This window comes from Streptomyces sp. NBC_01635 (genome assembly GCF_045209715.1).
In the GTDB taxonomy this organism is placed as follows: Bacteria; Actinomycetota; Actinomycetes; order Streptomycetales; family Streptomycetaceae; genus Streptomyces; species Streptomyces hirsutus.
Genome location: NZ_CP109277.1, coordinates 287,505 through 401,989 on the forward strand (window position 1 = coordinate 287,505; position 114,485 = coordinate 401,989).

At 70.1% G+C, this 114,485-nt stretch carries 98 protein-coding genes and 15 pseudogenes (1 of these 113 only partly in view); 46 read left to right on the forward strand and 67 right to left on the reverse strand.

All coding sequences use genetic code 11. From position 1 onward, the window contains the following. Together OHB56_RS01410 and OHB56_RS01415 are read right to left on the reverse strand one after the other, a co-directional pair. On the reverse strand, positions 1-138 hold the 5' end (the start) of the coding sequence (locus OHB56_RS01410) for an IS4 family transposase (protein WP_406351151.1). It extends 1,107 nt beyond the left edge of the window; 138 of the gene's 1,245 nt are visible here — the first part of the coding sequence; its start codon is at positions 136-138; its stop codon lies off the left edge, out of view. Between the two features lie 104 nt (positions 139-242). Continuing rightward, positions 243-698: pseudogene (locus tag OHB56_RS01415) on the reverse strand (transposase); the annotation flags it as partial. Positions 699-1,000: 302 nt separating this feature from the next. Between OHB56_RS01415 and OHB56_RS01420 the strand changes: the two are divergent. After that, positions 1,001-1,819 carry an SDR family NAD(P)-dependent oxidoreductase gene (locus tag OHB56_RS01420; protein WP_326750794.1) on the forward strand — a complete coding sequence of 273 codons (819 nt, stop codon included), beginning with the start codon at positions 1,001-1,003 and terminating at the stop codon, positions 1,817-1,819. A gap of 185 nt (positions 1,820-2,004) precedes the next feature. On the opposite strand, the gene OHB56_RS01425 is transcribed toward OHB56_RS01420, so the two are convergent. From OHB56_RS01425 to OHB56_RS01435, 3 genes are all read right to left on the reverse strand, one after another. Beyond that, positions 2,005-2,868: an endonuclease/exonuclease/phosphatase family protein gene (locus tag OHB56_RS01425; RefSeq protein WP_406351153.1), complete on the reverse strand. Its 864-nt coding sequence runs from the start codon at positions 2,866-2,868 to the stop codon at positions 2,005-2,007. A gap of 26 nt (positions 2,869-2,894) precedes the next feature. Further along, positions 2,895-3,194 (reverse strand): hypothetical protein, encoded by a 300-nt coding sequence (locus OHB56_RS01430; protein WP_406351155.1) that lies wholly within the window; start codon positions 3,192-3,194, stop codon positions 2,895-2,897. Between the two features lie 79 nt (positions 3,195-3,273). Continuing rightward, positions 3,274-3,816: a 2'-5' RNA ligase family protein gene (locus OHB56_RS01435; protein ID WP_326750796.1), complete on the reverse strand. Its 543-nt coding sequence runs from the start codon at positions 3,814-3,816 to the stop codon at positions 3,274-3,276. Between the two features lie 140 nt (positions 3,817-3,956). Between OHB56_RS01435 and OHB56_RS01440 the strand changes: the two genes are divergently transcribed. Together OHB56_RS01440 and OHB56_RS01445 are read left to right on the forward strand one after the other, a co-directional pair. Further along, positions 3,957-4,211 carry an HU family DNA-binding protein gene (locus OHB56_RS01440; RefSeq protein ID WP_326750797.1) on the forward strand — a complete coding sequence of 85 codons (255 nt, stop codon included), beginning with the start codon at positions 3,957-3,959 and terminating at the stop codon, positions 4,209-4,211. A 15-nt stretch (positions 4,212-4,226) separates the two neighbouring features. Next, positions 4,227-4,613: an SRPBCC family protein gene (locus OHB56_RS01445; RefSeq protein ID WP_326750798.1), complete on the forward strand. Its 387-nt coding sequence runs from the start codon at positions 4,227-4,229 to the stop codon at positions 4,611-4,613. Positions 4,614-5,223: 610 nt separating this feature from the next. Here OHB56_RS01445 and OHB56_RS01450 read toward each other — a convergent pair. The 7 genes and pseudogenes from OHB56_RS01450 to OHB56_RS01480 form a co-directional block, all read right to left on the reverse strand. After that, on the reverse strand, positions 5,224-5,631 hold the full coding sequence (locus tag OHB56_RS01450) for a hypothetical protein (protein WP_406351157.1): 408 nt from the start codon (positions 5,629-5,631) through the stop codon (positions 5,224-5,226). Between the two features lie 124 nt (positions 5,632-5,755). Beyond that, a pseudogene (locus OHB56_RS01455) lies at positions 5,756-5,935 on the reverse strand (hypothetical protein); the annotation flags it as partial. Between the two features lie 305 nt (positions 5,936-6,240). After that, a complete protein-coding gene (locus tag OHB56_RS01460) occupies positions 6,241-7,146 on the reverse strand; it encodes a class I SAM-dependent methyltransferase (RefSeq protein WP_406351159.1) in 906 nt (301 codons plus the stop codon). A gap of 132 nt (positions 7,147-7,278) precedes the next feature. Continuing rightward, complete coding sequence (locus OHB56_RS01465) at positions 7,279-8,379, reverse strand: NAD(P)-dependent alcohol dehydrogenase (protein ID WP_406351160.1); 1,101 nt, start codon at positions 8,377-8,379, stop codon at positions 7,279-7,281. After that, positions 8,376-9,785 (reverse strand): aldehyde dehydrogenase family protein, encoded by a 1,410-nt coding sequence (locus OHB56_RS01470; RefSeq protein WP_406351162.1) that lies wholly within the window; start codon positions 9,783-9,785, stop codon positions 8,376-8,378. Before OHB56_RS01470 ends, OHB56_RS01465 begins: the two co-directional genes overlap by 4 nt. Before the next feature lie 8 nt (positions 9,786-9,793). Further along, positions 9,794-10,546: a (5-formylfuran-3-yl)methyl phosphate synthase gene (locus OHB56_RS01475; RefSeq protein WP_095534222.1), complete on the reverse strand. Its 753-nt coding sequence runs from the start codon at positions 10,544-10,546 to the stop codon at positions 9,794-9,796. Between the two features lie 475 nt (positions 10,547-11,021). Next, the gene (locus OHB56_RS01480) at positions 11,022-11,456 is read right to left on the reverse strand and encodes a hypothetical protein (protein ID WP_326750803.1); all 435 of its coding nucleotides are present in this window, start codon (positions 11,454-11,456) and stop codon (positions 11,022-11,024) included. Positions 11,457-11,539: 83 nt separating this feature from the next. Here OHB56_RS01480 and OHB56_RS01485 point away from each other — a divergent pair, with 83 nt between their 5' ends. Then, positions 11,540-12,217, forward strand: a complete 678-nt coding sequence (locus OHB56_RS01485) for a helix-turn-helix domain-containing protein (protein ID WP_326756873.1) — start codon at positions 11,540-11,542, stop codon at positions 12,215-12,217. 110 nt (positions 12,218-12,327) lie between these two features. On the opposite strand, the pseudogene OHB56_RS01490 reads toward OHB56_RS01485, so the two are convergent. Together OHB56_RS01490 and OHB56_RS01495 are read right to left on the reverse strand one after the other, a co-directional pair. After that, positions 12,328-12,679, reverse strand: a pseudogene (locus OHB56_RS01490) (transposase); the annotation flags it as partial. Continuing rightward, positions 12,627-12,887, reverse strand: a complete 261-nt coding sequence (locus OHB56_RS01495; RefSeq protein ID WP_079034555.1) for a UBP-type zinc finger domain-containing protein — start codon at positions 12,885-12,887, stop codon at positions 12,627-12,629. The gene OHB56_RS01495 and the pseudogene OHB56_RS01490, both read right to left, overlap by 53 nt. A gap of 60 nt (positions 12,888-12,947) precedes the next feature. Between OHB56_RS01495 and OHB56_RS01500 the strand changes: the two genes are divergently transcribed. Continuing rightward, positions 12,948-14,540: a Na+/H+ antiporter gene (locus OHB56_RS01500; protein WP_406351164.1), complete on the forward strand. Its 1,593-nt coding sequence runs from the start codon at positions 12,948-12,950 to the stop codon at positions 14,538-14,540. Positions 14,541-14,555: 15 nt separating this feature from the next. On the opposite strand, the gene OHB56_RS01505 is transcribed toward OHB56_RS01500, so the two are convergent. After that, a complete protein-coding gene (locus OHB56_RS01505) occupies positions 14,556-14,774 on the reverse strand; it encodes a hypothetical protein (RefSeq protein ID WP_406351165.1) in 219 nt (72 codons plus the stop codon). 211 nt (positions 14,775-14,985) lie between these two features. Between OHB56_RS01505 and OHB56_RS01510 the strand changes: the two genes are divergently transcribed. Next, positions 14,986-15,609 (forward strand): hypothetical protein, encoded by a 624-nt coding sequence (locus OHB56_RS01510; RefSeq protein ID WP_326750806.1) that lies wholly within the window; start codon positions 14,986-14,988, stop codon positions 15,607-15,609. A gap of 177 nt (positions 15,610-15,786) precedes the next feature. Here OHB56_RS01510 and OHB56_RS01515 read toward each other — a convergent pair whose 3' ends face one another. After that, positions 15,787-16,503 carry a leucine-rich repeat domain-containing protein gene (locus tag OHB56_RS01515; RefSeq protein ID WP_406351167.1) on the reverse strand — a complete coding sequence of 239 codons (717 nt, stop codon included), beginning with the start codon at positions 16,501-16,503 and terminating at the stop codon, positions 15,787-15,789. Positions 16,504-16,665: 162 nt separating this feature from the next. Between OHB56_RS01515 and OHB56_RS01520 the strand changes: the two genes are divergently transcribed. Then, positions 16,666-16,839 (forward strand): hypothetical protein, encoded by a 174-nt coding sequence (locus tag OHB56_RS01520; RefSeq protein ID WP_326750808.1) that lies wholly within the window; start codon positions 16,666-16,668, stop codon positions 16,837-16,839. Positions 16,840-17,165: 326 nt separating this feature from the next. Here the strand turns inward: OHB56_RS01520 and OHB56_RS01525 are convergent, their stop codons facing one another. From OHB56_RS01525 to OHB56_RS01575, 11 genes and pseudogenes are all read right to left on the reverse strand, one after another. Further along, entirely contained in the window at positions 17,166-19,595 is a 2,430-nt protein-coding gene (locus OHB56_RS01525) for an AAA family ATPase (protein WP_406351170.1), read from the reverse strand. A gap of 18 nt (positions 19,596-19,613) precedes the next feature. Next, positions 19,614-20,786, reverse strand: a complete 1,173-nt coding sequence (locus tag OHB56_RS01530; RefSeq protein ID WP_406351172.1) for an exonuclease SbcCD subunit D — start codon at positions 20,784-20,786, stop codon at positions 19,614-19,616. A 287-nt stretch (positions 20,787-21,073) separates the two neighbouring features. Further along, a complete protein-coding gene (locus tag OHB56_RS01535; RefSeq protein ID WP_406351174.1) occupies positions 21,074-21,304 on the reverse strand; it encodes a hypothetical protein in 231 nt (76 codons plus the stop codon). Between the two features lie 20 nt (positions 21,305-21,324). Next, positions 21,325-21,828: a single-stranded DNA-binding protein gene (locus tag OHB56_RS01540; RefSeq protein ID WP_326750812.1), complete on the reverse strand. Its 504-nt coding sequence runs from the start codon at positions 21,826-21,828 to the stop codon at positions 21,325-21,327. 11 nt (positions 21,829-21,839) lie between these two features. After that, complete coding sequence (locus OHB56_RS01545; RefSeq protein ID WP_326750813.1) at positions 21,840-22,688, reverse strand: hypothetical protein; 849 nt, start codon at positions 22,686-22,688, stop codon at positions 21,840-21,842. After that, positions 22,688-23,200 (reverse strand): hypothetical protein, encoded by a 513-nt coding sequence (locus OHB56_RS01550; protein WP_055593623.1) that lies wholly within the window; start codon positions 23,198-23,200, stop codon positions 22,688-22,690. Before OHB56_RS01550 ends, OHB56_RS01545 begins: the two co-directional genes overlap by 1 nt. Further along, on the reverse strand, positions 23,197-24,117 hold the full coding sequence (locus OHB56_RS01555) for an ATP-binding protein (protein ID WP_326750814.1): 921 nt from the start codon (positions 24,115-24,117) through the stop codon (positions 23,197-23,199). Before OHB56_RS01555 ends, OHB56_RS01550 begins: the two co-directional genes overlap by 4 nt. Before the next feature lie 294 nt (positions 24,118-24,411). Then, positions 24,412-24,527: pseudogene (locus tag OHB56_RS01560) on the reverse strand (DNA replication and repair protein RecF); the annotation flags it as partial. A gap of 117 nt (positions 24,528-24,644) precedes the next feature. Beyond that, positions 24,645-25,709 (reverse strand): Holliday junction branch migration DNA helicase RuvB, encoded by a 1,065-nt coding sequence (gene ruvB, locus OHB56_RS01565; RefSeq protein WP_406351177.1) that lies wholly within the window; start codon positions 25,707-25,709, stop codon positions 24,645-24,647. 14 nt (positions 25,710-25,723) lie between these two features. Then, positions 25,724-26,350: a Holliday junction branch migration protein RuvA gene (gene ruvA / locus OHB56_RS01570; protein ID WP_406351179.1), complete on the reverse strand. Its 627-nt coding sequence runs from the start codon at positions 26,348-26,350 to the stop codon at positions 25,724-25,726. Further along, positions 26,347-26,892, reverse strand: coding sequence for a crossover junction endodeoxyribonuclease RuvC (locus OHB56_RS01575; RefSeq protein WP_326756874.1), 546 nt, complete (start codon positions 26,890-26,892; stop codon positions 26,347-26,349). The genes ruvA and OHB56_RS01575 overlap by 4 nt, the downstream gene beginning before the upstream one ends. 518 nt (positions 26,893-27,410) lie before the next feature. Between OHB56_RS01575 and OHB56_RS01580 the strand changes: the two genes are divergently transcribed. The 3 genes and pseudogenes from OHB56_RS01580 to OHB56_RS01590 all read left to right on the forward strand — a co-directional run. Continuing rightward, positions 27,411-28,406 carry a RecB family exonuclease gene (locus OHB56_RS01580; RefSeq protein WP_406351180.1) on the forward strand — a complete coding sequence of 332 codons (996 nt, stop codon included), beginning with the start codon at positions 27,411-27,413 and terminating at the stop codon, positions 28,404-28,406. A 182-nt stretch (positions 28,407-28,588) separates the two neighbouring features. Then, a complete protein-coding gene (locus tag OHB56_RS01585) occupies positions 28,589-30,271 on the forward strand; it encodes a multicopper oxidase family protein (protein WP_406351182.1) in 1,683 nt (560 codons plus the stop codon). A gap of 131 nt (positions 30,272-30,402) precedes the next feature. Next, positions 30,403-30,988 (forward strand): annotated as a pseudogene (locus OHB56_RS01590) (transposase family protein); the annotation flags it as partial. A 239-nt stretch (positions 30,989-31,227) separates the two neighbouring features. Here the strand turns inward: OHB56_RS01590 and OHB56_RS01595 are convergent. Further along, a complete protein-coding gene (locus OHB56_RS01595) occupies positions 31,228-32,340 on the reverse strand; it encodes a glutamate--cysteine ligase (protein WP_406351184.1) in 1,113 nt (370 codons plus the stop codon). An 898-nt stretch (positions 32,341-33,238) separates the two neighbouring features. Beyond that, complete coding sequence (locus OHB56_RS01600; protein ID WP_406351186.1) at positions 33,239-36,016, reverse strand: glycosyl hydrolase; 2,778 nt, start codon at positions 36,014-36,016, stop codon at positions 33,239-33,241. A 1,608-nt stretch (positions 36,017-37,624) separates the two neighbouring features. Here OHB56_RS01600 and OHB56_RS01605 point away from each other — a divergent pair. From OHB56_RS01605 to OHB56_RS01660, 12 genes are all read left to right on the forward strand, one after another. Further along, the gene (locus OHB56_RS01605) at positions 37,625-37,795 is read left to right on the forward strand and encodes a thiazolylpeptide-type bacteriocin (RefSeq protein ID WP_031128743.1); all 171 of its coding nucleotides are present in this window, start codon (positions 37,625-37,627) and stop codon (positions 37,793-37,795) included. A gap of 566 nt (positions 37,796-38,361) precedes the next feature. Continuing rightward, positions 38,362-40,212 (forward strand): AfsR/SARP family transcriptional regulator, encoded by a 1,851-nt coding sequence (locus OHB56_RS01610; protein WP_326750823.1) that lies wholly within the window; start codon positions 38,362-38,364, stop codon positions 40,210-40,212. Positions 40,213-40,339: 127 nt separating this feature from the next. Continuing rightward, a complete protein-coding gene (locus tag OHB56_RS01615) occupies positions 40,340-42,601 on the forward strand; it encodes a TOMM precursor leader peptide-binding protein (protein WP_406351188.1) in 2,262 nt (753 codons plus the stop codon). After that, positions 42,591-44,525: a TOMM precursor leader peptide-binding protein gene (locus tag OHB56_RS01620; RefSeq protein ID WP_406351189.1), complete on the forward strand. Its 1,935-nt coding sequence runs from the start codon at positions 42,591-42,593 to the stop codon at positions 44,523-44,525. The genes OHB56_RS01615 and OHB56_RS01620 overlap by 11 nt, the downstream gene beginning before the upstream one ends. A gap of 81 nt (positions 44,526-44,606) precedes the next feature. Next, on the forward strand, positions 44,607-46,241 hold the full coding sequence (locus OHB56_RS01625; protein ID WP_406351191.1) for a nitroreductase family protein: 1,635 nt from the start codon (positions 44,607-44,609) through the stop codon (positions 46,239-46,241). A 13-nt stretch (positions 46,242-46,254) separates the two neighbouring features. Next, entirely contained in the window at positions 46,255-49,080 is a 2,826-nt protein-coding gene (locus OHB56_RS01630; protein ID WP_406351192.1) for a lantibiotic dehydratase, read from the forward strand. After that, on the forward strand, positions 49,068-50,198 hold the full coding sequence (locus OHB56_RS01635; protein ID WP_326750828.1) for a lantibiotic dehydratase C-terminal domain-containing protein: 1,131 nt from the start codon (positions 49,068-49,070) through the stop codon (positions 50,196-50,198). Before OHB56_RS01630 ends, OHB56_RS01635 begins: the two co-directional genes overlap by 13 nt. Continuing rightward, positions 50,195-51,346 (forward strand): metalloprotease, encoded by a 1,152-nt coding sequence (locus OHB56_RS01640; protein WP_406351193.1) that lies wholly within the window; start codon positions 50,195-50,197, stop codon positions 51,344-51,346. Before OHB56_RS01635 ends, OHB56_RS01640 begins: the two co-directional genes overlap by 4 nt. A gap of 46 nt (positions 51,347-51,392) precedes the next feature. Then, positions 51,393-52,355, forward strand: a complete 963-nt coding sequence (locus OHB56_RS01645; RefSeq protein ID WP_406351195.1) for an ATP-binding cassette domain-containing protein — start codon at positions 51,393-51,395, stop codon at positions 52,353-52,355. Then, positions 52,352-53,107, forward strand: a complete 756-nt coding sequence (locus OHB56_RS01650) for an ABC transporter permease (RefSeq protein ID WP_326750831.1) — start codon at positions 52,352-52,354, stop codon at positions 53,105-53,107. The genes OHB56_RS01645 and OHB56_RS01650 overlap by 4 nt, the downstream gene beginning before the upstream one ends. Further along, positions 53,104-55,059, forward strand: a complete 1,956-nt coding sequence (locus tag OHB56_RS01655; RefSeq protein WP_406351197.1) for a TOMM precursor leader peptide-binding protein — start codon at positions 53,104-53,106, stop codon at positions 55,057-55,059. Before OHB56_RS01650 ends, OHB56_RS01655 begins: the two co-directional genes overlap by 4 nt. A 70-nt stretch (positions 55,060-55,129) precedes the next feature. After that, positions 55,130-56,446: an amidohydrolase gene (locus tag OHB56_RS01660; RefSeq protein ID WP_406351199.1), complete on the forward strand. Its 1,317-nt coding sequence runs from the start codon at positions 55,130-55,132 to the stop codon at positions 56,444-56,446. Between the two features lie 154 nt (positions 56,447-56,600). On the opposite strand, the gene OHB56_RS01665 is transcribed toward OHB56_RS01660, so the two are convergent. Continuing rightward, positions 56,601-57,098, reverse strand: coding sequence for a GNAT family N-acetyltransferase (locus tag OHB56_RS01665; protein ID WP_406351200.1), 498 nt, complete (start codon positions 57,096-57,098; stop codon positions 56,601-56,603). Positions 57,099-57,820: 722 nt separating this feature from the next. On the opposite strand from OHB56_RS01665, the gene OHB56_RS01670 reads away from it, so the two are divergent. Then, positions 57,821-58,654 (forward strand): CAP domain-containing protein, encoded by an 834-nt coding sequence (locus tag OHB56_RS01670; protein WP_406351202.1) that lies wholly within the window; start codon positions 57,821-57,823, stop codon positions 58,652-58,654. 192 nt (positions 58,655-58,846) lie between these two features. Here OHB56_RS01670 and OHB56_RS01675 read toward each other — a convergent pair whose 3' ends face one another. Then, positions 58,847-59,020 carry a hypothetical protein gene (locus tag OHB56_RS01675; protein WP_167353794.1) on the reverse strand — a complete coding sequence of 58 codons (174 nt, stop codon included), beginning with the start codon at positions 59,018-59,020 and terminating at the stop codon, positions 58,847-58,849. A gap of 79 nt (positions 59,021-59,099) precedes the next feature. Then, positions 59,100-59,301: pseudogene (locus OHB56_RS01680) on the reverse strand (IS5/IS1182 family transposase); the annotation flags it as partial. A 631-nt stretch (positions 59,302-59,932) separates the two neighbouring features. On the opposite strand from OHB56_RS01680, the gene OHB56_RS01685 reads away from it, so the two are divergent. Next, positions 59,933-60,214, forward strand: coding sequence for a hypothetical protein (locus OHB56_RS01685; RefSeq protein WP_406351204.1), 282 nt, complete (start codon positions 59,933-59,935; stop codon positions 60,212-60,214). 997 nt (positions 60,215-61,211) lie between these two features. Here the strand turns inward: OHB56_RS01685 and OHB56_RS01690 are convergent. Further along, positions 61,212-62,423, reverse strand: coding sequence for a cysteine desulfurase-like protein (locus tag OHB56_RS01690; RefSeq protein ID WP_406351206.1), 1,212 nt, complete (start codon positions 62,421-62,423; stop codon positions 61,212-61,214). 186 nt (positions 62,424-62,609) lie between these two features. Then, the gene (locus tag OHB56_RS01695; protein WP_406351208.1) at positions 62,610-62,879 is read right to left on the reverse strand and encodes a hypothetical protein; all 270 of its coding nucleotides are present in this window, start codon (positions 62,877-62,879) and stop codon (positions 62,610-62,612) included. Between the two features lie 99 nt (positions 62,880-62,978). Between OHB56_RS01695 and OHB56_RS01700 the strand changes: the two genes are divergently transcribed. Next, the gene (locus tag OHB56_RS01700; RefSeq protein ID WP_326750838.1) at positions 62,979-64,445 is read left to right on the forward strand and encodes an FAD-binding oxidoreductase; all 1,467 of its coding nucleotides are present in this window, start codon (positions 62,979-62,981) and stop codon (positions 64,443-64,445) included. 300 nt (positions 64,446-64,745) lie between these two features. On the opposite strand, the gene OHB56_RS01705 is transcribed toward OHB56_RS01700, so the two are convergent. Both OHB56_RS01705 and OHB56_RS01710 read right to left on the reverse strand, forming a co-directional pair. Beyond that, positions 64,746-66,173, reverse strand: a complete 1,428-nt coding sequence (locus OHB56_RS01705; RefSeq protein WP_326750839.1) for an SPFH domain-containing protein — start codon at positions 66,171-66,173, stop codon at positions 64,746-64,748. Between the two features lie 171 nt (positions 66,174-66,344). Next, positions 66,345-66,854 carry a hypothetical protein gene (locus tag OHB56_RS01710; RefSeq protein ID WP_055594064.1) on the reverse strand — a complete coding sequence of 170 codons (510 nt, stop codon included), beginning with the start codon at positions 66,852-66,854 and terminating at the stop codon, positions 66,345-66,347. Positions 66,855-67,502: 648 nt separating this feature from the next. Between OHB56_RS01710 and OHB56_RS01715 the strand changes: the two genes are divergently transcribed. Then, a complete protein-coding gene (locus tag OHB56_RS01715; RefSeq protein WP_406351210.1) occupies positions 67,503-68,414 on the forward strand; it encodes an NAD-dependent protein deacetylase in 912 nt (303 codons plus the stop codon). After that, positions 68,411-68,719, forward strand: a complete 309-nt coding sequence (locus OHB56_RS01720) for a hypothetical protein (protein ID WP_406351212.1) — start codon at positions 68,411-68,413, stop codon at positions 68,717-68,719. The genes OHB56_RS01715 and OHB56_RS01720 overlap by 4 nt, the downstream gene beginning before the upstream one ends. Before the next feature lie 399 nt (positions 68,720-69,118). On the opposite strand, the gene OHB56_RS01725 is transcribed toward OHB56_RS01720, so the two are convergent. After that, positions 69,119-70,549 (reverse strand): S41 family peptidase, encoded by a 1,431-nt coding sequence (locus tag OHB56_RS01725; protein ID WP_406351213.1) that lies wholly within the window; start codon positions 70,547-70,549, stop codon positions 69,119-69,121. A gap of 116 nt (positions 70,550-70,665) precedes the next feature. Here OHB56_RS01725 and OHB56_RS01730 point away from each other — a divergent pair. After that, positions 70,666-71,469 (forward strand): annotated as a pseudogene (locus OHB56_RS01730) (transposase); the annotation flags it as partial. 407 nt (positions 71,470-71,876) lie between these two features. Here the strand turns inward: OHB56_RS01730 and cynS are convergent. The 3 genes from cynS to OHB56_RS01745 form a co-directional block, all read right to left on the reverse strand. Further along, positions 71,877-72,347: a cyanase gene (cynS, locus tag OHB56_RS01735; RefSeq protein ID WP_326756818.1), complete on the reverse strand. Its 471-nt coding sequence runs from the start codon at positions 72,345-72,347 to the stop codon at positions 71,877-71,879. A 673-nt stretch (positions 72,348-73,020) separates the two neighbouring features. Next, positions 73,021-73,365 (reverse strand): anti-sigma factor family protein, encoded by a 345-nt coding sequence (locus OHB56_RS01740; RefSeq protein WP_406351215.1) that lies wholly within the window; start codon positions 73,363-73,365, stop codon positions 73,021-73,023. Between the two features lie 176 nt (positions 73,366-73,541). After that, positions 73,542-73,706, reverse strand: coding sequence for a hypothetical protein (locus OHB56_RS01745; protein ID WP_406351217.1), 165 nt, complete (start codon positions 73,704-73,706; stop codon positions 73,542-73,544). A 313-nt stretch (positions 73,707-74,019) separates the two neighbouring features. On the opposite strand from OHB56_RS01745, the gene OHB56_RS01750 reads away from it, so the two are divergent. The 4 genes from OHB56_RS01750 (at position 74,020) to OHB56_RS01765 (ending at position 78,584) form a co-directional block, all read left to right on the forward strand. Further along, complete coding sequence (locus OHB56_RS01750) at positions 74,020-74,733, forward strand: IS6 family transposase (protein ID WP_406351219.1); 714 nt, start codon at positions 74,020-74,022, stop codon at positions 74,731-74,733. Between the two features lie 90 nt (positions 74,734-74,823). Then, positions 74,824-75,846: a LacI family DNA-binding transcriptional regulator gene (locus OHB56_RS01755; RefSeq protein ID WP_406358874.1), complete on the forward strand. Its 1,023-nt coding sequence runs from the start codon at positions 74,824-74,826 to the stop codon at positions 75,844-75,846. Positions 75,847-76,112: 266 nt separating this feature from the next. Further along, a complete protein-coding gene (locus OHB56_RS01760; protein WP_406351221.1) occupies positions 76,113-77,243 on the forward strand; it encodes a GH12 family glycosyl hydrolase domain-containing protein in 1,131 nt (376 codons plus the stop codon). A gap of 267 nt (positions 77,244-77,510) precedes the next feature. Beyond that, positions 77,511-78,584: a lytic polysaccharide monooxygenase gene (locus tag OHB56_RS01765; protein ID WP_406351222.1), complete on the forward strand. Its 1,074-nt coding sequence runs from the start codon at positions 77,511-77,513 to the stop codon at positions 78,582-78,584. Positions 78,585-78,659: 75 nt separating this feature from the next. Here OHB56_RS01765 and OHB56_RS01770 read toward each other — a convergent pair whose 3' ends face one another. Then, the gene (locus tag OHB56_RS01770) at positions 78,660-79,073 is read right to left on the reverse strand and encodes a hypothetical protein (RefSeq protein ID WP_406351224.1); all 414 of its coding nucleotides are present in this window, start codon (positions 79,071-79,073) and stop codon (positions 78,660-78,662) included. A gap of 174 nt (positions 79,074-79,247) precedes the next feature. Next, a complete protein-coding gene (locus OHB56_RS01775) occupies positions 79,248-79,898 on the reverse strand; it encodes an integrase core domain-containing protein (RefSeq protein ID WP_406351226.1) in 651 nt (216 codons plus the stop codon). A gap of 234 nt (positions 79,899-80,132) precedes the next feature. Between OHB56_RS01775 and OHB56_RS01780 the strand changes: the two genes are divergently transcribed. Together OHB56_RS01780 and OHB56_RS01785 are read left to right on the forward strand one after the other, a co-directional pair. Beyond that, positions 80,133-80,306 (forward strand): hypothetical protein, encoded by a 174-nt coding sequence (locus OHB56_RS01780; RefSeq protein ID WP_406351228.1) that lies wholly within the window; start codon positions 80,133-80,135, stop codon positions 80,304-80,306. A 669-nt stretch (positions 80,307-80,975) separates the two neighbouring features. After that, the gene (locus OHB56_RS01785) at positions 80,976-81,428 is read left to right on the forward strand and encodes a GNAT family N-acetyltransferase (protein ID WP_406351229.1); all 453 of its coding nucleotides are present in this window, start codon (positions 80,976-80,978) and stop codon (positions 81,426-81,428) included. Here the strand turns inward: OHB56_RS01785 and OHB56_RS01790 are convergent. Then, positions 81,406-81,546, reverse strand: a pseudogene (locus tag OHB56_RS01790) (IS5/IS1182 family transposase); the annotation flags it as partial. The gene OHB56_RS01785 and the pseudogene OHB56_RS01790 overlap by 23 nt on opposite strands. A 154-nt stretch (positions 81,547-81,700) precedes the next feature. On the opposite strand from OHB56_RS01790, the gene OHB56_RS01795 reads away from it, so the two are divergent. Next, a complete protein-coding gene (locus tag OHB56_RS01795) occupies positions 81,701-82,510 on the forward strand; it encodes a transposase family protein (protein ID WP_326757295.1) in 810 nt (269 codons plus the stop codon). Positions 82,511-82,528: 18 nt separating this feature from the next. On the opposite strand, the pseudogene OHB56_RS01800 reads toward OHB56_RS01795, so the two are convergent. Continuing rightward, positions 82,529-83,170, reverse strand: a pseudogene (locus tag OHB56_RS01800) (transposase family protein); the annotation flags it as partial. A 104-nt stretch (positions 83,171-83,274) separates the two neighbouring features. Here OHB56_RS01800 and OHB56_RS01805 point away from each other — a divergent pair. Then, positions 83,275-83,406, forward strand: a pseudogene (locus tag OHB56_RS01805) (GNAT family N-acetyltransferase); the annotation flags it as partial. 22 nt (positions 83,407-83,428) lie between these two features. Here OHB56_RS01805 and OHB56_RS01810 read toward each other — a convergent pair. After that, on the reverse strand, positions 83,429-84,550 hold the full coding sequence (locus OHB56_RS01810) for an IS630 family transposase (protein ID WP_406358876.1): 1,122 nt from the start codon (positions 84,548-84,550) through the stop codon (positions 83,429-83,431). A gap of 95 nt (positions 84,551-84,645) precedes the next feature. Beyond that, positions 84,646-86,102 (reverse strand): annotated as a pseudogene (locus tag OHB56_RS01815) (NF041680 family putative transposase). 434 nt (positions 86,103-86,536) lie between these two features. On the opposite strand from OHB56_RS01815, the gene OHB56_RS01820 reads away from it, so the two are divergent. Next, positions 86,537-89,296, forward strand: a complete 2,760-nt coding sequence (locus OHB56_RS01820) for an ADP-ribosylglycohydrolase family protein (RefSeq protein WP_406351231.1) — start codon at positions 86,537-86,539, stop codon at positions 89,294-89,296. A gap of 415 nt (positions 89,297-89,711) precedes the next feature. Here the strand turns inward: OHB56_RS01820 and OHB56_RS01825 are convergent. Beyond that, positions 89,712-90,797 (reverse strand): annotated as a pseudogene (locus OHB56_RS01825) (integrase core domain-containing protein). A 353-nt stretch (positions 90,798-91,150) separates the two neighbouring features. On the opposite strand from OHB56_RS01825, the pseudogene OHB56_RS01830 reads away from it, so the two are divergent. After that, positions 91,151-91,349 (forward strand): annotated as a pseudogene (locus tag OHB56_RS01830) (porphobilinogen synthase); the annotation flags it as partial. A gap of 25 nt (positions 91,350-91,374) precedes the next feature. Here the strand turns inward: OHB56_RS01830 and OHB56_RS01835 are convergent. The 4 genes and pseudogenes from OHB56_RS01835 to OHB56_RS01850 all read right to left on the reverse strand — a co-directional run. Continuing rightward, entirely contained in the window at positions 91,375-92,034 is a 660-nt protein-coding gene (locus OHB56_RS01835; RefSeq protein WP_326756774.1) for a response regulator transcription factor, read from the reverse strand. Then, the gene (locus OHB56_RS01840; protein ID WP_406351233.1) at positions 92,031-93,179 is read right to left on the reverse strand and encodes a sensor histidine kinase; all 1,149 of its coding nucleotides are present in this window, start codon (positions 93,177-93,179) and stop codon (positions 92,031-92,033) included. Before OHB56_RS01840 ends, OHB56_RS01835 begins: the two co-directional genes overlap by 4 nt. Beyond that, positions 93,176-94,012 carry a CPBP family intramembrane glutamic endopeptidase gene (locus OHB56_RS01845; RefSeq protein WP_326756776.1) on the reverse strand — a complete coding sequence of 279 codons (837 nt, stop codon included), beginning with the start codon at positions 94,010-94,012 and terminating at the stop codon, positions 93,176-93,178. The genes OHB56_RS01840 and OHB56_RS01845 overlap by 4 nt, the downstream gene beginning before the upstream one ends. A gap of 258 nt (positions 94,013-94,270) precedes the next feature. After that, positions 94,271-94,681 (reverse strand): annotated as a pseudogene (locus tag OHB56_RS01850) (transposase); the annotation flags it as partial. A 48-nt stretch (positions 94,682-94,729) separates the two neighbouring features. Between OHB56_RS01850 and OHB56_RS01855 the strand changes: the two are divergent. Continuing rightward, positions 94,730-95,467, forward strand: a complete 738-nt coding sequence (locus tag OHB56_RS01855; protein ID WP_406358878.1) for an IS6 family transposase — start codon at positions 94,730-94,732, stop codon at positions 95,465-95,467. A gap of 41 nt (positions 95,468-95,508) precedes the next feature. Here OHB56_RS01855 and OHB56_RS01860 read toward each other — a convergent pair whose 3' ends face one another. Beyond that, entirely contained in the window at positions 95,509-96,045 is a 537-nt protein-coding gene (locus OHB56_RS01860; RefSeq protein ID WP_406351235.1) for an AAA family ATPase, read from the reverse strand. Positions 96,046-96,335: 290 nt separating this feature from the next. Between OHB56_RS01860 and OHB56_RS01865 the strand changes: the two genes are divergently transcribed. From OHB56_RS01865 to OHB56_RS01875, 3 genes are all read left to right on the forward strand, one after another. Continuing rightward, complete coding sequence (locus tag OHB56_RS01865) at positions 96,336-96,941, forward strand: ATP-binding cassette domain-containing protein (RefSeq protein WP_406351237.1); 606 nt, start codon at positions 96,336-96,338, stop codon at positions 96,939-96,941. After that, positions 96,938-97,849: an ABC transporter permease gene (locus tag OHB56_RS01870; RefSeq protein WP_406351239.1), complete on the forward strand. Its 912-nt coding sequence runs from the start codon at positions 96,938-96,940 to the stop codon at positions 97,847-97,849. Before OHB56_RS01865 ends, OHB56_RS01870 begins: the two co-directional genes overlap by 4 nt. 75 nt (positions 97,850-97,924) lie before the next feature. After that, positions 97,925-99,031, forward strand: coding sequence for a terpene synthase family protein (locus OHB56_RS01875; protein ID WP_406351241.1), 1,107 nt, complete (start codon positions 97,925-97,927; stop codon positions 99,029-99,031). 63 nt (positions 99,032-99,094) lie between these two features. On the opposite strand, the gene OHB56_RS01880 is transcribed toward OHB56_RS01875, so the two are convergent. The 4 genes from OHB56_RS01880 to OHB56_RS01895 form a co-directional block, all read right to left on the reverse strand. Beyond that, entirely contained in the window at positions 99,095-99,727 is a 633-nt protein-coding gene (locus tag OHB56_RS01880; RefSeq protein WP_406351243.1) for an AAA family ATPase, read from the reverse strand. 74 nt (positions 99,728-99,801) lie between these two features. Next, the gene (locus OHB56_RS01885; protein WP_406351245.1) at positions 99,802-100,341 is read right to left on the reverse strand and encodes a hypothetical protein; all 540 of its coding nucleotides are present in this window, start codon (positions 100,339-100,341) and stop codon (positions 99,802-99,804) included. A 127-nt stretch (positions 100,342-100,468) separates the two neighbouring features. Next, entirely contained in the window at positions 100,469-100,756 is a 288-nt protein-coding gene (locus tag OHB56_RS01890; RefSeq protein WP_406351247.1) for a hypothetical protein, read from the reverse strand. Then, positions 100,753-100,998, reverse strand: coding sequence for a hypothetical protein (locus tag OHB56_RS01895; RefSeq protein WP_406351249.1), 246 nt, complete (start codon positions 100,996-100,998; stop codon positions 100,753-100,755). Before OHB56_RS01895 ends, OHB56_RS01890 begins: the two co-directional genes overlap by 4 nt. Before the next feature lie 252 nt (positions 100,999-101,250). Here OHB56_RS01895 and OHB56_RS01900 point away from each other — a divergent pair, with 252 nt between their 5' ends. Next, the gene (locus tag OHB56_RS01900) at positions 101,251-101,835 is read left to right on the forward strand and encodes a YrhB domain-containing protein (protein WP_406351250.1); all 585 of its coding nucleotides are present in this window, start codon (positions 101,251-101,253) and stop codon (positions 101,833-101,835) included. Here OHB56_RS01900 and OHB56_RS01905 read toward each other — a convergent pair. Beyond that, the gene (locus tag OHB56_RS01905) at positions 101,817-102,083 is read right to left on the reverse strand and encodes a hypothetical protein (protein ID WP_406351252.1); all 267 of its coding nucleotides are present in this window, start codon (positions 102,081-102,083) and stop codon (positions 101,817-101,819) included. The two genes, OHB56_RS01900 and OHB56_RS01905, sit on opposite strands and share 19 nt — an antisense overlap. A gap of 649 nt (positions 102,084-102,732) precedes the next feature. Between OHB56_RS01905 and OHB56_RS01910 the strand changes: the two genes are divergently transcribed. Continuing rightward, positions 102,733-103,083, forward strand: a complete 351-nt coding sequence (locus tag OHB56_RS01910) for a hypothetical protein (RefSeq protein ID WP_406351254.1) — start codon at positions 102,733-102,735, stop codon at positions 103,081-103,083. Positions 103,084-103,202: 119 nt separating this feature from the next. Here OHB56_RS01910 and OHB56_RS01915 read toward each other — a convergent pair whose 3' ends face one another. Then, positions 103,203-103,841 carry a DUF6461 domain-containing protein gene (locus OHB56_RS01915; RefSeq protein WP_406351255.1) on the reverse strand — a complete coding sequence of 213 codons (639 nt, stop codon included), beginning with the start codon at positions 103,839-103,841 and terminating at the stop codon, positions 103,203-103,205. A gap of 426 nt (positions 103,842-104,267) precedes the next feature. Here OHB56_RS01915 and OHB56_RS01920 point away from each other — a divergent pair, with 426 nt between their 5' ends. Next, positions 104,268-105,026 (forward strand): IS6 family transposase, encoded by a 759-nt coding sequence (locus tag OHB56_RS01920; RefSeq protein WP_406351257.1) that lies wholly within the window; start codon positions 104,268-104,270, stop codon positions 105,024-105,026. Positions 105,027-105,221: 195 nt separating this feature from the next. On the opposite strand, the gene OHB56_RS01925 is transcribed toward OHB56_RS01920, so the two are convergent. The 4 genes from OHB56_RS01925 to OHB56_RS01940 form a co-directional block, all read right to left on the reverse strand. Further along, positions 105,222-105,977, reverse strand: coding sequence for a TIGR02391 family protein (locus tag OHB56_RS01925; RefSeq protein ID WP_406351259.1), 756 nt, complete (start codon positions 105,975-105,977; stop codon positions 105,222-105,224). Positions 105,978-106,106: 129 nt separating this feature from the next. Next, positions 106,107-107,066, reverse strand: a complete 960-nt coding sequence (locus tag OHB56_RS01930; protein ID WP_406351261.1) for a hypothetical protein — start codon at positions 107,064-107,066, stop codon at positions 106,107-106,109. Positions 107,067-107,435: 369 nt separating this feature from the next. After that, positions 107,436-108,233, reverse strand: a complete 798-nt coding sequence (locus OHB56_RS01935; RefSeq protein WP_406351263.1) for a hypothetical protein — start codon at positions 108,231-108,233, stop codon at positions 107,436-107,438. A gap of 63 nt (positions 108,234-108,296) precedes the next feature. Continuing rightward, positions 108,297-108,914: a hypothetical protein gene (locus OHB56_RS01940; protein WP_406351265.1), complete on the reverse strand. Its 618-nt coding sequence runs from the start codon at positions 108,912-108,914 to the stop codon at positions 108,297-108,299. 314 nt (positions 108,915-109,228) lie between these two features. Between OHB56_RS01940 and OHB56_RS01945 the strand changes: the two genes are divergently transcribed. Beyond that, entirely contained in the window at positions 109,229-110,446 is a 1,218-nt protein-coding gene (locus OHB56_RS01945; protein WP_406351267.1) for a hypothetical protein, read from the forward strand. Between the two features lie 587 nt (positions 110,447-111,033). Here OHB56_RS01945 and OHB56_RS01950 read toward each other — a convergent pair. The 5 genes and pseudogenes from OHB56_RS01950 to OHB56_RS01970 all read right to left on the reverse strand — a co-directional run. Continuing rightward, on the reverse strand, positions 111,034-111,927 hold the full coding sequence (locus OHB56_RS01950; protein WP_055593155.1) for an IS3 family transposase: 894 nt from the start codon (positions 111,925-111,927) through the stop codon (positions 111,034-111,036). Next, positions 111,924-112,229, reverse strand: coding sequence for a transposase (locus OHB56_RS01955; RefSeq protein WP_381677622.1), 306 nt, complete (start codon positions 112,227-112,229; stop codon positions 111,924-111,926). Before OHB56_RS01955 ends, OHB56_RS01950 begins: the two co-directional genes overlap by 4 nt. 171 nt (positions 112,230-112,400) lie before the next feature. Next, entirely contained in the window at positions 112,401-113,273 is an 873-nt protein-coding gene (locus tag OHB56_RS01960; RefSeq protein WP_406351268.1) for an IS3 family transposase, read from the reverse strand. Further along, positions 113,270-113,581, reverse strand: coding sequence for a transposase (locus OHB56_RS01965; RefSeq protein ID WP_406351269.1), 312 nt, complete (start codon positions 113,579-113,581; stop codon positions 113,270-113,272). Before OHB56_RS01965 ends, OHB56_RS01960 begins: the two co-directional genes overlap by 4 nt. A 60-nt stretch (positions 113,582-113,641) precedes the next feature. Beyond that, positions 113,642-114,217, reverse strand: a pseudogene (locus tag OHB56_RS01970) (IS5 family transposase); the annotation flags it as partial. Positions 114,218-114,485: the final 268 nt, after the last annotated feature.

A 114,485-nucleotide genomic window follows, 5' to 3' on the forward strand; every position in this document is an offset into this window, starting at 1 on the left:
ACGGCGTTGCTCAGCAACCCCACACACCGCAGCGGCCTCGTCGACCTTGAACCGCGGTACCGCAGCGACCAAGACCCCCAGCGACACCTGGTCCCGCCGCGCAACCGGCCCACCCGTTCCAACCGCCCCCTGAACCATGCGACAACCGTAGCCGTCCGCAAGAAACAGACTTCAACGACGCACGAAACCACCCGGCGACGAGCCGCCATGAAACCTTGATCAACTTAAGCTTCGTGGCATTGGGCCAGGACCCTGCCGAGCGGTATTCCGTATCCATCCGTCATGCCTGAGCGTTTCAAGCCTTGTTTGCCGCGATCGACAGGTGAGCGGCCGGCGACTTCCCCGCCGCCGGAGGCTTTGGTGATGGAGCCGCCGATGGCGATCTGGTCGAGCAGGAGTCCGACGATCCGGTCGTAGGACTCCAACGCGATCTGCTTGAGGCGGGCGAAGACGCCGAGCTGGATCCACTCGTCGCGGCGGTTGCGGATGGTGGTGGCCGAGCAGGTAGTGTCGGCGATCGCCTGGTAGGAGCAGTCGAACCGGAGCAGTTGCAGCAGCTTGTCGAAGATGATCCGGTCGCTGATGCGGCGGCGATGGCCGCCCAGTGGATGGGTCGGATCGACCATCGGGCGCTGGGGCAGCAGCGCCGCGAACTGGTCCCAGAGAGGGTCGGTCAGCCATGACGGCAGGACGGGCATAAGTTTCCCCAGTGATCGCGAAGCGTCTCAATTTCATGATCACCGAAGCCTGTGCACGGCCTTACTGGGAGAGTTTCCCACGCCGCCTATCTGTACCGGCTTCAAGCGGCAGACGAATCCCCCACGTCGCATCGGTGAAACCGCCCCTATGCTGTGCGAGGGCTTGCTTCTGCCCGGAGTTCGCTCGCCCCTGCCAGCAACAGGCATGAAGGACAGGTGCGTTCGGGCACCAACCGAACGGATCACGTGACACACGCTGGTCCGTGGCGCCCGTACAGCATCCGGTTCGAAGGGAACCTGTCTTGCCGAAGACCGTTGTCATCACTGGTGCGAGCGATGGAACCGGCGCCGCCGCGGCGCGCCGACTGGTACGTGATGGACACCACGTGGTCGTCGTGGGCAGGTCCGCGGCCAAGACCAAGGCGGTCGCGGATGATCTTGGCGTGCACTATTTCGTCGCCGACTTCGCTCACTTGCACCAGGTGCGCACCCTTGCGGCACAGCTCGCCGACCACTGCCCGCGCATCGACGTACTGGTCAACAACGCCGGGGCGATCCTCGGGGACCGCCATGTCACAGCAGACGGCTTTGAGGAGACGTTCCAGGTCAACTATCTCGCGCCGTTCCTGCTGACCAACCTGCTGCTAGACACCCTGCTGGCTTCCCAGGCCCTCGTCGTGCAAACATCAAGCAACGCCGCACGACTGTCAGCACGCGTCGACCTGGACGACCTCGACAATGCGCGGAACTACTCACCCGTACGCGCCTACGGCAACGCCAAGCTGGAACTCGTCCTCTTCACCCGGGAACTGCACGACCGATACCACGAGCAGGGCCTGTCCGCGGTGGCCTTCCACCCCGGCGGTGTCTCGTCGAATTTCGCCAGGACCAGCCGAAGCCCTGTGGGCTCGCTGTTCCGGACACCTGTGCCTCGCTTGTTTTTCCAGTCCCCGGAGAAGGCGGCACGACACCTGCTGCGGTTCGTCACCCCCACACCCGAGGACAGTGTCGTGTCCGGTGCGTACTACGAGAACGGCAAACCGCGCACGCTCAAGGCGCCGCCCATCGGACCGCAGCTGTGGGAGGCCACTACAGCGCTGCTCGACCTGAACAAGACGTAGCGAGCCGCAGATCTGGTGCGGGGGCTGGTCAGGTGCAACGGCACCCGCCGCGCGCAGGGCGTCGACCATTATGGCAGCGCGGCCACAAGCCCCAGTGATCACAGAGCGTCATAACTCCATGATCACAAGGGCTTGTGCCCGTTCCGTTTGCTAGGGACCCCCAACGGCGCCTATTCGCGCGACCTCTAAGTTGTGTCCAGGTCGGCGTGCAGCAGGTGGTGGTCCGAGTGCGGGGTCGGATGCACACGGTGCTCGAGCGGGACGGTGCCTCGCAGGAAGATGTAGTCGAACTTGCTGTGCCAGTCCGTGGTCGGCTTGCAGCCATCGGTGGGCGAGGGACCGCACCGGGGGTCTGCATCCGCGGCCAGGGCCCATATCCCGGTGAGTTCGGGGGCGTTCGGCACGGCGTTGAAGTCACCGAGAACGATCGCGCGGTCGTGCCGCGCGACGTCTGCGGCGAGTACGCCGGTCTGGTCCGCTCGGACTGCCTCTTGACGCCGTTGGGCAAGGTGTGTGTTGAAGACCCGGACGGGCCGGCCGCCCACAGTGGTGGTGACTGCCATGTACCCACGGTCTTCGGATCCGCCGTCGGGGTATTCCACGTTGACGAGGTCTGTCATCGGTGCCGCCGAGAGAACCGCCTGGCCGAAGGCCCCCGGACTCCACGGCACTCCGCCGCAACGGCCCCAATTCCGAAGAACCATCCCGAACTCGACGTGGTAAACCAGCCCGTAAAGGTTCTCCAGGTAGTCCCGGATCCTCTCGACGTCACGCACGCACGCTTCTTGCAAGCCGATGACCTGGGGCGCATACGTGGCGATCTCTGCGGCCCGGTCAACGTTGCTTTCCTCGCAGGGGTTGCAGATGTTCCACGTCATGACCCGGTTCGGTACGACGTCCCTGACGGTTTCGACGGGCAGCGACATGGCAAAGGGAGCACCGCTCGGCGCACCGGGACCGACGAGCACCATGCAGGTCACCGTCAAGGCGCCCGCGAGCAAACGCGTGCCCCTACCGAGCACCATCGCCTCCTCGAAGTGGATGCCCATGACATCTGGCGTCTCCAAGCACGAGGTTACGGGACGGGATTGTCAGCAACCCATAGGGTGTACCGGATCTCGTTGTGCTCGGACGAAGCCGCCGTCTCGACCAGGCCGACCTGGATCGTGCAGCAGCACGTGCGCACCGGTCGCCGTGCCTCCCGTACGGCGGGAATGACCATCCGATCACGGAACATGACGCAGTGGAACTTTTTGATCTTTTCGCCGAGCTGTTCGTAGAGGTAGACCTCGACGGCGGCCCGGTCCGTGCGGGCCGGGGCAGCCGGTAGTGCGGTTCGCAGAGAGTGCGCCCAGCCTCGGTGTTGTGCTCGCACTGGTGCCCTTCTCGGCGCAGCCCGAGATCATTCATGGAGGCGTTGTCACGTCGGCGGGGTGTGACCGGCTGGTGGTGTGTCAGGGGCCCAGGTCTTCGGTGGTGCGGAGGCCCGAGTCGTAGTGCCGGGCGGACGTCCACCACCCTGTCAGGGTGCCGGGCAGTGCGTCGGACGTGCGGGGGAACAGCCCGTCGGGCAGCTCGGCCCGAACGGTGCCGCGGCTGCGGCTGAGGGTGACGTGCGGGACCCAGCGCGCAGGGTCGAGGAGAGGGTTCATGCTTCCGCTCCCCGGTGCGTCGCGCAGCGTCCGCCACACCGTTTCGTGCAGCTGCAACAGCGCTTCGTCGGGTCGGACCGCCCAGGCCAGCACCTTCGTCCGGCCGGAGAACCGCAGGGGTCCGTCGAGCCGCAGCGGGAGGGGAAGGGTCTTCGCGAAGGAGTGTTCCAGGTGGGCATGTGTCCGGGGTGGAAGGTGGTCGGTTGTGACGAGGGTCAGGTGGGGGCGGTTGGTCGGGTGGTGGTGGGTGGCGAGGCTGGGCAGGCCCGCGTCCGCGAGGCGGCGCCATACGTCTCGGACGGCCCGCTCGGTCGCGGGGTCGGGCAGCAGTTCCACGCTGTGCACACGGGCAGCGTACGGTTGAGCGCCGCTGCGTGCGGGGCTGCTGTGGCGGTGTCACGATGGTGGTGTCGGACAGCGGTGGCCGGCCGGTCGGTCGGGTTGCGGCTTCACGGGACTTCATCGTCGAGGAGCGGGTGCGTCGTATGGACAGGTCCGGGCTGGTCGAGGCGGTCGCACACAAGGCGGCGGAAGGTGGTGATCTGTCCTTGGAGCAGGTTGGCCGGGTCGTCGACGCACTGTTCGGCACCGTCGACCGGGCGGGTGCGCTCGCCGAGGCGCTCAGGGCGGGGAAGACGGTCACCCTCACCGGTTTCGGCAGCTTCCACCAGGAGGACGGCGAGCCGAGCCTGCGGCCGGGCAAGGCCCTCAATGAGTTCGTCCACGGCGAGGTCGGCTGACCGGGTGCCGGCCCGATGGCCGTCATGACCTTGCGGGCCTCGGGACCGGCCCCCGCCGAGGACGTCTGGTCGCGTTACGTCTCACCCGCCTGCTGGCCGACGTGGTCGCCGCAGATCAGGGCGGTGCGCGTGGCCGGTGAGCGGATCGCACCAGGCATGCGGGGCGAGGTGGTCTCGCTGTTCGGTGCCACCGCGAGGTTCGTCGTGGAGTGCGTCGACGAGGAACGACGGCAGTGGACCTGGCGGGTCCGGCTCGGACCCGTCCACATGCGACTGCGTCATGAGGTGTTTCCCCAGGCGGTCGGCTCGGTCACGACACTGCGGGCCGAGGGACCGGCCCTCGCCCTCGCGGCATACGCCGGCCCCGCCCGGTGGGCCATGGGGCGCCTGGTCCGCAGGTGAAGGCGCGGGCGGGGAGCCGGCGACGGCCGCCGGGGAGAATTCGACGACGTCCCATCGACCGCGCTCTTCCCCCACCTATCGCCTGCTGACGTGGAATCCCTGAAATATGCGGTTCGTGCCGTTACTCGGGCCGGGTCTCAAGGGCGTAACCGCCCGGTGGAGGGCCCGCCGGGCTTGCCGTCCCGCCGGCCGGAAGCGGTGAGCTGTCGATTGTGTGCCCCGTCCCACCCATGAACGGCCGTCGGCGCCGCATCCTGGTACTGGAGTGACCGACGGCCGGCGCTCACGGGACGACTTCGTACTCCACGACCGTGTCCGGACAGGCGTCGGCGAGCTTCACCAGCGCAGCGTGTTCCTTCTCGTCGGTGTTCGGCTTCCACCGCAGCTTGGTTCCGGCCCAGGCCGTAGCGTACGTGCGGTGGGCTGCTTCGGCCGGCGGGAGCCAGCAGCCGGGCCCTTTTCGGCCTTGGATCGGTGTGAAGCGTGTGAGTGCGCAGAATCCCGGAGAGGGGAGCGCCGCACCCCATGGGCGAGCCCTCGGGCAGTGGGATTTCACGTACGGGTTGACCGGTGCCTTCCTCCGACTCGGCTACGTTGGCCGGCGCGAAGTTCAGAACGGGGGCTCGTCGCCGGGCGCGCCGGCCCATAACGGCTCGACCGGCGTGACGTCGTGCTGTCGAAGAAGCGCCACGGCGTCTTCGACGCGGCCCAGGTCGATGAGGTGCCAGGCCAGGATGGCGCTGTTGGCTGGAGTGTGTCTTTCGAGGACGGCGATGGCCTCCTTGGTACGTCCCTCGTCCGCAAGCAATTCGGCGAGGGACCAGGCCGCGTACCGGGTTCTCCCCTCAGGATGTGCACGCGCCTGTTCGATCGCTTCCTCGCGGAGGTGGCATGCGTCCATGAGGGGGAGTCGCATCCTGAAGAAGTCCCAGTCCTCCTCTCCGCGACGTGCCTTGAGGGCGTCAAGGCAGTCCAGGCCGTCCTGGGCGCGGCCCTGGTCGGTGTACAGGGTGCGCACACCGATCGGTCCTTGAGTCAGCCGCCGCCCGGCTTGCCCGCCTCCCTGGGATCGGATCCGACGGTTGGGCCGACGAAGTGGCCGGACGCACTTCTCGGGATGAGCGGCTGCGACGTAGCGCATCGCAGCGCAGATGGGCCGGCACCGGCAGAGCCCGCCGGTCCGCGGTGAGCCGGCGCCGGCGCGTCCCGCGCTCCAGGCGCCGGGCTGACAGCAGACGGGGCAGGTGGTGCAGGTGGTGCAGGTGGTGCAGGTGGTGCAGCGTCGAGCTGGGCAGATCGATCCTCGATGGGTGGACAAGCACATGAAGCACACGAAGCTCCGGGCGGACAGGTCGATCTTGGTCGCCAACCTACCCACCAGGAGCTTCACCTCTTCTCCAACGTCCCTCCCCCGCCCCCCAACCGGCCAGCAATTCAACCGGGTTGGCAACAGCTCAGTGTCTTGTCGGGGTGTTCGGGGGATCAGTCCGGACGCGCGCCGGGCGACGGTCCGACGGGCGGGACGACCGAACGGGGTGCTTCCAGCACCTCGTGCGGAAGCTCGAAGGGAAACGATCAATCCCGAGGTGAGGCCGGCCCTTTCCCGACTCTCGTCCGGGGCGCGGCATTACACCGAGGGCTTGTTCGCGAACACCCACCGGTTGCCCTCCAGCGCGTCGTTCCGCTCGGGCAGTGGGCCGCGCCCGTGCCGCCGGGTGAAGTCGAAGGGGGTGTGGACCGATGTGGACCAGCCCTTGTCCGCCAGGTCCCCGGCGGAGTCGGGTCGCGGCTCTCCGTCGAAAAGGTTCAGCAGGTCGATGCCGATCTGTTCTTTTGTCGCGGTGTAGAGCGGGCTGTCGTGATACTCTAGCAAGTCTTTCTCGATCTTGACCTCAAAGGCCAGAGCACTCCCGCCCGTACTCAACCGGTCCACCGTGTCGATGAGTTGGTTCTCGGTGGCGCGGGGAAGGTAGAACAGCAACCCCTCCGCCAGCCACGCTGTCGGTACGGTCGCGTCGAAGCCGGCGTCGGTCAGTGCTCCCACCCAGTCGGCACGCAGATCGATCGGAACCGGTACGCGCGCCGCCTTCGGAGTGGCTGACAAGCCGCTGAGCACATCGTGCTTGAACGCCAGCACGCCTTCCCTCTCGACCTCGAAGATCACGCAGCCCGCAGGCCAGTCGAGCCGGAACGCCCGGGAATCCAGTCCCGCGCCGAGCAGGACCACCTGGTGTGCGCCCGCCTGCACCGATCGGAGAAGGAAGTCGTCGAGGACTCTCGTGCGCAGACCGAAGTAACGTGCGAAGCGCCCCCACAGGGGGTTCGCTTCCCCGTCCGGAACCTGGTGCATCCGGACAGGCCAGCCTGCGGACGCGGATGCGGCGAGCACGAAGTGCTCCGCGTAGACGTCCCGCGCCAGGCTGTCGTCGCGGTGGGTCTCGATAGCCCGTGCTGCGGCGACCAGGAGAGCAGTCACGCCGACTCCTCCGTCCACGCCTCCCGCACCGGGGTTCCTTTGCGCCGTGCCGACCATGTGTCCTCCTTGGGGAACGCGGGATCACGAAAAGGGAGAGGGGAGACGCTGCCGAACAGCCGGAGGAACGTCAGACGGCCGTCGGGCAGAGCCGGTCGGACAGGCGGTGGCGTGCGCCGAAGGGCTCACACATCAGCTTCTGCTCTCCGGAATCAGGACGGGTTTGACCACGCGGCCCGCATTGCAGTCGCGTTCGGCCTCGTTGATATCGGTGAGCGGGTACGTACGGATCAGTTGGTCGAAAGGGAACCGTCCGGCCTGCCACAGTGCCGTCAGCCTCGGAATCAGAAGTCCGGGAACCGCGTCCCCCTCGCAGATGTGGGAGATTCGCCGGCCTCGGTCCAGTGCCCCCGGTTCGAGTGGCAACGTGGTGTGGAGCCTTGCCACCAGCCCGAGGTGACCGGTTGGGCGCAGGGCCCGGAGGGCGTCGTTGATCAGTTGGGTGGAGCCCGTGGTGTCCAGTGCGTACTGCGCGCCGCCGTCGGTCAGTCGTCGGATGCGGCCGGGCAGGTCGGGCGATGCGGCGTGCAGCGGGAGCGCGTGGAACCGTTCGGCCAGGGCCAGCCGTTCGGGGTGTCGGTCGACGGCCACGGTCGCCGCCCCGGCGGCCGTGGCCGCCATCACCGCGGCCAAGCCCACCGCTCCCGTACCGAGGACAGCGATGGTGTCGCCGGGACCGACGCCGAAGGAGTTCAGAACCGCGCCGGCACCGGTGAGGAAGCCGCAGCCGAGCGGTCCGAGCAGTTCGAGGGGCAGTGAGGGATCGACCCGGACGGCGTTGCGGGCCAGGACCATCGCGTACTCGGCGAACGAGGACTGGCCGAACCACCGGGGAGCCAGTTCGCTCCCCGCCGTGTCGATGAACCGCGCCGCGTTCTCCCCGCGCCCTCCGAACAGGTTGAGCGAGGCGAAGGAGTCACAGTAGGCGGGGGTCGCGCCCCTGCAGTTACGGCATTGTCCGCAGGAGTCGAAGCTCAGCACGACATGGTCGCCGACGCTCAGCCCCGTGTCCGGTCCGCCCGTCTCCACTACGACCCCGGCGCCCTCGTGGCCGAGCACCGCCGGCAGCGGCGAACGGCCCTCCGAACGCCGGACGGCGAGATCGGTCCGACACATCCCGCAGCCCGCGATGCGGACCAGGATCTCGCCATGGGCCGGTCCCTCGTCCAGGGTCACCTCCTCGACGGCGAAGGGGCTCTCGTACGAGCGGAGTACCGCCGCGCCGAACTTCACGGTCGTGCCTCCTCCTGGCGGTGCACCACGAACGGTCTGAGATTGCCGTAGAGCCCCCACGGTCCGCCCGCGACACCGACACCGCTCTCCTTGATGCCCGCGAAGGGCTGGGCGAGGGACAGTTCGGCGTGATGGTTGATCCACGCCGTCCCGCACTCCAGCCGGTCGGCCACCGTCTCGGCCCGGTCGAGATCGGTCCCCCATACCGAGCCTCCCAGCCCGAAAGCGGTGCTGTTGGCCGCCTCGACGACTTCGTCAAGGCTCCCGTACGGCAGCACCGGCAGGACCGGGCCGAACTGCTCCTCCGTCACCACCGGGCTGCCGGCCGGCACATCGGCCAGAATCGTCGGGGCGAAGAAGTAACCCGGCCGGTCCAGCCGGCAGCCACCGGCCGCGACTCGAGCACCGTCTGCCAGAGCCTGGTTCGTGTAGCGCTCGACGCGGGCCAGTTGCGGGGCGTTGTTGACCGGCCCCAACTGGGAGCCCGGGTCGAGCCCGGGGCCGACGACAGCGGTCTTCGCGCGCTGCGCGAGCGCTTCGACCACCTCGGAATAGAGCCGGACCGGGGCGTAGACGCGTTTGACCGCCATGCAGACCTGCCCGCAGTTGCGGAACGCCGCCCAGAACAGCCGGTCCGCGATCCCCTCCACGTCCACGTCCTCCAGCAGAATCGCGGCGTCATTGCCACCCAGTTCCAGGGTGACCCGGGCGAGCGAGGCCGCCGCTCCCTCCGCGACGGCCCGCCCGGTGGGGATCGAACCGGTGAAGGTCACGTGGCGGATCCCCGGATGGGATGCGAGGCGGGCGCCGAGGGGTTCGCGGCCAGTAACGATCGTCAGTACGTCCTCAGGGAGGGCGGTGGAGACGACGGACCCCAACAGCCGTGTGGCGAGGGGCGTGTACGGGGAGGGCTTGAGCACCATCGTGTTGCCTGCGGCGAGCGCCGGCGCGAACTTCGCCGATGCCAGCTGAAGAGGAAAGTTCCACGGGACGATCGCCGCGACGGGCCCGAGCGGTCGCCAGCGGATCTCGCTGCGTACCGGGCGGCCGTCCGCGATCCGCTGAGGTCCGTGATCCATCTCTGCGAAGTAGCGCAGACGGGCGGCCGTACGGGCGACCTCGGCGTGCGATTCGGCCAGAGGCTTGCCCTGTTCACGAGTGAGCAGGGGCGCGAGGTCGGCCCCGGCCGCCTCCACGGCGTCGGCTGCCGCAAGCAACGCGGTCCTACGGGCTACAGGGTCGTGCCGCCAGCCGTGCCAGGCGGTGCGGGCCCGGTCGACGACGGCGTCCAACTCGTCCGGCTGCCGGTCGGGAGCAGCGTCGAAGCCCTCGCCCGTCGCCGGATCGATGACAACGAAGTGCCCTCCGTGGGTTCCGGGCGCACCGCAGGGAAGCCTTGCCGCCATGCCGACGGTCAGCTCGTGGCGACGACGGCTGCGTGTTCCCGGACATGCCGGTCCATCTCTGCCCGAAAAGCAGCCACCAATTGCGGCTGAATCCGGCCGGCACTGCGGTCACCCCCCTCGCAAACCGCTCCGCGCACCCCCACGATGTCCGTGCTCATGCGGGCCAGCTCGCCTAGGTCGCCGGCCTTGACGCTGCCTGCGAGGGCGGCGAGCAGACCGGCCTCATGGGCCAGCCGCACGAACTCCGCACAGACGTCTGGCGGAGTGTGGTCGAACAGCCGTGTCCCGTCCTTGATCGCGGTGTCGAGCATGGCCCCGTCGGAACCGGAACGGCGGGCGATGTCGGGCAGTGCGAGCGGGTTGACGCAACCGATCCGGTGGGCGTCGGCGTACCCCGAAGCGACGACGAACGCGTCCGGTCGATAGTCCTTCACCGCCCGGACGACTCCTCGCATGACATCGACGGCCTGCTCGGGTGTCGTGCATCCGTAGAGGCCGACCTTGATGTACGTGGCTCCGGAGACAGCCGCACCGAGCGCCGCCTGGGCCACTGTGCCGGGCTTGTACGGTACGTCCCCTACCGTGGCGGATACCGGCTTGTCCGCCGGAACCGCGTCACGGATGGCCTTGATGACCCACGGGAAGTTCGCACCGAGCGAGCCCTCATCGGGCTTCTTGACATCGACGATGTCGAGGTGCTCCGCCGCCTTCGCACAGTCGAGAGCCTCCTCGACGCTGTCCGGGGAGATGAGAAGCAACAACGTAGGCTCCTTCCACCGCACGTCCGCCTGCCGGGGGGCAGGGGTGCGCGGTCGCCAGGATCACTTGAGGTCAGCTCATCATCACTGCAGTCCGTGACCTTCGGCAGAGCGCGCGGAGTCCTGACGGGGCGTCGCCATGCCATGTGCACCCCCTCAGTGCGCCGTCCACGCCAGCTCGAAGGTCGTCACGGCGTCACGGACGGTCGTCGTCAAGCCGTCCGGATCCAGGTGTTGGAGACCCGGCCCCCAGGGACATTGCGTGTTCGCGATACGCGGGGTCCGTCGCGGTCGTCCGGTGGAGCAGCGCCGCGCCTGGTTTGCGAGGCTGGGGAACGACTGCAGGCACGGTGCTGGTGATCATATGAGTGTCTACGTCGCATGAGTACCGAGCAAAGGTGATCCGAGGAGGCGCGGCACGGCGGGTGGTGCCATGAGGCTCCACCCGCTGGAGGGGCTCAGTGCGCTCGGCGTCTGTTCACGGCCGCTGCTCGGCGTGGTAGCGCTGGGCGAGCCGTGCCAGCGCGACGGCGCCGAGGAGCAGCCCGAAGTCGCGCAGGGCGATGTCGTAGTGGCCCGGGATGGTCAGCAGGTTGACGATGATGCCGGCCAGCCAGCCGGCCACGAGCCAGCCCCCGAAGCGCGGAGCCAGCGCCACGGCGAGACCGGCCACGATCTCGATCGCCCCCACCGCGTACATGGCCGCCTGGGCGCTGCCGGGAACCAGGTCGTCGATCCACGGCGCGAGGTAGGCGGGCCAGTCCACGAGCAGGTTGGCGAACTTGTCCAGCCCGAACAGGATCGGCGCCACCGTGAAGCCGACGCGCAGGATCACGAACGCCTGATAGCCGGGGTCGGTGAGCATCGCCCGCCGCGGAGCGGCGGAGGTGGTGCTTGTGGTTACGGAGGACATGACCCTCTCCTTCTATCGACAAGGTTCATTGGTAATAGAATCGCCGATCCGCTCTATAGTCAATGGCTGTGGGTTTTACACTGGTGTTCGTGGACACCCCGAAGGAAGTACGCGACCCGGACGTCTCCGCCATCGCCGCTCTCGACGAGCCGACCCGCAGGAGGCTGTACGACCACGTGGCGCGCCAGCCGAGCCCCGTCGGCCGTGACGAGGCGGCCGCCGCCCTCGGGCTGCCTCGGCGGACCGTCGCGTTCCACTTGGACCGGCTGGCCGACGAATCGCTGCTGGACGTCGTCTACGAGCGCCGCAGCGGACGCTCCGGACCGGGCGCGGGAAGGCCGGCCAAGCTCTACCGCCGCTCGGCGAAGCAGGTCGCCGTCAACCTGCCGGACCGCCGCTACGAGCTGGCCGGACGGCTCCTCGCCCAAGCCGTGGAGGAATCCGACGCGACGGGCGAACCGGTACGCGAGGTGCTGCACCGCAAGGCCGAAGAACTCGGCACGCAACTGGGCGAGCAGAACAAGACGAACGTCTTCGACCTGCTGGAGCGCTACGGCTTCGAGCCACGCCACGAGGACGACGCCATCGTTCTGGCGAACTGCCCCTTCCACGCGCTGGCCCGGGAGCACACCCAGACGGTGTGCGGCATGAACCTCCACCTGCTTCGCGGTGTCCTCAAGGGCAGGGAAGAGGCAGGACTCCAGGCACACCTGGCGCCCCGCCCCGGGCAATGCTGCGTCCGGCTGCAGCCGGCCGCCTGATCAGCCCAAAGACCGCTGTCGGTGCTGATCGGGGCCGGCCGGCGGGGCGATTCCCCGCAGTTCGAGACTGTTCTGGAGGCGATCCGTGCGCCCCGGCCAGGACGCGGGTGACCCCGCTTCCCGGAACCGGCCGCATGCCGGTGGGCCCGGCGGGCCGTGGAGTCCACCGAAGACCGTCCCCTCCGCGTCCGCCGCGGCCAGGACGGCGGCGGGGAACCGTTCCCGGGCGCCGTCCACGGCCCACCCGATCAGGCGTTTGTGTGCCGTCTGGAACGAGCCTGGTGCGGCAGGCAGGTCCCGCCAGGGCCAGCAGGTGCGGTGCTTCCACGCGACGGCCTCGAGGGTGCGACGGTGGTCGGCCCACCGCCGCCCACGGACCGGACCGGCCAGCACCCCGGGTCCCGTCCGGTCACACGAGCACCTGATCGACGAAGCACCAGCGCCAGCTCTCTCCGGGCTCATGGGTCCGCATCACGGGGTGGCCCGTTTCCCGGTGGTGCCCCGTCGCGTGCCGCCCCAGCGACGAGTCGCAGCAGCCGACGTGACCGCAACTGAGACACAGGCGCAACTGCACCGGATCCGTGCCGTCCCGCAGACACTCCGGACACGTCTCCGTGAGGGGGACGGGTTCCGGGAGTGGCAGCGCGTCGGCGTGCGTGCACTGTTTCATGATGGCCAGGTTACGACTGCTGCACGGATCACTGCGCGGAGATTCTGGGGTGGGCACGACATGGACGTGATGCCGCTGCTGTTGCTGGTGGCGGGCAGTGCCGCGATCTCCGCCGCTGCCAGACGCACTCCGGTGCCGGCCCCGCTGCTGGTGGTCGCCGCAGGTCTCGCGGTCAGCTACGTCCCCGGCGTGCCCGTCTACACGCTCGACCCGCACATCGTCCTTCCGCTCATCCTGCCCCCGCTGCTGCACACGGCTGCCACCGACAGCTCCTACCTCGGTCTGCGGGCGCAGCTGCGGCCGGTCGCGCTGCTGTCGGTGGGGTACGTACTGTTCGCGACCTTCGTCGTCGGCTGGGTCCTGTACCTGCTCGTGCCGGGCCTGCCGCTCACCGCGGCTCTGGTGTTCGGTGCCGTGGTGGCCCCGCCGGACGCGGTCGCGGCGACGGCGGTGGCGCGCCGGGTCGGACTGCCGTCCCGGATCACCACGATCCTCCAGGGCGAGTCCCTGCTGAACGACGCCACCGCGATCACCGCGTTCCGGGTGGCCGTGGCGGCGGCCGTCGGCGAGGGGGCGACCTGGGCCGGGGGGATCAGCGAGTTCCTGCTCGCGGCGTTCGGCGGCCTCGCGTTCGGCCTGGTGCTGATGGTTCCGCTGCACTGGCTGCGCACCCATGTGAAGGAGGCGCTGCTGCAGAACACGCTCTCCCTGCTGATCCCGTTCGTCGCCTACGCGGCCGCCGAGCAGGTGCACGCCTCCGGGGTCATCGCGGTCGTGGTCGTCGCGCTCTATCTGGGGCACCGCGCGTGGGAGGTCGATTTCGCCACCCGACTCCAGGAGGAGGCGGTGTGGAAAATGGTCGCGTTCGTCCTGGAGGCCGCGGTGTTCGCGCTCATCGGACTGCAACTGCCGATCGTCCTCAGAGGGCTCGGAGAGTACGCGGGCGCAGAGGCCGCCTGGTACGCGCTGGCCGTCTTCGCGGTGGTCGTCGTCGCGCGGTTCGTGTGGGTGTACCCGGCGGCCTTTCTGCCACCGCTGCTGTCGGCGCGGATCCGGGAACGCGAGGGGAGACCCGGCTGGAAGGCACCGTTCGTCATCGCATGGGCCGGCATGCGCGGCGTGGTCTCGCTGGCCATCGCCTTCTCGATCCCGCTCACCGCCGACGGCTCCGACTTCCCGCAGCGCAACCTGCTGCTCTTCCTGACCTTCACCACGGTCATCGGCACGCTGGTGGTGCAGGGTCTGACGCTGCCCCCGCTGATCCATCTGCTGAAGATGCCCGGGCGCGACATCCAGGCCGAGACCCTCGCGGAGGCCAATGCCCAGGCGCAGGCCTCACGGGTCGCCGAGCAACGGCTGGACGAGCTCCTGTCCGACGAGCGCAACGCTCTTCCGGCCCCGCTCGCCGACCGTCTGCGCACCGTCCTGGAGCGCCGCCGCAACGCCGTCTGGGAACGTCTGGGCCAGACCAACCCGGTCACCGGGGAATCCGTGGACGACACCTACCGAAGGCTGTCGCGGGAGGTGATCAGCGCGGAGCGTGACGTGTTCGTCAGGCTCCGCGACGCCCGCTACCTCGACGACGAGATGCTGCGTACCTTGCTGCGGCGGCTGGACCTGGAGGAGGCGGCGGTGTATCGGGAGACCGCATAGGACGGCTCCCGATGCTCACGGGAAGGGCCGCCCGGTGACGACGGCGGCGACCGTGCTTCCGCTCAACGAGTTGCTGGCGGAGCGCGTGTCTTCGAGGGCGGAGTGATTCGCGGCGCTCTGCTCGCTGCGGCAGGCGGACCAGCGGACCAGCTCGTACGGGACGTCGACGACGTCCATCACCGGGCGGTGCCTGGCGGTGACGGTGCGGGCCCGGAAGCCGGCCCAGCGCCTCACACTCCTCAGTCATGACGACTTCGTTGCGGAGCGCGGGAGCGGCCACCGCGTTGCGGACGGCTTGCGTCTGCCAACAGGGCTTCGCCAGGGGGCGTTCGGCCCCGCTGTCCGGGCCTTGCGGCCCCTATGGCGGGTGCCGGTGATACGGGACATTGAAGAGGCGAGGAGAGTCGTCCACGTCATGCGTCACCCTCTGGAAGGGATGAGCATCATGGCAGTTCACGACCACCCCCACCGGCGCCGGGGAGTCCGCTTCTCGCCCCTGCACCGCGCCGGGACGGCTCCCGCTCCTGCCGAGTCGACGACCGCGGCGGCGACCGGGCCCCGCGCGTACGTGTTCGCCGGCCTCCGTCTGCTGACGGGGTTCGTCTTCCTGTGGGCGTTCCTGGACAAGGCGTTCGGCTTTGGCTACGCGACCCCCTCCGGCAAGGGGTGGATCGAGGGCGGATCGCCGACCCGGGGCTTCCTCGGCGGTGTCGCCGTCGGGCCGATGGAGTCCGCCTTCCACGACTGGGCCGGGGCGGCGTGGGCCGACTGGCTGTTCATGCTCGGCCTGCTCGGCATCGGAATCGCCCTGATCGCGGGAATCGGCCTGTGGCTCGCCGCGATCGGCGGCAGCGCCATGATGGCCCTGATGTGGGTCGCGGAATGGCCGCCGGCCCGGCACCTGTCGGACGGATCGCCGAGCATGTCGACGAACCCGTTCGTCGACTACCACCTGATCTACGCCGTCGTCCTGGTCGCCCTCGCCGCCGCGGGCGCCGGCGCCACCTGGGGCCTGGGCAGGGCCTGGGCGCGGCTCCCCCTCGTCGGCCGCAACCGCTGGCTGCTCTGACAGCCGGGGACATGGACGAGCGGGCACCTCGCCCATGGGCGAGGTGCCCGCTCGTCCATGTCCCCGCCGACTGGCTCTGCACGTGTCGAGGAGCAGCGTTCCCACAGCAGTTCGACTTCTGGCTCGACTTCTGTGGTGCGGTAACGCCCAGTCGCGTGCCATCCCAGGTGTCGCTGCCTACGTCAAGACGACGCAACCACGTTGTTCGAGGAGATCGAGCAGGCGCGGCCGGGGCTCGATGTCGTTCCAGCGGAGGTCGAGTTTCTCGAGTGAGGGCAGCTCGGCCAGCCAGTCCGGCAGTTTGCGGAGATGGTTGCTCCGTAGGTCGAGGTGGCGGAGCAGCGGGAGCCCCGCCAGAGGCTCCGGAAGTTCCTTCAGCGCGTTCTCTCGTAGGTCGAGGTGACGTAGTTCGGTCAGGGCAGCGGTGGATTCCGGTAGGTACGTGAGTGCGTTGCCCCGCAGCCACAGCTCGCGGAGCATGGGTAGTCGACCGATCGTGTCGGGCAGTGCGGCCAGGTCATTGTGCTGGGCTCGAAGCTCCACCAGTCCGGTCAATGCGCCGATGGCCTCCGGAAGACCGGTGAACCGGTTCTCGCCGACGTTGAGGTAGCGGAGTCCGGTAAGCCGCCCGAGTGAGCGGGGAAGCTCTTCGAGCTGGTTGTCGTGCAGATAGAGATACTCGGTGAGCGGCAGTTCGGTCAGCTCATCCGGTATCGAGGCGAGCTTGTTGTGCCCCAGGTCCAGAGTGTGCACCTGGCGTAACTGCCCGATCCGGGAGGAGAGGTGCGTCAGTTCGTTGTCCGCGAGGATCAGCACCTGCAGTTCGGTCCGCTGCCACAACGACTCCGGCAGCTCTCCCAGTTTGCACTTCCACAGATTCAGCGTCGCTGTCACGCTGCCGTCCCTCCCGGCCCGAGCGGGCCCCGCTGTCTTGGCTCACGGCCACGATGCCACGGTCCTCGGGAGAGGAGAACTCGTTTCCGAAGGAGTGGGGAGCCGGTGTGTCCTGGGTCGGAGATACGGCTTCCGGTCCTGGTCACTACGTAGCCTCGCACCATGACCGAAGAGGCCGAGATCGCGTTGAAGAACTACGACTGGATGCTCCGCCACCGAGGGCTGGACCATGTGGGACTGGACTGGGACTCCCACACTCTGGTGTGGGGTGATGGGGGCTCCGACCTCGAAGACCTGTGCAGGCCAGGCTTTACGCCTGCAACCGACGTCAGCTGACACGCGGAGCCATCGACCGATCGTTTTTCCCCGTGGTCGGAGATCAGCACCGGGCCTCTGTTCGTGGTCTTTGGGGGTGCGGACGCCGGCTCTTGGCGGTGGTCGGCCGGGGGCGCCTTGGGTGTGGGGCGGACGAGGGCAGTGGCACCCGGCCGATCCGGTCCGCAGGGGTGCGACCGCATGCCGGTCGGTGGGCGGCGCCCGGTGGAAGCCGGGGACGGGGCGGAGGTCTTCGCCGCACCGTGGGCGGGTGGTGAGGCCGAGCAGTTGGTCGAACGGTGGTTCACGCCGGGAGGGCCCCGCCCGGCCGGAGCCCACGAGGCCGGTCACGGTGTTTCCCGCTGTACCGAGGAGGTCCCCCGGCCGCGGTGAACGGCGAAGCGGGTCGGCACCCGTTCGGCCAGGGCGCTGATGTGCGTGACGATGCCGACCATGTGACCCTGGCGGATCGCGAGCTCTTCCAGTGTGGCGGCGACCGTCTCCAGTGTCGTCTCGTCCAGCGTGCCGAATCCCTCGTCGAGGAAGACGGACTCCAGCCGGGCGGCGCCGGCTGCGGCCATGGCCGGCAGCTGCTCCGAAAGCGCCAGGGCGAGGGCGAGGCTGGCCTGGAACGTCTCACCGCCGGACAGCGTCTTGGCCGGCCGACGGCCGTCCGCGTCGGTGTGGTCGATGACGAGGAAGTTCCCGTCGTCGTGGACCAGCTCGAACTGCCCGTCGGACAGCCCGGCAAGCCTCTCGGAAGCATGCGCGACGAGTGTGTCGAGGGCCGTCGTGACAAGCCAGCGAGGAAACCCGTCTGCGCGCATCAGGTGACCGAGCGCCTTTGCCACCTGATGCGCCTGCTCGGCGTCTTGCCGCCGCGCGTCGAGCTTCGCGGCCTGTTCCCGTCGCTCGACGAGGCGCCGTGCCTCCTGACGAGCCCCCCTCAGCGCTGCCGTGACCGCCGGCTCGGCCGTCTCGGTGAACGGCCGTTCCGTATCGAACTCCACACCGGGGGCGGTGAGTACGTCGGCGAGCCGGTCCTCGGCAGTGGTGAGCCGGCCACGAACCCTCGCCAGCCCCTCGTGCGCGCCGGACAGCTCCGTGGTGCGGGCGGCGGCGGCGTCGGCCGCCCAGGAGACGAGGGTCGCCCACGCCGCGGTCGGGTCATCACGGTCCAGCGCCGGAGCCCCGAGCGTGACGAGTGGGTCGCGAACCTGCTCGAGCACCGACCAGACCGCCTGTACTTCCCGGCGAACACCCGCCGCGGTCTTCTCGGCGCTCGCCCTGGCGGTCCGCGCACACCGAAGCCGTGCGTCCGCCTCATCGGCGGTCCTTTCCAGCCGCTCCCGGCGGGCGAGCGCAGCGGTCACCTGCTCCAAGGCGGGAGCACCGGCGAGATCGGCACGCAGGGCGGCGACCCTGCCGATGAGCATGTTCAGTTCGCTGGTGGCCCGCTGCTCGGCCCGGGACGCCTTCGTCCACTCGCCACGCGACCGCTCCACCTCACGGTCGGCCCGGATCAGTACTCGTTCGGCCGCATCGAGATCGGGCGCGGTCAGCGGGCCGGGCCTCGTCGTGACCCGCTGCTCGCACACCGGGCACGACCCGCCGACCCGCAGGTGCGGCCGCAACGCTGCGGCGAGATGCGACCGCGCCGTGCCCTCCCGCGCCTGCCGCGCCTGCCGGGCAAGCCTTTCGGCCTCCTCCCTGACGGCGATGGCATCGCGAAGCGCCTCGGCGCGCCACTGCTGCAGCGCCTGCGCTGCGAGCAGCCTCTCTTCCGTCTCGTCGAGCTCGGCGTGATCGCGGCGGGCTTGCTCGAGTGAGGCCTGGGGCGGTGCCGCCGCAAGCTGCTCGCGGACGGTCGTGTCGGCCGTCTCGGCCACGGCGAGCTCCTCGTCGGCCGTCTCGCACGCGGCTCTGATCTCGCGTTCCCTCTCACCGAGTTCCTCGAATCCGGCCGGCACGGCAACCGCCCTCAGCTGGTCCCGCTCCTCGGTCAGCACCGCGCACACCTGTTGCGCCTCGGCCACCGCCGCGCCGTGCTTCGCGAGTTCGGGCAGCATCGCACGAATCCGCTCGGCGACCTTCTCCAGCGCGGCCACCTGGTCCTGTGCCGCCTGCAGGGCGGGTTCGGTCGCATCGGTGAACTCCTCGAGCTGCCGGGCGAGGAATTCGGCGCGCTGCTTCTCGCTCTCGGCCTTCGCGTTCGCCGCCTGCGCGATCCGGGTGTAGACCTGCAGCCCCATCAGTCTGACGAGGATCTCCTGCCGCTTGGCGGGCTGTTCGTGCAGAAACTCGGCAAAGTCGCCCTGTGGCAGTGCCACACAGGTGATGAAGTGCTCGAACGGTAGCCCGATCAGCTTTTCCACCGCGGGGGTGACCTCGGAGTCGGAGGCGAGTACCTCGGTGGCGTCGTCCGGTGCGCCGAGCGCGGCCGGGTCGGCGAGTCGTTCCAGCCGGGCATTCTTCACATGGACGCCGCCGGCGGTGCGGCGCAGCTCTCTGACGGCGACGTAGCGGTGTCCGGCAAGGTCGAAGGCGAGCCGGACGATGCCCCGGTCGGTGGTCGGCGCGAGCGCGTTCGCGACCGTACGTCGGTCGCCCCAGCGCGGCACCGATCCATACAGCGCGAACGTGATCGCGTCGATGACGGTGGACTTGCCCGAGCCGGTGGGACCGACGAGCGCGAAGTAGTCCGCCTCGCGGAAGTCCATCAGGGTCGGCTCCCGAAACGAGGCGAAGCCGTTCATCTCCAGCAGCACCGGCCTCATCGAGGTTCCTTCCCGCCGTCAGGCGTGCGCGGTGGTGACCTGGTCGTGGAGCCTGGCGAACAGTGCTTCGACCCGTTCGTCGACCAGGTTCCGGGTGACGCAGTATGCGTGGAACAGCTCAGCGGGGCTGCGCTCCACGCCGTCGGCCGGCGCGGACGACCCGGCGGTGTGCACGGGGGCGGCGAACTCCGGATCGATGCGCACCTCCAGCGCGTTCGGCAGCAGCCGCTGCACCTCCTGCCGCAGACCCGCACGCGCCGGTTCGCACAGCAATACCCTCAGGTAGTCGTCGCCTAGCGAGTCGGCGCGCCGGGTCAATTCCTCGACGGTGCCGCGTACAGTGCGCAGCCGCCGTCCGGACCCGATGGGTACCTCGGCGACGATACGGGCGGGCGCGCCGACCCCGGCCTCGACGACGAGGACCATCGAGGGGTCGTCCTGCTCGCCGAAGTCGAGGGTGATCGGGCTGCCGCAGTAGTGCACCGGACACGGCGCGGACAGCGACTGCCGGCGGTGCAGATGCCCGAGCGCGACGTAGTGCGCCTCGGGCGGGAAGGCGTCGGCCGGCACCCAGTACTCGAGGAACGACTGGGCGGACCGCTCGCCCCCGCCGAACTTTCCCCCGGCCACCATGAGGTGCGCCATCACCAGGTTGACCGCATCGTCGCGGAAACCGGCCGCGAGCGCGGCAAGCAGGTTCCGCACCAGTCGGCCGTAGCCGGTTGCGGCCTCCCTGGGCGTCGTGCTGACCAACTGGGCAGCACGTACCGCGTAGCGCTGGGACAGGAACGGCAGCAGGGCGACAGTGACCGGCTCTCTCGTCGAGCGCGCGGTGAACTTCACCACCCCGCCGTCGGCCGCGACGCGCACACTGCCGGCCAGGGTGATCCCCGCGCTCGCCATGAGCGGCCGGTAGGCGTCGAAGGTGGGGGCGTGGTCGTGGTTGCCGGCGATCGCGATGACCTCGGCACCAGTGCGTCGCAGCGTGAGCAGTGCCTGCACCAGCAACTGCTGGGCGTCCGCCGACGGGGCGGACGACTCGTACAGGTCACCGGCGACGAGCACTGCGTCAACCCGGTGGTCCCGTGTCACCTGGACGATCTCGCGCAGGACGGCCCGCTGCTCATCGAGTCGGCTGCGCCCTTTGAGCACCTTGCCGATGTGCCAGTCCGATGTGTGCAAAAACTTCATGTACTCGCCTCGTCGTCCCGGGGAGGTTGTCGACGGCGGCACGCTGTCGGATCAAAGGCCGGTACGTCCTCGATCGGCCGTGGTCGCCGCGCGAACGGGTCCGATCGCTCGCCACCGGCCTCCTGACCGGTCGGGCGCGAGGTCGTGGACCCTTGCCGCACTCGAAACCGTGTGCGCGGACAGCGAGAAGTCCGGCCTCACCTCGGCCGCATGACGCCGGCGCGGGCCAAAGGTGAATCATTCGGCCGTCTCCCGGCCCGGAAGTCCGGCCGGTTACCGCAGCGCTGTCACGCCGTTGCCGATGCGCTTGAGGAGTCCAGGTCGGTGAACGGCTCGTCCGCGCTGTCGTCGTAGACCTCGCTGCAGGCCTTCTCGTTCCCGTTGTCCGGCCAGACCTCGGAGGCAACGTCCCGGCGTTCGGGGTGGCAGTCGGTGCAAGTCAGGCCGACGGCGGCTGCCGGGGTCCAGCTCTCGAGCCGTGCCTGACCGCTTGGTGGGAGGGCATTCATGACGATCACCCAGCAATACTTCAACCGGTTCAGAAGGGGAACGTGGGGCTGTTGTCGTTGTGGGGGGCGCTGTTGTCCCGGTCGGGGACTCCCGGTGTGGGGGCTCCCGGCGTGTCGTTCGGCGCGGACGGGGCGGTGTCGAAGAGGGTGCCACCGGGCACGCCCACGCGCGGGATCTTGCTGACCGTCGCGTCGGCATAGCGCAGGGAAGGGCCGATCTCCAAGGCTTCCAGCTCGATGACGGTCCGCTTCTCGCCTTCCCTGGTCTCGTACGTCCGCTGGTGCAGCCGCCCCTGGACGATGACGCGGGTGCCGCGCGCCAGGGAATGGGCGACGTGCTCCGCCGTCTGCCGCCAGGCCGAGCAGCGCAGGAACAGCGTCTCGCCGTCCTTCCACTCGTTGCTCTGCCGGTCGAAGGTGCGGGGCGTGGAGGCGACGGTGAAGTGGGTGACTGCGTCGCCGGACGGGGTGTTGCGGATTTCGGGGTCGTCGGTCAGGTTGCCTACGACGGTGACGACGGTCTCGCCGACCATGAGAGGTACTCCTAACGCACGAACGGGCGGGGGAGGTCGGTTGTCCGGCGACAAAGCTGCCGCTTCGGGGTGTTTTCGGGCTCGCTGCCCGGCCCTCTTTCTTCTCGTTCGACAGGCCCCGCCGCGATGAGTCTCGAAGCATGGGCCGGAGCGTTCTTCAGCGGGATGCCGAGCCGGGGGATGGTGCAGGGGCGGCCGGCGGCGGCCCGGCACCAGGGGCAGGGCACGCGGAGGGCGTGGACCCGGAGGTCGTTCATCGAGCGGCGGACGAGGGCGGGGGGTGGCTGGGCCGGGTCAGCGGATGTCCGCTTGACGCGCTGTCCCGAGGCGATCGCGGTCACGATCGCGAGGAGTTCCGCGCGATAGCGGTGCGGGTCGTCCGGGTCGGTGTCCGGAAGTGGCAGCGGGTCGCGGGCGAGCCGCTCCTCCCGGATCGCGTGCACCTCGGCGCGGATGTCGGCGGCGTCGATGTGGGACTTTCTGCGGCCCAGCCGGGTCACGGCCTCCCGTGTATCGGCGACGTCCAGGTCGGCGAGCAAGAGGTGCCAGGCGTCCGTCGTGGTCTCCTCCATATGCATCGCCGGGCACATCGCCGCGACCAGGGCAGTGAGCCCCGCGGTCTCAGCCGGCGTCATCCGTTCCTCCCTTCCGCGGGGGAACGTCCCGGGTGACGCCGGCGCCCCGCTTTCCGCCTCGTCCGCCGGCTGCCGGTACAGGTACAGGACGGTCCCGCAGGCGCAGCGCAGCCGCCCGTCGTTCCCGAGACTCCAGCGGCCGCAGGTGAGGTGACCGGCTTGTGAGATCAGGAACCACAGGGTGGCGGCCGATTCCCTGTCGGAGCGCGCTGTGGCGGTGGTCATCACGTCTCGCCCCCTCCGAGGGCGAGCAGCCGGCGCAGGTCTATCTCGCCGGTGTCCCAAGCCCGGGCGACCCGTTCCGCTCCGCCGGGCACGGGCCGCAGGCTGAACGAACGCGGTTCGGGGGCCGGCGCCACCGCCAGTCCCGGGATCACCTCGCCGGTGTGCGGGTCGGCGACCGGACCGAAGCAGGCGAGCCGGCCGAAGAACTCCCGCTTCCAGGCGGGGCGCACCTGGACCAGGGTCTCCACCTCGCCGGGGTGGTTCGCGGCCACCCAGGCGGTGAAGGCGTTCTCGTCGGCGACCACGACCGTCGGCTGGGGGTCGATGAGCGTGAGAGTGGCGATCGGGGTGTCATCCGGCAGGGTCACCCGCATCGACTTGAGGGCGAGCTCGGCGCGAGCCGCGCGCAGCCCGTGGAGAACTGCGCGGCGCTCAGCCCGGTACTCGGCCTCCACCGCGTCGCGCAGCACCCTGAGCACGACGACCCGGGTGGCGCGGTCCCGGAGGTTCACGCGGCCTCACCCTTCTGCTCGGTCCCCTTTCCGGCCTCTTTCTTCGCCTCGGTGCCGCGGCGCACGATGAGCTCGCCCAGCGTGGTCGATCCCCCGGCGGGGTCCAGGACGGCGGCGGCGAGCAGGTTGTGCCGGCGCACCTCCTCGTAGAGGCCGCGGAGCTCCTCGTAGGTGGCGTGCGGGGCGGTGGCGGTCGTGAGGTAGTCGGACGCGCTCGGGGTGGGCTTGCCGGCGTTGAGCCACTCCAGGACGGCCTCGGCGAACGCCGCGTCCGGCTTGCGGATGACGAGCCCGGAGAGCGGCTTCGCCCGGGACTTGGAGATCACCAGGGTGTTGTCGTGGTCGAGGTCACCGACGATGTCGAACTCGTACTCGATGCCCTCCCGCTGCTCGGGCTTGAGCCCGACCTTGCGCGGAACCTTGCGCCCGCGCTCGTCTGCTTCCACGACGTACTCGGTCTTGGTACGCATGGTGGCGACGAGGTGGCCGGGGTAGGCGAGCAGGGCGTCGATCATCGCCCGCTCCAGGGGGCGGGCCTCCCGCCAGCCGGCGAAGGTGTTGCCTCCCGCGATGCGCTTCGCGGCGTTGTCGACCTGCTCCAGCATCCCGCCCGAGCCGGACCAGAAGTGCGAGAGCGAGTCGACGATCACGACGTCGTAGCCGTCGTGGGCGGCCACCGCGAGCGCCTCGACGAGCGCGGGTGGCTCGAACGTCGTGAGCGGGAGGGTGTCGAAGGCGAACTCGTCGGCGTACTTGGAGGCGCTGCCGTGCTCGGTGTCGATCAGGGCGATCCGGTCGCCGATCCCGGTGCCGAGGACGAGTGCGGTGTAGGTCTTGCCCGACCCGGTGGGCCCGGTGAGCGCGATGCGGGCCTTGGCCTGTTCCTTGGTGGCGGGGATGAAGGTGAAGCTGTTCACGCCGTTCTCCTCTGGCGCATCCGACGGCGGTTCGGGGTGGGCTTGGGGAGGGACGGGACACCGTCCTCACCCGGCAAGACGTACACCCGCAGGGCCGAGGGCTCCGTTCGAATGTCAGTTCGAAATTGCCTGGAGTCCCACGCTAGGCACGGAGAGAGGCGTAAATCAACAGTTTGCTCACAAAAAATTATTGACAACCCTTATGTCCGTATCGGGGCCCGGAATGAGCGCGTCTGCGCCAGTGCCGCGGCCGGATCGACCGAGGCGCGCACCCGGTAAGGATCGGACCCGATCGCCGACCGCCTCGACGAGGTCGGTCCTGCCCCGGCCGTCGGGACCGACGAAAACGGGGACGCCCGGGGCGAGCGGGACCTCGACCCGGGCGTACGGCGGAAGTCGGCGAGCGACAGGTGCCATACGCGCGTGTCATGCCGCGGCTCGACGACGCCGGCCTCCCTGCACGCAGGTGGTGGTTGCTTCTTGTTCTCGACGACGTGGCCACCGAACCGGTTGCGCGGCGATCATCTTCAGTGCGGGCCTTCCCGCCCGCCGGCGGGACCACCTTGCCGTGGCGGCACGAGGCCGAAGTGCTCCCACGCGGCGGGCATGGCGACCCGTCCGCGCGGGGTGCGGGCGAGCAGCCCCTCCCGTACGAGGAACGGCTCGGCCACCTCCGCGACGGTCTCCCGCTCCTCCCCCACCGCGACGGCGAGTGTGGACAGACCGACCGGTCCGCCGCCAAAAAGCTTGAGCAGCGCGCCGAGCACCGCGCGGTCCAGCCGGTCGAGGCCGCGGGCGTCGACCTCGTAGACCGCCAGGGCCGCCTCGGCGACCTCACGGGTGACCACGCCATCGGCCCTGACCTGGGCGTAGTCGCGGACGCGGCGCAGCAGGCGGTTGGCGATGCGGGGCGTGCCGCGCGACCGGCCGGCGACCTCCGCGGCGCCCTCGGACGTTGTCTCCACTTCCAGCAGCCGGGCCGAGCGGTGGACGACGCGCTCCAGCTCGGCCGGCTCGTAGAACTCCATGTGGCCGGTGAAGCCGAAGCGGTCGCGCAGCGGGGGCGGCAGCAGGCCCGCCCGTACGGTGGCGCCGACCAGGGTGAAGGGGGGCAGCTCGAGGGGGATGGCGGTGGCGCCGGGGCCCTTGCCGACGATGACGTCGACGCGGAAGTCCTCCATCGCCATGTAGAGCATCTCCTCGGCGGGCCGGGACATGCGGTGGATCTCGTCGAGGAAGAGGACCTCGCCCTCCTGCAGGGAGGACAGGATCGCCGTCAGGTCGCCCGCGTGCTGGATGGCCGGCCCCGAGGTGATGCGGAGGGGGGCTTCCATCTCGGCCGCGATGATCATGGAGAGGGTGGTCTTGCCGAGGCCGGGGGCGCCGGAGAGCAGCACGTGATCGGCGGTGGCCCCCCGCGCGCGGGCCGCGCGCAGCACCAGGTCGAGCTGCTCGCGGACCTTCTCCTGGCCGATGAACTCGTTCAGGTCCTTGGGGCGCAGGGCGGCCTCGACGGCCTGGTCCTCCCCGTCGGCGACAGATCCCACCAACCGCTCGATGAGGGCGGCGGTTTCGGCTTCGTCCCGGGTCATGCGGTCCACTCCTCTCAGTGGGCGCGGTGCAGTGTGCGCAGGGCGGCGCGCAGCAGCTGCGACACCTTCGGGGCGGCGCCGTCGGCCGCGGCGGCCTCGGCGGCAGGGGTGACGACGGCGACGGCCTCGTCGGCCTCGTGCGCGGAGTACCCGAGGCCGACCAGCGCCGCGCGCAGTTGTTCGCTCCAGGGCTCGGGAGCGGCGGCGCCGGCCGGGTGGCTGGTCGCGGCGGCCCCGGTCGGCTCGCCGAGCCGGCCGGCGAGCTCCAGGAGCAGCCGCTGGGTGCCCTTCCTGCCGATGCCGGGCACGGCGGTGAGCGCCTTTTCGTCACCTTGGGCGACCGCGCGCCGCAGCGCGTCCGGGGTGTGCACCGCCAGCATGGCCTGGGCCAGGCGCGGCCCGACGCCGCTGGCGGTCTGCAGCAGCTCGAAGGTCTGCCGCTCGTCGTCGTCCGCGAAGCCATAGAGGGTGAGCGAGTTCTCGCGCACGACCAGGGAGACGGCAAGTCTGGCCTGCCGGCCGATGCGGAGCCCGGACAGGGTGTTGGGCGTGCACTGGACCGCCATGCCGACGCCGCCGACCTCGACGACCGCACCGTCGGGGGCGAGCGCGGCAACCGTGCCGCTGACGAAGGTGATCATCGGATCGTGTCCTTCCGAAGTCGTGCGCGTGCGGGAGCGGGACGGGCGACGGCGTGCGCCTGCTGCAGGCGGTTCAACGCCGGGGCGCGCCAGATGTGGCAGATGGCGAGCGCCAGGGCGTCGGCCGGCTCGGGCGGGGCGTCGAGCCGCAGCAGCCGGGTGACCGTGGCGCCGACCTGGGCCTTGCCTGCACCTCCGCTGCCGATGACGGCGGCCTTCACCTCGCTGGAGGTGTGCCAGGTGACGGGCAGGCCGCGCCGGGCCGCGCACAGAATCGCGACCGCGCTCGCCTGCGCGGTGCCCATCACGGTGCGCACGTTGTACCGGCTGGACACCCGCTCCACGGCGACGGCTTCGGGTTGGTGCTCGTCCAGCCACCGCTCGATGCCGCGCTCGATGAGGAGGAGGCGGTGGCCGATCTCCGCGTCCGCCGGGGTGCGGAGGACGCCGGCGGCCGTCACTGTGAGCGGCCCTCCGGGCGTGCCGTCGACCACCCCGAGGCCGCAGCGGGTCAGCCCCGGGTCCACGCCGAGCACCCGCACGGCGCCCTCTCCGACGGGCGAAGTCTTCATGATCGAGCCACGCTTGTCATTGGGTCGTGTTGGCACTGGTCGGGTGGTGAGCCCACTCTGCGGATGCAGGGCGGACCCTCCGGGCGCATCGCGCGACGCAGACGGAGTCCGACTGCGAAGCTCGATGCGGACATGGGGAGATGTTCCGTGGGCTCCGGCCGGCAATGCGTGGATTTCCACAGATGTCCGGCTTATCCTGAAATTCATAGTAGCTCGAACAGGTGTGCGATGGAGGTGTGACGGTCACGCGGGACCGGAGACCGCTCGTCCGACCTGGCCGCCCGGTCACAAATCGCCGCCGCGGAGAGGGCACGGCCGCCGGGAGCCGTACGACGATCGCCCCTCGCCCGTCCTTCCGCCGCACCGAGTGCGGCCGGACCACCGCCAAGCGTCTCGGCCGGTGCCCCGAGTACCAGGCGTGGGCACCCTCGAGGAGTCCGGCGGCGCGCACCCGATGCGTACGACCGTGCCCGGCGTAGGGTCGGAGCATGTCCCCGTCCGAGAGCTCCGCCGCACCGGACGCGGCCCCGCCCTCGGCATCTCGGCCCGCCCCGAGGACGCCGTCGTCGCTGTCACCGTCCCGCGCGGACGACTTCATGACCTGCCCGCTGCGCTACCGGCTCCGGGTGATCGACAAGCTGCCGGAGCCACCGAGCGAGGCGGCGGCCCGGGGCGCCGTGGTGCATGCGGTGCTGGAGCGGCTCTTCGACGTGCCGGCCGGGCAGCGCACTCCGGACCGTGCCCGCGCGTTGCTGCGTCCGGAGTGGGAGCGGCTGCTGGGCAGGCGGCCCGAGCTGGCCGGCCTCTTCCCGGAGGACACGGACGGTGCGGCGCCGGCCGCTTGGCCGGCCGAGGCGGAACAACTGCTCGACCAGTACTTCCGGATGGAGGACCCGAACCGGTTGGAGCCCGCCGGGCGCGAGCTGTACGTGGAGACGGTGCTGGAGTCGGGTCTCAAGCTGCGCGGGATCATCGACCGGGTGGACGTCGCCCCGACCGGCGAGGTCCGCGTGGTGGACTACAAGACCGGCAAGGCGCCCCCGCCGGACTTCGAGCACCGGGCCATGTTCCAGATGAAGTTCTACGCCCTGGTGCTGTGGAGGCGGCGCGGGGTGGTCCCGCGCCGCCTCCAACTGGTCTATCTGGGCAGCGGCGACGTGGTGACGTACGACCCGGACGAGGCGGACCTGCGGGCGGTGGAGCGGAAGCTGCGGGCGCTGTGGGCGGCGATCCAGCGGGCGGTGGCGACGGGCGAGTGGCAACCCAGCCCGAGCCGATTCTGTGACTGGTGCGGCTATCAGGCTTCCTGCCCCGCGTTCGGCGGCACCCCGCCGCCCTACCCCTTGGCCGTCGCCACCGTCCCGGCCATGGGGGACGACGAGCACCCGGCAGCGCCCGCCGAGGCCGAACCGCCCACCCGGGAGCGGCTCGCCGGAGGAGGGGCAGAGAAGGACCGTCGGCCCGAGCACAGCGGCCCGGCCTGACGCCCGCCAAGACCTGCTGGGGGTGCCGGACCGGCACCGGCGGCGGAGTACGCCGCCCATCCTCCTGTCGGCTGCCTTCCCGTGGGGTTCCGACGGGAGTCTCGTTGGGCGACGTAGGCGAATCGCGGGACGCGCCGATCCAATTACCGCAAATATGACTATAAGACATGTGTTATAGGTTCATGCACTCACATACGCGGCGCGCCTTGCTCGGCGCCTCGATCACGGCCATCGGCTCGGGAGTCCTGGCCGCCTGTTCCGGACCCGGCTCGAACTCCGGGCCCGGCCCTCATCCCGCGTCCGGTTCACCCTCCGAAACCGGCACCCGCTCAGCGGCCGGGGGCCCCGGCCACCGCGACGGCCACCGCGACAGTGGTTTCGTTCCCAAGGGACCCAAGGGATACGTGAACCCGTCCGATCCCGAGGTCATCGCTGCCGAGAGGGAACGCGGGTCCGGCCCCCTGCGCACGTTCACGTTGACTGCCACCGAGACGTCCTTCGACCTGGGCGGGCGGACGGTCAGGTCATGGTCGTACGGTGACACGCTGCCCGGCAAGGAGATCCGGGTCACCGCGGGTGACATTCTCAACCTCACGCTCGTCAACCACCTGTCCGTGACGACGACGCTGCACTCGCACGGTGTCCGTCTGCGCTGCGACATGGACGGCGTCCCGGGCCTGACCCAGCCCTCCATCAGGCCCGGCGCGGACTTCACCTACCGCTTCGCCGTGTCGCATCCGGGCACGTACTGGCTGCATTCACACTCGGGAATGCAGCTCGACCGCGGCATGTACGCCCCTCTGATCGTCGAGGACCCCAAGGAGCCATTGTCCTACGACAAGGAATGGGTCGTCGTCCTGGACGACTGGGTGGACGGCGTGGACGGCTCCACTCCGGAGGGCGTGCTCGCGCAGTTGCACAACGGCAAAAGTGTCCAGATGGACATGGGTGAGAGCACTGCACATGACGGTTCCGGCCACGGCAACTCCGCCGGCACGCATGACTCGGCCCCCGGTAAGCCCGTCGGTCCCTCCCGCGTTCTGCGGAAGGGGCACAGCGACATGCTGCGCAGCGCGGGCGGTCATGTCGACCACCCGTACTATCTGGTCAACGGCCGCCTTCCCAAAGCCCCTTCGGTTTTCCGGGCCCGTCCCGGGGACCGGATCCGGTTGCGGATCATCAACGCCGGGAGCGACACGGCTTTCCGGGTGGCGCTCGGCGGCCACGAGATGACCGTGACGCACACGGACGGCTACCCGGTCGAGCACAAGCGGACGGACACACTGCTGCTGGGCATGGCCGAACGCTACGACGTGCTCATCACCGCCAAGGACGGGGTGTTCCCGCTGGTCGCGCTCGCCGAAGGCAAGAACGCGAGGGCCCTGGCAGTCCTGCGCACCAGCAGTGGAAGCCTCCCTGACGGCTCCGCACATCCGGAAGAGCTCGATGGCCGGTTCGTACCGGCCAGACTGTTCGTGCCGGCCGAATCCGTGGCCCTCTGCGACCGCCCCCCGGACCGCGAGCTGCGCTTCAAAATGACCGGCAACATGAGGAAATTCAACTGGAGCTTCGACCATCAGCCCTACTCCGTCGAACAACGCCACCCTGTCCGAGAGGGAGAACGGGTCCGCCTGACCCTCATCAACACCACCGATATGTGGCACCCCATGCATCTGCACGGCCACACCTTCGCCCTCACCGGCATGAATGCGGCCGGGGCCCGCAAGGACACCTCCCTGGTACTGCCGCATCACAGACTTGTCGTCGACTTCAACGCCGACAACCCTGGCCTGTGGATGCTCCACTGCCACAACCAATACCACTCCGAATCCGGAATGATGACCAACCTCGGCTACCAGAAATGACGACGGCGTCGACTTCTCCGGCGGCTGCGGGTACTCGAGACTGCGGAGACCCTCCTGTGGCGGAACGTCCGCAGTACGGCTACGCGCCTGAAGCGTGCTGCAGAAAGTCGGTATCAGGGCATCTCTCCTGCATGGGCGGGGTGTTGAGAGCCGAGCGGGTGTGGATGGAGACGTTCACCGGCTTGCGGGGCGATCAGTTCGGTCGGCTGCTCGAAGCGGTCCGGGAACGCGGCGGCGACGGCTGCGGGTGGGGCCGCTCCGGCGGCTTCCTCCGGCCGAGCGGGGGCTGCCGGTGGCCGTGCACTACCGCGCGGACCTCACCATGCGGCAGCTCGCCCCGCTGTCCGGCGTCTCGCCCGTGACCGTGTGCCGGGTGATCCAGCGGCTCGGTCCGCCGCCTGGCGCTCGAGCCGGCCCGTGCCCCGCAGGAAGCGGCCGAGCCGTTGTGGATCGTGGACGCCGACCCCGCCCGGTGGTGGCGACGCCGGTCCGGCGCCCGGCGCCACCGCGGACGCCGAAACCCGGCGGGACTCCGGTCCGGCCGGCCACTGCCAGGGCGTAACGGTGCTCGGCCACGGCGCCTACATCAACACCGGCCTCGTCGTGCCGCATCGCAAACGCCCCGAACGGCCACTGCGCGAGGACGAGGAAGAAGACAACGCGCAGCACCGCAAGGTCCGCGCCCGCGTCGAGCACCTCGTCTCCCGCATGAAGAACCGACGGGCACCGGCCCGCCGCTTCGGCTGACGCGAGCACATGAGCGACCTCCTCCAAGCTGTCACGGGCTCGCTCTCCCCTCAACAGGCCGCGGACCTGATCCGGACACGGCAGATGTGAACATCGACCCTGGCCGAAGCCCACGATGTCTCAGCGCCTACCGTGCACGAACTCGTCAAGCGCAGAACCTCGCGTTTCTTCTCAGCCCGACGACAACGAAGCCGTGTAGCGGAAGGACGTCAGCTGCTCGTGGTCAAGTCGGCGCAGCAGGCCACGACACGGGCGAGATCGCCCTCTTCGGCCAGCAGTCGGCGTTGCGTACGCGCCCCGCTGCCCTGTTCCAGGAGGCGGGCGATGCCCTCGCGGACGAGATCGTCGTCGCCGTGGTCCACCAGCGCCTCGCGAACGTGCTGGTACAGGGCCTGCACCGCTCTGGCGGCGGAGGTCTCGCGCATGGTCTCGGGGTGCAGAAGAGGACCGTCGAGACCCGAGCGTCCCGCTCGCCACGAAGCGAGGCGCAGCAGACCCGTCCCGATCCTGTCCGGCGGTACTCCGTCCTGCCAGGCCCGGGCGGACGTCTCCACCAGGGCACGCGCGAGCGCGGCCAGCAGCACAGGCACAGACGCGTCCAGGCAGACGTCCGCCACACGGATCTCCACGGTGGGATAAGAGGCGGAGAGCCGGGCATCGAAGTAGACCATGCCCTCGTCACGGAGAACCCCCGTGCCGACCATGGCGGTAACCTGCTCGTGGTAGCGGTCGGCGGACCCGAAGATCTCGACCGGACCGGCGGACGGCCAGCGGTTCCACACCCGGCTGCGATAGCTGCCGTAGCCGGTGTCCTGCCCCTGCCAGAAAGGCGAGTTCGCGCTCATCGCCGTCAGAACCGCCAGCCACGGGCGTATGCGGTCCAGGACAGCCACACCCTCCTCGTCGGAGTCCACCGACACGTGCACATGACAGCCACAGGTCAACTGCTCCTGAGCCGTCACCCCGAACTGCTCACCCAGCCACCGGTAACGGGTACCGGTGCTCAACGACGGCTCGACAGCCAACGGCGAAGTCGCCACGGCCACCACCCTCGCACCGGCGGTATCCGCATAACGCGCCGCCTCCCCGCGACAGCGGGTGATCTCCTCCTGGAGCCGGCCCATCTCCGTCACCGGCTCGGTCGCGAACTCCATCTGCTCCTGTTGAAGCTCCCCCTCGAACTGGTGGTCCTTCGCCCCGTCCCCGCCGTGCTGCCAGGTCCGGCGGTCGGCAGCCGCGAGCGCCGCGCCGGAGACCGCGACCGGCTCACCACTGTTCGGGTCCACCAGCAGCAGTTCCTCTTCCACACCCACACTTCGCATGCCGTCGCCCCTTGTCTCCTGCTCACATTCTCCGGTCCCGCCCGGATCGTGGCAGGCAGATGCCCCCGCGACGACGCGCCATGCCTGGAGGAGCCGCCGGGCCCGCTGCCGACGGCAGTGGGGCCTCGATGCGTCCGCCGACGGCCCGGGCTCCGAGGCAGGCTGCTGAACGGTTGCCGAGTCGGGGACATTACCGCCTGGGGCAGCCGGAAGACACCGCCACTCCGAAGACACAAGCCGAAGGGAGCTTCTCCCTGGGTCGCTATCCGCTCGTACGCAGCCCTCTCCGGCGTTTCTTCGCCCTCGGGGGAGTACTGCGCGCTGCGCTCGACGGTTTCGGCGTCCGAGGAAACGTGGAGAACGACGGCGTCCGGTCGTCATCGACATCGACATCGACATCGACAAATATCACCAGCTTCCCGTCCGTCGGGAAGTCGATGTCCAGCACGTCTGCGGAGCAGCGCCGCGCGGGCGAAGGTCACCGCGTGCGGCTCGAGGGCGGGCCACTCCGCGTCGGCGGGCAGGTGGGGCGGGCCGCCGGCACGGGCGGCCGGGCGAGCGCCTTCTGTCTGCGGCGACGTAGCCGTCGAGGATCTCGCCGACGGCCTCACGCAGCCGCTGAGCGATCTCATCGGCGGACTCGGGGCTGCCCACGATCTGACGGCCAATGGTGTGAGAACCCGGGCGCCGCTCACCCAGGGCTGCCGAAATGGTCTCCCACGTCAGAGCTGGGGTCACCTCTTCCGGCACGTTGGGCATGTAGGTGCCACGATGCCGCCGGCCCTGTTGAGCCCGGTCGGACGGCGGACAGCCCGGGAATGCCGCCGTCGGCAGCCCACCATGCCGGTGCGGCGGGCACCGGCCTGACGCCGGTGCCCGCCGCCGGTTTTCCACCGGTTCAGCTGTAAGGGATCACCAGCACGGACTTGTCCGTGCCCGTCTGGAGCTTCGAGGTGCCGTTGCCGATGGCACTCCACACCTCGAGGCGTACGGTGCCGCCGTCCAGATTGCGCGGTGTACCCGTGGATGCCTTGAGACCGCGTGCCTGCGTGTACTCCTCCCATCCGGTGACCGGGTCGGTCGCGAAGTAGTGGTACGTCTCGGTCCGGTCGAAGGTGCCGTCGCCGGTGAAGTCGTAGCTGATCCGGGCCTGCTGGCCGAGTCCGACCGTGCTGCCTGCGTCCACCTGGAGCCGGAAGGCGGTCTGGGCGCCCGGGGCGAGGGTGCCGTTGACGCCGCGGACCTCGTAGGCGAGGGGCTGGTACGGGGTGCCGTCGTGGTTGGCGCCGCCGCCGGAGGCGATGGTGTCGCTGCCCGCGGTGCCGCCGGTCGCCGTGGTCAGGGCGCCACCGCTGCGCAGCTGGAAGGTGTTGCCGGTCGGCGGTTCCGGGTCGGGGTCGGGGTCCTCCGATCCGGTCCCGGTGCCGCTCGCGGTGGAACGGGCCGGCACGGAGAGGGTCTTGCCGTCGGAGAAGGTGACGGTGCGGGCCGTCGATCCGTGGTTGTGGGCCGCGTAGGTCCGGGTCGTTCCCTTGGTGAAGACGGCTGAGGTGGGGATGTCACCGGTCACGGTGGCGTCCGGGGCGCCGAGGGTGTCGAGGGTGTTGATCCAGTGGTAGGTGTGCGCCTTCGACTCCCCCTGCTCCGGGGTGTAGCCGGCGTGGCCCGCGTCCCATTTCGCCTTGGCCGCACCCGGGTCGGCGAAGGACTGGAACTCCCAGAGGATGTCGCGCCATTCGACGGCCGGGCCGCCGTTCTCCCGTTCCATCTCGGCGATGTTGCGTCGGATCGCGGCCTTCTCACCGCCGAGGTGGAGCGATCCGCCGGTCACGGGCAGGACGTTGATGCCGTGGATCTCCTCGGGGTTGGCGGTCCACCAGGTGGCGTAGGCGGCGCCACTGCCCCACACCATGCCGGCCGTGTCGTGGCCGAAGGAGGACGGGAAGACCTGCTCGTCGGCGTCGAACCAGTACTGGGCGATCGACTCCGACTCGGTGGTCAGCAGAAAGGTGCCGAGGTCGCGCAGCGAGGTGTCACCGGTCGCGGAGCCCCACAGGACGAGGGCCGCACTGAGGTTGGTGGACTCGGAGGAGGACTCCTGGTTGTTGCCGGCGGCGAAACCCTGATGGCCGGAGGCCCAGCTGTGGCCCGCGTAGACGTCGAAGCCGCGCAGGAAGGGGAAGGCGGTGTCGGTGCGGCTGGGGTTGGCGGCGTCCCGTACGAGGGTCTTGACCATGCCGCCCCAGGCGGAGTCGGCGGCCCATCCCTGGTCGTACTGGGCGACGATCGCCGCCGCGTAGACGTAGTAGCTGTAGTGGAAGTGGTGGTCGTTGAGCTCGGTGTCGCTGCCGTAGGAGGCGGGGTAGCCGGTGAGCGTCTTCCAGTCCTTGTCGTAGCTGAACTCGTTCGCGCCTCCCGCCGTGAACCAGTCCTGGAGCTTGCCCTTCATCAGGCCGAGAAGCCTGTCGCGGATGCCGGTCTCGCCGATCTGGTCGGCCATCGGGACGAGCTGGGCGAGGCGGCCGAGGGCCTTGCCGGTCCAGTAGGTGTCGGAGGCTCCGGAGAAGGGGTCGGCGGCGTTCACGACCTCGTTCAGGTAACCGCGCAGTCGGGCGGTGTCCACGCCGTTCGACTTGGGCAGCGCGGGCAGCACCGCGGACGCCTTCTGGCTCGTGGTGAAGGAGGCCGACTCGCGGACCTTCATGGTGCCGCGCGGTGAGACGTAGGTGTAGGAGGTGAGGGGGTCCGTGGTGTTCAGCCACTGGTGGCGGTAGAGCGCCTGGAGCGTGCCGCGCTCGGTGCCTTCCTTCGCCTCGGTGGTGAGCGTGTAGGTGGCCTTGACGGTGCCACCGGTGTAGCTCCAGGTGGCCTTGGAGTCGGTGACGAAGCTGTAGGCGTACTTCTTGAAGGTCGCCAGGGCGTCGGTGGACGGCAGCACGGCGACGGAGAAGTAGTCCTTGGAGCCGAGGCCCGCGGTGACGGTGGAGCCGGCGATGTTCCAGTCGCTGCCGGTCGGCGCGAAGAGAGCGTAGTGATGCCCGGCGACGGTGATGCCGAGGACGTTGCCCTGGTCGGTGAAGACGGTGGGCGCGCCGGCGGTGGTGATCTGGGCGTTGCCGCCGGAGCCCTTGGCGTACACGAACGGGGAGCCGTGTCCGATGGTGGTGCGCAGGGTGCGGGCGCCGTCGGACCACTGGGGGGTGACCGTCCAGTCGGACCAGTCGTCGGCCTTGGTGTCGGGCGAGTTGAGGCCGGTGAGCCCGATGGTGAGGTCGCGCTTGTGGGCGTACTCGTACTGGCGGCCGTCACCGACGATCGCGGGGGTCGTCGGGTAGCCGACGTCGAGTCCGCCGGCGGTGGCCTGGTAGGTGAGGGGGTGTCCGTACATGGGGGTCGAGTACGGGTTGTCGCCGTAGCGCTGGAAGGCGAGGGAGGACCACCAGTCGTTGGTGGGCACGGGCCGGTTCCGGGCGGCGGCGGTCAGCTTGGGCGTGACCGGCGTTCCTGTGTTGGTGGTGGGGCCCGACGTACCGGGGGGCCGGGTGTCGGAGTAGCTGCCGGAGCCTACGGGGACGGTGGCGGCGGCCGCCGGGGCGGCGGCTGGGCCCAGGCCGACGACGGCGAGGGCTGAGGCCAGAAGCAGTACTGCTGCCGGCCTGGTGCGGGGGGATGGCATGCGGCACCTCAAGTCATCACAGGAGGGGGGTCTGAGAGCGCTCTCAGATGGCCGGAACGTAAAGCCCCTGTAATGCACGTGTCAATACATTGAACACAGTGGGCAGTGGACACCGAGCCCAAATCCGTTATGCCTTCGCGTCTTGACGGTGCGAGTGCGCGGTGGTGCGGCGGCGCGGCCAAAAGGTGGCGCACGAGGGCGCGGCCGGTCCGTTGCAGCAGGTCGGCCGCCGGCCGGCCGCCCCTGCCTCGCGAACCCGGTTCGTGCGGATCATCACCGGGCTCGGCAACGGCAAGCCGTTGACGGCCCGTTAGCATGGCGAACCGCCGGACGCCGTACGGGAGGTGACGGGGTCGGACACGGCATTCGCCGTCAGTGTCTCCTCCAGCGGCCCAAGGCGCCGTCGACTGCTTCACGAACCGACCTGTGATCGCAGTCCGACCACGCTCCGGCCGAGGGCGTCCTTTCCCCGTGCAAACCCAAGCGAGGTGGCGCTGCACCTGTTCCCGTGGCTGTGGACCTCGACACCTGCGGGCCCCCGCCGACGCCCGCGCGGCTTCGTGCTCCGCACCCGGCACTCTCACTGCGCAGGCGCGAGCCTCCCCGGGGCCGGCCCACCCCGGCCCTTTGGCCGCTCTCGCTCGTCGCCCCCGCCACCCTCTTCGTCACCGGCCAAGCCGGTCAACGTCAACGACGTCCCCGAGACCACCATCACCGCACTCCCCCGGTCGGCGCCGTCCTCGTCGGGCGCTGCCGGCCGGCCCGGGCTTTGCGGGCGAACGGCACGCTGTGAGCCGCGAGTTTCGGTGTGCGGGCTCATGGCTTCCAGCCGCGCGGGCGCGGGACGTGGTGGCGGGTGATCGTGGTGTCGGTGGTGCGGCAGAATCAGGCCACGGTGCGCAGGACGGCGTTGGAGAGGGTTCTCCGGGACAGGTCGTGTTCTCCCATGCGAACGACTGTGGCGATGCCGGAACTTGTCCACTCTGCCAGGCAGGACAGCGGGGGGGCGCGGGCCATCTGGGCCGGGGTGGTGGTTTTCCGGTGCCTGCTCCGGATTGCAGAGCCAGGCGCCTGCCGGCGTGGAAGGCGTCGCCGCGGCCTGCTGTTCGTCGGCGGGGTTCAGCACGACGTGGCTCGGGTGGGTGAGGGTGCGTCCGAGGGCGGCCCGGAGAGGGGGAGGGGTGATGCCGGCGAGCAGGTGCCGCACTGCCCGGTCGAGGCGGTCGGCCCCCTCGCCCTCTCGCCGGCACACCGGGCCGGGGCCCGCCCGGTGAACAGATCCCTGTACGAACAGACGCAGCGGCCGTCCCGTGCGCTCGGCAGTGGCCGTCAGAGCGGCGTGCGCGACGGGGTGGAAGAAGCCATCGAGCAGGATCTGACCCCTGCGGGTGACCGCGCCGGGGACCGGATCCACGAACGTCCCGCATCTCGGCCCGCCGGGGCCCGGGGCCGCCGGCGCCGGTGCTGCCGCCGACGCTGGCGCGGCGTGCCAGCGGAATGACAGCGGAAGACATGCCGAACGGTGAGCGGGGACCGCTGGACTGGTCCTGTAACCGCCTGCGGCCACCACCGGACACGGTGGTCCGCCCCGACTCCTGGGGAGACACCATGAACAAGGACCTGAGCACCCTCGCCGACGAGATCCTCGAGCTCGAGGCCGAGACCTTCGAGATCTCCGACTACTCGGACGCCAGCGAGGTCGTGCTGGCCGGCTGCACCAGCACCAGCTCCACCTCGACCTCCAGCTCCACCTGCAGCACCACCTCCTGCTCCGCCTGACCCAGCGTCCGGCGCGGCAACGCCCGGTCGGCGCCCGCCTCCTTCACGGAGGAGGGCGCCGACCGGGCGCTCGGCATGCCCGGGACCGGTCGCGACGACGCCCGACGAAGCGTGTCCCGGCCGCGGGCCGGAGAACCGGCCGGGGTGAAAGTGAACACCGTGAAAAGGTTTGGAGAATCCGGTGGATCGAGCGCGCTCGCCTCCCTGACCGTACCGCCGGTAAGTCCACGACCCGCCACCCAAAGACAAGCCATTTACCAGTAAATATGCTCTGCCGGAACATATTTGACGAAGCGTCAGTGACTGAAAGTTGCCTCTCAGGCATTTCACAACCCCCCCTTGACCCACGTTCTACGCCAGTAGACACTCACCACTGCCGCAAGACCGAAGGCATACGTGCACTACGACTTCACAATCTGCGCCGTACTGCCCGTGTCGGCGAAAAAGCAGGTGTCCCGAATGAGCCACCGCTCGGACAGGGCCCGCTTCGACGGCATGGCACTGCCACCCCGGAGGGGGTAGCGATCCGGATCCGCAGAAGTGCGAGGGTTCAACGGGGGGACCAGGTGCGTTTTCAGTTGCTCGGCCCGCTCAGCATCACCGACGGGCGTGAGGTGGTCGTCCTTCCACCGGCCAAGCCGACGTCGCTGCTGGCTGCGCTGCTGGTCCGGCCCGGCGAAGTGGTCCCCACGGAGCGGCTGCGCCAGGCCGTCTGGGGGGAGAGGCAGCCGGCGACGGCGAAGGCGGCCCTGCAGAGCTGCGTCCTGCGGCTGCGCCGTCTCTTCGCCAAGTACGACATCGAGGAGCAGGCGGTGGTCGCGGTCGCCGGGGGGTACCGCCTTCCGGCCGACGGTGACACCCTGGACCTGCTGCACTTCCGCCGTCTGGTGTCGGAGGCAGCCGGTGCCGGAGAGTCCGAACTCCCCTTGCTGCGCACGGCACTCGGCCTGTGGCGGGGACCGCTTCTGGCCAACGTCCCCTCCGACCTCCTGCACCGCGACGAGGTGCCGCGGCTGGTCGAGGAACGCTTGCGCGTCCTGGAACGCCTCTGTGAAATACAACTGGCCCGCGGACGGTGTCGCGAGGTCCTGGTGGACCTGTGGGAGGCCACCCGGACCCACCCCCAGCACGAAGGGCTCTCCGCCCAGCTGATGCGGGCGCTCTACGGTGCGGAACGGCAGAACGAGGCGCTCGCCGAGTACCGGAGGATCAGGACGCACCTGCGGGACGAACTCGGCGTCGACCCGGGCGCGGCACTGCAGAACCTGGAACTGGCCATTCTGCGCGGCGAGGAACTCTCCGGCGCGGGCCTCGCCCCAGCGGAGCGCGGTGGGCACGGCGCCGCGGCCGGAGCGGTCCCGTCCGGCAACGACCACCCGTCCCCGGGGCCGGACCCCTCGCCGCGACCCCGGCTGCCCCGTGTCCCCGGCTTCACCGGACGCTCCCGTGAGACCGCCGACCTCGTGGACCACCTGAACGGCGGTGGCCGGGGCGACGGGCGGACCGACGCCGCCCCGGTGATCGCGGTCATCTCCGGAGGGCCCGGCATGGGCAAGACCGCGCTGGCGCTGCACGCCGCGCGGCTGGTGGCCGACCGCTACCCGGCGGGCGGCGTGCTGCTGCCGCTGGCCCGGCCCGACGGCACGCCGCGGCCCGCCGGCGAGGCGGCGGCCGAACTGCGCGCCGCGCTCCCCGCCGGCGCCCCCCGCGGGTCGTGCCTGGTGGTGCTCGACGACGTCGTGCACCCGGACCAGGTGAGGGGCCTGCTCGACGTGCCCGGCTGCGGTGCCCTCGTCGTCACCAGCCGCATGCGGCTGGCCGCCCTGGTCGCCACGCACGGCCCGGCGGTACTGCAACTGGGCGCGCTGACACCGCAGGAGTCGATGGCCCTGCTCACCGCCGTCCTGGGGCGGGAGCGGGTCGCGGCGGAGGCCGCTCACGCGCGTACCCTCACGGACCTGTGCGGGCATGTTCCGCTCGCGCTGCGGATCGCCGCCGCCCGGCTGCTGACCCGGCCCAAGCTGCGCCTGGCGGACTACGCCGCGTGGCTGTGCCGGGATCTGCCGGCCCGGCTGGCGCTGCCCGACGACCCCCGGATGTCGGTGCCCCTGACACTCGACGAAGCCCTGGACCGGCTGCCCGGACCGCTGGCCGACGCACACCTGCGGCTGGCCCGGCTCAACGGGCAGCTCACCGCACCGGACGCGGCCACCGCGCTCCGCGTGCCCGAGACCCACGCCGAGGAGCTGCTCGAACGGCTCCTCGACACCGGACTCCTCGACGAGGAACAGCCCGGAACCCTGCGCATGAACAGCCTGTTCCGGGTGCACGCGCTGCACCGGGCGGCCCCGCCGGACGACCTCCCTCAAGCCGTCGTCGCTCCGGCCCGGCTCGCGCTGCCGTCCGGAGCCACCTGACGGCGCCGGCACCACCACGACGGGGACGCGGCCGGCCCGGCCGTCCCACGCCCCGACACCCCGCTCCCACCCACTCCTTCAGATCCCCCGCGGCCCACAGGCCCCGACCCGGAGGTGCGACCCCCGCATGCCCACGACGCCCTACGAGGAGACCGCGGACACCCGGCCCAGGGTGCGCCGCGACGTGCTGTTCACCGAGACGCCCACCGGCGTGATCTTCCACAACGCCGACGGCGGCTTCCAGCTCAGCTCCCCGTCCGCCTACCGGTTCGCCACTCTCCTCGTCCCGCACCTGGACGGGAGCCGGACCGTGGCGGAGATCTGCGCGGGTTTCCCCGACCCGCAGAAGGCGATGGTCGGCGGCCTGGTCAAGGCGCTCTACGCCCGCGGCTTCGCCCGGCCCGTGCCGGACGCCGGGCACGGACCCGGCACGTCCCCGGACGCGGCGGTCACCGCACACTTCGCGCCGCAGATCGCCTACATCGACCACTACGCCGACGACGCCGGGGACAGGTTCGCCGCGTTCCGCGGCACCCGCGTCGCGGTGCTCGGTGACGGCCCGGTCGCGCGCTGGTGCGCGCTGTCCCTGATCCGCAACGGCTGCGCGCACGTCGCCGTGGAGGCCGCCCTGGCCGAAGGCCCCGCCACCGCCGCGGAGTTCGGCCGGCTCCGGGAGGAGGCGGCGGAGCTCACCGCCCAGGGGGCCCCGGCCGAGGTGGCGGTGCTGCCCGCGGCCGGCCCGGCCGGCTGGGACGCGTACGAGGGGTTTGACGTGGTGGTCGCCGCCGCGGGTCGCGACGCGTTCCGGACCGCGGTCGCCCTGCTCGGCCAGGGCGTGCCCGAGGGCCGCGCGTTGCTGCCCGCCTGGACGTTCGGCGGCCGGGCGGTGGTCGGACCGGTCAGCGCCCCGGACACGGAAGGCTGTCTCGCCTGCGCGGCGCTGCGGCTCGGCGCGACCGGGGACCCGGCGGTGGCGGCCGGCCTGTGGAGCGGGCTGGCCCTGGGAACCACTCCGGCTCCCGGGCCGCGCGGCCCCCTGGCGGCGATGCTCGGCAACCTGCTCGGCTACGAGGTGTTCCGGCTGGTCACCCAAGCCCTGCCGGCCGAGACCCGGGGCCAGGTGCTGCTCCAGGACATGGCCTCCTTCGACGTCCTCGCGGAGCGGCTGCTGCCCCACCCGCGCTGCCCGTACTGCCGGACCCGCCCCGCCGCGCCCGAGCCTGTCGACCTGGCTTCGGCCCCCGCGCGGCCCGCCTTCGAGCCGGTCGTCGCCGCCGCACCGGACGACGGCGCGACCGAGGGCCCGCTGGCCGAGCTGGACCGCCGGTCGCTCGCGATCCGGCCGTCCGTCGGGGTCTTCACCCGGTACGCGGACGAGCCGGTCACCCAGACCCCGCTGAAGGTCGGCGCGGTGGAGGTCGGCCTGGGCGCGGCCGGGACCCGGACCGTCGTCGCGTTCGACGTCCAGCACACCGCAGGCGCCCGTCTGCGGGCTCTCGACGCCGCGGCCGGGGTCTACGCGGAGCACGTGGTCCCCGCCCCCGCCTTCCCCACGCCGGGCGGCGCGTCCCTCGCGGACGGCGCGGAGGCCGCGCGGGTGCGGCCGGAGGCGCTCTCCACGGCGACCGGCGCCGGGGGTGATCCGGTCGCCGCCTGGCTCCCGGCCACGTCCCTGCTGACCAAGGAACAGATCCTGGTACCGGCCGGTGCCGTGCGGCCGTTCGGACCGGACAACCAGGACCGCCGGTTCGAACCGACGCGCGCCGGGGCCGGCGCGGGCGACGGGCTGCCCGCCGCCACGGCGGCCGGACTGCTGTCGGTGCTCGCCCACGACGCGCTGCAGCGGGCCGTGCGCGGCACCGGACGGACCGCGGCCCTCTCCCCGGCGCTGCTGGCCGACGACCCCGAGGGAACCTTCCTGCTGCGTTCCGCCGGACATCTGGGCCTGGAGACCGAACTCCTCGACCTCGGGGAGGCGGACCGCACCGGGGTGTCCGTGGTGCTGGCCCGCACCCGTCCCGCGGAGCCGGGCGAGCCGGTGCGGTGGGCCGTCGGCGCCGCCCTGGACCGGGCGGCGGCGGCCGGCGACGCCCTCCGCGACCTGATCGGTACGGTGCAGCTCACCGCCGAGGGGGTGCTGGGCACGCCCGATCCGGGCGATCCGCTGCTGGCCGATCTGGATGCGGCCCTGATCCCGGTCACGGCCGACGGGGCCGGGGAGGAGCCGGCCACCGACCGGCCGCCGGTGACGTGGGCGGACGTCCTGGAGCGGCTGGCCTCGGCCGGACGGGACGCCCTCGTCGTGCCCACGCATGCGGCCGACCTGCCCGCCACCGGGATCCACACCGTCCGCGTTCTGCTCACCGGGGCGGCCGGCGATGACCGCTGACCTGACCGAGGCCGCCGCCCAGCCGCGTGAGGACGCGTGCCGCCGCTTCGCCGAGGGCCTCCGCCGGGCCCTGCGCGACCTGCCCGCTGTACCCGGACGGCCGGTCCCCGGCATCGGGGTCGGCGCGCTCGGCGTGCGGGACGCCTTCGCCGGCACCGGGGACGTCCCGGACGACGTCCTGCCCGTGCACCTGTACGGCCGGCAGGCGGTGATCGGCCCCTGGCCCACCGAGGGGCGGGCGGGTTGCGCCGTGTGCCTGCGGCGCCGCTGGCAGGGGGTGCGCTCGGTCGGTCTGCGGGAGGGCCTGGAACTGCGCGGCGGCACCCGGGAGGCAGGCTCCTGGCCCTATCCGGTGCCGTTCGCCGTGCAGGCGGTCGCCACACTGATCGCCCGGCTCGCCGCGGCCGGCCCTGACCGGGACGCGCCGTTCCCCGACGTCTGGCTGATGGACCTCGAGGACCTGACGGTCCGCCACCACCCCTTGGTGCCCGAGCCGGACTGCCCCCGCTGCGGCACCCCCGAGCCGGTGACGGCCGAGTCGGCGGCCCTGAGTTTGCGGCCCGCGCCGAAGTACCGGCCGGGCGTCGGCCGGGTCCGCCCGCTGGACGACTACGGCCTGCGGGTGGACGCGTTCGCCAACCCGCACTGGGGGGCGATCGGCCCGTCGGTGGTGTGCGACGTCACCTCTCCGACCACCTCGGCCACGGTGGGCTGCTTCTCCAGTCGCTCCGGCGACTACCTGCGGGAGACGTTCTGGGGCGGGCACGCCGACACGTACCACGACAGCACCCGCATCGGCGTGCTGGAGGGTCTGGAACGCTTCGCCGGGATGCGCGCCCGGGGCCGCGCCGTCACCCTGACCGCCGCCCTGGACGACCTCGGTCCGGACGCCGTCGACCCGCGCGAGACCGGCCTGTACACGGACGACTTCCACCGGGCGAACCCCTGGGTGCCTCCGTTCGCACCGGACCGGGCGATCCCCTGGGTGTGGGGCTGGTCGCTGCGGGACGGGCGGCCGCGCCCCGTACCGGAGATCCTGGCCTTCTACCACAAGCCGGGCATCGAGCACCGCTTCGTGCAGGAGAGCTCCAACGGCTGCGCCTCCGGGGGCAGTCTGGAGGAGGCCGTGCTCAGCGGCCTGATGGAGGTCCTGGAGCGGGACGCCTTCCTGCTCGCCTGGCACGGGATGCAGCCGCTGCGCGAGATCGACCCGTCGACCAGCGCCGACCCGCGCACCCGGTTCATGGTCGACCGCATGGCCATGTACGGGTACCGGGCCCGGTTCTTCGACACCCGGATCACCTTCCCGGTTCCCGTGGTCACCGGGGTCGCCGAGCGGTTCGACGGGGGGCCCGCCCGGATGTGCTTCGGGGCCGGGGCCTCCCTCGACCCGGAGGCCGCGCTCGCCGCCGCTCTGTGCGAGATCGCCACCGACTCGGTGCAGCTGCTGCAGCGCTTCGAACGGAACGCGGCCGGGTACCTCGCCATGGCCGCCGACCACGAGAAGATCACCAGCCTGCACGACCACCCGCTGGTCTACGCGGTGCCGGAGATGGGCCGTCACGCCGACTTCCTGCTGCGGCAGTCCGCGCCCGCGCGGCCCTTGAGCGTGGCCGACCTGGCCTGGAGCCGCGCCGACGGCTCCGGCCCGGACGTGCGGGACGACCTGCTCGCCGCCGTGGAGTCCGTGACGTCCGCCGGGTTCGACGTCGTCGTCGTCGACCAGACCACGCCCGAGCAGCACTCCCTCGGGCTGTACACCGTGAAGGTGCTGGTGCCCGGACTGCTGCCGCTCGACTTCGGCTGGAGCAGGCAGCGGGCCCGGCACATGCCGCGCATGCGCACCGCGCTGCGTGCGGCGGGGCTGCGTGCGGACGACCTGACCGAGGCCGGTCTCCACCCCGGCCCGCATCCGTTCCCATGAGCGGCCGACTGCCCCGGCGCGTGAACCGTGAACGCCGACGAACCCGACGAACCGAGGAAGAACCGAGGAAAGGGGGATCCCGTGGGGTATGCCCATGAATACGCGCACGCCATCCTGCACCGCGGGCGCGTCCCGATGGAGCCCACCGACCATGTCGTGAACTGGGACGACGGTCCGCGCAAGGGCAAGTACTACCCGCACGCCGAGGCGTTCGCGCTGCCCGCCACCGAGGACCTCGCCGACGTCCCGGTCGCGCCGGGTCTGCTGCCCGGCACGGTCCCGGTACGGAACGGCGACGCCGCCCGCGGCTTCAGTCTGCCGCTGCTGTCGGCGATGCTCCAGGACTCCTACGGGCTGACCGGGCGCCGCCTGGGCATCCAGGCCAACACCGACCTGCCCGGTCTGCCGTTCTACACGCACGCCAACTGGTCGCGCGGCACCGCGGGCGGCGGGGGCCTGTACCCGGTGAGCATCCACTGGGCGTCCGGTGCCTCCGGTCCCCTCGCCCCCGGCCTGCACTACTACGACATCCACCGGCACGCCCTGCAGCGGCTGCTGGCCGGCGACGTCACCGACCGGGTCCGCCGGGCGCTGGGCCCGGACGCGCCCGCCGAGGCCCTCGACACCGACCAGTACCTGATCCTCGGCGTCAAGTACTGGCAGAACTCCTTCAAGTACAACAGCTTCTCCTTCCACGTGGTCTCCACCGACGTCGGCACCCTGGTGCACACCTGGCGGATCTGGGCCGCCGCCCGGGGGCTGCGCCTCGCCCCCGTCATGTGGTTCGACGAGTCCCGGCTCAACGAACTGCTCGGGGTGGAGGGCGAGGAGGAGACCGTGTTCGCGGTCGTGCCGCTGCGCTGGGACGCACCGGCGTCCTCACGGGCCCCGGCCCTCGACGACGCCCCGCGCACCGACCCGGCCCACCGGCCCTCCGTCCGCCACCGGGACGTCGAACGCTCCCGCACCCTGCTGAACTTCACCGCGCTGCGCGAGATGCACGCCGCGACCCTGGCCGGCGCCGCCGACCGGCCCGCCCCCGGGGCGCTGGCGGCCGCCGCGGCCCTGCCCGCCGACGCCGGCGGCGACCGGGTGGAGCTGCCCGCTCCGGCCTTCCCCGGCACCGGCCTGCGCCGCACCCTGCGCGACCGGCGCTCCAGCTTCGGCCGGTTCGACGCCCGGCGCCGGGTGGCCGGGGAGCATCTGTCGGCGGTGCTGGCGGCCTGCGCCGGGACCCGGCTGGCGGGCGACACCGACCCGGCCGGCGAGGTCCGGCTGGCCCGGATGTACGCCTTCGTCAACCACGTCGAGGGCGTGGAGCAGGGCGCGTACGTCTACGACGCCGAACGCGGCGGCCTGCGGCTGGTGGCCGCCGGCCCGCAGGGTTCCTTCCTCCAGGAGAACTACTTCCTGGCCAACTACAACCTGGAGCAGGCCGGGGTGGTGCTCGTGCCCACCGTGCGGACCAGCGCCGTGCTGGACGCCGTCGGCGACCGCGGCTACCGGCTGGCCGTCGGCACCGCCGGCGCCGTCGCACAGAGCTTCTACCTGGCGGCGTCCGCCCTGGACCTGGGCGCCGGTGTGGCGCTCGGTTTCGACAACGTCTCCTTCGTCGAGCGGCTCGGCCTGGCGGACGGCGACGAGGCCCCCCTGCTCATCATGGCCCTCGGTCACGAACGGCCCGGGTCCGCCGACTTCCGCCACGAGATCGCCTGACGGCCGCGAAGGAATGCTCATGACCCCGATAAAGTCCGGCGCCCCGGACACCCTCCCGGAGCCCGCCACCGACGCCCGCTGGGAACTCGGCCGGCGCTTCGTGCTGCGCGCCGCGGGCCTGCCCGTCGAGACCGTGCACGGCCTGCGTTGCCCCGGCACCCGCCGCTGGGCCGACACCGTGCTGGACGAGGAGGAACGCCTGACGGCCGCCGGCGCGGCGCTGAGCGACCTGCTGCACACCCTGGTCAAGTCGACCACCGGCCCCGAGGAGGACCCGGGTGATGCGGCCGCCCGCCGCGGTCTGATCAACCTGCGGCGGCAGATCTTCAACAACCGGCTGCCGGCCGACCCCGCGGCCGCCGTCCGCCTGGTGGCGGAACGGGACCCGGAGACCGGCCGGCTCACCGAGGAGTGGCTGCGCGACCGTGCCCGCCTGGAGGTGCTCCGGGCGGGCGGCGCCGACCTGCTCGCCGGTGAACTGCGGGAGAACCGCCGCGCGTTGCGCGAGGTGCTGGCCGACGACCGGCTGCGCCTCGGTCTGCTCCTCGCCTCGCCCGCCCTCGACGGGCGGCTGGACACCTACCTGCGCGACACGAGCCCGCGGCCGGGCAACCGCCTGCGCAAGATCGAGCGGTCCGCGCTGACCTACCTGTACCGCACGGCCTGCAAGACCAGCCCGTTCAGCACCTTCACCGGCATCGGCCTGGGCACCTTCACCGACGGCCCCGCGGACGACGGGGCGGCGCTGCACACCGGCGAGGACTGGGTGAGCCACGTACGGCTCAACGTGGTGGCCCTGGCCCGGCTCACCGAACTGATCAGGTCCGCCCCGGGACGCCGCCAGGACCTGCCGGTGGTCCTCTCGCCGGGCTGGGGACGCGACGCCGACCGCATCCGCTACGTGCGCCACGTGCTGGCCGCGGGCGACGACAGCGCCGCGGTCACGTTCGACGCGGTCCGCGACCGTCTGTTCTTCCTGCGCAGCAGTGGAACCCTGGAGCGGCTGCTGGAGTGGCTCGGCGGACACCCGGCCCCGGTGCGCCACCGGGACCTGGTGACCTGGCTGGAGAGCGAGCACGACGCGGGACGCGAGGCGTGCGAGCGGTACGCGTCGGCCCTGCTGGACCTCGGCATGGTGCAGGTGCCGGTGCTCCGCGCGGACGTGCACGACCGCGATCCGCTGCGCTCCTACCAGGAGGCCCTGCGCTCGCTGGGCGCCGCCTGGGCCGACCGGCTGGCCGGCCTGCTGGACGGCCCGGCCGACTGCCTCGCCCGCTACCCCGGGGCCGGTGTCGACGAACGCCGTGCTCTGTTGGGCGCCCTGCGGACGGGGCTCCTCGACGCCCAGCGGGAACTGGGGGCGGCCGAACCGGCCCTCCCGCAGACCCTGGTGTACGAGGACGTGGACACCGGTGACGTGTCGGAGTGCGCGTCCGCCGTGCTCGGCGGGGACACCGGCCGGGCCCTGCGCGCCGTCGAGGGCGTCCTGCCGCTGTTCGACCTGACGCTGCCGCAGCGCATCACCCTCATAGGCTTCTTCATCGCCCGTTACGGGCGCGGCGGCCGGTGCGACGACCTGCTCGGCCTGGTCCACGACTTCCACGAGGACTTCTTCGACCAGTACATCTCCTTCACCTCCAAGCGGGTCCCGTTCGACGACCAGGGCGCCTATGCGCCCGAGGAGAACTGGCTCGGGCAGAGCGAGATGAAGTCGCTCGACCGGGCCCGTCGCCACTTCCACGCGGGAATGTGCTCCCTGTGGCGGGACGACGCGGAACGCGATGCCGGGGAGATCGAGCTCCCCGCCGCGCTGCTGTCCGGGACCGCGGCCGAACTCGACGGGGTCACCGGCCACTTCACCCCGCAGAGCCACCACCTGCAGTTGTCCCGGCCCGAGGGCGGCCGGCCCCTGGTGGTGCTCAACAAGTCGTACGGCGGACTGGCCTTCCCCTTCAGCCGGTTCACCCACCTCTACGACGGCACCGCCCCGGACGGCGACCCGGCCGCCCCCGGATTCCGCGACGCGCTGCGCGCGGAGATGGCGGCGCGTTGCCCGGACGGCGCCGTGCTGGCGGAGGTCACCGGCGGTCCGGTCACCAGCAACCTCAACCTGCACGGACGGCTGACCGACTATCAGATAGTCTGCCCCGGCGAGACCAGCACCGTGCCCGAGGAGGACCGCATCCACCTGGACGACCTCTACGTCGTCCACGACGAGGCGGCCGGCCGTCTGGTGCTCCGTTCCCGCCGCCTCGGCCGCGAGGTCGTGCCCGTCTATCTCGGCTACCTCGTGCCGATCGCGCTCCCGGAGATCCCGCGCAGCCTGCTGCTCCTCTCCCCCAGCACCATGGCGCCCTTCGACGTCTGGTCGGGGGTGCCCGAGGGCGAGGCGGTCGACGGCGTCACCCGCAGGCCCCGGGTCGCACACGGGGACGTGGTGGTCGGCCGGCGCACCTGGACGGCGGACGCCGAGGTCCTGCCGGTCCGCGCCCAGGGCTCGGGCGAGGAGGAGCACTACCTGGAGTACCGGCGCTGGCAGCGCGCCCACGGCCTGCCGGACCGCTGCTTCGCCACGGTCTCCCACCCCGACCAGGGACCCATCGGGGCCAAGCCCGTCTACGTCGACTTCGACAGCCCGCTGTGCCTGTCCACGTTCGACGCCCTGGTGGAGCGGAAGCCCGGTACCCGGGTGGCCTTCCGGGAGATGCTTCCCGCCGAGGACGGCCTCCACCTCACCTCCCGGCGCGGCCGGCACGTCGCCGAACTCGCCGTGGAGACCTTCACCACCCGTCAGCTGCCCCAGTCCGACCAGGAGGTCGCACCGTCATGTCCGAACTGACCGAACCCGCGGCCTTCCGGCCCGCCCCGGACGCCGCCCCCTCGCCGTGGCTGGCGCTGCACGTCTTCTACGCGGCCAATCCCCAACCGCTGCTGGTGAAGTGCGTCCGTCCGCTGGTGGAGCAGCTCACCGAGGAGGGGCTCCTGTCGGGCTACTTCTTCATCAACTACTGGCTGGAGGGCCCGCACGTCCGGCTGCGGCTGCGGCCGAGCGGTCCGGAGGCCGAGGCCGAGGTGCGCCGCCGTGCCGAGGAGGCGATCAGCGGCTTCCTGAAGACCCGTCCCGCCCTGTACGAGGTCGACTCGGGCTTCCTGAAGGACTTCTACAACTCCCTGTTCGACATCGAGTTCCCCGGTGAGGACCGCGCCGCGTACATGGGCCCGGACGGCCGGATGAACCTCAGACCGAACAACTCGTTCTCCTACGAGGTCTACGCCCCCGAGTACGCCAAGTACGGCGGCCCGGCCGGAGTGGAGCTCGCCGAGTGGCACTTCCGGCAGTCCAGCGACCTCGTGCTGGAGGCGTACCGGAGCATGAACCTGCACCTGCGGACGGTGCTGCTGGGCACCTCGGCGCAACTGATGATGGTGATGGCCGGCTGCTTCCTGCCCGAGGAGGAGCGGCTCGCGGACTACCTCGACTCCTACTACGACTTCTGGCACCGGCTGTTCCCCGGCACCGGTTTCATCGGGTCCAGCGAGTACGAGCGCACCTACGAGCGGGAGGCACCCGCCCTCGGTGCACGTTTCGCCCAGGTCCGGCAGACGGTGGCGAGCGGTGACCTGTCCCGGCTGCCGGCGTTCCTGCGCCGCTGGGCCGAACACTGCCTGGAGCTGCGCGAGCGGGTGGTGGACCTCACCGCGCGCGGCGAACTCGCCTTCCCGGCCTGGGACGGGCCGGCCCGTGAGGACACCGGCCAGGTGCGTGCCGAGGACCCCGACGCGGCCCCGCTGGTGACGGTCACGCATGCCCCGGCGGTGCTGCCCCGCCTTCTCTCGCCGTACATGCACATGACGAACAACCGGCTGCACGTGACCATCCGGGACGAGGCGTACCTGGCCTTCGTCCTGGGCCGGGTGCTGCGCGAACCGGCCCAGGGTCAGCAGGCGGCCTCATGAGCACCACCGACCACGCCGACCGGGCCTCCGGCGGGGGCCCGGGCGCGGACCGGGCCGCCGCCGCCCGGGCCTACCGGCCCGCTCTGCGGGAGGGTGTGCTGATCAGTCCGGCGCTGCTGCGCGGCCCGCGCACCGTCCACCTGATCAAGCACCCGGTCAGCGGCGCCGCGTTCGAGGTGGGCCCGCGCGAGCATTTCGTCATCGGTCTGCTCGACGGGACACGGAACGTCGACGACGTGGTGGCCGCGTACGCGGAACGCTTCCGGCGCAGGCTGCCGGAGGAGCAGTGGACGCGGCTCCTGGGTCTGCTGGGCACCCGGGGGCTGCTCGACGGCTCCCCGGAGCCCGCGCCGCCGGAGGCCGGCCCGGCCCGTACCGGCACCTTCTGGGCGGGCAGCCGGCGGACCGTCGCCGACGCCCACGCGACGACGGGGCGCCTGCACCGGCTGCTGCGGCCGGTGCTGCGCCCCTGGGCGCAGCTGCCGGCGGCCGCGGCCGTCGTGGTGATGACCGTCGCCGTCCTCCGGGACGCGGGGGCGTTCCTCGACGGGACGTGGGAGCTGCTCATCAACCCCCTGGCGCTGGTCCCGTTCGCGGTCTTCCTCTGGTTCAGCATCTGCCTGCACGAACTCGCCCACGGCGTCGCCGCCCGGCACTACGGCGGCGTGGTGTCCGAGATCGGGCTGCGCTGGCGGTTCCCGGCCATGATGATGTACTGCACGGTCGACAACTACCTTTTCCTGCCGGGCCTGCGGGCGAAACTGGTGGTCGCCGCCGCGGGCGCCTACGTCAACCTGACGCTCCTGCTGCCCTTCGCCCTGTGGTGGGCGCTCCTGGATCCGGCCGACCCCGCCCGCCCGGTGCTGACCGGGATGCTCTTCGTCGGCATCGTGCAGGCGCTGAGCAATCTGGTCCCGCTGCCCCCGCTGGACGGCTACCGCATGCTCGGCCACCTGCTGGGCGCCGCCAACCTCGCCCCGGAGACCGGCGCGTACCTGACCCTGCGCCGCCGCGGGCGGGACGCCGTCGCCGCCTACCCGCCGCGCGCCCGCCGCCTGTACGTCTCCTACGCCGTCGCGGCGGCCGCCCTGGTGCTCGTCGCGGCGGCCGGCACCTGCGCCGCCGTCGTGTGGCTGTTCCTCCGATGACGCTCCGACCCCGAAAGAACACGCAACTCATGAATGAGGTACCCGTATGAGCTCCCCCTCCCCCACCACGGACCACGGAGCCCAACCGGCCGTCGTGGTCGACGACGTGACCAAGAACTACGGCAGCCGGCGGGCGGTCGACGGGGTCTCCCTGGACATCCGGCGCGGTGAGTTCTTCGGGCTGCTGGGCCCCAACGGGGCGGGCAAGTCCACCCTGGTGGAGATCATGGAAGGGCTGCGCCGGGCCGACTCCGGCTCGGTCACGGTGTTCGGCGAGTCGACCTGGCCGCGCAACACCGGCCTGCTGCCGCGCATGGGCGTGCAGACCCAGTCCTCGGCCTTCTTCGTACGGCAGACCGTGCACGAGCACCTGCGCACCGTCGCGGCGCTGTTCGGCACCGACCGTGCGGCCGTCGACCGCACCCTGGAGGCCGTGGGCCTGGACGACAAGCACGACGTCCGGGTCGACGACCTCTCCGGGGGCCAGCGGCAGCGGCTGGCCATCGCCTCCGCGCTGGTCCACGGCCCCGAACTGATCTTCCTCGACGAGCCGACCGCCGCGCTGGACACGGAGGGCCGGCGCGACCTGTGGGAGGTGCTGCGCGGGCTGAAGGCAGCGGGCCGGACCATCGTCTACACCACCCACCACCTGGACGAGGCGGAAGCGCTCTGCGACCGGGTGGGCATCCTGGTGGACGGCCGGCTCGTGGTCACCGACGAACCGCAGAGCCTGATCGGGAACTCCGGCGCCACCAGCCGGCTGCTGGTCCCGCTCGGCCGGATCGACGAGGAGCAGGCCGCCGGCCTGCCGGGCGTGGAGGGCGTCACCGTACAGGGCGGGCACCTCGTCCTGCAGACCCGCGCCACCGGCCGGGTTCTCGCCGCCCTCGACCCCCTCACCGGCCTGGACGGCGTGCAGACCCGCACTCCCAGCCTCGAGGACGTCTACCTCGAGCTCACCGCCCGGCCGCAGTCCCCCCTCGTATCGAACAACCAGGAGCAGTCATGAGCGCCTACTCCGCGCTGACCGCGGCGGGCTACCGCGCCCAGGTCCGGGACAAGACGACCGTCTTCTTCACCTTCGCCTTCCCGCTGATCTTCCTCGTCGTCTTCGGTCTCGTCTTCCGCGGTCGCAGCGTCGAGGAGAGCGGCTTCTCCTACCTGTCCTACACGGCCGCCGGGGTGCTCTCCTGGGGTGTCGCCAACGCCGCCGTCTTCGGCATCGGATTCACGCTGATGCAGTGGCGCTCGGACGACATCCTGCGCATGATCCGGCTGTCCCCCGCCCCGCTGACCGCCGTCATCGGTTCCCGGTACGTGCTCGCCCTGGGCGTGGGCCTGGTGCAGTCGGTGCTGTTCGTCGGGGTGGCGATGCTTCCGGGCTTCGACCTGGTGCCCGACTCCCGGTGGCCGCTGCTGATCCCCGTCCTGCTCCTCGGCATCACCACGTTCCTGCTGCTCGGCGTGATCATCGGCAGCATCGCCGACACTCCGGAGTCGGTGGCCGGCATCGCCAACTTCCTGATGCTGCCCATGGCGTTCCTGTCCGGTTCGTTCTTCCCGCTGGACGCCATGCCGGACTGGCTGCAGAAGGTCTCGATGGTCCTGCCGCTGCGCTACCTCAACGACGGGGTGTCGGCCGCGCTGACCGGCCGCGGCGATCTGTCGGACATCGGCTGGGGCGCTCTCGGGCTCGTCGCGTTCGCCGTGGTCTTCGGTGCCGTCGCGGCCCGCACCTTCCGCTGGACGAAGTCCTCATGAGCACCGCGACCCTGCCGCTCGCGCACCCGATGACACGGGCCCGCGATGCCCTGCAGGCAGCCCTGGACGACCACTTCGGCGCCGACGGCGCCCCCCGGGTGGTCCCGGTGGGCGCCGTCGGCGCGGGCGGCCCCCACGCCCGGGAGCGTGACCCCTGGGCCGCGGACCGCCCCATCGCGCTGGTCCACGTCACCGCCTCGGCGGTGCTGCTCGGCCCGTGGGGCGGCGACGGGACCGCTCCCGCCTGCGGCCGCTGCCTGGCCCTGCGCTGGCAGCGACTGCGCAGCCGCAGCGAACGCAACGCCCTGGAGACCGCCGGCCCCGACGGGCCCCGCCCTGCCGGGGCCTGGCCGGTCCTCACCGGCCACGTCCGGGACACCGTGACCGCACTGTGCGAGGCACTGCTGCGCGGGCCGCTCCCGGCGCCCCCGGCGGAGCATCCGGCGGACCGCGCCCTGCCGCAGGTGACCCGGCTGGACCTGGCGAACCTGACGATCCGGACGTACCCGCTGCTCGCCGACCCGCTCTGCCCGGACTGCGGCCACCACGCCCCGGCGACGACCGGCGCCGAACCGCTCACCCTCGCCTCGCGCCCCAAGCCGGACCCGGACGCCTACCGGCTGCGCTCGGCCTACTCCTACCCGCTGCCCACCGACGCCCTGGCCAACCCGGTCTGCGGCGCCCTGGGGGCCGGCACCTGGACCGACGTCACCTCGTCGACCACCGCCCCGGTGGCCGGCAGTGCCTTCGTCCGGGGCTACGCGGGACTGCACGACGTCACCTGGAGCGGGCAGGAGAACTCCTTCGCCACCAGCCGCCGCCTGGCGTTCCTGGAGGGCCTGGAACGGTACGCGGGCACCCACCGGCGCGGGGGCCGCGCGCCGGTCGTCGGCTCCTACGAGGAGCTGCGGGCCGACGCGGTCGACCCCGAGGTGTGCGGGCTGTACAGCCCGGAGACCTACCGGGACGACCCGCTGACCGACCCCTTCGACCCGGGCCGCCCCATCCCCTGGGAATGGGGCTGGTCGCTGCGGGACGACCGTCCGGTACTGGTGCCGTCGCGGCTGGTCTACTACAGCGCGCCGCTGGCCGGGGACAACTTCGTCTTCGAGTGCTCCAACGGCTGCGCCATCGGCGGCTGCCTGGAGGAGGCCGTCCTGGGCGGTCTGCTCGAACTCGTCGAGCGGGACTCCTTCCTGAACGGCTGGTACGGCGCCGCCCGGCTGCCCCGTGTCGACCTGACCACGGTGGGCAGTCCCACGGCCGTCGCGATGGCCGAGCGGGCCGCCCTGCAGGGCTACGACGTCCACGTCTTCGACAACCGGATCGACCTGGCGATCCCGGCCGTCACCGTGGTCGGCGTCCGCCGGGACGGCGGACCGGGCACCCTGTCCTTCGCCGCGGCGGCCTCCCTGGACCCGAGGTCCGCGGTCGAGGGGGCCCTGTCGGAGGTGCTGAGCTACATCCCGCACCTGTCCCGGCAGACCGCCGAGCGCCGGGACGAGCTGGAGGCCATGGCGGACGACTTCTTCCTGGTGCGTCATCTGAAGGACCACCCCCAGCTGTACGGGCTGCCCCGGATGTCCGCGTACGCGCGGGCCTATCTGGAGCCGTCCCCGGCCCGTCCCTTCGACGAGGTCTACGGGGACTGGGAGCGCCACGGCCGGCCGCGCACCGGCGACCTGCGGGACGACGTCGCGGTGGTGCGGGACGAACTGGTCGCGGCGGGCCACGACGTGATCGTCGTCGACCAGACCTCGCCGGAGCAGGAGCGGGCGGGGCTGCGCACGGTCGCCACCGTGGTGCCGGGGCTGTTGCCGATCGACTTCGGCTGGAACCGGCAACGGGCCCTGCTCATGCCCCGGCTGCGGACGGCGCTGCGCCGCGGCGGGCACCGGGGCAGCGACCTGACCGACGCGGACGTCGTACGGGCCCCGCACCCCTTCCCCTGAATCCATCCGTCCTCTTCCGGGTCCCCGCCGCGGCACGGCGGGGACCCGGCCGTCCTTGCGGAGTCGGCCGATGAACCCGCCGTCCCACCCCTCCCCCGCTCCCCCGGCATCCGGCGCCCCGGCCCCTCACCCGGCCCCGCCCTCGGAAGGTCTCCTCGCCCACGCCGGGGAGGTGCTGCGGCCCGCCCTCGACCTGTACCTGGACCTGCACGCGCATCCGGAGACCTCCGGGCAGGAGGAGCGCACCGCCGGCCGTTTCGCCCGGTCCCTGGAGGCGGCCGGGTGCGCGGTGACCCCCCGGGTGGGCGGCCACGGCGTGGTCGGCGTCCTGCGCAACGGGGACGGTCCCCGGGTATGGCTGCGGGCCGAACTCGACGCGCTCCCGGTCGAGGAGCGGACCGGACTGCCGTACGCCGGCCGCAACGGCGCGATGCACGCCTGCGGCCACGATCTGCACATGGCCGCGGCCACCGGTGCGGCCGCTCTGCTGGCCCGCCTGGCCGACCGGTGGCGGGGCACCCTGGTGGTGGTGGGGCAGCCCGCCGAGGAGACGCTGAGCGGGGCCGGGGCCATGCTGGGTGACGGTCTGTACGACCGGTTCGGCCGGCCCGACGTCGTGCTGGCCCAGCACGCCGCACCGCTGCCCGCGGGCACGGTCGCGCACGCGCCGGAGCGGGTGACCATGACCGCGGCCGGCGCGGTGCTCGACGTCCTGTTGCACGGGCGGGGCGGCCACGTCGCCACCCCCCACCTGGCGGTCGACCCGGTGGTCGCCGCGGCCCATGTGGTGACCCGGCTCCAGGGCGTCGTGGCCCGCGAGACCGCGCCCGCCGACCAGGTGACCCTGACGGTGGGCACCCTTCGGGCCGGGACCGCCGCCAACGTCATCCCCGAGGAGGCCCGGCTGGGCATCTCGCTGCGTGCGGCGAACGACGCGTCCCTGGAGCGGGCGCTGTCCGCGGTGCGCCGCGTCGTCCTCGCGGAGAGCGCCGCCGCGGGAGCGCCGCACGAGCCGGAGGTGACGGTCTCCTCCCGCTCTGCGGCTCTGCTGTGCGACCCGCGCCGCGCCGCGTCCGTACGGCGGGCCCACTCCGCGCTCCTGGGCTCCGGGCGGGTACTGGACTGGCCCGGCTCGATGGCCACCGAGGACTTCCCGCTGTTCGGGGACGCCGGCGCCCCCGTCCACGGCCTGCACGGAGTCCCGTTGGTCTACTGGATGCTGGGGGTGGTGGGCGCGCGGGAGTGGCACCGGGCGATGGCGGGCGGTGCCGGGGCCGCGCCGGCCCCGAACCATTCCCCTTTCTTCGCCCCGCACATCGGGAGCGCCCTGCGGCCCGCGATCGGCGCGCTGGCGGCCGCCGCGGTGGACCGGTTCACCGACGGGTGACGATTCACGGCCGGGACCTGACCGGGCCACCGCGACGCGGGGCCCGGTCAGGGAGCAACGGGTCGACCCGCGCCCGCTGGGCACCTGTCAACGGCACACCACGCAACGATCGGACGGTCTTCGAAGAAACGATCCCGGCGCCGCCCCGGACGTATCACGAGGCATGCGGCAGCTCGAGCCACTCCTGCCAGGTGATGTCACGGCCCAGGCAGCGGGGCTGCTGAAAGGGCCAGTCGGCGGCGATCCACTGCGGCACCAGCGCGTCCAACGCACGCTCCGCCTCGCCGCCGACCAGATCGTCCACCACCCACCAGGAGACGTCGCCGTCGGAGCCGGTGCGCTCGGGCGGGTCGATGTAGACGCAGCCGAGGATCGCCGTCTCCTCCTCGTCCAGCAGCGCGTAGTTGAACGACTGGTGCGCGGCTGTCTCCTTCTCGTGCCGCAGCAGGTCGATACGGTCCTCTTCGTAGGTCATCGTCTCCTGGGGCCAGCCCCAGGCCGGGCCGAAGATCTCCCACAAACGCTCTCGGGAGCCCATCACGGCGGGGTAGTCGATCGCGGTGTCCGCCTCGCGGATCGGCCGCAGGTGAAGCGCGGTGCCGGGCACGGGCACGTGGACGGGGTGGACGAAGTCGTCGGGCAGCCAACTCATGGGCGCCGAGGCTACAGTCGGCCGACCGGATCGCCCACCGAAACAGGTGCGGGCACGACGGCGGACGACCACCGGGCTTCGACAAGCCCGCCTGTCGAGCAGAAATTCAACGGCGGGAGGCGGTGGAAGGTGGCGCCGGCCTCGCCCGATCCACGCCGGTGAAGCCTTCCTGCTCTTCCGGGGGAAGGGCAGGAAGGCTTCACCGGCAAGCACCCATAGCCACGAATCGAGTGCTCGCTCCGGGCAGGCGGCGGGCCTCACAGGTGTCCACGGATCGCGCACAGCGAGAACTGGCGGCTCCGCCCCGCCGCCCCGCCGTCCTGCGTCCTGCGTCCTGCGGGCGCACTCCTCGGCTTCCGACACCGTTCCGGAATACACGGTTCCGTGACATCCCTCACGCCTCGTCCCGATCTATCCGTGCCGCTTAGTAGGACCCGTTCCGGCGACATAAAGGATTTGTCCGGCTTGCCGTGAACGTGGGACGGGCCGAGGCGGGTGGTGATCCGGTGGGGAGCCGAGAGCCGCGGTTCCTCTGCCGGGCAGAGACTCCTGACGAGGCAGCAGTCACCCCGAGAGGCCCGTCGCGAGCAGGTCGGCACGCTCTTCCGCCCGCCGCAAGGACCTCGCAGAGCTACGAAGCGCAGTAGTGCGAAGGCCCTTTGCGCCCGGTGCCGGACGGTCCCAAGAATGACCAGCCTCCGGACAACAGGGGTGAGACACACATGGGAAAGCATCGTCATCAGCAGCGCTACCGTCGGCCGATCGTCACGGCAATCGCCCTGGGCGTCATAGGCATACCCTCGGTCGCCATGGCCTGTGCCGACTGGCCCGGCAGCGGGCAACGGCAGTATCAGGACACCGCCACCCCGGTCACGGCCGAGGACAGGTGGGACGACGCCGGCCGACGCCCTCAGGGGAACAGCCGTCAGCACAGCGAGCCCACAGCGGCGCCGTCGGCCACACCGACCGCCACCGCGAGCGCTTCGAAGACCGGGGCGCCGCGGCACAGCAGCGCCAAGCCGTGGCACAAGCCGAAGAAGACGGCCCTCCAGACACCCACCTCCAAGCCCACCGCCACGACTCCGAAGCCCACCGCCACGGCCCCGAAGCCCACTACGGCCGGCCCCGAGCCCACCGCCAGTGCCTCGAGTCCCGCCGCGACGGGCGCCCCCGAGGCTTCCGGAGCCGTCGCCAAGGTCGTGGAAATCGTCAACGCCGAGCGCAGCAAGGCTGGCTGCTCCCCGGTGGAGGTGAACACCACTCTGACCGAGGCCGCGCAGAAGCACAGCGAGGACATGGCGGCGAGCGGCAACATGTCGCACACCGGCTCGGACGGATCCTCGCCCGACGACCGCATCACACGTGCCGGCTACAACTGGAGCACCTACGGCGAGAACGTCGCCTACGGCTACTCCACCCCCGAGCAGGTGATGGCCGGCTGGATGGCCAGCCCCGGCCACAAGGAAAACATACTCAACTGCGCGTTCAAGGAGATCGGCGTCGGCCTCGCGCAGCCCGGTGACTACTGGACCCAGAACTTCGGCACGGCCCGGTAGACGCCGTACGCTCACACGCCTCGGTGGCCTGCCGTCGGCGTGACGTGCACGACGAGCGACGCGTCAGTCCCGCCAGAGGTGGTTGAGCTTGGCGTGGAGAAGCACAACCGCCCCCGAAGGATGACGGGGTGCTCAGGGTGGTGGCGCGGCCCCGAGCACCCCGTCACCGGGGCGGCGAGCGAGGGATCCAGGTCAGCGTCGGCTCCTGGAAGCCCAGCCGGAGCCGATTCCCGCCACATGCAGAGCCAGGGCAGTCAGCCCCAGCAACATCACATTCACCGAAGAGAACACATCGTTGGTGCCGATGTCCGCCGCGTTGATCAAAAACGCGAGAAAGAACAGTACCGCCGCCACTATGCCAAGCATGAACAGGCTCCTCTCCAAAGGGTGAAGCCCGTATGCCCAGACATCACCTCCACACGCCTGGCGCGGCGACCGAGCTCTTTCAGCGTCTCCTCCACGGGGAGAAGTAGGCTACGGCGATTGACGTCATCCGGTTCGGGGTGATGCGTGACCTGCGGAAGATCCGCCAGGACTTCAGTCGGGCCATGCCGCGCTCGACGGGTGCACGGGACCGGGCGAGTGCGCGGTCGACAGCACGCCGCGTGGGGTGAGTGCGCCGTCGGCGGGCGCTTGAGACCGGTGGTCGGTTACCCGGGGGCCGGCGCCCCGAGTCGTCGCGGATCCGCTTCCGCGGCGTCTCCGGACGGATGCCCGGGCTGTGAGCGATGTCCGTGAGCGAGCGGTCCTTCGACGACCGTGCCGGCTCCGCCGCCTCCCGCTTGAACCCTTCGGGGCGGTTCTTCCACTCCGCCCCCATGAGTCACTCCCCCTGGCGGAACTGGCGATGCCCCTTTTGCGCTCCTTTACAACTTGCCAGCCGTTCAGTGCTTCACACGCTCCCCTTTGTCGGGTTTGAATCCTGGGGAAGGCGAAGTGCCGCTGTTTCCGGACTGTGCCGGCACCATACAAAGTTGGCCAATCCGCCATGACGGGCCTGATGAACCATTCGATCACCTCCGATCGGTTCTTCCGTTCAGAGTTCATAATCCGATCACTCGAAGACCTCCTCCACCCTAGGCGTCACAGGCATACCGGGAGGCGCAGGAAAGCGCCTCTTCCCCGAGTTCTCCGCAGAGGCCATTTCCTTACGCCGAACCCATTGAGTCAAATCCACTCCCTGAGCTTCCTGTTCATTTCATCGGTAAGTGCGCTTACCTTGTAGAGCAATCCCGGAGGGGTCCTCTTCCGGGATTTCCGCTCACCTCGGGAGGAATCATGATGCGTCCCCTTCGTGCCCGTCTGGCGGCTGCGGTGGTCACCGCAGCCGCCGTCGGCGGCACCATGCTGGTGACCGCTCCTTCGGCGCAGGCCGCGCCCAGCGACTGCACGTCCTACCTCGCTTCCCAGGGCTACTCCAGCACCGACACCAACCTCGCCTGTACGACCGGCGGTTCCGGCCTCCCGGCCGATCAGCTCCTGTGCCGCGTTCTGCTCATGAACGTGTCATCCGTGCCGGCGCTCATCGCGGACAACGCCTGCCGCGCCGCAAAGGCGTAAGCCACAGCAGGACACCATGACCCGGGGAAGGCGCCCGAAACGCCTTCCCCGGGTCATGTCAATTCTCCCCCACCAGAAAACCCGCAACACCGTGCCGGCCGATACCGGCCTCTCGGTGACCGACTTCGCGGCCGATCCGACACGGTGGAGGTGCGGATCACGCGGACGAGCACAGGCCACCTGGTGACGGCTCGTCCGTACACAGGACGAACCGTGAGGCTGGTCCCTCGCAGTGGACACCCTGGCCGTTGATCTTGGCAGTCCAGGAAGGAATGTCCAGGTAAGACGCAAGTCTCCGCATCCACAGGAGTCCAGGAAGAACGCCGCCGCACTCTGTCGCGCCGCGGCTGGTATGCGGCTGGTACGCGCACGTATGCGGCAGTGGCCGCCGATCTCGGCATCACCGCCGCATCACTGCGAACCCGGGCCCGCGAGGACGAGTCCCAGGTATCCGAACACCTTGGCGCCGACAGGAACTCGGGCGAGGAACCGGTCCGGGCGCGGGCAGAGAACGCACGATGTCCGAAAGCGGAGAAGGAGCGGCAACCGGAGCGTGAAATCCTGCGCCGCGCAGCCGGCTGTTTCTCCCGGAAAACGAACTGCCGCGCCATCAGCGCCCGACACCGCATCAGCGAGTCAGGCCCGCCTTCTCATTCCACCCGTCTCACTCGCGACCGTGGCAGCACCGCACCGAAGGTCGGCAGACCCATGGGATTGCCGGCCTCGACGATGAAGCCCTTCCCCGAGGCCTGGCCCGCACGGCCCGCTGCCGGCGCGGTCCGCCGCTGCGCCCACCAGCAGCTTGCGGCGCCGCCAGGCAGGATCGAGAACATCAGGAAGGGCCGGGCCGCCCTCCGGCCCGAACGCCGCCGGCACCACCTGGAGAGCAACCCGGCCCCGTTCCTCCGTCCGGTCTGCGTTACGTGCGGTCCGTGGGCCACGGGTTCGACCGTCCGGGTACGCAGGGTCCGGAAGCCGGGCGTCAGGAAGCCGGGCGTCAGGAAGGCCCGGCCAGGAAATCGGACAGGCCGGCCAGGAGCCGCTCCACATCTTCCGTGGTGTTGTAGGGGGCGAGGCCCACACGGAGTCCTCCGGTGTCCGAGAGGCCGAGCCTGCGGGAGGCCTCGATCGCGTAGAACGACCCGGACGGCGCGTGGACACCGCGTTCCGAGAGGAACCGACAGGCATCCGTCGTACTGCGACCGTCGACGGTCAGCAGCAGGGTGGGCGTACGGTCGGTGGCGCGGGAGTGGACCGTGACACCGTCGAGTGCACTCAGTCCCTTGTCGATCTGGGCCCGCAGGTTTTCCTCGTGTCCCTCGAGCGCCGCGAAAGCCGCGGTCAGTCGCTGACGCCGGGTGCCCGACGCGCGTGCGTCGAGTCCGGCGAGGAAGTCGACGGCGGCACGGGTGCCCGCGAGGAACTCGTAGGGCAACGTGCCGAGTTCGAAGCGCTCCGGAACGACGTCGGTGGAGGGGAGCAGCTTGTCGGGATGCAGTGTCTCCAGCAACTCGGGCCGGGCGGCGAGCACTCCGTGGTGCGGCCCGAGGAACTTGTACGGGGAACAGGTGAAGAAGTCCGCGCCCAGCTGCTCGACGTCGACCAGGGAATGAGCCGCGTAGTGCACACCGTCGACGTACGTCAGCGCGCCTGCCTCGTGCACCAGGCGGGAGATCTCAGCGATCCGGGGACGCGTGCCGATCAGGTTGGAGGCGGCGGTCACAGCGACCAGCCGGGTGCGTTCCGAGAGCACTGCCCGGATGTCGTCGGCGGTCAGTTCCCCGGTGACCGGATCGAAGTCGGCCCAGTGTACGGTGGCGCCGACCCGGGCTGCGGCCTGGACCCAGGGGCGGATGTTCGAGTCGTGGTCCAGCCGGGTCACGACCACCTCGTCCCCCGGCGACCACGTCTTGGCAAGGGTGCGCGAGAAGTCGTAGGCGAGCTGCGTGGCGCTGCGTCCGAACACGATCCCGGCCGGGTCCGCTCCCAGAAGGTCGGCCAGCGCCTGCCGGCACGCGGTGACGATGCTCTCGGCGTTGCGTTCCCCGACCGTCCCGTGTCCCCGGTTCGACAGCGGACTGCTCAGCGCGTCCGAGACGGCCTCGATGACGGGCCGGGGGGTCTGAGTGCCGCCGGGGCCGTCGAAGTGGGCTGTTCCGGCGGTCAGTGCGGGGAACTGCGCGCGGATGGTTTCGACGTCGTACGTCACGAGAGCTCCTGTTCGTCCGAGGGTTCCCTCCCGCGGTTCCTGCCCCGGTACGGGCCGAAGGAGAGGGCCCGGCGTGGGTGACTGCCCACCGGTCGGTCCTGTTCCCGATTCTGTCGTCCCCGGCCGGAGCAGGACAGAGGCAGACGATCACGAGTTGGACCCGGCCTCGTCCCGCTCCGTGGCCGGTCACCGCCCTTCGGGACTGTGCCGAGTGCGGTCGCCGGTGGCGCTGTCGTGGTCGACCGTCCGTACGGCGCGGCCGATCGGTTCCTGGGTGTTGCTCGCTTGGGGCGGCCGTTTGAGAGCGCGGTGGGTCACCAGGGCCCACGGGTCGTCGTAGCGGGCGGGTGGTGTGTCGGCGACGGGTGACGCGGCAGTCGCACGGCCCTCCTGCGGGGCTTCGGCCGCCGTGCCGTCCGCAGCGGCGCGTCGGCGGTCATCGTGTGGTCGGCCCACGGCGAGCGCCACAGCAACGCACCCAGTGGTGACGACGGGCCCCGGTGCTTCCCCGGGAGTCGTCGGGTCGGCATGCGGGCCCTAACACTCCGGACTAGCGTGAAACGAGACAGCGGCAGCAAGCAGCGCACCCCGAAGAAGGTGACGCACATGCCGGACGGGCAAGGGGCCGTACTGTCGACCGCCGCTGGTCAGGCGCTGACGGACGAGCTGCGCTCCTCGTTCCAGGGCGAGGTGATCGACCGCGGGCACCCCGGCTACGACGAGGCCCGGGCCGTGTGGAACGGGCTGATCGACCGTCGCCCCGCGCTCATCGCCCGGTGCTCCGGTACGGCGGACGTGGTCGAGGCGGTACGGGTCGCGCGCAAGCACCGTCCCCTCGTCAGCATCCGCGGGGGCGGGCACCAGGTGGCGGGCAGCGGGGTGTGCGACGACGGGCTGGTGATCGACCTGTCGCGTATGAAGGGCGTGCACGTCGACCCCACGGCCCGCACCGCGCGGGCCCAGGCGGGTGTGACCTGGGGTGAGCTCGACCGCGAGACCCAGCTGCACGCTCTGGCCACGCCGGGCGGGGAGATCTCGGCCACCGGGATCGCCGGTCTCACACTCGGCGGCGGCTTCGGTTTTGTGATGCGGGCGTTCGGCCTGAGCTGCGACAGCGTCCGCTCACTCGAGATCGTCACCGCGGACGGCGCGGTACGCACGGTGAGCCGGGAGGAAGAACCCGAGCTGTTCTGGGCGGCGCGCGGCGGGGGCCGGGGGCTCGGAGTCGTCACGTCCTTCGAGTTCGGCCTCCACCCGCTCGGGCCCGAGGTGGCCGGTGTGCTGGTTCTCCATCCCTACGAGCGTGCCGAGGAAGTGCTGCGGGCCTGGCGGGACGCGACGTACACCGCGCCGGAAACGGTCACGCCGGAACTCCTGCTCTGGAGCGTCCCCGCGGACCCCGCGATCCCGCAGGAACTGCACCGATCGAACTGCGTGATGGTCGGCGCCGTGTACGGGGGCCCTCCGGGCGACGCTGCGACCGCCGCGCTGGCGCCGCAACGCGAACTGGGGCCACCGCTCATGGACTTGAGCGGAACCGTTCCCTACGTCGCGCTGCAGAGCGCGAATACCTGGCGGTTCCCCGACGGTGAACGCTATTTCATGAAGTCGCACTTCATGGACGAGCTGAGCGACGAGGCCATCAGCACCCTGGTGGAGTGGTACTCCCGGAGGCCGACTCCGGAGAGCCTGATCGTCGTGCGCACCCTGGGCGGCGCCGTGGCGCGCGTCGGCCCCGACGACAGCGCGTTCGCTCATAGGTCCGCGCGCTACAACGTGAGCGTCGACGCGGGTTGGCGGGACCCGGCGCTGGACGAGACCGCGATCGGATGGGCACGCTCGGCGTGGGACGCGATGAAGCGGTTCTCGAGCGGCGGGACGTACCTCAACTTCGCCGGGCTCGGAGAGGATGCGAACGAGCTGCGCGGCGCGGTCTTCGGTTCGCACGAGGAGCGGCTCGAGCACACGCGCGCCGCGTACGACCCGGAGGGCCTCTTCGCACCGGCCGCGGGCAGGCCGTGAGCTTGTGAACAGAAGCTGAAGGGGCTCAAGGACCGGGTGCACGTGGACTTCCCCGTTCCCGCCGAGTGCGAGGAGCGGGCCGAAGCCACCTTCAACACAATTGCATCGGCCGGCGAAGCCCCCGCCGGCCGCACCCGACGACCGGCCTCGCGAGGGGAGCCCGTGCTCTCTTGACGAAAGGTGTACGTGCCGCAGGGCCCCACCTGCCCGGGGTGGAGTCCTCCGCGTCGTTCCATGGCGTACACACGGCGTCGGAGCCCGGACGCCGGAAGGGGCGTGCGGGCTCCGACGCCGGGGACGTCATTCCGAGATGTCGACCTTGCCGTTGGCGGGCTCCACGGGAGCCGGCGTCGTCGACGTACCGCGCTGGGTGAGCCCCTGGAGGAGCTGGGCGAGGTCGACGCCGGTGGCGGAGTTGAGGAGCTCCATGCCCTGGGCGACGTTGTCGGTGACGGTGCGCGTGAGCTGCCCCGCGCCGTCGGTGGAGATGACGGTCAGCTTGTCCACGGCGGCCAGTGGTTCGGCGGCCTTGCCGACGACCTGCGGCAGCACCTCGACCAGCATCTGCAGCACCGCCGCGTCGCCGTAGCGTTCGAAGGCGTCGGCCTTCTTGTGCATGGCTTCGGCCTCCGCCGAACCCTTCGCAGCGATCGCGGCGGCTTCGGCGTCACCCTCGAGGCGTACGGCGTCGGCGAGCGCCGCGCGGTGGGCCTTCTCGCCCTCACCGGTCAGCCGTGCCCGCTCGGCGGCCGCCTCGGCTTCCTTGACCGAGGCGATACGGCGGGCTTCGGCCTCCTGCTCGGCCTGGTAGCGGGCGGCGTCGGCGGGCTTGCGGACCTTGGTGTCCAGTTCGCGGTCGGTCAGCGCGGCCTGCCGGGCCGCGACCTTCTCCTGCTCCTGCAGGACCTCCTGCCGCCGGGCTGCCTCGGCGAGCGGGCCGGCGGCGTCGGCGCGGGCGGCGGCCTCGTCCGTCTCGGCCTTGATCTCGGCCTGCTTCAGGGCGAAGGTGCGCTGGGCGATCGCGATCTCCTCCTCCGCCTTGAGCCGGGCCTGCTCGGAGGCGCGCCGGGCGACGGCCTCGGCGATGTCGGCCTCCTGCTTGGCGCGGGCCGCCTCGGGCCGGCCCAGGTCCTGCAGGTAGGAGCCCTCGGTGGTGATGTCCTGGATCTGGAAGGCGTCCAGCACGAGGCCCTGCCCGGACAGGCTGGCCTCGGCCTCCTCCGCGACCTGCCCGGCGAAGGCGGCACGGTCCCGGATGATGTCCTCGACGGACATGCGCCCGACAATGGAGCGCAGCGCGCCGGAGAGCACTTCCTGCGTGAACCCGACGATGCCGTCCTGCTGGTCGAGGAAGCGCTGGGCCGCGGCGCGGATCGAGTCCTCGGTGCCGCCGACCTTGACGATGGCGACACCCTCGAGGTTCGCCTTCACCCCGCGCAGGGTGACCGCGCCCCGGACAGCGATCGGAATGTGCCGGCTGGACAGTTCGAGGGTGAACTTCTGCTGGACGAAGGGCACGACGAAGACACCGCCGCCGACCACGACCTTCTGGCCGCTGTTGTCGGTGAAGATCCGGCCGGTCTCGGGGTCGGTGGACTGCTTGCCGCGCCGGCCGGTGACGATGAACGCCTCGCTGGGGCCCGCGACCTTGTAGCGGGTGACCACCACGAGGGCCAGCAGGACCAGGAGTACGACGACTCCCACCACTGCTATCAGTACAGAACTCATATGTATGGAATCCCCTCAGCCCTCCCCGGGGGACGGCGATGTGGTTCGGATCGAACGTGAACGTGGGCTACGCGAGAACAGGAGACGCGGGAGACGCAGGAGACACGCCTACCGCGGAAACGGAAGAGGCGGGCGGGTGGGGCGGCGCGCCGAGGTGACGTACCGTACCGGTCAGCGCTCGACCGGCCGGACCGCCACCGATGTCGTGGACAACGCGGACTCCACCCAGACCTCGGCGCCCCGCGCGATGGGCCCTGAACTCTTCGCGGCCAGCTTCAGCGGCTGCCCTGCGAGATACACCAGCACCTCGCCGTATCCCTCGGCCGGGATGGCGGTCACCACGGAGCCGGAGGTGCCGACGAGATCGCCGCCGCGCGGGGTGGCAGCGGTCTGGTCCCGCATGAGGGCGCGGCTGAGCTTCCAGGTCAGCCACCCCGCGGCGGCCCCGGCCACGACTCCGGCCGCCGTCGCTCCGGTGACCCCCAGGTCCGTCGTACCGAGGACGATCGCACCGCCGAAGCCGAGCATGGACACGAACCCGGCGATGACCGGCAGCGACAGGAGCCCGTCGAACAGCCCGTCCAGCACGCCGCCGAACACGCCTTCCAGGATCCCGTCGAAGATCAGCGAGAACAGCAGCAGAACCAGTCCCGCGATACCGAGACCCACAAACCAGTCCATTCGGGCCCCGCTTCCACTCGACGATCTCCCGCATCCGGATACTCCCATGCGACCCGGCTCGAACACATTGCCAGAACCCGGCAATCTTTACGCGTTCTTAATGCCGCCTTCCAGCGGACCTCGGGGTTCCGCTCCCGCTTCGGCCGCGGTACGGGCTGCGTGGACGCGAGGCGCGCGTCCCGCAGTCCGTCGCGTCTCGGCCCGGGGCGTGGCGGGGAGCCGGGGCACGCAGCCGTTGCCCTACTCCGGCAGGATCGACGTCCCTGGGACGCACCGGGGGCCATGGGCGTCGTCCTCGGTGCAGGCCGTCACCGAGCGAGCCCGCCGCCATCGGCTGCCCCTCCCGGCCGTCGGATCGATCTTGAAGAGGTCGGCGATGTCGAATACGCCGCCGTGTTCGTCGGGCTGTTCCTCAGCCCGCAGCGCGGTCCGGATGCCCCGGGGCTTGAGCGTCCCGAGTCGGACGCCGAGGCGGAACGTGCCGGGGGCGGGCTTGCCCCCGGACGTGTGCGGCAGGACGTGCAGGCGGGGCGGCCCGGGGAGAGGCGGGCGATCGCATCGGTGTCGATCGCGACCGGCAGAGGTGGCCGCAACGGCGTCACGGACGGCGCAGGCGGGTGGTGACGGCCTGTTCCGTACCCTGGCGGTATGCGCACGCGCCCCACTCCGAACTGGCTCCCCGCCGAGGATGCGCTGCCGGGCACCACGGATCTGGAGCCGGTCGCCGAGGCGCTGAGCACCGGCGGTGTGCTGGTGCTCAGCGGGGCGGGCATCTCCACGGAGTCGGGCATCCCCGACTACCGGAGCAAGGACGGGAGCCTGAGCCGGCACACCCCGATGACCTACCAGGACTTCACCGCCGGCCCCCACGCCCGGCGCCGGTACTGGGCGCGCAGCCACCTCGGCCGGCGCACCCTCGGGCGTGCTCGCCCCAACGCCGGGCACCGGGCCGTGGCCGGGTTCGCGCGGCACGGCCTGCTCACGGGCGTGATCACCCAGAACGTCGACGGCCTGCACCAGGCCGCCGGCAGCGAGGGCGTCGTGGAACTCCACGGCAGCCTGGCCCGGGTCGTCTGCCTCTCCTGCGGCATCCTCAGCCCACGCGGCGAACTCGCCCGACGGCTGGAGGAGGCCAACGCGGGCTTCGAGCCGGCGGCCGCCGCACTCAACCCGGACGGTGACGCCGACCTCACCGACGACCAGGTCCAGGACTTCTGCGTGCTGCCCTGCACGGTCTGCGGCGGCGTCCTCAAACCGGACGTGGTGTTCTTCGGCGAAGCCGTTCCGCCCCGGCGGGTCGAGCACTGCCGCACGCTGGTCCGCGAGGCGACCTCCCTGCTGGTCCTGGGCTCCTCACTGACGGTGATGTCCGGGCTCCGGTTCGTCCGCCAGGCGGCCCGGGCCGGCAAGCCGGTGCTGATCGTCAACCGGGACCCCACCCGCGGCGACCGGCACGCCGCCACCCGGGTCACGCTCCCCCTGGGGACGGCCCTCACCACCCTGGCCGGCCGGCTGAACATTCCCGTCGACGACGAGTTGACGGGCCGGGTGAAGCCATGACGGTGGCGGAGCGTCCGAGGTTCGTCGCACCGGCACCCGAGGATGTCGTACTCGTCATCGAGTTCGGCGAGCCGTTCGGCCAGCAGCAGCTCGTGCCCGAAGCGCTGGTGGATCCGGAAGGCCAACTCTCGTGGAGTCAGCTCGCCGGCCAACATCCGAGCGGCAAGTGCTCGTGCGGCGGTTTCCTGGCCGCCAACGCTGCCGGGTGGATAGAAAGCGAGGCCCAGTTCGTCGAGTGCTGGGGGAAGAAGCTCGGGAACGTCGTAAACCGCCTCCGCCCGCGTGCAAGCGGCAAGGATCCGTAGTGCAGGACCAGCAAAGCCAGCAACGAGCGCATCACAGGCGGCGTTGACGACGTCAATGGCACGGGTCTCGCCGATGCTCCAGAGAACGGCATGGTCCTGAAGCGCGCAGGCTGCAGATTCGGTCGACGGCATGTGTTCATGATCTCGTCCCAGGGTGGACCAAGGCGAGCCCATTTCGTCACTGTGATGCCTGCTCAGCAGGCTCTCCCAGCAGTGCGCGCGCCGAGTCCGCGTAACGGATGGCAGTCTTCTCGTTGAGGCCGAAGGCGAGGGCGAGGGCGAGGGCGAGGGCGAAATGGAGTGGGTCGGCGCCATGGGCGAGGGCCTCTTCGAGCTGGCGGTCCCCACACGATCAACCACAAGATCATCCCAGGCCGGTCAGCCAGCGTGACAATGCCATCAGGTGGATCCGCGGGGGCATGGCGTTGTCGTTGCCGACGGCTTGTTCGCGAGATGGTCGAGGGCGCGGGCGACGGCCGAATCACAGCGGCGTCCGATCTCCGTGGCCGTGAAGACAGGGGTACGGAACTCCTGCGGCACCGGGATGCCGCGGCCCTCGAAGCTCTGCCCGGCCGCGTTCCGGTAGTCCTCGTTGCTGAGGTCGAGGGACCAGCCGCCGGGCAGTGTCCGCGACAGTTGGTCCGAGAAGACGCCCTGCGTCGGGCGGCCGATCAACGTGGGCTTCGGCGAGCGGTTCAGCAGCGTCATGACCGCCGTCTCGCCTGCGCTCACCGTGAGGTCGCTGACCAGCAGCGCGATCGGTCCGTGGAAGCCGGGGCGAGCGCTGGGAGACACCTGCAGCTTCTCGTACGGCGTGAACCCGGAGGCCGCCTGCGTGTCGCGCGCCCGCTTCTGGAACGCGAAATGGGGCTTGTCCGTCAGCCGGGAGGCGAGTTCGAGGCTGAGGCCGTCGAAACCGCCCTCGTTGAGGCGCAGATCGAGCACGAGGCCGCGCCAGCCGTCCTGCTCCGCGACGGCGAACACCGTGTCCAGGGCTTGTGTGAACTTTTCCCGGTCGACGTCGTACGACTCGTCCGCGAAATCGTCGAGTTGCGTGATGCGCAGGTATCCCAGGTGGCCCGGCAGCTCGCTCGCGTACTCCACCTTGCCGTCGATGACGGAAGTGAGCCGCTTGCCCAGCCTTGCTTCGATCGCGGTCCGGAAGGCATCGGTGTCCATGTCGGCCGAGTCGCGTGTGCCCAGCCGTTTGCCGTACAGGCTGAGGTCCTCCCCCTCGATACCGGTATGCATGTCGCCGAGCTCGCTGACTGTGTCACCCAGCAGCTTGCCGAGCATCCGGTCGGTGTTGTGCTCGGCCAGGGTCGCCCGGTCGCGCTTTCTGCCCGCCGCATCGAGCCTCCGGTGCACATAGGGCGGGTAGTGCTCGGCGAGGTTCTGCCAGAAGACGTCGAAGGTCTGCAGACGACGCTCAGCCGCGTTCCTCGAGATCGCAGACGGGCAGCCGGGCTGCTTCTCGAGCCGGTTCATACGGATGTGCCCGGCCGACCCCGGCTCCCGCATGATCAGATGGTCCCCTTGCCTGCGGACGACCAGCTCGACCTCACCCTCCTCACCAAAGGACGTTGCATCGCCATCGCGGCCCACCGGTGCCAACAAGTCCCCCCGGAGGCAGCTCACCGATGTCTGTTCGTAGGAGGTGAGCCGCGTCTTCCCCGCACTGTCCCGGGCGATGTCGAAAACGTAGCCGTATCCGGCGCTCTGCCATATGCCTTCGATCGCCACGGTCCGGTCGCCAGAGGCGCGGTCCGGAACCGAGCAAGCGGTCAGCACCGCGGCGAGCCCCACCAGCAGCCATTGTTTCCGCGCCATGAGCGCGAACGTACCGTAAGTCTCCTGAGCTACGCGGCCGCCCCGATTACCTTATGAGGCTCGGAAAGTCATTGTTGCTACTCAGGGGCTTTATCACGTTGGCTGACCGGCCTGGAATGGTCTTCTGGTTGATCGTGCCGGGGAGGAGTTCACTCGTGTCATCCGCGCCGCCGTCGTACAGGGGGCACCGGTACCCGGTGGAGATCATCGCGCACTGTGTATGGCTGTACTTCCGCTTCCCGCTGTCGTTCCGCGAGGTCGAGGAGTTGATGCTCGAGCGCGGCGTGCTCGTCTCCCACGAGACCGTCCGGCGCCGGTGCGCGAAGTTCGGGCAGGGCTACGCCAACGGCCTGCGCCGCCGGCAGCCCCGGCCCGGGGATGCATGGCACCTGGACGAGGTCTTCATCAGAATCAACGGCGGGCTGAAGTACCTGTGGCGGTCCGTGGACGCCGACGGGAACGTGCTCAACATCCTGGTGCAGTCCCGGCGGGACAAGGCTGTGGTCCGGCGTGAACCGTTCCGGGTTCGGTAGGGACTCGATCGTTTGAAAGGATCGAGTCATGGCACGTCCTTCCCCCTACCCGCTTGGGCTGCGCCGTCGTGCAGTGCGGACGGTCGCCGAGGTGCGGCCGGAGTACGACACCGAGTGGGCCGCGAGGTGATGCCCTCGGTCGAGCATCGCTGTCACAAGGACCTGAACAACCGGGCCGAGAACTCCCACCAGCCGACAAGGCGGCGTGAACGCGCGATGAAGGGCTTCCGCGGCGTCGGAGGAGCCCAGCGGTTCCTGTCCGCGTTCAGCGGCATCTCACCCCGCTTCCGGCCACGCAGCCACCTGGTGACCGCCACCGGATACCGCGCCGAGATGGCCATGTGCTTCGCCCTCTGGGACCAGGTCACCGGCTGCGCCGGCCTGCCCCGCTGCGGCCTGAGCCCGGAACCGGAACCTGGCCCCACCACACCTGCCACACCATCAGGCATTCACACACTCACCAACGTGAAGCTCCGCCACGACCGCTCATGATCGCGGTTGTGGCGACCCTCCGTGGCCCCAGGACGGAAAGTGATCCAGAACCCGAATGCCGACCCCCTGGCGTCGGATCAGAAGTGACCCACTTGATGATCTTCGTCCGGCTCCGCCTTTGGTGGTCAAGGCCGGGAGGCAAGGCGATTCTCGTGGAGGACCGGGCAGAGATCCGGCGGCTGCACCGGGCTGAGCAGCTGCCGGTCCGGGCGATCGCGCGGCATCTGGGCATCTCGCGGGAGGACGGGGGCGCGCGGGAAGGGGGGCGGGAGCCTGTGGGTTGCGGTCCGCCCCGGGAAGGGTCAGAAGGGCTTGTAGGGCAGGTACTTGCCGTCCAGGGTGATGACCGCCCGCTCGCCGCCCTCGGGGTCGGCGACCTTCTTCACATCCAGCTTGAAATTGATCGCGGAGATGATGCCGTCACCGAACTGCTCGTGCACCAGGGCCTTGAGGGTGGTGCCGTAGACCTGGAGTATCTCGTAGAAGCGGTAGATCGTCGGGTCGGTCGGCACACTGTCCCCGAGCGAGCCGCGGGTGGGGATGGTCTGGAGCAGCATCGCCGCGTCGTCGTCCAGGCCCAGTAGCTCGGCGACGGCCTGCGCAGCGTGGGCGGGCAGGGCGTGCTGGCCCAGAACGGCGGCGGTGACGAAGGTGACCGACAGGCCTGCGGCGTCCGCGGTCTGCTGCCAGGACACATCCCGGCGGGTCTTGGCCTCAATCGCGGCGATGGCCAGCTGCTGACGGGCGGTGGGGTCGAACTGAGCGTGCACCATGAGAGGTTTTCCTTATCCGAGGTGCTGGTCCGCAGGAGGGCGAGGCGGCGGGGCGGCGGGTGATCCGGGACCGATGCGCGAGGATCAGGCCGTGCGGTCAGGCCGCCACAGCGGTGCCAGGGGCGCCGGCTGCTTCGACGGTGCCGGTGGAAACATCGTAGACCCGGCCGTGCCGGGTGGCCGTGTTGTGCGCCAGCGCATGGGCCAACCGAGGGACGTGGGGCCGGGTCGGCGAACCGGGCGGTGACGTTCTCCGGTACCGGGGCGGCCGCCTTCTCGCCGCCGACCGGGGCTGCGGTGGTAGGGGCCTTCGGAGGCGTCCACCGGCCCGGCCGGCCGGGCTGGAACGGCCTCGTCCACGAGCGCCAGCGGTGCTGCCGGCTGCTCCGGCCGGGTCACCGGTCGGAGCAGCGCATCCTCGGCCACCCGTAGGACAGGGCGATCGCGGCCCGTGACGGCAGCCTCGGAGGGGCGGCGGTGCGCGGTGAGAAATGCCCGGCAGCGGGCACGCGCACGGTTCCTCCTGGTCGTGTGCACGACCAGGGGCCGCCGGCGGCGTCCGCCGCGGTGCGCGCCGAGCCCCATCACCGGCGCGCTCGGCGCGCACTTCCCGGGTGCCGCCCGGGCCGATCGGCACGATCCGCCCGGACGGATCAGCACGCCGCCACCTCGCTCACCTGACGTAGGCAAGCCGGCTCACCCATTGGGACAGCGTCAGCGAGGCGGCCAGGGCCCCCCGGGCCGCACCGTGCCGGCGGCCCCGGGGCCGCGAGCCATGGCGGCACCCGAAGCCGGGCAGGTAGGACGGCTGCCGCCGGCCGGGGTCGTGCGCCAGGGCCGTGCGCAGAGCGGACAGGTGGGCGGCCACGACCGCGAGGCAGTGATGCTCGTCCCGGCAGTCGGGGCAGGTCACCAGGTGGGCGCGGACCGCGCTCGCCTCGCCGGGGTCCAGGACGTTGAGGGCGTGTCCTTCGAGCAGGTCGCCGATGGTGCGGCAATCCTGGGAGGCAGTGAACATGGCGGGTCCCTTCGGGCAGGGGTGAGAATCGCGCCGTCCACGGGGCCGGCAGACCGCTGGTGCACCGCTACGCAGCTCCGTTTCCTGACCCCACCATCGCCCGGCAACGGCCCCTCGCGCGTCGTCCCCGCGCAGCAATTCCCGGCTACCACGACCGCGGTATCCGCCGGGCCGGCCTACGACAGGACCCCGACGCGCTGCGCGGCCGCGCCGGCCTTCACCCGGTCGCCGGGGGACGAGTCGCCGGCGTCGCCGGGCGGCATGGGGGCCGTCGCCAGCAGGGATACCATCCGCAGCAGCGGGCGGGCCAGCACGTGTCCTTCCGCCGCAAGCTGGTCCAAGAACAGCTCCCAGGTGCCGCTCCCATGTCTGTTCGCTGGTGTCTCGGCTGGTGATCAGCAGCAGGCCTCGACCCTGTGGGCGGATCCAGCCCCGGTAATGCGCCGTCGGCTCACCTTCCGGATCCACTGCCTGCGGCTCGTCGATGTTGTCCAACACCGGCAGCCACCGCTGCTGGGAGGCAAGCTGCCGCCAGACCACGTCCGGCAGACTTTCCTGCCCGGCCCGCGCCGCTTGAGCTTCCCCCGCGGCGCTGTCACGTTGGTTGACTGGATGGGATGATCTTCGGGTTGATCAGGCTGGGAGGGATCCTCGGTGGACAGTGCGCCGTCGTACAGGGGGCACCGGTATCCGGCCGAGGTGATCTCTCACTGCGTGTGGCTGTACTTCCGCTTCCCGCTCAGCTTCCGCGAGGTCGAAGAGCTCATGCTCCAGCGCGGCATCCTCGTCTCCCACGAGACCGTGCGCCGTTGGTGCGCCAAGTTCGGCCAGGCCTACGCGAACGGACTGCGCCGCCGTCGGCCCCGGCCTGGCGACAAGTGGCATCTCGACGAAGTGTTCGTCAAGATCAGCGGTGTGCGGCAGTATCTGTGGCGGGCCGTCGACCAGGACGGCAACGTCCTCGACGTCCTGCTGCAGTCCAAGCGGGACGCCAAGGCCGCCAAGCGGTTTTTGGCCATGCTCATGAAGAAGCAACAGTGGGTGTCCAGGGACATGGTCACCGACAAGCTTCGCTCCTGCAGCAGCGCCCACCGGGAGCTGAGGCCCTCGGTCGAGTACCGCTCCCACAAGGGATTGAACAACCGGGCGGAGAACAGTCACCAGCCCACCCGGCAGCGCGAACGCGCCATGAAGGGCTTCCGCAGCGTCGGCGGAGCCCAGCGGTTCCTGGCCGCGTTCAGCGGCATCTCCCCCCACTTCCGGCCCCAGCGGCACCTGATGACCGCCACCGAACACCGCACCGAGATGACCACCCGCTTCGCCCTCTTACAGCGGCGATTACTTGGCACCTTGTGCGGGGCAACATGATGTACAGGCCGATCCGTTGCGGGGCTTGTGGGAACGGTCGATACGGGCATGGCTGGGGCCGTAGGATCAAGTGATCTCGTGGGGGTGGTCATGCTCAGGCGGCGTCCGGGCCCACCGACGCTCGAGGAGGTGGCCGCGCTCGCCGGTGTGGGGCGGAGCACCGTCTCCCGCGTCATCAACAACGCGGCGGGCGTGAAGGACACGACGCGCCGTGCTGTGCAGCGCGCCATCGCGGAACTGGGGTACGTCCCCAACCTGGCGGCCCGTACGCTGGCGGGCCGGCGTGCCGACGCGGTCGCGCTGGTCATGACGGAGCCGGACTGGCGGCAGTTCGGTGAACCCTTCTTCTCGGAGATCGTGCGGTCCGTCGGTGACGCGCTGACCGAGACCGAGGTGCAGTTGCTGCTCACCCTGGTGCGCACGGACGCCGAGCGGCAGCGTCTCGTGGAGTACGCGCGCGGCGGCCGGGTCGACGGCGTCATGCTGATGTCCGTGCACGCCGAGGACGCGCTGCCCGACATGCTGGCCGAAGTGGGCCTGCCCACCGTCCTGCTGGGGCGGCGCTCCGGGGACGAGAGTGTGACCTACGTCGACGCCGACAACGTCGGCGGGGCCCGCAGCGCCGTGGCGCATCTGCTGGATACCGGCCGCCGCGCGGTCGCGACCATCACCGGACCGTCCGACATGTACGTGGCCCAGTGCCGGCTGCGCGGCTACCGGGAGGCGCTGGAGCGGGCGGGTGCCGAGGGCAGGGCGTCCTGGACCGTCGAGGGCGACTTCTCCGCGGACAGCGGGCACCGGGCGATGGCCGAACTCATCGATCATGCCCCGGAGATCGACGGGGTGTTCGCCGCGTCGGACACCATGGCCGCGGGCGCGCTGGGTGCCCTGCGCGCGGCGGGGCGGCGGGTGCCGGACGATGTCGCGGTGATCGGTTTCGACGACTTTCCGCTCGCGCAGCTCACCGATCCGAAGCTGACGACGGTGCGTCAGCCGCTGGAGGAGATCGGGCGCACGATGGTGCGGCTGCTCCTGGAGGAGATGGAGGAGCCGGCGGTGGCCTGGCGGCACGTCATCCTCCGTACGAAGCTGGTGTTGCGCGGCTCCGCCTGACGACCCGCCGCCCCGGTCCGCCGGGCGCGCCCTCGGTGCACGTCGAATGTTTCGGGAGCGCTCCCGGCGTTCGGAGTTCGAGTGGATCACCTCTCTGACCAGCGCCTTCGAAACGCATTCGACGGGTTGCCGCGCACAGGGTTGTCAGGGACATGGACGCCTTCTACAGTCCCCTCCCGGAACGCTATTGGGAGCGCTCCCACCAATGGGGAGGCGGGAGCGCTCCCGCCGGTAACCCCGCACACCCTCCCGGAGAGGTCCCCCACATGCCACGGTTACGGCACCACCCCCGCACGCTGCGCACCGTGTCGGCCGCGCTCCTCACCACTCTCGCCGCGCTCGCGGCGCTGCTGACCGCGACCACACCGGCCCAGGCCGACACCACGGTCTGCGAACAGTACGGATCAACCGTCATCCAGGGGCGCTACGTCGTCCAGAACAACCGCTGGGGCACCAGCGCCACCCAGTGCGTCACCGCCACGGACACCGGCTTCCGGGTTGCCCAGGCCGACGGCTCGGTGCCGACCAACGGCGCGCCGAAGTCCTACCCGTCGGTCTTCAACGGCTGCCACTACACCAACTGCTCGCCGGGCACCGCCCTCCCCGCGCGCATCAGGGGCATCGCGAACGCCCCCACCAGCATCTCGTACGGCTACGTCGACAACGCCGTGTACAACGCCTCGTACGACATCTGGCTGGACCCGGGGCCCCGGACCGACGGGGTGAACCGGACCGAGATCATGATCTGGTTCAACAAGGTGGGGCAGATCCAGCCGATCGGCTCGCAGGTCGGCACGGCCACCGTGGCCGGGCGCACCTGGCAGGTGTGGTCCGGCGGAAACGGCACCAACGACGTGCTGTCGTTCGTCGCGCCGTCGGCGATCAGCAGCTGGAGCTTCGACGTGATGGATTTCGTCCGGGAGACCGTGGCGCGCGGACTGGCGGGCAACGACTGGTACCTGACGAGCATTCAGGCCGGTTTCGAGCCCTGGCAGAACGGCGCGGGGCTCGCCGTGCACTCGTTCTCGTCCACCGTCGACACGGGCGGCGGCTCGAATCCGGGGGACCCCGGCGCCCCGGCCGCCTGCACCGTGTCGTACTCCACGAACGTCTGGCCGGGCGGCTTCACCGCGAACGTCACCGTCACCAACAACGGTCCGGCCGCCGTCGAGGGCTGGCAGCTCGCCTTCACCCTGCCCTCCGGGCAGCGCATCGTCCACGCCTGGAACGCGTCCGTCACCCCCTCCTCGGGTGCGGTCGCGGCGACCGCACCGGCCGGCAACACGCGGATCGCCGCCGGGGAGAGCCAGAGCTTCGGCTTCCAGGGCAGCTACAGCGGCGCCTTCGCACAGCCCGACGCCTTCCGGCTGAACGGCACCGCCTGCCGGACCGCGTGAGGGCACGCGGGCCGCACCCCGCCGTGCCCCCTCGCTCCGGGGGCCCGCTCTTCCCTCCCTGCGCGACGGGGCGGGCCCCGGCCGGACCGCACCGCGAACGGCAGCGCCGAGGGCCGGTGCCGACGCACCGGCCGCCCGGCCGGTCCCGTTCCGCCGCGGGACGGTCCCTCCAAGCCCCGCCCGTCCGGTTGGCACCCTCCCCGGCCGGGCGGGGGTTCCACCCCTCGCACCGCCCATGAAGAACTCAGCATCGGGACAGGAGACTCCATGGCTCTGAGAAGCAGACTGGTCTCTCTGGCAGCGGTACTGGCGACCCTCCTCGGAGGGCTCGGTCTCAGTTTCCTCTGGCAGAAGGACGCGCAGGCGCACGGCGTGGCGATGATGCCCGGTTCGCGCACCTACCTCTGTCAGCTGGACGCCATCACCGGCACCGGCTCACTCGACCCGACCAACCCCGCCTGCCGGGCCGCGCTGAACCAGAGCGGCGCGTCGGCCCTGTACAACTGGTTCGCCGTCCTGGATTCCCGGGCCGCCGGGCGCGGCCCGGGGTATGTGCCGGACGGTACGCTGTGCAGTGCCGGCGACCGGTCGCCGTACGACTTCTCCGCCTACAACGCGGCCCGCTCCGACTGGCCCCGCACGCATCTGACGTCCGGAGCGACGATCAAGGCGCAGTACAGCAACTGGGCTGCGCACCCGGGTGACTTCCGGGTCTACATCACCAAGCCCGGCTGGTCGCCCACGTCCCAGCTGGGATGGAACGACCTGGAGCTGATCCAGACCGTCACCGACCCGCCCCAGCAGGGCTCCCCGGGTGCCAACGGGGGCCATTACTACTGGAACCTGAAGCTGCCCTCCGGCCGCTCCGGTGACGCGCTGATCTTCATGCAGTGGGTGCGTTCGGACAGCCAGGAGAACTTCTTCTCCTGCTCCGACGTCGTCTTCGACGGGGGCAACGGCGAGGTGACCGGCATCCGGGGCTCGGGCAGCACGCCGCCCCCGGACCCGGACCCGACCGACCCGCCCCACACGGGTGAGTGCATGGCCGTCTACAACGTGGTGAACTCCTGGAACGGCGGTTTCCAGGGCTCCGTCGAGGTGATGAACCACGGGACCTCGCCGCTCAACGGCTGGGCCGTGCAGTGGAAGCCCGGTCCCGGGACCACGATCGGCAGTGCCTGGAACGGCTCCCTCACCACCGGATCCGACGGCACGGTGACGGTACGGAACGTCGCTCACAATCGGGTGATCAATCCCGACGGAAGTGTGACGTTCGGCTTTACGGCCACGTCGTCGGGCAACAACTTCCCGGTGGGCACGATCGGTTGTGTGAATCCGTAGCGACCGCCCCGGCCAGGTGCGCCGCTTCGCCCCGCCTCCACCGCGGGGCGAAGCGGCGCACCGTTGCTCCCGTGTTCAGGCGGAGTCCGTCCGGGCAGGCTCCCGGACCGGTGTGGAGGCAGGGCGGGCGGCCTCGCGGTCGGCTCGGTGCAGGGGCGTCAGTACCACGAGGCCGACGACCGCGACAAGGACGAAGAAGCCGCCGAGCACGGCCGCGCCGGTCACCGGACCGGCCATCAGTCCGTGCGCGGTCACGACGGCGCCGGGGGCCGGTACCCCGATGCCCTGGGCGACGTATCCGGCGAGGTAGCCGCCGGACACCATGCCCGCCCGGTGCGGGGCGGGGGCGGATCGGCTGAGCACCGTGAGCCCGCCGGCGAAGTCGAAGGCGTACGCGGCTCCGGCGACGGCCGACGCCAGGAAGAACAGCAGCAGTCCCTCGACCGCCCGTGACGGGACGTCTATCGGGTTCCGGGCAGCAGTGGCCATCGGTGTTCACTCTGTCACCGTGTCCGTCGATCACCGGTGGGCTCGTGCTCGCGGGGTGCACGGGCTCCGTATCCGGCGCTACGGGAACACCGGGCAGGAAGGCCGGCGCCACCAGAGTCACTGATCCGGCAGTGAAGGACACCCTGTGCTTGCCGAATACCTCGTCCGTGCTGGTCAGGCCGCATGCTGGTACGCGTGGAGGGTGCCGCCGAGCCGCGCTCGCCGTCGTATGTCCAAACGGGCGATCCGGTCCGGGTCCTCGATCGGAGCGGTCAGCGGGTGGAGGGGGCGGGCGTTCGCGAGGCCCTGGTGCGGCCTGTGCTCGTTGTAGAACGTCTCGAACTCGCGCAGTGCGTGCAGGAGATGGCGTTGGTTCCAGATCAATGTGCGGTCCAGCAGTTCTCGTCGGCAGGTCCGCACCCACCGCTCCATGATCGAGTTCACTCTCGGTATCCGGACGCCGCTGAGCACCACCTCGATACCCGCGTCCTTGAGGACGGCGTCGAACAGCCGCGGGAACTTCCCGTCCCGATCCCTGATCAGACAGCGCGCCCAACAGCCGGCGTCCTCGAGGTCCATGACAAGATTCCTCGCCGCCTGGACCACCCAGGACGCGGTCGGATGCGCGGTCGCGCCCAGGATCCGGATCCGGCGGTTCGCGTACTCGATCGCGGCGAACACGTACAAGCGGGCCCCGGACGGGGTGACCGTTTCGAAGAAGTCGCACGCCAGGAGCGCGTCGGCCTGGGAGCGCAGGAAGTCCCCCCAGGTGCTCGAGGCCCGCCCGGGCGCCGGCTCGATGCCGGCCTCCTTGCTCTGGGGCACCTCCCAGCGGTAGCCGGGGAGAATTCGAGAGTTTGGGGAAGGTGGACAGGCACGTGAAGCCTCTGGTGGAGACGGTTCTCTTGGTCGAAAACCCATCTACCAGGGGCTTCAGCACGTTGTCAGCCCAACTGTCGAACTTCAGAGGCAGGTTGGAAAGGGATCAGTGTCTGCGCCCCGGCTTGTGGGGGTGCTGTCCGGGCATACGGGCTTCACCCGTTCGAGAGAAGCCCGCTCATGCTCGGCATAGTGGCCGCGGTGCTGTTCTTCTTCGCGTTTTTGATCAATGCGGCGGACATCGGCACCAACAATGTGTTCTCCTCGACGAATGTGATGCTGCTGGGGCTGACCGCCCTGGCGCTGCATGTGGCGGGGATCGGTGCTGGCTGGGCTTCCAGGAACCGACGCTGACCCCGGCCCCTGCGACCCGCTGACGGGGTGCTCGGGGTGGCGCGAACACCCCGAGCCCCCTTCGTGGCCGGTCTTGCCCGCGTCAGCCGGTTCCCATGAGGCGTCCGCTCATCGATCTTGATTGCGGGCCTGCTGTTGCTCTGCCGCACCGAGCGGCGCATTCGGCCCGCGGTTCAGGGAGGCCTCGCTCGGGGCCGAGGGGAACGGCGCGGGTGATCCCCGGGCCGAACTCGCCGTTGGCGCGCGCAGGCCAGGCGGTTCGGTTGGCAGTGTTGGGGCTCTCTGAAATTGGCTCTGACCGCAGTTCCGTGAATCCCCAGGTCAGCCGCGGGAACGAGGGATCGTTTCGGCAGGGTGTTCTCTGCCATGGCGAGCAAGGCGGTTGAGGATGTGCTGTTTCCCGAAATCGATGTGCGGGTGGAGGGGGTGAGGGACTCCTCCGACGTCCTGGTGGTGGAAGCGGTGTCGACGGCTCGTCCGGGCCGGTGCCCGGACTGCCGCAAGCAGGCGAGGCGTGTACACAGCTAGTGCTCTGACCGGGAAGGTTCGCCGGGGCGGTGGTCGCTTCGTCAGTCTTGGAGCCAGCCGTGCATTCTCCTTTTGAGCGGCGGTAGCAGTCCCGAAGAAAATGGATTGCCTTGGGAGCAGCGCTCACGTTGGCTGGGCAGCATGGCTGAACTGCGTACCGATCGCCTCGTGCTCCGTCGATGGCAAGACTCCGACCTTGAACCGTGGGCGGCGATGAATGCTGATCCCGAGGTTCGGGAGCACTTGGGCGACCTGCTCACCCGTGAACAGAGCGATGCCTCCGTGGCGCAGTTCCAGGCCGAGTTCGACCAGCGAGGCTACGGATGGTGGGCAGTTCAATTGCAGGCCACGGGCGAGTTCATCGGCTTCGCGGGCTTGGACCCGGTGGATGATGACATGCCGTTCACGGGGGTAGAGATCGGTTGGAGGCTCGCTCGCTCGGCCTGGGGCCAGGGTTACGCCACCGAGGCCGCCCTGGCTGGCCTGGCCTTCGGCTTCGAAACGCTTGAACTCGCCGAGATCCTTGCAGTGACGACTGCTACCAACCTCCGTTCCCAAGCAGTGAGCTTCTTCAGCGTTGCCGCTCCAGCGTGAGGATGGCCTTGGCGATTGACGTCATGCGGTTGGGGCTGCATCGGGACCTGCGGAAGATCCGCCAGGACTTCAGCCTCGCGACGCCGCGTTCGACGGGCGCTCGCGCTGCGGCCAGTGACGTTTTCTCAGCGAAATGATCTACGCGAAGCGGCATGAACCGCTCCATGCGTGAGCAGGCCGGACGGACTGGGCCCGGCCGTGGACAGACGTAAAGCCCCTGGTAGGACAGGTCTCACCACAAGATCATGTCCGTAACCACCAGAGGCTTCACGTTGGTCACCTATGTTGCCACGCTCGATGTCCCGCGCCACGTCGTGGACCACCTCTCGCGTCTGCTCGCCGCCCACCGCCGCCGAATCGGCACTCCGCGAGGCAGCCGGGCGCTCGGCCCGTTCCGCCAGGCCGTGCTGGTGCTGCGTTGGTTCCGCGAACGCGGCTGCGTGCACTGCCTGGCCCGCGACGCGGGCGTCTCTCAGGCCACCGGCTACCGCTACCTGCACGAGGGCATCGACGTCCTCGCCGCCCAGGCCCCGGACCTGCACGCGGTCCTGGACCACTGCCGACGCGCGGGGATGACCCACGTGATCCTCGACGGCACACTGATCGAATCGGACCGCCTCGCCGGCGTCCGCGACAACGGCAACGACTGGTGGTTCAGCCAGAAACACAAGGCGTTCGGCGGCAACGTGCAGTTCCTGGCCGCTCCGGACGGCACCCCGCTGTGGGTCTCCGACGTCGAACCCGGCTCCACCCCCGACGTCACCGCCGCCCGCATCCACGCCCTGCCCGCCCTCTACAAGGCGGCGGCCGACGGGCTGCCGACCCTGGCCGACAAGGGCTACATCGGCGCCGGCATCGGCATCCTCATTCCCGTCCGCCGCCCCAACAACCAGTCCGAGCAGGCACTTTGCGCGGACACCCGTGCCTTCAACACCCTCGTGCGGAGCGTTCGGGCCCTGGGCGAGCGCACCGCTGCCGAGCTCAAGCAGCGCTGGCGCACGCTGCAGCACGTCACCCTCAGCCCCAGCCGGATCGGCGACATCGCCCGCGCCGCCCTCGTCCTCAACGGAATCTGGAAGTGACCATCGTTGAGAAAACCTCAGTGCCTGATTGTGGGACTTTTCGGTGGGGGTGAGTTCCTGCAGGGGCCTGCGTTTGATGCCGGTGGTCAGCCATGGGCCGGCGCCCTGGTAGGCGAGATCGGCCAGGATGGGAACGCCTTGGCGTTCGCAGATCCGGATGATCCGGTGGGTGCGGGCTGGGGGTACCCCCGGCCGAAGGCTGGGGGAGGTCAGGTCATGGGTGCGGCCCGGCAGGGCGGGCGAGAGCCACAGCAGCCGGCCGCCGGGGTCGGTGACGACCTGCACGTTCACGCCGTGGCGCCGGTGTTTGTGGGAGTAGTCGGCCCGGCCGTCGCCGACCCGGTCGCACTCGGCGAGGGTGCCGTCGAGCAGGACGAACTCGGGTTCGTGCTCGCGCAGCGTCTTCAGCAGGCCCGGTGCACGTTCGGCGAGCAGGTCGACGACCGCGCTGGTGTAGGCGTGGGCGGTGGACTCGCTGATCCCGAACCCGGCGGCGATCTTCGCGAGAGTGGTGTGCTCGCGCAGGTACACCAGTGCCACCATCGCGCGCTGGGACGGACGGAGCTTGCAGCGCCGGTCGCCCTCACGGGTGATGATCAGCATGGTGACCCACTCCACGAGTGCATGCGGCAGGTCGAGTGCGGCAGGATGGATGACCAACGAGGCCCCCGAGCAACGTGATTGAGACGTCAGACATCTCGATCAACAGCCCGAGGGCCTCGCTCGTTGCGCTTCACGGCCCATCACCCGATCGGTGGCCAACTCGAAGAAGCTCAGTGATGCGCCGGATCGGCATGACCCGCGACCCGGCTGACGATTTCGACGACCCCACCGCGCCCGAAGGGCCACTGCGTCCGAACGTGCTGTACCGAATCGCGCGTGGTGTGAGGGTCTGACGCTCTCGGCTCGGTCGCTTGGTCAGGCTGCAGCGGGGAGCGGGCGTCCGCCCCAGCGGATGCCCTTCTCGCTGCGGATGCGGGCGCGTTCGCGACGCTGCGCCGCGAGGACGTCGGGGTGGCGGGCGTTGGTGTTGCGCCAGCGCAGGTAGGCGTGCAGGGCCCGGGTCTGCACGCTGTGGTTGCGGTGGTTGGAGTTGGCGATCGTGAACTGCCGCAGTGGCCCGAAATGGGCTTCGATCGGGTTGGCCCAGGAGGCGTAGGTCGGGGTGAAGCACAGCTCGACGCGGTTCTTCTTCGCCCAGCGACGGATCTTGTCGCCCTTGTGGGCGGACAGGTTGTCCAGGATGACGTAGATCGGGGCGCTGTCCGGGCGCGCGGCCCGGATCGACCTCAGTGCGGCCAGGGTGTTCACCGCACCCTTCTTGCGGTGGTTGACGCCCCACAGCCGGTCGTCGCCGACGGAATAGCAGCCGTGGAAGTACCGCACCCCGTGGGTGCGGTGGTAGGTCGCGGGATGGCGCTCGGGGTGACCGGTGGGAGCCCAGCCGGCCCCGGCGGTGGGGCGGATGCCGAGCGGTCCGAACTCGTCGAACGCGAACACGCGGTCCGGGAAGCGTTCCAGCACCTCCTCGATGCGGTCCAGCTTGGCGTCGCGCTCGGGGTCGGGCGACTCCTTCCAGGTCTTGGTGCGTTGGAAGGTGATGCCGCGGCGGGCGAGCAGGCACCGTAATGCCTCGCGGCCGATCCGGATCACACTGCCGTGCACTTTCCGCAGGTAGGCGGCGAGTTTGCGGATGGACCAGCGGGTGAAGGACTGGCCGAGCTTGGTCGGGCGGGTGGTGGCCGTCTGCACGACGAAATCCTCGTCGTCAGGACTGAGCAGGCGGGGACGGCCTCCCGCCCAGCGAGGGTCCAGGCAGGCCAGACCGATCGCGTTGAACCGGTGGATCACGTCGCGGACGGTGTCCTCGTCGGCCTGAACCAGCTTCGCGATCACCGGGACCCGGTTCCCGCCGGCCGAGGCCAGCAGCATCATCGCGCGCCGGTATCGCACGGAGCTGGTGCTGCCCCGGCGCACGATCTGCTGCAGCTTCTGCCCCTCCTGGTCGGTCAACCTGCGCACACGGACAGGCTCAGCCACCACACCCCCAACGGTCGGATCGGACGTCTCCGGACATCCAACCGCTGGAACCGCCGCCCCGGCGAACCTTCCCGGTCAGAGCACTAGCTTGATCTTTAACCTGTGCGGCGGGGGCGTGGAGTCGTGGACTTCTTCGTGCGTCGTTTTGTGGGGCCGGGTTTGCGGACGGTGTGCACGTCGTAGCGTGCGGTGGGCTGGTTGTTCCTGCGGCCGGGTGGCCGTCCCGGGCCGGGCCGAGAGGATTTCGGTGCTCCGGCCGGGCAGGCGGCCTTGGCCGGAGGTGCCGAAAGTCGCGACGGACGCGGGCCGGGGTGAGCCTGTCGGGCGGGGTCGGCTTTTCCCACGGCCGCCGGAGGTCTGCCGCCAGCGGGCGGGCGAGCCGGAGCTGGGTGAAGGCGACGACGATCAGCCAGGTCCAGCGGTCGGCGGCTTCGGGGGTGCGGATCTTCGGACAGGTCCAGCCCAGGGTCTGCTTGAACAGGCGGAAGGTGTGCTCGATGTCGAAGCGCCGCAAAAACGCCTGCCACAGACGGTCGACGTCGGCGGTGGTGGCGTCGGTGCCCGACCACCACAGCCAGACCGGCTTGGGTGTCGCGCCGCTGGGCAGATGCTCGACCTGCAGACGGATCACGGTGCCCTCGATGACCGGCAGGGCACCGAGCTGGGAAGTCCAGGCAGAGCGGTGGGTCAGTCTCGGGTGGAGCCGGTCCCATGCCCGGGCGGTGGCGGTGCCGTAGAGACGGGTTGCGGTCACCGTCTGCGCTTCGGGTGTGCCCCAGGTGGCCGGGTCACCGAAGACGAACTCCCCTCCATGGCGGGGCGGCCGGCCCCGCACGCCGGGCTCGCGAGGCGGGACCGCACGGCGCAGGACACGGTCCGAGCGCATCCGGCCCAGTACCTGCACCGGCAGATCTTTGAGCAGGAAGGCCAGGCGGGGCACGTCGTATCCGGCGTCCACCACGATCAGGATCTCCGGGTCGCCGTCCGTCCACTGCCCGGCCGAGACCAGCCGCTCGACCAGTTCACGCATCTGTCCGGCCGTGACGGTGGCGGCGTCGTCGCCCGGGGCCAGACGCAATGCGTCCAGCGGCGCGGTCCACGAACTGCGTCCCGTCTCCAGCGCGCAGATCACCGAGTAGGGCCAGCCGGGCACGGGAATGTGCTGGTCCTTGCCCCGGCCGTAGGTGTGGCACAGGATCCGCTGCGGTGAGGTGTGCGCGCTGGGCCGCAGCCAGCAGGTGAGGTCGGCGGCCAGCACCAGCCGGCCGTCCGCCGCCCGCGGCAGCGGCACCGTCGCCAGGGCCCGTCGCAGCCGGGCGACGTCGACCCGGCCTGCGGACAGGGCGTCGTAGAGCCCGCCGTGCCCGCGCCGGTGTTCGCCCACCAGCGACAGTTCCACCAGCGACCGGACCGGGCCATCCGCACACAGCACGGCATCGGCCAGCTCGAACAACGCATCCGCTCGCCTGGTCAGACAGGAGTAGAACTCACCCCGGAAGCATGACAGTTCCGCAAACGGATCCTGCCGGACGACGTGATGCAGCAGACTCATCCCCACGGCCTTCGCGCTGAGCTTGTGTGTTCCTTGGTCGGATCACATGCTCAGCCGAAGGCCGCCTTCACATACGGCAGTTACCAGCCCGAGTGATCAAGTACGAGGAGTCGTTCGACCTCCGAGGTTAAAGATCAAGCTAGAGCCGCCTCTCACTGTAGCCACGGCTGAACGACCGGCTGCTGCCACTACTCCGCTCACTCAGCCGGGATCGGACAGATCGCGTGGTTCCAGGCGCCGACCACGACAAACTTCAGTATCGTCTCATTGACGATAAGGGGGTTGCTCTGCCAGACTGGCGGAGCGTCAATGTGCCGAGGAGTAGTCCTTTTCGGCATTCTGCCGTGTCTGCGCCGTCCCCGTTTATTCCGCCGGGGATCGAGTCCGCACGCCACCGCCCATCTCCGCGCGCCACCGCACCTTATGGAGTTCCCATGGCCCATGCCCCGCAGCCCCGCCTGGACACGCTGGCCACCGACCGGGCCGCTGGTGTACTGCTCGGCGCGGCCGTGGGCGACGCGTTGGGCGTGCCCTACGAGTTCGAGGCGACGCTGCGCGACGACCAGCAGCCCCGCATGATCGGTGGCGGTCTGGGTCCGTACGAGCCCGGCGAGTACTCCGACGACACCCAGATGCAGGTCTGCATCGCCGAGGTCACGGCCGACGGAGCGGATCTGCGCTCACCGGGGGCCCTTGACGGGATAGCCGCCAACTTCCAGGGCTGGCTGAGCGGCGGCGCCAGTGACGTCGGCGCCCAGACCCGCGCCGTCCTGGGCACCGCTTCCAGTGCCTCCGGAGCGCCGGGCGCGGCGATGCTGGCCGCCGCCCGCAGTTTCACCGCCGGCAACGATCGCGGCGCGGGGAACGGCTCGTTGATGCGCACCGGGATCGTCGCCCTCGGCCATCTCGGTGACACCGCCGAGATGGCCGAGGCCGCCGTCGCCGTCAGCGCGCTCACCCACCCGGACCCCGACTGTGCCGATGCCTGCGTGCTGTGGTGCTCCGGCATCCGCACCGCGGTGCTGCACGGAACCTTCGACGGCGTGCGCGCCGGCCTGGACCTGCTCCCCGCCGAGCGCCGCGAGGCGTGGGCGAAGCGGCTGGACGAGGCGGAGGCCAATCCGCCGCACCACTTCGCCAACAACGGCTGGGTCGTCCACGCGCTCCAGGCCGCCTGGTCGGCGATCATCCGCACCGCCGTCCCCGAACTGAGCCCCGCCGGGCACAGTTTCCCCGCGCAGCACTTCGGCCTCGCCCTGGAGGCGGCGGTGCGGGCCGGGACGGACACCGACACCGTCGCGGCGATCGCGGGCGCCCTGCTCGGCGCGCGCTGGGGCTGCTCCGGCATCCCGCTGGAGTGGCAGCAGGCCGTGCACGGCTGGCCCGGCCACACCACCGGAGCCGACCTGGTCCGGCTGGCGGTACGCACCGCCCGGGGCGGGAGCGACGACGTCCAGGGCTGGCCCTCGGCACCCCGCATGTCCGTCGGCGGCCACCACAGCTTCGCCATACCCCACCCGCACGACCCCGGAGTGTTGCTGGGCAACCTGGCCCTGGCCCAGGGCACCGAGCCGGTTGCCGTCGACGCCGTGGTCTCGCTGTGCCGTACCGGCACGGACCCGATCCTGCCCGGAACCAATGTCGAGCACGTCCGCGTGTGGCTGGTGGACAGTCAGGGGGAGAACGCCAACCTCCACTACGTCCTGGACCAGGCCGCCCGACAGGTACTGCGGCTGCGCCAGGAGGGCAAGCGGGTCCTGCTCCACTGCCTTGCCGGACAGAGCCGCACCCCCGCCGTCGCCGCGATCTACAGCCACCTGGCCACCGGCACCGACTCCAAGACCGCGCTGAACGACCTGCGCCGGGTACTGACCAACGGCTGGCACCTCGACGCACACCCGCAGATGCACGACGCGGTGCACGAGCTGACCACCGCGCCGGCCACCGACAGGAAGACGGCCGGAGCCGTTCCGCGGAAGGACCAGGCCCGTGACATCACAGGCGGCGCGGCGACGGTCGACACAACCAACCCGCGTGAGGATGCCGCCGCGGAGCAGGATTCGCTGTTCGCCTCGGAGGCTGATGTGAACCGGAGGCTGCGGGAGTTCCCGAAGGACAAGCGGGCGGCATCCCGGGTACGCGGTCTGCTGCTCGGTCTGGCGCTCGGCGACACGCTGGGCCGCGCCCAGGACAAACTGCCGGCCGACGGCCCGCTGCGGGCCGGGGTGAGCACCCAGCTGGCCTGTTTCACCGCCGAGGGTGTGATCCGCGCTCTCGTACGCGGTGACCACAAGGGCTTGTGCCACCCTCCGACGGTCGTGTGGCACGCGTACGGCCGGTGGGCTGCCCTGCAAGGTCTCAAGGCCCGCCGCTGGGGCACGGGCGAGGACCGGTGGCCCGACGGCTGGCTCGCCCAGGTGCCCGTTCTGGCCGAACGGCGCGGTTCGGCACCGGCGACCGTGACCGCGCTGGCCAAGAGCGAGCACGGCAACGTGGAAACGCCGACGACCAGTCGCGGCTGCCACGCGCTCACCCGCACCCTGCCGGCCGCTCTGCTGGGCATGGGCCAAGGCTTCGAGCCGGCAACACGGTGGGCCCACGAGATGGCTGCCCTCACCCATGGCGATCCGGCCGCGCAGTCCGCGACCGCCCAAGCGGTGGCGCTGGTCAGCCACTGTCTGATCAGCCTTCCGGGGAATGCGGCTTCGTCCGACGGTCCGTCGCAGGTGCAGCAAGCTCTGCAGAAGGGCCTTCTTGCCCTTCGTAGAGCCGGGTATAGCCTGGACGCGCGGGTGCTCGACCGGCTCGCCGAGGCACTTCAAGAGGCTATTAATCATCCAGCCGACGCTAAACGGCTCGCGAAGCTCGCACCGGACGCCACCGCGCCCTCAGCCCTGTTCGGCGGCGTGTATGTCGCCGCCTCCTTCCTCGAGCCGGCTCAGGTACACGACGCACTGCGCTTCGCCGCCGGGGCGCCGGACGGCGATTCGGTCGCCTGCGTGGCCGGTGCGCTGCTGGGGGCTGCACACGGCGCCGAGGCCCTGCCCATCGATCTCGTCAGCCGCCACGAACTGGCCTGGGTCCTCGACACCCTGGCCCGCGACCTCGTCGCCCAGCTCGCCGACGCACCCAGTGGCAGCGAGTACGTTTCGGGCTGGGACCCGCACTGGTGGGACCGCTACCCCGGCTGGTGACCCGTCAGCTCCGCCTCGACGACATCGCTGGGATCAGCCGAGGGTGTCGAGGCGGGGCCGGGAAGGTGTCTCCTGGGAACAGAGGCGGCGGTCTGGCGGCAGGGGCGAGCGGAGCCGAGTTCCCTACTACGACCGCCGGGCAGGCAGGGCACTCACATCGCAGGAGGACGTTCTCTGACCGACGACGGAGACTATGGACGGTTTGGGTGTTGGCACGGTGGTGGAGTAGGACTCGAGGCGAACGCCAGTGCGCTGTTCACACGCTCGTCGGCGATCGTGGATGTGCTTCACGCGGTAGGCGAGTCGGCTGCTCCACTGCGCGACCTCAACGGGCGTCACCGGGACGCCACACTGACGCAGCCTGTGTCGCTCGAAAATACGATTCGGTGCTGTGAGCTGCGGAGAGGCCGTTCGGTCAGGCGGTTCTCCGGTACTGGTTGATCAGGCCGCCAAGGAGGGGGTGTCGCCGGATTCGCTGGGCCTGGAGGTCGGTGACGGTGGCTGGAGCGGGCGGTTTGGTGCTGTCCGGGGGCAGTTGCCGTCGGGACTGGTGGGGGTGGTGCTGGTTGTAGTGCCGGATGTACTCGGCCAGGACCGCTTGAGCGTGGGCCTCGTTGTAGATCAGGATCCGGTCGAGGAGTTCGCGCCGGAGGGTGCCCACGGCTCTCTCGCCGATCGCGTTCGCTCTCGGTGCCTGCGGCGGGCCGAGCAGGATCTGTACGTCGTCGGCCTGGAAGACGGCGTCGAAGGCGTCGGTGTACTTCGCATCCCGGTCCCGCAGCAGAAAGCGCAGCAAGTCCATCCGGCACCCCAACGTCATGGCGAGATTCCTCGCCTGCTGGATGGTCCACTGCGCGGTGGGGTGGACGGTGACGCCGGCGAGGTGTAATCGGCGAGTGCCGTGCTTGATGAAGATCAGGGCGTACAGGCGCCCCAGCGCCACGGTGTCGAGGTGCAGGAAGTCGGCGGCGATGATGCCGTGGGCCTGGGTGGTGAGGAACTGGCGCCAGGTAGGGCCGGAGCGATGCGGGGCGGGGTCAACTCCCGAGGACTGCAGGACCTCCCATACGGTGGACGGGGCGATGGAGTAGCCGAGGCGGGCGAGCTCGCCCTGTATGCGGCGGTGGCCCCAGGTGCTGTTCTCGCGCGCCAGACGCAGGATGAGCTGCTTGACGGTGGGCGCAGTCGGGGGCCGTCCCGGGTGGCGGCGCTCGGTGAATGTTCACTTCCGGGAGACCAGGCGTCGGTGACAGGCCAGCAGCGTGGTCGGCGTGACCGCGAAGACCTGACGCCAGCGTTCCCGCGGGACCAGCCGGGGAAGGACGGCCAGCCAGATCCGGTCGGCGGACTCATAGCAGACCCGGGCGATCTGGCGGCGCAGCACCGCGTTCTCGTGTCGCAGCGCCAGCACCTCCGCATCTTTGGCCACCTGACTGCGCAGCACGGCAGCGGGCACCTTGATCAGATTCCGGACCAGCGCGGTGACGATCGACGGTGGCATCGAAGGATCATCCCAGGCGCCGCGGAGGCCCTTGCCCCACACGGAGAAGCTGCAGGCCAAACCCAGAATCGTATTTCCGAGCGGGACAGGGGGAGTGCCTGGGGGCATCGGAGCGCACGGTCTGGCGATGGCTGGCCGAGGCATCCCAGAACCCGGCGGCGGCCGCGTACCCCGGAGCCCGCCGCACGACGCGCCTCCTGCAACTGCGCGCCGTCACCGGTATCCCCCCGACCCTGGTCTGCCACTGCCCCCACCTTCCCGCCGCCCTGCACCAGGCCCTGCGGACAGCCGACTACGCCATCACCGCCGACTTCCAGGCAGCCCGCCGCCACTACTGCTCGATAAAGCCACCCAAGGTGGCCGACACGGTGACCGTGCCGGTCACGGCGTACCAGATCAGCGGTGAGTACGCGATGATCGAGGCCGCCGCGGAGAAGGGCTGGATCGACCGGGACGCGGCGATCCTGGAGAGCCTGACGGGCATCCGGCGCGGGTGCGCGGATGATCCTGACGTACTGGGCGACGGAGGTCGCCCAGCGGCTCGGCCGCTGAGGCCCGTCAGGGGCCGTGGCCCGCTTCAGGACACCAGGCCCTGACGGTAGGCGTAGACGACTGCCTGGACGCGGTCGCGGAGGCCGAGCTTCGTGAGGATGCGGGAGACGAAGGTCTTGACCGTCTCCCGGCTGATCACGAGGGCCGCGGCGATCTCGTTGTTGGAGAGGCCGTCCGCGATGAGGCGCAGGACCTCCAGTTCGCGGGGAGTCAGCGGGACGTCGGGCCCGTTGTCCCCGGTGGGGCGGATCCGGACGGCGTACCGGCCGACGAGCTGGCGTGTCACCTCGGGGTCCAGCAGTGCGGCGCCCGCCGCCACGGTCCGGATTCCGTGCAGCAGTTGGGCCGGTGGCGCGTCCTTGAGGAGGAAGCCGCTCGCGCCGGCGCGGAGCGCCTCGTAGACGTATTCGTCGAGGTTGAACGTCGTCACCACGAGCACCTTGACGGGGTGCGGTACGCCGGCGCCGGCCAGGAGGCGGGTGGCCGATATGCCGTCGAGCACCGGCATGCGGATGTCCATCACCACGACGTCCGGGCGGAGTCGTCCGACGAGGTCGACGGCGGTTCGCCCGTCCCCGCACTCGGCCGCGACCTCGAGATCGGGCTGGGCGTCGATGATCGTCGCCAGTCCGGTGCGGATCAGTACCTGGTCGTCGCAGATCAGGACGCGGATGGGCGCGGTCACGACGGGCTCCCGGCGGGTATGTGGGCGCGGACGACGAAGCCGCCGTCCTTCTGTTCCTCCGCGCTGAAGTCGCCGCCGAGGACGTCGACCCGTTCACGGAGACCGGCCAGGCCGCGCCCGCTCCCGGAGAGTTGGGGGGCCTTCGAGCCGGAGCCGTCCGTGCCGACCTCCACGGTGATCTCTCCTGAGCCGTGGCGCACCCGGACGGAAGTGCGGCTGCCGTGGGCGTACTTGAGGGCGTTCGTCAGGGACTCCTGCACCACCCGGTAGGCCACGAGGTCGGCGCTGCCGGTCGACTCGGCCGGTGTGCCCTCTTCGGTGAACTCCACGGGCTGACCGGCCCGCCGTGTCTGTTCGACGAGGGTGAGGAGCCGGCCGGCGGGTGGGGTCCTGGGCTCGGTGCTGTGGTCGGGGTTGAGCAGGTCGAGCAGGTGCCGCAGATCCGTGATGGCCCGGCGGCCGGTGTCGGTGACGGCGGTCAGGCTCTGGTCGAGGCGATCGGGGACGGCGGTCAGATAGCGGGCCGCCTCGGCCTGTACGACCATCGCCGTCACGTGGTGGGTCACCACGTCGTGGAGTTCGCGGGCGATGCGGGCGCGTTCGGCGGCGCGAGTGTCCTCGGCGACGCGGCGGCGGCGCTCGGCCTCCAGGGCCCGGGTGTGACGAACCCATGACCCGACGCCCCAGGCGAGTGTCACGGCCAGGTAGAACGTCACGAACTCGCCGGGCGGTTCGCCGGGGCCGAGCCGGTGGAGCGCGACCGCCAGCGGGACGTATGCCACGGAGGCGGTGATCGCGGTTGCCCGCCTGTGGTGTTCCAGGTGGGAGGCCACGCTCAACAGCGTGATGGGCAGCGCGATGCCGGCGAGTGTGTGGTAGCCGCGGAGCTGGTCGAGGGCGAAGCCGATCGACACCACGGCGAAGCAGAGGACGGGCCACCGCCGGCGTCCGGCGAGCGGGAGGCACTGGAGGGCGATCGCCGCGACGGCCAGGGCGTCGAGGGGGCGGGTCGGCAGGCCGCCGAGCTCCGTGCCGTTGTCGTGGTAGACCAGCGAGGCGGCGAACAGGACCGCTGCGAGCGGGGCATACCAGACTGCGGCGCCTGAGCGGCGCCACAGTTCCTGGATCCGCGGAAGTCCGGTCACTGGGGCAGTGTAGTGGGGGTGGCGGCGATCCGGTCGGCGCGCCGGCGGGGCACCAGGTTGCCGCGCTTGCGGGCCAGCCACATGAACCCGATCGTCACCAGTACGCCGAACAGCACCGCGTACACGCTGCCTTCCGGTCCGAAGTCGCCGCCGGTGACCCACGTCGGGCCCGACATCACGGTGTCCAGCAGTCCCTGCGGGGTGTCGTTGCCGGAGACCTCGGCGCTGAAGATGCCGGCCTGGACGAAGTTCCAGGCGAAGTGGAGGCCGATCGGCACCCACAGGGTGCGGGTCGCGGCGTAGGCGGCGGCGAGCATGCCGCCGGCCTCGATCGCGATGGCGAGGGCGTCCCACAGGTCGGCGTGGGGGTTCAGCAGGTGCGAGAGGCCGAACAGCAGTCCGGTCAGCGTCAGTGCGATCCAGGTGCCGGTGCGCTCCTCGATGAGCCTGAACAGGACCCCCCGGAAGATCAGTTCCTCCGTCACGGCGGCGGCCGCCATGAAGCCGACCAGTCCCACGGTGCCGGACACCGAGCCCAGGCCGTTGATCTCGTAGTGCGCGTTGACGTAGATGTTGGTGAGCACGGCGCCGAACATCGCGACGCCGATCAGCATCCCCCGGCCGATCGCGGCCCCGGCACCCTTACGGGCCACTTCGGTGGCCGGGCGGTGCTCGGTCCTGCTGACCACCCGTCCGTAGACGAGTACGGCGAGCACGGAGACCAGGAGGCCCAGGACGAGCTGGAGCCAGGGATGGTTCTCCACGGCGGCGACCACCTGATAGCCGATCATGGCGACCACCACGACCGCCGACAACTGCCAGACGAACCTCATGAACGCTCCTCCTCCGGGTCCGCGGCCGGGGCGCCGCGACGCCTCGAACGCTACGGATCCGGCGTCCGCGAATCGTCACCTCACGGTGGACACCTGCGCGTAGCTCGCGTGGGGGACAGGCGCTCCGACGGGTCGTTCGATTCGGGTGTCGGCGCACCTGGCTGCCGGGAAGACCGCCCGCAGGCGCTGTCACGTTGTTGAGTGTGTGAGTGCCTGACGGTGTGTCGGGTGTGGTGGGGCCGGGGTCCGGCTCCGGACTCAGGCCGCGGCTGGCTGGCCGGCGACGCCGGTGACCTGGTCCCAGACGGCGAAGCCGGCGGTCATCTCGGCTCGGTATTCGGAAGCGGTCATCAGGTGACGTCGGGGCCGGAAATGGGGTGAGATGCCGCTGAACGCGGACAGGAACCGCTGCGCCCCGCCGACGCTGCGGAAGCCCTTCATCACGCGTTCACGCTGCCGAGTGGGCTGGCGGGGGTTCTCGGCCCGGTTGTTGAGGTACTTCGACTGCCGGTGCTCGACGGAGGGCATGACCTCGCGATGGGCCGCGCCGTAGGAGCGGAGCCTGTCGGTGACGATCACCCGGGGCACCGTGCGGGCCGTCTTCAACAGGCGCCGGAAGAAACGCCTGGCTGCGCTCTTGTCCCGCCGGTTCTGCACGAGGATGTCCAGGGGCGCTGTCACGTTGGCTGAGCGGGTGGGATGATCTTCTGGTTGATCATGCGGGAGGGGTTGTCCGTGGACAGCGCGTCGCCGTCGTACAAGGGGCACCGGTACCCGGTGGAGATCATCTCGCATTGCGTGTGGCTGTACTTCCGCTTCCCGCTCAGCTTCCGTGAGGTCGAGGAGCTGATGCTCGCCCGTGGCGTGATCGTCTCGCATGAGACGGTGCGGCGCTGGTGTGTGAAGTTCGGGCAGCAGTACGCTGGTGCGTTGCGCCGCCGTCGGCCCCGGCCCGGTGATAAGTGGCATCTGGACGAGGTGTTCGTCAGGATCAACGGAGAGCAGAAGTATCTGTGGCGGGCCGTGGACCAGGACGGCAATGTCCTGGACATCCTCGTGCAGAACCGGCGGGACAAGAGCGCAGCCAGGCGTTTCTTCCGGCGCCTGTTGAAGACGGCCCGCACGGTGCCCCGGGTGATCGTCACCGACAGGCTCCGCTCCTACGGCGCGGCCCATCGCGAGGTCATGCCCTCCGTCGAGCACCGGCAGTCGAAGTACCTCAACAACCGGGCCGAGAACCCCCGCCAGCCCACTCGGCAGCGTGAACGCGTGATGAAGGGCTTCCGCAGCGTCGGCGGGGCGCAGCGGTTCCTGTCCGCGTTCAGCGGCATCTCACCCCATTTCCGGCCCCGACGTCACCTGATGACCGCTTCCGAATACCGAGCCGAGATGACCGCCGGCTTCGCCGTCTGGGACCAGGTCACCGGCGTCGCCGGCCAGCCAGCCGCGGCCTGAGTCCGGAGCCGGACCCCGGCCCCACCACACCCGACACACCGTCAGGCACTCACACACTCAACAACGTGACAGCGCTCGCTCAACCCATCGCCGTCGTCTCCGAGGTCGACGGTCCAGGCGTCGCTCAGCCGCTTCAGGTGTGGCAGCAGTAGGTAGAGCGAGTAGGCGAAGACGACGTCGTTGAAGCCCTCGATGAGTAGATGAGGGTGGGAGTGGAGCATCGTCTTGTGCTGCTGGTGGACCGTGTCGTCCGGGACGATGCGGTTGGCTGGCCTGGGACTCTGGCGCTCGATGCACACGGAGGCCGGGATGGGCACCATGACCGCGGTGATGGGCATGGTGTGCCGCTTGGCGGTGGCGACCAGCGGTTCGCGGATTGCCCTGGTGTCGTTCGTGGCGTTCCCTGGCAGGTCCTTGTGTTCAGGTCCGTGGGTTGACTCACGCTCGGCAGAGCGGGCCCGTTCTGGCGTCGCCAAAGGGCGGGCTGAGGATCCTGGGGCAGCTGGTAGACCTGGGCCCCGACGCTCCTGGGTGTGGGTCGAGGGGAATGTGCACCTCGGCCGACGGAGGACAGGCATGGCCTTGATTCCAGCTGAGCGTGCGCGGCAGCCACCAGGTCTTGGGGGCAGCCATCGCCTGCTCGCCGACCGCGCCAATCCTCGCGTGCGCCATGTTGATCGGGCGCTGGCCCACGGCGCTTCTCCCGTGGCCGGGGCAGCTCAGCGCACGGTGCCCGCAGTTTGGTGGCACCTGCCCGTACACCGGCGTCGCCTGCATGGGGTGGCGTGCCGACGCGAAGGTTGACACGCCGTGTCCCGATCATCCGATGTCCGTTTGAGTAAGTGGGATCCGGATGACGGGGGACGCGATGGAAGTGCAGAGTCTGTATCACGGCTACCACGGGCGCGCGGTTCTGCGCGGTGTCGATCTAAACCTCGCCCCCGGAGTCCTGGCCGGGATCGTCGGTGAGAACGGTGCCGGGAAGACGACCCTGTTGAAGATCCTGGCCGGCGAGCTGCGCCCTCATCAGGGCTCGGTCCGTCACCGAGGGCGTTTCGGGTACTGCCCGCAGGAGGCGGTACTCAACGACGCACTCACCGTGCGTCAGCATCTGGAGTTCTTCCGGACCGCCTTCGGCTTGCCGGACCTGCGCCACGCCAAAGGGATCATGGAGGAACTGCGGCTGTGGTCCTACGCCGACGCACCCGCCGGGGTACTGAGCGGCGGCACACGGCAGAAACTCAACCTCACACTCGCCCTGATGCATGATCCCCAGGTCCTGCTGCTGGACGAGCCGTACCAGGGCTTCGACTGGGACACCTACCAACGCTTTTGGGAGCTGGCCGCCCGGCTGAGCGACGCTGGGCGCTCCGTCCTCGTCGTCTCCCACCTGGCCTACGACACTAGGCGCCTCGACGAACTGTGGCGGCTGGACGGGGGCCAGCTGCACCCGGAGACGGCGGCGATGGCGTGAGAAGACACCTGGTCCTGCTCGCCACGGCCACCCGGTACGACCTCGTCGCGCACGCCCGCAACCGGTTCGCCCTGCTGCTGGTCGTCCTCTTCGTCCCCACCTGGATCAGCCTGGTCTACCTCACCATCCCCGGCAGGGCCGTCTCCTTCCACCTGGCCGCCACCGGAGAGACGGTGTCGCCCCCCGGCAGCCGGCTTACCCAGATCACCGGCGCCGTCAACGCGGTGACCCTGGTCACCGGATTCATGATGTTCGCCGCCACCTTCGCCGCCGGACGCTTCGACCTGCGCCTGGCCATGGCTGGCTTCCCCCGCACCCACCTCGTTCTGGCGAGGACCGTCTCGCTGGCGCTCATCTCCGCGGTCCTCGCCGCCTACGCCACGGCAGTCACCTGCACCGCGTGGATGCCCAAGCAGCCGCTGCTCCTCGCCGCCGCCCTCTTCTGCGCGGCCATGACCTACGGTGTCCTCGGCGTCGTCTTCGGCTCCCTCCTTCACCGCGAGGTCGAGGGAATGTTCGCCATGGTGATGACAAGCGTCGTAGACGTCGCCCTGCAGAACCCCGTCCTGAGCTCGGGGGCCGACAGCCAACTGCTACGGCTGCTACCCACCTACGGCACGGTCCAGGCGGCCACCACGGCGGGCTTCTCCACCAGCCCCGCAACCTCCCGGTTCGGGCTCCAGCTCCTCTGGTTCGCTGCCACCGCGCTCCTTGCCCTCCTCGCCTTCCACCACCGCACCCGCGACGCCCTGCCCGGCCGGCGCCGACGCGACCGGCCCGCAGCGCCCCGGCCATTCCTCGCCCTCCCCGCGAGCCGCAGGCCCAGCGGCACAGTCCTCCGACGCGGACGCCGCAGAGCCTCGGACCCACACACTGACGACAGCACGGAGAACCACCCGATCGGATGATGTTCCTTTTTTCTCCAGTCGGTCCGGCCCTGACGGCGCATGCTCGTCAATCGGCCCCTCGGCGAAGGAACATGAATGAGCAGTGACACCTCCCAGGCGGACCTGTCCGCACCCGCGACCGGACCACGTCCGGCGCCGCGCTTCCACTACCCGCTGCCGATGCCGGAGGTGTCCCACGTCCCGTCGGGTGTCGCCGCCGAGGTGACCGCATGGAAGGAGTCGTACGGCTTCCTGGAGGACCGGCCCGACTCCGGCAACTGCGGCAGCGTCCTGGCCTGGTGCCTGGCCAGGTTCTCCACTCCGCAGACCCCTCCCGCCGTGCTGCGCGGTATCGGCTGCATCACGGAGTGGGCTCTCGTTCTCGACGACGACGTCCTGGACCATGCCGACGCTCGCAGCCGCCCCGGCGACCTCTTCCGCCTGATGTGCCGCGTCATGCGCGTCCTGGAGTCCCCGGGCTACCACGTAACCGCGGACGACCACCTCCTCGTCCGAGCTGGACACGACGCCATGGAACAACTTCGCACCTCCTGCGCACCCGCACACACCATCCGGCTCGCCACCGGCTTCCGGCGCCTGCTCACCAGTGCCGTGCACAAGCTGCACCTCGACCGACCCGGTGAGGACGAGTACCTCTTCTCCCGCTTTGAAGACTTCGGCGGTTCCGTCTACGCCGTCCTCATCGACATGTGCGGACCCGGGCCCACACCGGACGAGGAATGGGACTCCCCGGCGGTCCAAGCCCTCATCGAGTGCGTGACACTGATGTGCGCCCTGGAGAACGACGTCACCTCCTTCCACAAGGAAAAGGCCGAGGGGCAACCCGGCACCAACTTCGTGGACGTCCTGCGGACCAGCCGCGGGGCCTCCTTCGACCGGGCCGTCACCCTGACGGTCGAGACCCGTGACCGCCTGATGCTCCTGTTCCTCCAGCTGCGCGAACGCCTCCTGACCCCCGCCGCCACTCCCTCACTGCGCTACCTCATCGAAAGGTTGGGCCAGTTCGTCATCGCCAACACTGAAGCCACCCTGTGCGCACGGCGGTACAACCCCCTGCTGGTCCAACTTCCGCGGCTGGACCAGGTCATCCGGACGCCCGCCTTCTGGGCACCCTCGCTATCCACCGACGACACCAGCCCCCTGCCCTACCCGAGCATCTCCTGGTGGTGGGATCACCGCTGACCCCACTGCCTGGGGCTGCCGGCGTCCGACCACTCGTCCACGCCCCCCGGCGAGTCCTTGAACTCACTGAACTATCAGGGAAGCCGCGTCGATGACCGTGTTGAGCTTTCGGGCCCTCCGGCGCTCCAGGATCAGCTTGAGGACGTCGGCGGCGTCGCCAGTGGTCTCCTGCCGACTGGGGGAGTCCGAGACCGTCGCCCGGAACTGATCGAGCTCCAGGACCTGCGTGTGGGGCCAGGTGCTCTTGCCTCTCCCTGCCGCCCCGATGAGGACGATCAGCGCCGGGTCGGGGATGGTCGTGTCGAGCGGCTGCATGGTGCCGAGCGTCGTGCGTTTCAAGGGCGTTCTCCTTGCGGGTGAAGGGTGAAGGGTGGAGGTGGCCAGGTGCAGGCGCATCCCGGCGGAGTCGAGAGCGAAGGCCGCGGCTACTTCGATCGCGCAGGCGGCGGACTCGGAGTCCTCACCGCCCAGCGGGGCGAGTGCCGCGGCCTTCGAGGCGATGGTGAGCAGCTGGTTGAGCGAGCCGAGGACGCCGCCCTTGGGGTCGGCCTCGTCGAACAGCTCGCGCAGCGTCTCGGCGAGGAACTCGGCGTCGATCGGTCCGCCCAGTTCGTCCTCGATCTGCTGTGGGGCGAGCTTCACGATCCCGGCCGAAGCGCGGACGCGCTCCAACCGGGTGTGGGCGGCGGAGGTCACCGGCGGTCGCCCTTGCGCAGGGTGATCCAGGTGGTGACCAGGGCGGCGGCCACGCCGATCGCGCGGTGGGCCGCCTAGTCCAGCTCCATCAGCGCGGTGCCGGGCCCGGAGACGTCCTGGACGGGCTTGGGGTACTCGGTGCCTTCGCCGCCGGCCTTGCGGACGACGGTGGCGTGCTTGATGTAGCCGCTCTTGCCGGCCTTCTCGGCGAGCCAGAGCAAAGGGTCGCGCCTGTCCAGGATTCCGTGGATGATCGCGTTGATCGCGGCGCCCGTCAGCAGGGCGCTGGCGGGGATGCGGTACCCGAGGGTGCGGGTGACGGCGAGGGTGGAAGCGAGTTGTACGGCGCTGTAGCTGGCGACGTGTCGGCTCACCGAGCGGCGGCCATAGGCGCTGGCGGTGCAGGTGCGGCCTTCCTTGCCGTGCCGCCACGGGTTCTCTTCCACCGGGGAGCCGTCGTTCACGTAGACCAGGTGGGTGCCGTGCATCCCCTTGGTCGTTGCGTCGTGCGAGTTCTGCACGAACTGGTCCCCCAGTGCATGGACTCCGTCGAAGACGGCGGTCAGGGCGGCGACCAGGGCGAGGCCCTCGATGGCGCGGATGCGATCGGTCATGCTGGGTGTGCTCCTCATCTCGGATTCGGGGTGCAGGGTGTGCGGGGCGGCCGGCCTCTTGCCGATGCGGCGGGTGCCCCGTGGTGCCTTCGCCCCCGGCCGGTCTTCGGCCGGGGACGGTGGTGTTTCAGAACGGTGGCTCGTCCCAGGCCGGGACGGGCAGAAGGGGGATGCGTAGCTCGCGCCGGTCGGACCAGCAGCCGCACGCCTCCGTCTCGGGGAAGGCGCCGCCGGTCCCCCAGCCGCCTTCGCCGCGGCAGTGCGGGCGGCCCGGCCAGGGCCGGGCGGTGATCTCGATGCGGTGCCGGTCGGCGTAGAGCTTGAGGTGGCTGGCCTTGAGCGCGGCGGCCGTCGCCGCGGCGAGCGGAACGACGGCGGCGAGCAGCAGGGCGGCGTGCAGGTGGCGGGCGGTCACGTCAGCGGGATGGCGTGGCAGGTGGTGGCGTGGTTGTTGGCGTCCGGCCGGGTGCGGAACAGGTAGTTCTGCTCCGGCCGGTCAAAGGAGTCCCCGCAGCCGCGGTAGTCCCAGCGGTTCTTCTCGGAGTGCTTGCCGGGGCCGGTGACGTCCACATAGCTGTCGCCGACCGTGATGAACCGGATCAGCAGGTTCTTGGGGCGGTTCGGCTCGGTGAAGGCGGCGAGGGTGGCGGTGCTCATGAGCGGTCGTCCTCTCAGAGCAGGCGGCAAGCAGGTACTTGGCCGGGGGAGCGATGTAGGTGGCGGCGTCGGCGGGCGTGCCGTCGGAGCACTCCAGGCAGGACCTCAAGGTCTTGAGCGGTACTGGCGCAGAGCACTTGTTGCGTGGCTGTCGTATTCCTGAGCAAGAAGGTCCGTCAGCCCTCTCGTACCTGGCTCTGGGCCGTGCGAATTCGCTGGTCGACAGAGAGGCCCGTACGGGATGCTGCACGCGTGATCGAGCGAGAAGCCGCCGTTCGGGCTGTGGAAGAACAGTTGGAGCGCGACTATCAGCAGTGGCGGGCTGTGAGTGTGGACGCGATGCGGATGGCTGTGGTCCATGTCGAGGAGCACGAGCTGGTGTGGATCGTCTCCTGGCAGTCCGAGGAGTTCGCACGCACTCGGAACTCGGAGTACATGCTGATCGGCAATGGGCCGTACCTGGTCGACCGCGTCGACGGGGGACTACACCAGATCGGCGTCGTCTCCGCGGTAACCGGAGGGTGGGAGGCCGACTACCGAGCCCGGATACGTGGGCTGCCGGTGCGCACCGCAGTAGACGATCTACACGATGCGCTACGCGGAGCCGCCGCTACGCGCGGACGCATGCACGCTGTGCGGACACTGCGCCAGAGGCTGCCCGTGCTCTCGCCTGCGGAGGCCATCGAGTACGTGAGCGCGTTGCTGGACGGTGATGCACCCGCGCGCCTCGTGGCCGTCGCCACCAAGGAACTCGTGGAGCCTCTCAACCCGGTACTTACGGTGGAGACCATTCTGAGTGGGGCGGTGATTCGAGCCGGTCAGAGACCCGAAGGATGACTGGAAAGCCAGTCGGCATGCCGGTCGCGCATCCGGTCCCGTTCCTCGGGCGTGGGGAGGAAGACGTCGGCGCCACCGTCGTAGGGGTGGTGGATGCGTTGCATCCGGGTGTCGGTGATGAGGACTCCCGCCACCTTGTCGCCGGCGATGTCTCGGAGCAACTCGTCGATGCAGCCACGCCGCCAGGGTCGGCGGGCGGCGAAGAGGTGGCAGTACGTGCGGAACTCAGGGGCAGGGTCGTCCTCCACCAGGAGACTCTGCCAATACCCCGCGACGGGTTGGAATGACGGGACCTCGGCTTCGGTCGTCCAGAGCGGAGTGATCACATACACGTCCGCACCAGCGAACAACTCATCGAGGACGGTGTTGCAACGCTCCAGGACAACGGTGTACTCGCTCTCGTCCTCCGCGTACCGCTTCGACTCCGGCAGGCTGTGAAAACGTACCCAAACATCCCGATACGGGTCACGGAGCTTGTACCCAACCGGAGGGCAACTGGGCCAACGCTGCTGCCACAGCTCCGTCAAAGCCGCCTGTCCGCCTCCAGACACCCGTCGCACTCGTCCTCTCGCGTATGAACCCACCGACGACCATGATGCCGGGGCTCACCCACGAGAGAAACCGACTTCTTAGCTGTCGCTTCGCCGGCTGCTGATGTAGTCGGTCCAGTCGCGCTTGACGAAGTTCGTCCAGTCCGTCGCGTTGTCGATGCTGATCCCGGTGAGGGCGGCGAGGATTACTGGTGAAGAGGTAGTGTTCTGGCTGTGCGCTATTCGTTCACTCCACCGAGCCGCACGCGTCCTCTGGTTCAGGAGCTCTCTTACGGATCACCTGACGGCTGGGTGGATCTCAGGGCCTGCTGGCTCCGGCCGAATTGCTACCTGCGACGATTCGCCTGTGAGCTATGACCTTGCTGTGTGGGACGGTGCACTCTCACTCGACAACCACCAAGCGGGCTCGGTCTACGACGAGCTCTATGAGCGCTACCTCGAGTCGGACGATGTCGCTGCGCCTCCGGCTCCGCGCATCGTGGCCTACGTCGAGGCGCTCCTCGAGCGATACCCGGACGAGGTCGACGGCAATACTGTCTGGGCGTCGCCACCGGTCAGCGACGAGGCCTCGGGGCCGATCGTGTACCTGCTCATGTCCTACGGCAAGGCCGAAGAAGTCTCTGACTACGCTACTTCGCTGGCTCGCGAACACGGGCTCGTCTGCTACGACCCGCAGGAAAAATGCCTGCGGTCGTGAACTGCTTGCTCATTCACCGGACAGACCAGAGGAAGAACGCCCTAGATCGGGTCACGTCCTCTGGAGTGGTGTAAGCGGATCTTGGACGGAAAACAGGCCGTGGCTGTTCGAGGGCGGCGTCAGGTGAACGCGGCTGCCGAAAGCTCTGCCTCCGTCTCCTCCCAGGGGAGGCAGATGCCGAGCTCGCCCTCCAGGAACCGCAGGAACGCGACATCGCCCGGCTCGTCACCGCTGTGCACGAAACCGAGCGCCACCTCGGCCGGGGCACCGTTCGTAAGGTGCGGCAGGCCGGGCTCGAAGGACGTCACCGCATCGCCGTGACAGGCATGGTCGACGCGGCTGAAGCCCTTCGCGTTGCGATGCACGCAAAACGCCCGCCCCCGCTCGGACAGCGCCGCGAGGTAGGTGCCCGTATGGCAGTGGGATTCCTCCAGCGCATACGCCCAGCCCGTCACCGAGCCCGCTCGGACGATGGTGTCCGGCGGGGCGGGCAGAAAGCCGGCGCTTGTCAGCCGGGCAACCGCAGCTTCGTCTTCCCAGTCCAGGAAGTCGAGGTCGCTGATGTGGTCCTCCTCCTCCCTGAGCAGCAGCTCGTATGCTGCGGAGCGGGTGAGCGGGACGATGTGGTGCTCCTGGGCGCCGACGCGACGCAGCAGTTCGTACGACGAGAGACCCTCGCCGAGTGTGAGCGTGAAGCTGGTGCTGTAGGCATCGGCTATCCAGCGCAGCCCGTTCTCCGTAGGTCCCCGGTTTATCAAGTCGCCCTCCCCGCACGGTGGCCGCTGCGATGACGGCCCTTGCGAGCAGAATCTAACGCTCGGTACCGACACCCACTTGCGGTAAGACAGCCAGAAGCGATTGGGCCACCGCAGCCAACCCGTGCTCCGTCTCGACCGGCTCGTCGTCGAACGTCGTGACCACCAAGATCCGCCTACACCACTTGATGGGACACGACGCTAGATCGGCCAGCCGAACGCGATCCTTCGGCGATCAGCCGTCGCTTCTTAGCGCGGCGAGGTGGGGCTCCTTCTTCGTCTGCGTCGCCGTCGTGCGGTCGTTGTCGGCAGTCGGGGTGAGTGGTGCGCTCCGGGCGGCCTGTCCCGTCCCCGGCGCCCGGAGCGGGCGGGGCGGGGGAGAGGCAGGCCGCCCGGCGGGGCGTTGTCACGTTGGCTGACCGGCCTGGGATGATCTTGGAGTTGATCGTGCTGGGGAGGGGTTCGTTCGTGTCGTCCGCGTCGCCGTTGTACCAGGGCCATCGGTACCCGGTGGAGATCATCGCGCACGCGGTATGGCTGTACTTCCGCTTCCCGTTGTCGTTCCGTGAGGTCGAGGAGCTGATGCTCGAGCGCGGCGTGATCGTTTCCTACGAGACGATCCGCCGCTGGTGCGCGAAGTTCGGGCAGCAGTACGCTGGTGCGTTGCGCCGCCGTCGGCCCCGGCCCGGTGATAAGTGGCACCTGGACGAGGTCTTCATCAAGATCAACGGCGAGCAGAAGTATCTGTGGCGGGCCGTGGACGCCGACGGCACCGTGCTGGACATCCTCGTGCAGAACCGGCGGGACACCACTGCGGCCCGGCGGTTCTTCCGCACACTGCTCAAGAAGACCCGCTCGGTGCCGAGGGCGGTGGTCACCGACAAACTGCGCTCCTACGGCGCGGCCCACCGCGAGGTGATGCCCTCGGTCGAGCACCGCTCCCACAAGGGCCTCAACAACCGGGCCGAGAACAGCCACCAGCCCACCCGGCAACGCGAACGCGCCATGAAAGGCTTCCGTTCCGTCGGCGGAGCCCAGCGGTTCCTGTCCGCGTTCAGCGGCATCTCGCCCCACTTCCGACCTCACCGCCACCGGATGACCGCCTCCGACCACCGCGCCGAGATGACCATCCGCTTCGCGATCTGGGAGCAGATCACCGGCGTCGCCGGCCTGTCTGCCGCGGCCTGAGTCCGGAGCCGGACCCCGGCCCCACCACACCCGACACACCGTCAGGCACTCACACACTCAACAACGTGACAGCGCCGTCCAAAGCCCTCCAGTGAGGAATCGAGCGATCCGCCGGACTGCCCCTACTGCCCATTCGGCCGGGCCTGGGGTGGCCCGATGGACAGGACAACACGAAGGGCTCCCATTACTGTCCCGTCATGAGGTGCTGGAGCGAGCCTGGGCGCGCTGCTTGGCCCGTTCGACCTGTCGCAGCAGCAGGTCTGCGAACTGGATGATCTCGGCCGCCTCGATGGGGTCGTCGAACCTGACCGTTCGATGGCTCGAGGGGTTCTTGTAGGCGCCCATGGCGCCGGCGAACAAAGCTGAGGCGGCTTCCTGCTCTCCGCCTTCGGCATCGGCGTCAGCGAGCGGCCCACCCCCCTTGTCGGGGCGGCGCGGCTGGAACGCAGCTCGCATGAGGTGGACTCCGACCAGGGAGTTGTCCAGGCCCGATGCTTCACGGACGGCGACCTCGACCGCCTTCATGGCGGCGAAGCTGGCGGTCTCGTAGTCGCCGAGGTGAAAGTTAGTGCGAACCGTTCCTTCAAGTGCGGGATGCAACGGCCCCGAGAGCCGTTCGCCGGCTTCGAACCTTGCCCGCCCCTGGGGGTTCTTCACCAGCTCCATGCCTTCACGTGATACCCGGCGGAAGGCTTCGTTTTGGGTTCGGTCCCGGACGAGCAGGGCCCGTGACTCCAGCCATGACCAGGCGTCGGTGAGCGCGTCGAGGAGTGCTCCGACGTCCCGCTCGCCGTCGTAGGCGAGCTTCGCGTGCGAACCGACGATGTTGTTGAGCTGGAGGGCGCGGCCTCCGCCCTGCGCCAGGTGTTCCAGTAGGAGTAAGGCGACGTCCCGGGTGGGCAGCTCGCGAAGTGCTTGGGCTGGCACAGCCGGCTGGTAGGTGAAGGTCATCTCATCACGCTACGGCCGGGAGTACGCCCTGTGCGCCGGTTTTCGAGGAGCCAGGGGTCAGAACCTTTCGGCCGGTCGATGGCACGGTGATACGGCCTGACCCGGTGATCGCTCACGAGAGGTCGTGCTTTATCGGCTCGGCTGGTCTGAGGTCTGCAGGGCCTGGACGAGTGAGCGTAGGTTGAGGTGGACTGACGCCCCCGGGACGGTGAACTTGGCGGCCTCACGTAGGTAGTGGCCGGTCTTCTTCTCCGCGACGACGTGGTCCGCGTAGCCCGCGGCGCAGGCGAGGAAGAGCAGGTCGTTCAGGTCGTTGTTGACCCACTTGTCCGCGGTGTTGCGCAGACGGGCTTGGATGACTTCCAGCACCCTGCCGGTGAAGGGCAGCTGACTGAAGAAGCCCACCACGTTCTCGGGCTGAAGATGGTTGACCAGCTCCTCATTGCCGATGCCCGCCAGCACGCAGGCCTGCGCGATGTCCGCTTTGAGGTCTCCGAGCAGGTACGTGACGGTGACCAAGCGCATGTCGCGTTCCGCCGGGTGATCACGCAGGTACTGGGCGAGGGCAGCCGGGACGGCGGCCCATCGTTCGATGACGCCCGCCGTAGTGTCCAACTCCTCCTTCGAAAGAGTCTCTCCCAGTAGCAGACTCGCCCACGCCGCCCGCCAGGCGATGCTGGTCGCCAACGACTGCGCCTGTCCACGGCCTGCGTTGCCGATGGTCGGCACGTAGGTGAAGAACGGCGACTCCGCAGCGGTGGTGAAGACGTCCGCTACGGTCGGCGCCGGGCCCCCGAAGCCGCCGACGAACTCGTAGCGACGTACGACCAGCGGATTCAGCATGTGCCACCCGCCGTAGGCGTCCAGCATGACCTTCGCGAGGTCGCGACGGCGCTCCCGGTCGCCGGCACGGACCGTCTCGACCAGGTGGGCGCTGGATAGCGGCAGCCGCACCTGTCCTGCGGTGACCAGGCCCCACAACTCGTCGGCGGCCTGCCGCTCGTCGGCGCGCTGGATCTTCTCAGGCGCAACACGTGCCTGGGCCATCGTGACCCAGTGGTTCTGATCCAGATAGACGATCTTGGTCATCACGCCTCGCTTCCAAGAGGACCTCGGCACGCACCGCACCGCCCGCAAACATCAGACCGCTCAGACCGGCGTCTGGTTGCACTCAAAGATCAACCAGTGAGCTGAACGCCAGCGCGCCGAGGGTGGTGCACATGACCGGCATCACGGCGCGGCGTGCACGGACGGCCCGGGTGCGAGGTGCCGCTTCTACTACTCCGGCGACACTCCCTGACCACAGGCCCGACCTCGCTTCAGGATCCCGGCAGGCGCGTTGGCTCGCGCCCGCTAGCACGTCAAGCCAGCACCGAGAGCGGTGCCGACTTGGCGTGCTCCCAAGGTGATCCCGGAGCCGTTGGTGTGCTGCTTTCAGTAGCAGGCCGCTCTTCACCGTCAACCCGTGATTGACCAGGTTGCGTTGAAGAGGGCGCATTCCAGCAGGTCGGGGGTGGCGTGGGATGGCCAGGTGTCCGTGTCGGCCAGTTGGCGTGCGGCTTTGTGTATGAAGGCGAGGTAGACGCTGTAGCGGTGGGGTGACCAGTTCCAGTCTGCCCAGACCCAGGCCGCGATCGAGCCGTCGGGATCCAGGCCGGTGTCTTGGCCGACGGCGACCGCGAGGGACCTCATACGCAGGGAAAGGACCCGGTCGAGGATCAGCGGTTGCCCGCCGGGCAGGGAGGGCCGTGCGTGGCCGGCGAAGTAGAGGAACTTGGTGAAGAAGGACGGACCCAGGCCCGTCACCTTCTGGTGGAGCGTCGAGTACGCCTTCTGCGCGTCCTTCTCAGTGAGCGCGGTGACCGCGTCGGCGAGTGCCCCGTCCAGGTTCTTGTGCAGCGTGGTGGGGCCGCTGCCGGCGGGCGTGCCGCGCTTGCCCTTGCCCCACACGTAGGCCGCGACCAGGGCCTCCCGGAAGTCCTCGCGTTTCAGGGCGTCGGCGACGATGCGGGCTACCTGTGCCCGGCTGACCCAGGTGTCACCGTCGTCAGAGGCGGGCGCCAGGCCTGAGGGCCATGGGACGATCTCTGCCCACCGGGCCGGGGTGTAGCGGACCGCGTGGGCGCCGGGCGTCCCGTCCGCGTATGTCACCTCGTTCTCACGCCACCAGCGGCCCAGTGCCTGCACCGCGGCCTCCGGCAGGAGCCGCTCAGCCATTACCCGGTCCACCGCGTCAGCACGGTCCTGTCTGCTCATGTTCCCCCCTCACGGCGTAGACGCCGTTTTCCCTCTCCCGCATGAGACACCGAAGGCAGCTGTTCAGGACCCGATAACGCGCCCCGTCTGGGCCCATCGGCCGTCTTGGGTGACACCGAAACTCAAGCGCCACGGTTTGTGCCCTTCCGCTTCGCAGTCCGCCCAGAGCCGGATCGTCGCGGTGCGGTACTGCCGTCGCCAACGTTCCTCACCTTCGACGCCCTCGTACCAGGCAGGCCTCACCGTGGGGTCGACAGCAAGTCTGGTCCGGTCTCCTGCCTCCAAAGGGAGGGCCGCGACCGTTCGACCGTCCTGGTCGGCGCCGTCGACTCCGGGCCGGAACCGGTACGGGCCCCAGATGGTCCGGGCAATCTCGTCAGTTGTCGGGCCGCCGGCGAGAGGAGGCACGCGCGTGCGGTCGAAGTCGTCGCGGATGGTGAGCCTGACATGCAGCCGACCGAGCTGGGATGGTCCGTCGAACCGGACGTACAGCACCTGCTTGTCCTGCTCCAGTTTCAGGCGGAGCTGCGGCGTGAGTGCGTTGTGCCAGCGATCCCGCTCGATCTGCGCCACTGCCGCAGCAGTGTCATTCGCCTTGGAGGAAGCCTTCCAGGCTCCCCAGGCGGCCAAGCCGCTGAGAGCCGCCGAGGCTGCCGCTATGGAGGTGTCTGCGATGCCCATGCCGGACTGTAACCCAATGGCGCGAGCAAACGATCTTCCTCAGGCATCCGCGGCGCCCTGCTGAGGCCTGACCGTCCTCGCCCCATCCGCGCCTGGCTGCCCCGGGACAGGCCCGAGACTCCACGCAACTCGGGACATGCCCCCGGACTCTACCGAAACTCGGGACAGCTCATGTCGTCGTAGGCGCAGTGCGCTGTTCTGAACGTCCGCGTCCCCGCGCATTTCAAAATCGTCCGAAAGATAGGCCGCTTGCGCGGACCCAGGGATCTGTCATCGTCGCCTCTAACCGCTGGTCAGGTGAACGGGAGGGAACCATGTCGACGTCCGAGATCGGGTACCGCGTGGCACGCCGGGGAGACGTGGCGCTGGACGCAGGGATGCTGTGGCGAACCGAGGCCGAATCGCGCGGTAGGGGAGAGGTCGGCGACCGTCCTGCGCTGCAGGAGGTTCTCTTCTGTGTGCGAGCCGACCTCGTGGATGGTGTCTGGGTGGACAGCTGGGAAGACCTGGGAGGTCCGATCACGCGGGCGTTGGTCTGCGAGGAGATGCGAGCTTGTCACGTCCCCCTGGTGGTGGGTGGCGAGTCCGTGGCACTGGACAATTCGCTGCCGGGCGTCCGACAGGATGTCCACGACCAGGTCCGGGCCGCCTGCGCTGCACTGCGAAGGCTCGTGCCGCGGCAGGAGGGCAAGCACGGTCACCTGGACATTGGACGCGGCCTGAGCAAGAACGAAGTCGTGAGGCTGGCGCACAAGCTTCACGTCGGGTTTCAGCTGACCTTGCCACAGACCGCGGAATTCCTGAACCAGGTCGGCTACTACTGGCGGGGCCCGCAGGGGGAGCAGCCCTACAACAAGCAGAAGGTGCACAGGCTCCTGGAGGACTCGGTCTGGGATGAAGATCTCCCGCGGATCGTCGACGGGGAGCGGATCCGTGCTGGCGGGAGGTCTCACCAGATATCTCCCGGGGTGTTCGACGCGGTGCTCGTCTACGAAGCGGACAGCGATGAGGACCTTGCTGCCCGGTCACGAGAAGTCCAGGAGATCGCGAAGCGCTACGAGCACGCCGTAGCGGCTCTGTTCTCTCCGGAAACTGCGGGCTTCGGCCTGACGGACCTGCTCCAGTGGGTGACCACTCCGGCGCCGATCGCTTCGCTCTACGTGGCCGACTCGTCCGTCTTCGCTGATGAGTCGGAACGCGAGGTCGTGTACGCATGGGTCCAGCAGTTCGGGCTGCGGGTCTTCGAGGCCGACGAGGCCGTGCCTCTGATCGCTGAAGAGAGCTCCGTAATGCGGGAAGTCGTCAAGACCTATGCGGCGCTCCGCATGCATGACAGTTGCACCGTGGTCGAGAGCAGCCGCTCCATCGAGCACGCTCGAGCGTGGGCGAGACGTCTCAAGAACGAGGGCAGTTTCAGCCTCGAAGAGATCGCCCGCAGACTCCGGCTGGAGGTGATCCCTACACGTAAGCGCAGGGGCGGGTGGAGCAGGAGCGCTGTTAGAGAACTGCTGGCTGCCGAGGCTGCTTCATGAGTAACCTCCGCCGCGCTGCCCGGCGCGAGCGTGCGCTGAATCGCCTTCGCGCCCAAGCCGGAGTCGTACTAAGCCAGCACGCCTTGGTTCGGGCCAAGGAACTCGGCTTCGACGAGAGCGAAGTGCTGCGGTGCGTTGAGTCTCCCGAGCAGACGTACGGGGGAGACCCACGGTACCCAGGCAATCGGCGCGTCTATCAGCGTCAGGATTGCGTGTGTGTTGTCGACCGAACCACTCGAACAGTCGTGACCGTACTGCTGCGCGCGTACGGTGCGTGGCAACACGGTACGAACACCCGCCGGAACACGCCTCGCGCTTGCTCAGGGTGAGGCGACGTAACCGGTGTCGGCACCTTCCTCGGCCCCAACGCGCCATGGTGGCTTTGTAGGTGAGTTTCGGGTTCTGGCACAGTGGAGTTGCCCCGGTCTGACAGACACCGATGGGCTTGCGCGCTATGCGGCTGTGTAGAGCACTTTATGTGGTGTCTTCGCGGCGTGACGACGTTCGTACTCGGCTGGGCTGAGTTGGCCGTTCGCCGAATGGCGGCGCCGGGGTGGACTTTCCCCGTGACGTTGGACACTCGATGCTTACGCCGCGAGGGCATGTCCTTGCTCGTGCCGCTGCCGGATCTCCAGCGGGGTCAGGTAGCCCCAGTGCGGGTGCTTCCGTAGCCGCTTGCGGTTGTAGAAGGTCTCGATAAAGGTGAAGATCTCGGCGCGGGCGGTGGCTCGGTCGGGCCAGCGGCGGGTGCCGATCTCTTCCTTCAGTACTGCGAAGAACGACTCGGCGACGGCATTATCGAAGCACGAGCCGGTCCGGCCCATGCTCTGCCGCAGCTTCAACCGGCCTATCTCCCGCCGGAGTTCCTCGGACGTGTACTCACTGCCGCGATCCGAGTGCACGATGCAGCCCGGCTGGAGCCGACCGCGGCCGGCGGCCATCGCCAGCGCGTCGACGACCAGGGACGCCCGGTGGTGGCCGGCCATCGAGTAGCCGACGATCTCGCGGGTCGCCAGGTCCAGCCAGGTCGCCAGGTAGAGCCAGCCCTCCTCGGTGGCGATGAAGGTGATGTCGCCGACCAGCTTCTCGCCCGGCGCGCTCGCCGTGAAGTCGCGGCCGATCAGATCCGCAGCGGGCACCGCCTTCTTCGCCGGGCGGGTCAGTGAACGGCGTTTGCGCCGGGTGATCCCGGCGATGTCGCGCTCACGCATGATCCGCTCCACGCGCTTGCGGTTGATCCGCCTGCCCGACCTGCGCAGTGCGGCGTGGATGCGCGGCACTCCGTATGCGTGTCTGGAGGCGATGTGCAGCACGGTGATCTCGTGGGCCAGGGCGTCGTCGGCGGCCTGGCGGGCGGCGCGGGCCTGCTCGCCGGCCCGCCAGGCGTAGAACGAGGACCGGGCAACCTTCAGCAGCCGGCACAAGAGAGCAACACCATGGGTGGTCTTCTCCGCTTCGATGAACACGTACACGTCGTTCACCGATCGCTCTCCTTCGCGAAGAAGACCGCCGCTTTTCGCAGCACCTCGATCGTCTCGGCCTGCTCACGGGCCAACTTGCGCAGCCGACGCAGCTCCTCCCGCTCGGCCGTCGTCAGCTCGCCCGGTGCCCCCTGGCCCTGGTCGACCTGGTCCTGCCTGACCCAGTTGCGCAGCCCCTCGGCGCTGACGCCGAGTTCCCGGGCCACCTCGGTGACGGTCCTGCCGGAGGAGCGGACCAGAGCGACCGCGTCCCGCTTGAACTCCTCCGTGTACCGCCTACTGCGGTTGCTCTTGTTTCCCACCTGGCACTACTTCCTCTGGAACCTCACGTCCCAGTCTCCAGGTGTCCAACATCAAGGGGAAGCTTCAGGGGGTTGTAGAAGCCTTCGATGACCCTGTTGCCCAATTGGGTGAAGTCGGCGTGATCTTGAGGTGAGCTTGTTCCGCTTTGACGGACACCATTGATGTGGTGGTCAGGCTGCGAGTGCGGTCTCGTACTCAGCGGGGCTGAGGTAGCCGAGGCTGCTGTGCAGTCGGTGCAAGTTGTACCAGCCCTCGATGAAGTCGAAGATCGCGGTGTGGGCGGCGGCCCGGCTGGGCCAGACGGAGGTGCCGAGCAGTTCGCGTTTGATGGTCGAGAAGAACGACTCGGCGAGCGCGTTGTCCCAGCACTGGCCGGTGCGGCCGACCGAAAGCCGAACTCCGAAATCAGCTGCCAGAGTAGCGAATTGCTGACTGGTGTACTGACAGCCGCGATCCGAATGGAAGATCACGGGACGGGCGGGGCGGCGCTGCCGGCAGGCGGCTGTCAGCGCGTCGGCCACCAGCTCGGTCCGCAGATGATCGGCGGTCGCCCAGCCGACCACGCGCCGGGAGGCGATGTCGATGACCGTGGCCAGATAGAGCCAGCCCTCCTTGGTCGGGACATACGTGCTGTCGCCGCACCAGCGGGCATCGAGCCCGGTGCGGTCGGGCTGGAAGTCCCGGACGATGAGGTCGGGACGGAAGGCAGCCCCGGGATCGGGGATCGTGGTCACATGCCGTCGTCGGCGGTGCCGGCCCTGCAGCCCGGCGGCCCGCATCAGTCGTGCGACACGACGGCGGCCGCACCCGGCACCCTCGCGTTTGAGCACGGCATGCACGCGCGGCGCCCCGTAGGTTCCGCGCGACTTCGCATGGACCTCGGTGATCTGCTCGGTCAGCTCGGCATCCCGCACCGCGCGGGGGCCGGGCAGGCCGGAGCGACGGGCATAGAAGGCGGTCCGGGAGACCTTCATCAGCTCACACGCGCGTTTGACGTTGTGGCTGTCCTGCTTCTCCGCCTCGATGAACGGGTGCACCGTCACCGGGTCTCCTTCGCGAAGAAAGCCGTGGCCCGCTTGAGGATGTCGACATCCTCGCGCAGTCGGCGGTTCTCCCGCCGCAACGCGGCCAGCTCCTCGCGCTCGCTGCTGGTCAGCCCGTCGCGCTCGCCCGCGTCGACCTCGGCCTGCTTCACCCAGTCCCGCACCGCGGTCTCGGTCAGTTCGAAGTCCTTGGCGACCTGCCCGACCGAGCGGTCACCCCGTCGGCACAGCCCGACGATCTCGGCCTTGAACTCCGGCGTGAACGAACGACGAGGGCGGCGAGGCTTCTTCTTCCCCATGCTCTCCATGATGGACATCCTCCCGGGGCTGAACCCCTGATCTCGAATGTCCGTCAAAGCGGATCAAGCCCAGCCGCCGTCGACCCAGGTCTTGCGGACAGTGGGATGCTCTGCGGCGACGTGGTCGACGAGGGCCTGGCCGGCGTCGGAGTCCTGCACGCTCGCCGCGGTGACCAGCACCGTCAGCAGCAGGCCGAGGGTGTCGGTGACGATGCTCCGTTTGCGGCCCACGATCTTCTTGCCCGCGTCGATGCCCTGCCCGGAGGCCGGGACGCTGGTGGAGGTCTTCACGCTCTGCGCGTCGATCACGCACGCGGACGGTTCCGCGCCCCTGCCCTCCTGTCGGCGTAACAGACTGCGCAGGACGCCGGTGAGCCGGGTGAACACGCCATCGTGCTGCCATTTGGCGAAGTAGCCGTAGCAGGTCTGCCAGGGTGGGAAGTCGTGCGGCAGATAGCGCCACTGCACCCCGGTGCGGTCCACGTACAGGATCGCGTTCATGATTTCGCGCAGGTCGTGCTCGGGCGGGCGGCCGATGTTCAGCGCATGCCGGCGCCGCTCGGCCCGCCACGCACTCAGCACCGGCTCGATCAACGCCCAGCGGGCATCGGACAGATCACTCGGATACGGACGACGTTCGGCCATGACCCGGGCATACCGCCGACCAGGGGCGTGCGCCCAGGCGTGCAGCGCGACCAGCAGGAGCACGCGCTGCCGGGTATCTCGGGATGAGACAGGCGCAAGCCGCATCCCGTCTCAGCCGTCACCCCATAGGACACGACCGCCGCATCAACCCCGCCAGCCGCATTGAGACGACGACCCCGCCTCGAGCAACACGGAAAAAAGTGAACTTCAAGGGCGAAAACTACCTCTTAGTGAGCGTTTGGTTCTCTTATGCGGGGGTTCACGGTGG

Coding starts and splice junctions, on each gene's coding strand:
- OHB56_RS01720 (WP_406351212.1), top strand. CDS start 68,411: ATGACGGTGGCGGAGCGTCCGAGGTTCGTCGCACCGGCACCCGAGGAT.
- OHB56_RS01755 (WP_406358874.1), top strand. CDS start 74,824: ATGCTCAGGCGGCGTCCGGGCCCACCGACGCTCGAGGAGGTGGCCGCG.
- OHB56_RS01600 (WP_406351186.1), bottom strand. CDS start 36,016: ATGCCATCCCCCCGCACCAGGCCGGCAGCAGTACTGCTTCTGGCCTCA.
- OHB56_RS01665 (WP_406351200.1), bottom strand. CDS start 57,098: ATGAGTTGGCTGCCCGACGACTTCGTCCACCCCGTCCACGTGCCCGTG.
- OHB56_RS01705 (WP_326750839.1), bottom strand. CDS start 66,173: ATGAGTTCTGTACTGATAGCAGTGGTGGGAGTCGTCGTACTCCTGGTC.
- OHB56_RS01520 (WP_326750808.1), top strand. CDS start 16,666: ATGACCGAAGAGGCCGAGATCGCGTTGAAGAACTACGACTGGATGCTC.
- OHB56_RS01615 (WP_406351188.1), top strand. CDS start 40,340: ATGCCCACGACGCCCTACGAGGAGACCGCGGACACCCGGCCCAGGGTG.
- OHB56_RS01640 (WP_406351193.1), top strand. CDS start 50,195: ATGAGCACCACCGACCACGCCGACCGGGCCTCCGGCGGGGGCCCGGGC.
- OHB56_RS01845 (WP_326756776.1), bottom strand. CDS start 94,012: ATGAGGTTCGTCTGGCAGTTGTCGGCGGTCGTGGTGGTCGCCATGATC.
- OHB56_RS01715 (WP_406351210.1), top strand. CDS start 67,503: ATGCGCACGCGCCCCACTCCGAACTGGCTCCCCGCCGAGGATGCGCTG.
- OHB56_RS01525 (WP_406351170.1), bottom strand. CDS start 19,595: ATGAGGCCGGTGCTGCTGGAGATGAACGGCTTCGCCTCGTTTCGGGAG.
- OHB56_RS01470 (WP_406351162.1), bottom strand. CDS start 9,785: ATGGCGGCAAGGCTTCCCTGCGGTGCGCCCGGAACCCACGGAGGGCAC.
- OHB56_RS01875 (WP_406351241.1), top strand. CDS start 97,925: ATGAGCAGTGACACCTCCCAGGCGGACCTGTCCGCACCCGCGACCGGA.
- OHB56_RS01820 (WP_406351231.1), top strand. CDS start 86,537: ATGGCCCATGCCCCGCAGCCCCGCCTGGACACGCTGGCCACCGACCGG.
- OHB56_RS01865 (WP_406351237.1), top strand. CDS start 96,336: ATGGAAGTGCAGAGTCTGTATCACGGCTACCACGGGCGCGCGGTTCTG.
- OHB56_RS01940 (WP_406351265.1), bottom strand. CDS start 108,914: ATGGGCATCGCAGACACCTCCATAGCGGCAGCCTCGGCGGCTCTCAGC.
- OHB56_RS01585 (WP_406351182.1), top strand. CDS start 28,589: ATGCACTCACATACGCGGCGCGCCTTGCTCGGCGCCTCGATCACGGCC.
- OHB56_RS01885 (WP_406351245.1), bottom strand. CDS start 100,341: ATGACCGATCGCATCCGCGCCATCGAGGGCCTCGCCCTGGTCGCCGCC.
- OHB56_RS01685 (WP_406351204.1), top strand. CDS start 59,933: ATGATGCGTCCCCTTCGTGCCCGTCTGGCGGCTGCGGTGGTCACCGCA.
- OHB56_RS01530 (WP_406351172.1), bottom strand. CDS start 20,786: ATGAAGTTTTTGCACACATCGGACTGGCACATCGGCAAGGTGCTCAAA.
- OHB56_RS01855 (WP_406358878.1), top strand. CDS start 94,730: ATGCGGGAGGGGTTGTCCGTGGACAGCGCGTCGCCGTCGTACAAGGGG.
- OHB56_RS01645 (WP_406351195.1), top strand. CDS start 51,393: ATGAGCTCCCCCTCCCCCACCACGGACCACGGAGCCCAACCGGCCGTC.
- OHB56_RS01650 (WP_326750831.1), top strand. CDS start 52,352: ATGAGCGCCTACTCCGCGCTGACCGCGGCGGGCTACCGCGCCCAGGTC.
- OHB56_RS01930 (WP_406351261.1), bottom strand. CDS start 107,066: ATGACCAAGATCGTCTATCTGGATCAGAACCACTGGGTCACGATGGCC.
- OHB56_RS01425 (WP_406351153.1), bottom strand. CDS start 2,868: ATGGGCATCCACTTCGAGGAGGCGATGGTGCTCGGTAGGGGCACGCGT.
- OHB56_RS01760 (WP_406351221.1), top strand. CDS start 76,113: ATGCCACGGTTACGGCACCACCCCCGCACGCTGCGCACCGTGTCGGCC.
- OHB56_RS01630 (WP_406351192.1), top strand. CDS start 46,255: ATGCTCATGACCCCGATAAAGTCCGGCGCCCCGGACACCCTCCCGGAG.
- OHB56_RS01945 (WP_406351267.1), top strand. CDS start 109,229: ATGTCGACGTCCGAGATCGGGTACCGCGTGGCACGCCGGGGAGACGTG.
- OHB56_RS01440 (WP_326750797.1), top strand. CDS start 3,957: ATGGACAGGTCCGGGCTGGTCGAGGCGGTCGCACACAAGGCGGCGGAA.
- OHB56_RS01595 (WP_406351184.1), bottom strand. CDS start 32,340: ATGCGAAGTGTGGGTGTGGAAGAGGAACTGCTGCTGGTGGACCCGAAC.
- OHB56_RS01920 (WP_406351257.1), top strand. CDS start 104,268: ATGATCTTGGAGTTGATCGTGCTGGGGAGGGGTTCGTTCGTGTCGTCC.
- OHB56_RS01635 (WP_326750828.1), top strand. CDS start 49,068: ATGTCCGAACTGACCGAACCCGCGGCCTTCCGGCCCGCCCCGGACGCC.
- cynS (WP_326756818.1), bottom strand. CDS start 72,347: ATGGTGCACGCTCAGTTCGACCCCACCGCCCGTCAGCAGCTGGCCATC.
- OHB56_RS01580 (WP_406351180.1), top strand. CDS start 27,411: ATGTCCCCGTCCGAGAGCTCCGCCGCACCGGACGCGGCCCCGCCCTCG.
- OHB56_RS01500 (WP_406351164.1), top strand. CDS start 12,948: ATGGACGTGATGCCGCTGCTGTTGCTGGTGGCGGGCAGTGCCGCGATC.
- OHB56_RS01540 (WP_326750812.1), bottom strand. CDS start 21,828: ATGGTCGGCGAGACCGTCGTCACCGTCGTAGGCAACCTGACCGACGAC.
- OHB56_RS01965 (WP_406351269.1), bottom strand. CDS start 113,581: ATGGAGAGCATGGGGAAGAAGAAGCCTCGCCGCCCTCGTCGTTCGTTC.
- ruvA (WP_406351179.1), bottom strand. CDS start 26,350: ATGATCACCTTCGTCAGCGGCACGGTTGCCGCGCTCGCCCCCGACGGT.
- OHB56_RS01780 (WP_406351228.1), top strand. CDS start 80,133: ATGCTCGGCATAGTGGCCGCGGTGCTGTTCTTCTTCGCGTTTTTGATC.
- OHB56_RS01785 (WP_406351229.1), top strand. CDS start 80,976: ATGGCTGAACTGCGTACCGATCGCCTCGTGCTCCGTCGATGGCAAGAC.
- OHB56_RS01860 (WP_406351235.1), bottom strand. CDS start 96,045: ATGCCTGTCCTCCGTCGGCCGAGGTGCACATTCCCCTCGACCCACACC.
- OHB56_RS01725 (WP_406351213.1), bottom strand. CDS start 70,549: ATGGCGCGGAAACAATGGCTGCTGGTGGGGCTCGCCGCGGTGCTGACC.
- OHB56_RS01460 (WP_406351159.1), bottom strand. CDS start 7,146: ATGGTCGGCACGGCGCAAAGGAACCCCGGTGCGGGAGGCGTGGACGGA.
- OHB56_RS01605 (WP_031128743.1), top strand. CDS start 37,625: ATGAACAAGGACCTGAGCACCCTCGCCGACGAGATCCTCGAGCTCGAG.
- OHB56_RS01495 (WP_079034555.1), bottom strand. CDS start 12,887: ATGAAACAGTGCACGCACGCCGACGCGCTGCCACTCCCGGAACCCGTC.
- OHB56_RS01655 (WP_406351197.1), top strand. CDS start 53,104: ATGAGCACCGCGACCCTGCCGCTCGCGCACCCGATGACACGGGCCCGC.
- OHB56_RS01740 (WP_406351215.1), bottom strand. CDS start 73,365: ATGTTCACTGCCTCCCAGGATTGCCGCACCATCGGCGACCTGCTCGAA.
- OHB56_RS01545 (WP_326750813.1), bottom strand. CDS start 22,688: ATGACCACCGCCACAGCGCGCTCCGACAGGGAATCGGCCGCCACCCTG.
- OHB56_RS01670 (WP_406351202.1), top strand. CDS start 57,821: ATGGGAAAGCATCGTCATCAGCAGCGCTACCGTCGGCCGATCGTCACG.
- OHB56_RS01675 (WP_167353794.1), bottom strand. CDS start 59,020: ATGCTTGGCATAGTGGCGGCGGTACTGTTCTTTCTCGCGTTTTTGATC.
- OHB56_RS01895 (WP_406351249.1), bottom strand. CDS start 100,998: ATGAGCACCGCCACCCTCGCCGCCTTCACCGAGCCGAACCGCCCCAAG.
- OHB56_RS01510 (WP_326750806.1), top strand. CDS start 14,986: ATGGCAGTTCACGACCACCCCCACCGGCGCCGGGGAGTCCGCTTCTCG.
- OHB56_RS01770 (WP_406351224.1), bottom strand. CDS start 79,073: ATGGCCACTGCTGCCCGGAACCCGATAGACGTCCCGTCACGGGCGGTC.
- OHB56_RS01480 (WP_326750803.1), bottom strand. CDS start 11,456: ATGTCCTCCGTAACCACAAGCACCACCTCCGCCGCTCCGCGGCGGGCG.
- OHB56_RS01765 (WP_406351222.1), top strand. CDS start 77,511: ATGGCTCTGAGAAGCAGACTGGTCTCTCTGGCAGCGGTACTGGCGACC.
- OHB56_RS01660 (WP_406351199.1), top strand. CDS start 55,130: ATGAACCCGCCGTCCCACCCCTCCCCCGCTCCCCCGGCATCCGGCGCC.
- OHB56_RS01445 (WP_326750798.1), top strand. CDS start 4,227: ATGGCCGTCATGACCTTGCGGGCCTCGGGACCGGCCCCCGCCGAGGAC.
- ruvB (WP_406351177.1), bottom strand. CDS start 25,709: ATGACCCGGGACGAAGCCGAAACCGCCGCCCTCATCGAGCGGTTGGTG.
- OHB56_RS01620 (WP_406351189.1), top strand. CDS start 42,591: ATGACCGCTGACCTGACCGAGGCCGCCGCCCAGCCGCGTGAGGACGCG.
- OHB56_RS01935 (WP_406351263.1), bottom strand. CDS start 108,233: ATGAGCAGACAGGACCGTGCTGACGCGGTGGACCGGGTAATGGCTGAG.
- OHB56_RS01925 (WP_406351259.1), bottom strand. CDS start 105,977: ATGACCTTCACCTACCAGCCGGCTGTGCCAGCCCAAGCACTTCGCGAG.
- OHB56_RS01710 (WP_055594064.1), bottom strand. CDS start 66,854: ATGGACTGGTTTGTGGGTCTCGGTATCGCGGGACTGGTTCTGCTGCTG.